This is a genomic window from Manganibacter manganicus (assembly GCF_002075885.1).
Classification (GTDB): domain Bacteria; phylum Pseudomonadota; class Alphaproteobacteria; order Rhizobiales; family Rhizobiaceae; genus Mesorhizobium; species Mesorhizobium manganicum.
The window spans coordinates 1-114680 of sequence record NZ_MDET01000009.1 but is presented as its reverse complement, the minus strand read 5'-3'; the positions used below and the strand labels follow the sequence as shown (position 1 = coordinate 114680).

103 protein-coding genes, 1 tRNA gene and 8 pseudogenes (1 of these 112 running past the window's edge) are annotated in these 114680 nt (G+C 58.7%); 49 read left to right on the top strand and 63 right to left on the bottom strand.

Features of this window, described 5'->3' with window-relative positions; genetic code table 11:
• Together BFN67_RS07715 and ftsE are read right to left on the bottom strand one after the other, a co-directional pair.
• Nucleotides 1-266, bottom strand: partial view of a cell division protein FtsX gene (locus tag BFN67_RS07715; RefSeq protein ID WP_080919048.1) — the 5' end (the start) only. The gene continues 718 nt to the left of window position 1, outside the view; 266 of the gene's 984 nt are visible here — the first part of the coding sequence; the start codon lies at nt 264-266; the stop codon falls past the left edge of the window.
• Nucleotides 259-918, bottom strand: a complete 660-nt coding sequence (gene ftsE / locus BFN67_RS07710; protein WP_080919047.1) for a cell division ATP-binding protein FtsE — start codon at nt 916-918, stop codon at nt 259-261. Before ftsE ends, BFN67_RS07715 begins: the two co-directional genes overlap by 8 nt.
• 223 nt (nt 919-1141) lie before the next feature.
• Here ftsE and BFN67_RS07705 point away from each other — a divergent pair, with 223 nt between their 5' ends.
• From BFN67_RS07705 to BFN67_RS07695, 3 genes are all read left to right on the top strand, one after another.
• Nucleotides 1142-1723 (top strand): hypothetical protein, encoded by a 582-nt coding sequence (locus BFN67_RS07705; protein WP_245295182.1) that lies wholly within the window; start codon nt 1142-1144, stop codon nt 1721-1723.
• A gap of 129 nt (nt 1724-1852) precedes the next feature.
• Nucleotides 1853-2395, top strand: a complete 543-nt coding sequence (hpt, locus tag BFN67_RS07700) for a hypoxanthine phosphoribosyltransferase (protein ID WP_080919045.1) — start codon at nt 1853-1855, stop codon at nt 2393-2395.
• 71 nt (nt 2396-2466) lie between these two features.
• Entirely contained in the window at nt 2467-2844 is a 378-nt protein-coding gene (locus tag BFN67_RS07695; RefSeq protein WP_080919066.1) for a response regulator, read from the top strand.
• Between the two features lie 27 nt (nt 2845-2871).
• On the opposite strand, the gene BFN67_RS07690 is transcribed toward BFN67_RS07695, so the two are convergent.
• The 4 genes from BFN67_RS07690 to argH form a co-directional block, all read right to left on the bottom strand.
• Complete coding sequence (locus BFN67_RS07690; RefSeq protein ID WP_080919044.1) at nt 2872-5448, bottom strand: TIGR02302 family protein; 2577 nt, start codon at nt 5446-5448, stop codon at nt 2872-2874.
• A 133-nt stretch (nt 5449-5581) separates the two neighbouring features.
• A complete protein-coding gene (gene lysA / locus BFN67_RS07685; protein WP_080919043.1) occupies nt 5582-6847 on the bottom strand; it encodes a diaminopimelate decarboxylase in 1266 nt (421 codons plus the stop codon).
• Between the two features lie 66 nt (nt 6848-6913).
• Entirely contained in the window at nt 6914-7120 is a 207-nt protein-coding gene (lptM, locus tag BFN67_RS07680; protein WP_080919042.1) for an LPS translocon maturation chaperone LptM, read from the bottom strand.
• A gap of 68 nt (nt 7121-7188) precedes the next feature.
• Nucleotides 7189-8589, bottom strand: coding sequence for an argininosuccinate lyase (argH, locus tag BFN67_RS07675; protein WP_080919041.1), 1401 nt, complete (start codon nt 8587-8589; stop codon nt 7189-7191).
• 33 nt (nt 8590-8622) lie between these two features.
• Here argH and tlpA point away from each other — a divergent pair, with 33 nt between their 5' ends.
• The 5 genes from tlpA to ugpC all read left to right on the top strand — a co-directional run bounded on the left by tlpA (nt 8623) and on the right by ugpC (nt 13684).
• The gene (gene tlpA, locus BFN67_RS07670) at nt 8623-9315 is read left to right on the top strand and encodes a thiol:disulfide interchange protein TlpA (protein WP_080919040.1); all 693 of its coding nucleotides are present in this window, start codon (nt 8623-8625) and stop codon (nt 9313-9315) included.
• Between the two features lie 185 nt (nt 9316-9500).
• A complete protein-coding gene (gene ugpB, locus BFN67_RS07665) occupies nt 9501-10808 on the top strand; it encodes a sn-glycerol-3-phosphate ABC transporter substrate-binding protein UgpB (protein ID WP_080919039.1) in 1308 nt (435 codons plus the stop codon).
• A gap of 34 nt (nt 10809-10842) precedes the next feature.
• Entirely contained in the window at nt 10843-11727 is an 885-nt protein-coding gene (ugpA, locus tag BFN67_RS07660) for a sn-glycerol-3-phosphate ABC transporter permease UgpA (protein WP_080919038.1), read from the top strand.
• Between the two features lie 33 nt (nt 11728-11760).
• Nucleotides 11761-12609: a sn-glycerol-3-phosphate ABC transporter permease UgpE gene (gene ugpE / locus BFN67_RS07655; RefSeq protein WP_080919037.1), complete on the top strand. Its 849-nt coding sequence runs from the start codon at nt 11761-11763 to the stop codon at nt 12607-12609.
• Nucleotides 12610-12616: 7 nt separating this feature from the next.
• On the top strand, nt 12617-13684 hold the full coding sequence (ugpC, locus tag BFN67_RS07650; RefSeq protein ID WP_080919036.1) for a sn-glycerol-3-phosphate ABC transporter ATP-binding protein UgpC: 1068 nt from the start codon (nt 12617-12619) through the stop codon (nt 13682-13684).
• A 2-nt stretch (nt 13685-13686) separates the two neighbouring features.
• Here ugpC and BFN67_RS07645 read toward each other — a convergent pair whose 3' ends face one another.
• From BFN67_RS07645 to BFN67_RS07635, 3 genes are all read right to left on the bottom strand, one after another.
• Nucleotides 13687-14769, bottom strand: coding sequence for an ABC transporter ATP-binding protein (locus tag BFN67_RS07645; RefSeq protein WP_080919035.1), 1083 nt, complete (start codon nt 14767-14769; stop codon nt 13687-13689).
• Nucleotides 14766-16265 (bottom strand): ABC transporter permease, encoded by a 1500-nt coding sequence (locus BFN67_RS07640; RefSeq protein WP_245295183.1) that lies wholly within the window; start codon nt 16263-16265, stop codon nt 14766-14768. Before BFN67_RS07640 ends, BFN67_RS07645 begins: the two co-directional genes overlap by 4 nt.
• Before the next feature lie 224 nt (nt 16266-16489).
• Nucleotides 16490-17494, bottom strand: a complete 1005-nt coding sequence (locus BFN67_RS07635) for an iron ABC transporter substrate-binding protein (protein WP_080919034.1) — start codon at nt 17492-17494, stop codon at nt 16490-16492.
• A gap of 223 nt (nt 17495-17717) precedes the next feature.
• Between BFN67_RS07635 and BFN67_RS07630 the strand changes: the two genes are divergently transcribed.
• The gene (locus BFN67_RS07630; RefSeq protein WP_080919033.1) at nt 17718-18500 is read left to right on the top strand and encodes a 3-hydroxybutyrate dehydrogenase; all 783 of its coding nucleotides are present in this window, start codon (nt 17718-17720) and stop codon (nt 18498-18500) included.
• A gap of 1 nt (nt 18501) precedes the next feature.
• Here BFN67_RS07630 and BFN67_RS07625 read toward each other — a convergent pair whose 3' ends face one another.
• From BFN67_RS07625 to BFN67_RS07615, 3 genes are all read right to left on the bottom strand, one after another.
• The gene (locus tag BFN67_RS07625; RefSeq protein ID WP_080919032.1) at nt 18502-19677 is read right to left on the bottom strand and encodes an MFS transporter; all 1176 of its coding nucleotides are present in this window, start codon (nt 19675-19677) and stop codon (nt 18502-18504) included.
• A gap of 91 nt (nt 19678-19768) precedes the next feature.
• Complete coding sequence (locus BFN67_RS07620; protein ID WP_080919031.1) at nt 19769-20077, bottom strand: DUF1244 domain-containing protein; 309 nt, start codon at nt 20075-20077, stop codon at nt 19769-19771.
• Nucleotides 20078-20101: 24 nt separating this feature from the next.
• Nucleotides 20102-20899, bottom strand: coding sequence for an N-formylglutamate amidohydrolase (locus BFN67_RS07615; RefSeq protein ID WP_080919030.1), 798 nt, complete (start codon nt 20897-20899; stop codon nt 20102-20104).
• Nucleotides 20900-21079: 180 nt separating this feature from the next.
• Between BFN67_RS07615 and BFN67_RS07610 the strand changes: the two genes are divergently transcribed.
• On the top strand, nt 21080-21652 hold the full coding sequence (locus BFN67_RS07610) for a DUF1036 domain-containing protein (RefSeq protein ID WP_080919029.1): 573 nt from the start codon (nt 21080-21082) through the stop codon (nt 21650-21652).
• Nucleotides 21636-23054, top strand: a pseudogene (pyk, locus tag BFN67_RS07605) (pyruvate kinase); the annotation flags it as partial. The gene BFN67_RS07610 and the pseudogene pyk, both read left to right, overlap by 17 nt.
• A gap of 32 nt (nt 23055-23086) precedes the next feature.
• Here the strand turns inward: pyk and BFN67_RS07600 are convergent.
• The 5 genes from BFN67_RS07600 to BFN67_RS07580 all read right to left on the bottom strand — a co-directional run bounded on the left by BFN67_RS07600 (nt 23087) and on the right by BFN67_RS07580 (nt 25883).
• Nucleotides 23087-23665, bottom strand: a complete 579-nt coding sequence (locus BFN67_RS07600) for a tetratricopeptide repeat protein (protein ID WP_080919027.1) — start codon at nt 23663-23665, stop codon at nt 23087-23089.
• A gap of 110 nt (nt 23666-23775) precedes the next feature.
• A complete protein-coding gene (gene ykgO, locus BFN67_RS07595; protein ID WP_080919026.1) occupies nt 23776-23901 on the bottom strand; it encodes a type B 50S ribosomal protein L36 in 126 nt (41 codons plus the stop codon).
• A gap of 104 nt (nt 23902-24005) precedes the next feature.
• Complete coding sequence (locus BFN67_RS07590) at nt 24006-25088, bottom strand: 5-(carboxyamino)imidazole ribonucleotide synthase (protein WP_080919025.1); 1083 nt, start codon at nt 25086-25088, stop codon at nt 24006-24008.
• Nucleotides 25085-25582 (bottom strand): 5-(carboxyamino)imidazole ribonucleotide mutase, encoded by a 498-nt coding sequence (gene purE, locus BFN67_RS07585; RefSeq protein WP_080919064.1) that lies wholly within the window; start codon nt 25580-25582, stop codon nt 25085-25087. The genes BFN67_RS07590 and purE overlap by 4 nt, the downstream gene beginning before the upstream one ends.
• 97 nt (nt 25583-25679) lie before the next feature.
• Nucleotides 25680-25883 (bottom strand): YdcH family protein, encoded by a 204-nt coding sequence (locus BFN67_RS07580; protein ID WP_080919063.1) that lies wholly within the window; start codon nt 25881-25883, stop codon nt 25680-25682.
• 224 nt (nt 25884-26107) lie between these two features.
• Here BFN67_RS07580 and BFN67_RS07575 point away from each other — a divergent pair, with 224 nt between their 5' ends.
• From BFN67_RS07575 to BFN67_RS07565, 3 genes are all read left to right on the top strand, one after another.
• The gene (locus BFN67_RS07575) at nt 26108-26287 is read left to right on the top strand and encodes a YdcH family protein (protein ID WP_080919024.1); all 180 of its coding nucleotides are present in this window, start codon (nt 26108-26110) and stop codon (nt 26285-26287) included.
• 374 nt (nt 26288-26661) lie between these two features.
• On the top strand, nt 26662-27915 hold the full coding sequence (gene ispG / locus BFN67_RS07570) for a flavodoxin-dependent (E)-4-hydroxy-3-methylbut-2-enyl-diphosphate synthase (protein WP_080919062.1): 1254 nt from the start codon (nt 26662-26664) through the stop codon (nt 27913-27915).
• Nucleotides 27916-28003: 88 nt separating this feature from the next.
• Nucleotides 28004-28813 (top strand): lytic transglycosylase domain-containing protein, encoded by an 810-nt coding sequence (locus BFN67_RS07565; RefSeq protein WP_139789078.1) that lies wholly within the window; start codon nt 28004-28006, stop codon nt 28811-28813.
• A 2-nt stretch (nt 28814-28815) separates the two neighbouring features.
• On the opposite strand, the gene BFN67_RS07560 is transcribed toward BFN67_RS07565, so the two are convergent.
• Together BFN67_RS07560 and BFN67_RS07555 are read right to left on the bottom strand one after the other, a co-directional pair.
• Nucleotides 28816-31143 carry a response regulator gene (locus tag BFN67_RS07560; RefSeq protein ID WP_080919022.1) on the bottom strand — a complete coding sequence of 776 codons (2328 nt, stop codon included), beginning with the start codon at nt 31141-31143 and terminating at the stop codon, nt 28816-28818.
• A 95-nt stretch (nt 31144-31238) separates the two neighbouring features.
• A complete protein-coding gene (locus tag BFN67_RS07555) occupies nt 31239-32144 on the bottom strand; it encodes a polyprenyl synthetase family protein (RefSeq protein ID WP_425349754.1) in 906 nt (301 codons plus the stop codon).
• Nucleotides 32145-32307: 163 nt separating this feature from the next.
• Here BFN67_RS07555 and BFN67_RS07550 point away from each other — a divergent pair, with 163 nt between their 5' ends.
• The gene (locus BFN67_RS07550) at nt 32308-33015 is read left to right on the top strand and encodes a biosynthetic peptidoglycan transglycosylase (RefSeq protein WP_080919061.1); all 708 of its coding nucleotides are present in this window, start codon (nt 32308-32310) and stop codon (nt 33013-33015) included.
• Nucleotides 33016-33163: 148 nt separating this feature from the next.
• Entirely contained in the window at nt 33164-33346 is a 183-nt protein-coding gene (rpmF, locus tag BFN67_RS07545; RefSeq protein WP_080919020.1) for a 50S ribosomal protein L32, read from the top strand.
• Between the two features lie 171 nt (nt 33347-33517).
• On the opposite strand, the gene BFN67_RS07540 is transcribed toward rpmF, so the two are convergent.
• From BFN67_RS07540 to BFN67_RS07530, 3 genes are all read right to left on the bottom strand, one after another.
• Nucleotides 33518-33820, bottom strand: a complete 303-nt coding sequence (locus BFN67_RS07540) for an ArsR/SmtB family transcription factor (RefSeq protein ID WP_080919019.1) — start codon at nt 33818-33820, stop codon at nt 33518-33520.
• Nucleotides 33821-33851: 31 nt separating this feature from the next.
• Nucleotides 33852-35099: an MFS transporter gene (locus tag BFN67_RS07535; RefSeq protein ID WP_080919018.1), complete on the bottom strand. Its 1248-nt coding sequence runs from the start codon at nt 35097-35099 to the stop codon at nt 33852-33854.
• Nucleotides 35100-35179: 80 nt separating this feature from the next.
• Nucleotides 35180-35374 carry a DUF1192 domain-containing protein gene (locus BFN67_RS07530; RefSeq protein WP_080919060.1) on the bottom strand — a complete coding sequence of 65 codons (195 nt, stop codon included), beginning with the start codon at nt 35372-35374 and terminating at the stop codon, nt 35180-35182.
• A gap of 170 nt (nt 35375-35544) precedes the next feature.
• Here BFN67_RS07530 and BFN67_RS07525 point away from each other — a divergent pair, with 170 nt between their 5' ends.
• The 3 genes from BFN67_RS07525 to BFN67_RS07515 all read left to right on the top strand — a co-directional run bounded on the left by BFN67_RS07525 (nt 35545) and on the right by BFN67_RS07515 (nt 37753).
• On the top strand, nt 35545-36525 hold the full coding sequence (locus BFN67_RS07525) for an NAD(P)H-quinone oxidoreductase (RefSeq protein ID WP_192856777.1): 981 nt from the start codon (nt 35545-35547) through the stop codon (nt 36523-36525).
• A 163-nt stretch (nt 36526-36688) separates the two neighbouring features.
• Complete coding sequence (locus tag BFN67_RS07520; RefSeq protein ID WP_080919059.1) at nt 36689-36832, top strand: DUF1127 domain-containing protein; 144 nt, start codon at nt 36689-36691, stop codon at nt 36830-36832.
• A 225-nt stretch (nt 36833-37057) separates the two neighbouring features.
• Nucleotides 37058-37753, top strand: a complete 696-nt coding sequence (locus BFN67_RS07515) for a DUF1013 domain-containing protein (RefSeq protein ID WP_080919016.1) — start codon at nt 37058-37060, stop codon at nt 37751-37753.
• Between the two features lie 63 nt (nt 37754-37816).
• Here BFN67_RS07515 and BFN67_RS07510 read toward each other — a convergent pair whose 3' ends face one another.
• Nucleotides 37817-38533 carry a helix-turn-helix transcriptional regulator gene (locus BFN67_RS07510; protein ID WP_080919015.1) on the bottom strand — a complete coding sequence of 239 codons (717 nt, stop codon included), beginning with the start codon at nt 38531-38533 and terminating at the stop codon, nt 37817-37819.
• A gap of 88 nt (nt 38534-38621) precedes the next feature.
• The gene (gene torT, locus BFN67_RS07505; protein WP_080919014.1) at nt 38622-39704 is read right to left on the bottom strand and encodes a TMAO reductase system periplasmic protein TorT; all 1083 of its coding nucleotides are present in this window, start codon (nt 39702-39704) and stop codon (nt 38622-38624) included.
• Nucleotides 39705-39860: 156 nt separating this feature from the next.
• On the opposite strand from torT, the gene torS reads away from it, so the two are divergent.
• Nucleotides 39861-42809 carry a TMAO reductase system sensor histidine kinase/response regulator TorS gene (gene torS / locus BFN67_RS07500; RefSeq protein ID WP_080919013.1) on the top strand — a complete coding sequence of 983 codons (2949 nt, stop codon included), beginning with the start codon at nt 39861-39863 and terminating at the stop codon, nt 42807-42809.
• Between the two features lie 67 nt (nt 42810-42876).
• Here the strand turns inward: torS and torR are convergent, their stop codons facing one another.
• Nucleotides 42877-43614, bottom strand: a complete 738-nt coding sequence (gene torR, locus BFN67_RS07495) for a two-component system response regulator TorR (RefSeq protein ID WP_080919012.1) — start codon at nt 43612-43614, stop codon at nt 42877-42879.
• Between the two features lie 178 nt (nt 43615-43792).
• On the opposite strand from torR, the gene BFN67_RS07490 reads away from it, so the two are divergent.
• From BFN67_RS07490 to BFN67_RS07480, 3 genes are all read left to right on the top strand, one after another.
• A complete protein-coding gene (locus tag BFN67_RS07490; RefSeq protein ID WP_192856776.1) occupies nt 43793-44737 on the top strand; it encodes an ABC transporter substrate-binding protein in 945 nt (314 codons plus the stop codon).
• A 192-nt stretch (nt 44738-44929) separates the two neighbouring features.
• Nucleotides 44930-45958: a quaternary amine ABC transporter ATP-binding protein gene (locus BFN67_RS07485; protein WP_080919010.1), complete on the top strand. Its 1029-nt coding sequence runs from the start codon at nt 44930-44932 to the stop codon at nt 45956-45958.
• A complete protein-coding gene (locus BFN67_RS07480) occupies nt 45955-47943 on the top strand; it encodes an ABC transporter permease (protein ID WP_080919009.1) in 1989 nt (662 codons plus the stop codon). Before BFN67_RS07485 ends, BFN67_RS07480 begins: the two co-directional genes overlap by 4 nt.
• An 81-nt stretch (nt 47944-48024) precedes the next feature.
• Here the strand turns inward: BFN67_RS07480 and BFN67_RS07475 are convergent, their stop codons facing one another.
• Complete coding sequence (locus tag BFN67_RS07475; RefSeq protein ID WP_080919008.1) at nt 48025-49932, bottom strand: propionyl-CoA synthetase; 1908 nt, start codon at nt 49930-49932, stop codon at nt 48025-48027.
• Between the two features lie 123 nt (nt 49933-50055).
• On the opposite strand from BFN67_RS07475, the gene BFN67_RS24500 reads away from it, so the two are divergent.
• Complete coding sequence (locus BFN67_RS24500) at nt 50056-50217, top strand: hypothetical protein (RefSeq protein WP_192856775.1); 162 nt, start codon at nt 50056-50058, stop codon at nt 50215-50217.
• 25 nt (nt 50218-50242) lie between these two features.
• Here BFN67_RS24500 and BFN67_RS07470 read toward each other — a convergent pair whose 3' ends face one another.
• The 5 genes from BFN67_RS07470 to tkt form a co-directional block, all read right to left on the bottom strand.
• Complete coding sequence (locus BFN67_RS07470; RefSeq protein WP_080919007.1) at nt 50243-51268, bottom strand: class I fructose-bisphosphate aldolase; 1026 nt, start codon at nt 51266-51268, stop codon at nt 50243-50245.
• 130 nt (nt 51269-51398) lie between these two features.
• A complete protein-coding gene (locus BFN67_RS07465) occupies nt 51399-52598 on the bottom strand; it encodes a phosphoglycerate kinase (RefSeq protein WP_080919006.1) in 1200 nt (399 codons plus the stop codon).
• Between the two features lie 186 nt (nt 52599-52784).
• Entirely contained in the window at nt 52785-54725 is a 1941-nt protein-coding gene (locus BFN67_RS07460; protein ID WP_080919005.1) for a potassium/proton antiporter, read from the bottom strand.
• A gap of 167 nt (nt 54726-54892) precedes the next feature.
• Complete coding sequence (gap, locus tag BFN67_RS07455; RefSeq protein ID WP_080919004.1) at nt 54893-55903, bottom strand: type I glyceraldehyde-3-phosphate dehydrogenase; 1011 nt, start codon at nt 55901-55903, stop codon at nt 54893-54895.
• Between the two features lie 103 nt (nt 55904-56006).
• Complete coding sequence (tkt, locus tag BFN67_RS07450; protein ID WP_080919003.1) at nt 56007-57995, bottom strand: transketolase; 1989 nt, start codon at nt 57993-57995, stop codon at nt 56007-56009.
• Nucleotides 57996-58242: 247 nt separating this feature from the next.
• On the opposite strand from tkt, the gene BFN67_RS07445 reads away from it, so the two are divergent.
• The 4 genes from BFN67_RS07445 to BFN67_RS07430 all read left to right on the top strand — a co-directional run bounded on the left by BFN67_RS07445 (nt 58243) and on the right by BFN67_RS07430 (nt 60797).
• Entirely contained in the window at nt 58243-58515 is a 273-nt protein-coding gene (locus tag BFN67_RS07445; protein ID WP_080919002.1) for a DUF4164 domain-containing protein, read from the top strand.
• Nucleotides 58516-58523: 8 nt separating this feature from the next.
• Nucleotides 58524-58889 carry a cell division protein ZapA gene (locus BFN67_RS07440; protein ID WP_080919001.1) on the top strand — a complete coding sequence of 122 codons (366 nt, stop codon included), beginning with the start codon at nt 58524-58526 and terminating at the stop codon, nt 58887-58889.
• Nucleotides 58890-59083: 194 nt separating this feature from the next.
• Nucleotides 59084-59743, top strand: coding sequence for a peroxiredoxin (locus BFN67_RS07435; RefSeq protein WP_080919000.1), 660 nt, complete (start codon nt 59084-59086; stop codon nt 59741-59743).
• Nucleotides 59744-59924: 181 nt separating this feature from the next.
• Nucleotides 59925-60797, top strand: a complete 873-nt coding sequence (locus BFN67_RS07430) for an MBL fold metallo-hydrolase (protein ID WP_139789077.1) — start codon at nt 59925-59927, stop codon at nt 60795-60797.
• A 63-nt stretch (nt 60798-60860) separates the two neighbouring features.
• Here the strand turns inward: BFN67_RS07430 and rpoH are convergent, their stop codons facing one another.
• Together rpoH and BFN67_RS07420 are read right to left on the bottom strand one after the other, a co-directional pair.
• The gene (rpoH, locus tag BFN67_RS07425; protein WP_080918998.1) at nt 60861-61772 is read right to left on the bottom strand and encodes an RNA polymerase sigma factor RpoH; all 912 of its coding nucleotides are present in this window, start codon (nt 61770-61772) and stop codon (nt 60861-60863) included.
• A 187-nt stretch (nt 61773-61959) separates the two neighbouring features.
• Nucleotides 61960-63033 (bottom strand): RluA family pseudouridine synthase, encoded by a 1074-nt coding sequence (locus BFN67_RS07420; RefSeq protein ID WP_080918997.1) that lies wholly within the window; start codon nt 63031-63033, stop codon nt 61960-61962.
• Between the two features lie 25 nt (nt 63034-63058).
• On the opposite strand from BFN67_RS07420, the gene BFN67_RS07415 reads away from it, so the two are divergent.
• From BFN67_RS07415 to BFN67_RS07405, 3 genes are all read left to right on the top strand, one after another.
• Nucleotides 63059-63442: a serine hydrolase family protein gene (locus BFN67_RS07415; protein ID WP_080919058.1), complete on the top strand. Its 384-nt coding sequence runs from the start codon at nt 63059-63061 to the stop codon at nt 63440-63442.
• Between the two features lie 90 nt (nt 63443-63532).
• Nucleotides 63533-63607, top strand: a tRNA-Glu gene (locus tag BFN67_RS07410).
• A 165-nt stretch (nt 63608-63772) separates the two neighbouring features.
• Nucleotides 63773-64057, top strand: a complete 285-nt coding sequence (locus BFN67_RS07405; RefSeq protein ID WP_139789076.1) for a hypothetical protein — start codon at nt 63773-63775, stop codon at nt 64055-64057.
• A gap of 69 nt (nt 64058-64126) precedes the next feature.
• On the opposite strand, the pseudogene BFN67_RS25190 reads toward BFN67_RS07405, so the two are convergent.
• The 7 genes and pseudogenes from BFN67_RS25190 to BFN67_RS07365 form a co-directional block, all read right to left on the bottom strand.
• Nucleotides 64127-65185, bottom strand: a pseudogene (locus BFN67_RS25190) (recombinase family protein); the annotation flags it as partial.
• A gap of 6 nt (nt 65186-65191) precedes the next feature.
• Nucleotides 65192-65431 carry a hypothetical protein gene (locus BFN67_RS07390; RefSeq protein WP_139789075.1) on the bottom strand — a complete coding sequence of 80 codons (240 nt, stop codon included), beginning with the start codon at nt 65429-65431 and terminating at the stop codon, nt 65192-65194.
• 297 nt (nt 65432-65728) lie between these two features.
• Nucleotides 65729-66877 (bottom strand): site-specific integrase, encoded by a 1149-nt coding sequence (locus tag BFN67_RS07385; protein WP_158083491.1) that lies wholly within the window; start codon nt 66875-66877, stop codon nt 65729-65731.
• Complete coding sequence (locus tag BFN67_RS07380) at nt 66874-68631, bottom strand: site-specific integrase (RefSeq protein WP_080918993.1); 1758 nt, start codon at nt 68629-68631, stop codon at nt 66874-66876. The genes BFN67_RS07385 and BFN67_RS07380 overlap by 4 nt, the downstream gene beginning before the upstream one ends.
• A gap of 98 nt (nt 68632-68729) precedes the next feature.
• Nucleotides 68730-68837, bottom strand: a complete 108-nt coding sequence (locus tag BFN67_RS25185; protein WP_425349756.1) for a helix-turn-helix domain-containing protein — start codon at nt 68835-68837, stop codon at nt 68730-68732.
• A gap of 225 nt (nt 68838-69062) precedes the next feature.
• Entirely contained in the window at nt 69063-69644 is a 582-nt protein-coding gene (locus tag BFN67_RS07370) for a hypothetical protein (protein WP_080918991.1), read from the bottom strand.
• Nucleotides 69645-70132: 488 nt separating this feature from the next.
• Nucleotides 70133-70645, bottom strand: coding sequence for a hypothetical protein (locus BFN67_RS07365; protein WP_080918990.1), 513 nt, complete (start codon nt 70643-70645; stop codon nt 70133-70135).
• 142 nt (nt 70646-70787) lie between these two features.
• Here BFN67_RS07365 and BFN67_RS24750 point away from each other — a divergent pair.
• Nucleotides 70788-71088: pseudogene (locus BFN67_RS24750) on the top strand (hypothetical protein); the annotation flags it as partial.
• A gap of 223 nt (nt 71089-71311) precedes the next feature.
• On the opposite strand, the gene BFN67_RS07360 reads toward BFN67_RS24750, so the two are convergent.
• The 11 genes from BFN67_RS07360 to BFN67_RS07310 form a co-directional block, all read right to left on the bottom strand.
• Entirely contained in the window at nt 71312-71878 is a 567-nt protein-coding gene (locus BFN67_RS07360; protein WP_192856774.1) for a sugar transferase, read from the bottom strand.
• Nucleotides 71879-72029: 151 nt separating this feature from the next.
• Entirely contained in the window at nt 72030-72911 is an 882-nt protein-coding gene (locus tag BFN67_RS07355; RefSeq protein WP_158083489.1) for an NAD-dependent epimerase/dehydratase family protein, read from the bottom strand.
• Nucleotides 72912-73319: 408 nt separating this feature from the next.
• A complete protein-coding gene (locus BFN67_RS07350; protein WP_158083488.1) occupies nt 73320-74768 on the bottom strand; it encodes an oligosaccharide flippase family protein in 1449 nt (482 codons plus the stop codon).
• A gap of 201 nt (nt 74769-74969) precedes the next feature.
• Nucleotides 74970-75209: a hypothetical protein gene (locus BFN67_RS24305; protein WP_080918986.1), complete on the bottom strand. Its 240-nt coding sequence runs from the start codon at nt 75207-75209 to the stop codon at nt 74970-74972.
• Between the two features lie 422 nt (nt 75210-75631).
• Complete coding sequence (locus BFN67_RS07340; RefSeq protein WP_080918985.1) at nt 75632-76744, bottom strand: DegT/DnrJ/EryC1/StrS family aminotransferase; 1113 nt, start codon at nt 76742-76744, stop codon at nt 75632-75634.
• The gene (locus BFN67_RS25045) at nt 76737-77204 is read right to left on the bottom strand and encodes an acyltransferase (protein WP_080918984.1); all 468 of its coding nucleotides are present in this window, start codon (nt 77202-77204) and stop codon (nt 76737-76739) included. The genes BFN67_RS07340 and BFN67_RS25045 overlap by 8 nt, the downstream gene beginning before the upstream one ends.
• Nucleotides 77197-77598, bottom strand: coding sequence for a sugar 3,4-ketoisomerase (locus BFN67_RS07330; protein WP_080918983.1), 402 nt, complete (start codon nt 77596-77598; stop codon nt 77197-77199). The genes BFN67_RS25045 and BFN67_RS07330 overlap by 8 nt, the downstream gene beginning before the upstream one ends.
• A gap of 3 nt (nt 77599-77601) precedes the next feature.
• Complete coding sequence (gene rfbA / locus BFN67_RS07325; protein ID WP_080918982.1) at nt 77602-78471, bottom strand: glucose-1-phosphate thymidylyltransferase RfbA; 870 nt, start codon at nt 78469-78471, stop codon at nt 77602-77604.
• Between the two features lie 9 nt (nt 78472-78480).
• Nucleotides 78481-79545 (bottom strand): dTDP-glucose 4,6-dehydratase, encoded by a 1065-nt coding sequence (gene rfbB / locus BFN67_RS07320; RefSeq protein ID WP_080918981.1) that lies wholly within the window; start codon nt 79543-79545, stop codon nt 78481-78483.
• Nucleotides 79542-80357, bottom strand: a complete 816-nt coding sequence (locus tag BFN67_RS07315; protein ID WP_080918980.1) for a glycosyltransferase family 2 protein — start codon at nt 80355-80357, stop codon at nt 79542-79544. The genes rfbB and BFN67_RS07315 overlap by 4 nt, the downstream gene beginning before the upstream one ends.
• Entirely contained in the window at nt 80358-81467 is a 1110-nt protein-coding gene (locus BFN67_RS07310) for a glycosyltransferase family 4 protein (RefSeq protein ID WP_080918979.1), read from the bottom strand.
• Between the two features lie 1967 nt (nt 81468-83434).
• On the opposite strand from BFN67_RS07310, the gene BFN67_RS23930 reads away from it, so the two are divergent.
• Entirely contained in the window at nt 83435-84280 is an 846-nt protein-coding gene (locus BFN67_RS23930) for a hypothetical protein (RefSeq protein WP_158083487.1), read from the top strand.
• Between the two features lie 107 nt (nt 84281-84387).
• On the opposite strand, the pseudogene BFN67_RS24735 reads toward BFN67_RS23930, so the two are convergent.
• Nucleotides 84388-85554: pseudogene (locus BFN67_RS24735) on the bottom strand (IS3 family transposase); the annotation flags it as partial.
• 210 nt (nt 85555-85764) lie between these two features.
• Here BFN67_RS24735 and BFN67_RS07275 point away from each other — a divergent pair.
• Nucleotides 85765-86928, top strand: coding sequence for a Wzz/FepE/Etk N-terminal domain-containing protein (locus BFN67_RS07275; RefSeq protein WP_158083485.1), 1164 nt, complete (start codon nt 85765-85767; stop codon nt 86926-86928).
• Between the two features lie 53 nt (nt 86929-86981).
• Here the strand turns inward: BFN67_RS07275 and BFN67_RS07270 are convergent, their stop codons facing one another.
• Nucleotides 86982-87470, bottom strand: a complete 489-nt coding sequence (locus BFN67_RS07270) for an acyltransferase family protein (RefSeq protein ID WP_080918971.1) — start codon at nt 87468-87470, stop codon at nt 86982-86984.
• Nucleotides 87471-87686: 216 nt separating this feature from the next.
• Nucleotides 87687-88505: a D-glucuronyl C5-epimerase family protein gene (locus BFN67_RS07265; RefSeq protein ID WP_139789072.1), complete on the bottom strand. Its 819-nt coding sequence runs from the start codon at nt 88503-88505 to the stop codon at nt 87687-87689.
• Nucleotides 88506-88569: 64 nt separating this feature from the next.
• Between BFN67_RS07265 and BFN67_RS24730 the strand changes: the two are divergent.
• Nucleotides 88570-88956, top strand: a pseudogene (locus BFN67_RS24730) (IS21 family transposase); the annotation flags it as partial.
• On the opposite strand, the pseudogene BFN67_RS07255 reads toward BFN67_RS24730, so the two are convergent.
• Together BFN67_RS07255 and istA are read right to left on the bottom strand one after the other, a co-directional pair.
• A pseudogene (locus tag BFN67_RS07255) lies at nt 88949-89476 on the bottom strand (ATP-binding protein); the annotation flags it as partial. The pseudogenes BFN67_RS24730 and BFN67_RS07255 sit on opposite strands and share 8 nt — an antisense overlap.
• Nucleotides 89409-90596 (bottom strand): annotated as a pseudogene (gene istA / locus BFN67_RS07250) (IS21 family transposase); the annotation flags it as partial. The pseudogenes istA and BFN67_RS07255, both read right to left, overlap by 68 nt.
• Between istA and BFN67_RS07245 the strand changes: the two are divergent.
• A pseudogene (locus BFN67_RS07245) lies at nt 90593-90805 on the top strand (ATP-binding protein); the annotation flags it as partial. The pseudogenes istA and BFN67_RS07245 overlap by 4 nt on opposite strands.
• 69 nt (nt 90806-90874) lie before the next feature.
• Here BFN67_RS07245 and BFN67_RS07240 read toward each other — a convergent pair.
• Nucleotides 90875-91195: a hypothetical protein gene (locus tag BFN67_RS07240; protein WP_139789071.1), complete on the bottom strand. Its 321-nt coding sequence runs from the start codon at nt 91193-91195 to the stop codon at nt 90875-90877.
• A 758-nt stretch (nt 91196-91953) separates the two neighbouring features.
• Here BFN67_RS07240 and BFN67_RS24300 point away from each other — a divergent pair.
• Nucleotides 91954-92112 carry a hypothetical protein gene (locus BFN67_RS24300; protein WP_158083484.1) on the top strand — a complete coding sequence of 53 codons (159 nt, stop codon included), beginning with the start codon at nt 91954-91956 and terminating at the stop codon, nt 92110-92112.
• Nucleotides 92113-92548: 436 nt separating this feature from the next.
• Here BFN67_RS24300 and BFN67_RS07235 read toward each other — a convergent pair whose 3' ends face one another.
• Entirely contained in the window at nt 92549-92863 is a 315-nt protein-coding gene (locus BFN67_RS07235) for a hypothetical protein (RefSeq protein WP_139789070.1), read from the bottom strand.
• On the opposite strand from BFN67_RS07235, the gene BFN67_RS24630 reads away from it, so the two are divergent.
• The 10 genes from BFN67_RS24630 to BFN67_RS07185 all read left to right on the top strand — a co-directional run bounded on the left by BFN67_RS24630 (nt 92813) and on the right by BFN67_RS07185 (nt 103091).
• Nucleotides 92813-93223, top strand: coding sequence for a hypothetical protein (locus BFN67_RS24630; RefSeq protein ID WP_139789069.1), 411 nt, complete (start codon nt 92813-92815; stop codon nt 93221-93223). The genes BFN67_RS07235 and BFN67_RS24630 overlap by 51 nt on opposite strands.
• Before the next feature lie 687 nt (nt 93224-93910).
• Nucleotides 93911-94810, top strand: a complete 900-nt coding sequence (locus BFN67_RS07225; RefSeq protein WP_080918966.1) for a LysR family transcriptional regulator — start codon at nt 93911-93913, stop codon at nt 94808-94810.
• A 148-nt stretch (nt 94811-94958) separates the two neighbouring features.
• Entirely contained in the window at nt 94959-95438 is a 480-nt protein-coding gene (locus BFN67_RS07220) for a formate dehydrogenase subunit gamma (RefSeq protein WP_080918965.1), read from the top strand.
• Nucleotides 95435-96991, top strand: coding sequence for a formate dehydrogenase beta subunit (locus BFN67_RS07215; RefSeq protein ID WP_080918964.1), 1557 nt, complete (start codon nt 95435-95437; stop codon nt 96989-96991). The genes BFN67_RS07220 and BFN67_RS07215 overlap by 4 nt, the downstream gene beginning before the upstream one ends.
• 11 nt (nt 96992-97002) lie before the next feature.
• The gene (gene fdhF, locus BFN67_RS07210) at nt 97003-99909 is read left to right on the top strand and encodes a formate dehydrogenase subunit alpha (RefSeq protein ID WP_080918963.1); all 2907 of its coding nucleotides are present in this window, start codon (nt 97003-97005) and stop codon (nt 99907-99909) included.
• 8 nt (nt 99910-99917) lie between these two features.
• On the top strand, nt 99918-100745 hold the full coding sequence (gene fdhD, locus BFN67_RS07205) for a formate dehydrogenase accessory sulfurtransferase FdhD (RefSeq protein WP_080918962.1): 828 nt from the start codon (nt 99918-99920) through the stop codon (nt 100743-100745).
• Nucleotides 100735-100971 carry a formate dehydrogenase subunit delta gene (locus tag BFN67_RS07200; RefSeq protein WP_080918961.1) on the top strand — a complete coding sequence of 79 codons (237 nt, stop codon included), beginning with the start codon at nt 100735-100737 and terminating at the stop codon, nt 100969-100971. The genes fdhD and BFN67_RS07200 overlap by 11 nt, the downstream gene beginning before the upstream one ends.
• 323 nt (nt 100972-101294) lie before the next feature.
• A complete protein-coding gene (locus BFN67_RS07195) occupies nt 101295-102080 on the top strand; it encodes a DUF899 domain-containing protein (protein ID WP_080918960.1) in 786 nt (261 codons plus the stop codon).
• Between the two features lie 174 nt (nt 102081-102254).
• Complete coding sequence (locus BFN67_RS07190) at nt 102255-102539, top strand: hypothetical protein (protein ID WP_080919057.1); 285 nt, start codon at nt 102255-102257, stop codon at nt 102537-102539.
• Between the two features lie 165 nt (nt 102540-102704).
• Nucleotides 102705-103091: a DoxX family protein gene (locus BFN67_RS07185; protein ID WP_425349755.1), complete on the top strand. Its 387-nt coding sequence runs from the start codon at nt 102705-102707 to the stop codon at nt 103089-103091.
• A gap of 35 nt (nt 103092-103126) precedes the next feature.
• On the opposite strand, the gene BFN67_RS07180 is transcribed toward BFN67_RS07185, so the two are convergent.
• Together BFN67_RS07180 and BFN67_RS07175 are read right to left on the bottom strand one after the other, a co-directional pair.
• Nucleotides 103127-103366 carry a DUF6074 family protein gene (locus BFN67_RS07180; RefSeq protein WP_080918958.1) on the bottom strand — a complete coding sequence of 80 codons (240 nt, stop codon included), beginning with the start codon at nt 103364-103366 and terminating at the stop codon, nt 103127-103129.
• Nucleotides 103367-103508: 142 nt separating this feature from the next.
• Nucleotides 103509-104873: an NAD(P)-binding domain-containing protein gene (locus BFN67_RS07175; protein WP_080918957.1), complete on the bottom strand. Its 1365-nt coding sequence runs from the start codon at nt 104871-104873 to the stop codon at nt 103509-103511.
• A 153-nt stretch (nt 104874-105026) separates the two neighbouring features.
• Between BFN67_RS07175 and BFN67_RS07170 the strand changes: the two genes are divergently transcribed.
• A complete protein-coding gene (locus BFN67_RS07170) occupies nt 105027-106340 on the top strand; it encodes an ABC transporter substrate-binding protein (protein WP_080919056.1) in 1314 nt (437 codons plus the stop codon).
• Here the strand turns inward: BFN67_RS07170 and BFN67_RS07165 are convergent.
• Nucleotides 106323-107048, bottom strand: coding sequence for a FadR/GntR family transcriptional regulator (locus BFN67_RS07165; protein ID WP_080918956.1), 726 nt, complete (start codon nt 107046-107048; stop codon nt 106323-106325). The genes BFN67_RS07170 and BFN67_RS07165 overlap by 18 nt on opposite strands.
• Before the next feature lie 295 nt (nt 107049-107343).
• Here BFN67_RS07165 and BFN67_RS07160 point away from each other — a divergent pair, with 295 nt between their 5' ends.
• Nucleotides 107344-109710 carry a trimethylamine N-oxide demethylase gene (locus BFN67_RS07160; RefSeq protein WP_080918955.1) on the top strand — a complete coding sequence of 789 codons (2367 nt, stop codon included), beginning with the start codon at nt 107344-107346 and terminating at the stop codon, nt 109708-109710.
• A 152-nt stretch (nt 109711-109862) separates the two neighbouring features.
• Here BFN67_RS07160 and glyA read toward each other — a convergent pair whose 3' ends face one another.
• A complete protein-coding gene (gene glyA, locus BFN67_RS07155) occupies nt 109863-111167 on the bottom strand; it encodes a serine hydroxymethyltransferase (protein ID WP_080918954.1) in 1305 nt (434 codons plus the stop codon).
• A gap of 30 nt (nt 111168-111197) precedes the next feature.
• Nucleotides 111198-113891, bottom strand: coding sequence for a phosphoenolpyruvate carboxylase (locus tag BFN67_RS07150; RefSeq protein WP_080919055.1), 2694 nt, complete (start codon nt 113889-113891; stop codon nt 111198-111200).
• Nucleotides 113892-114680 lie beyond the last annotated feature (789 nt).

Here is a 114680-nt window from a genome sequence, read left to right as displayed (position 1 = left end):
TCCATATCCAGCCCGTCGAGCGGTTTGATCTGGATCGTCGCCTCGCGCGAAATCTGGTTTTCCCAGACCGAGGCGGTGTCGCGCACCAGCGTCACCGCGCCGAAAGTCAGGCAGGACAGGAAGGTCATGATCGCAACCACCGACACCAGCGCGCGCCCGGCGATGTTCTGTGCCGGCACGATCGGCGCCATCTTGCGGATCGCACGCGTCGCCTGGTCCTGGCTGTCATGCGTCGCTTCGGCGTAGGTTTGGGAAAACTCAGTCATAGATATCGAGCCTTCCGCCGGAGAGGATCAGCCGCCGTGCATCGACCTGTTCCATGAGCCCGATGTCATGGGTGGCGATCACCACCGCCGTACCAAGCCGGTTGAGTTCGATGAACAGGCGCAGCAGGCGGCGTGCGAGTTGTGGATCGACATTGCCGGTCGGTTCATCAGCCAGCAGCATTTCCGGCTGTTCGATCAGGGCACGAGCAATCGCGGTACGCTGCTTTTCACCGCCTGAAAGCACAGGCGGCAGCACATGCATGCGTTCGCCGAGCCCAACCCATTTCAGCAGTTCCGTCACGTCGGTGCGATAACTCGATTCCTCGCGCCCACGCACCCTGAGCGGCAGCGCAACATTCTCATAGGTGGTCATATGGTCGAGCAGGCGGAAATCCTGGAACACCACGCCGATGCGGCGGCGCAGCAGCGGCAGTTCTGTGCGCGAGATATGCGAGCGGTCCTTTCCGAACACGGTGATCAGCCCGCGTGTCGGCTTCAGCGACAGAAAGAGCAGGCGCAGCAGCGTCGTCTTGCCGGCGCCCGAGGGACCGCTCAGGAACTGGAACGAGCGCTCGGGAACCTGCAGCGAGATATCGCGCAGGACTTCCGGCCCCATGCCGTAGCGCAGACCGACATTTTCGAAACGGATCACGGTTGGCGACCTGGATTTTGTGTGGACGGCGCACCGCCTTTGATCTCTGGACGACCATCGGTCCGCATGGTTAACGGGTGGTTAATTTCAGTGATTTTCAGGTGCGGCAAGTCGGCTCCGATGGCTAAACATTAACCATTTCCGTTTACGTCGCACAAACGGACAGTGAACAAGGGCCATGATGGCTAAAGAGTGCACGCCACGCCCCGTTTTCGGCGAAATAATGGCCGGGCCGACGTCGTCCACCGGCGCAGGCCGTTTCAGGCCGATAGATGCGCTCGATGCCGATTTTGAAAGCGTGCCAAAGCCGCGCCCGGACATACAGCCGCCCCGACTGCCGAGCGCGCCTGCGTTATCCGGCATGGACATGCTATGCCAGGAAAAAGCCGTTTCCCCGTCATGGCAAGCGCGGCGCGGTGCGCCGATATTCTGGAGCGCAGGTCTCGGCGTCATTCTCGTCGCCTTCTGGGTTGCCGGCGGTCACGCGTTCATACGCTCGCTTTTTCCTGTCGCAGACGCACGGGCGGCAAATGCACTGAACCTGTCTGTCGTGACATCCCGTGTCGATGTGTCGGGCGAGAAGCCGATGCTGCTCATCGACGGCGAAGCCGGCAACAATGGAAACCGGGCCGCACCGCTGCCGCCGATCGACATAAGCGTCAAGGACAATGTCGGCGCCACGATTCGTTACAAGTTGGGGACAGCGGGCCGCACATTGAAGCCTGGTGAGAGTTTCGCCTTTTCCAGCCGGCTTGAGGCTCCTAGAAACGGAGTAGAATCCGTTTCCGTTACCTTTGCGGAATAGATTCTGATGTAGAGCGGTTCGGGTCTTTACTGAATCGGTGGAAGCGCTCTATCCACTTGTTTCAGCCGCATTTCCAGACGCAAAACCGCTACACACTTTTGCTGGAAATGCCTTAGGAAAGGCAGCCTTATGCCCATAGTCCGCGGCAAGTCGATCGAAGTGCTTTTTTCGGCCTCCACCATTGCACGACGCAATCTGGAACTGGCCAAGGAAATCGCCGGCCGGGATTTTCACGATCTTCTGGTCGTCTCTATCCTCAAAGGCTCTTTCGTTTTCGCTGCCGATCTCATCCGCGCCATGCACGACGTCGGCCTGTCGCCGGAAGTCGAATTCATCTTCATTTCAAGTTATGGAGCGGGCACGGAGAGCGGCGCGGTGCGCGTGCTGCGCGACATCGACAATGAGGTCGCCGGCCGTGATGTGCTTTTGATCGACGACATCCTGGAATCTGGCAAGACGTTGCAGTTCACACGCGAACTGATGCTGTCGCGCGGAGCCAAAAGCTGTTCGGTCGCGGTACTGCTCGACAAACACATGCGCCGCCAGACTGCGCTCGATGCTGATTATGTCGGCTTCGACTGCCCCGATTATTTCGTCGTCGGGTACGGCATGGATGTTGGCCACGCCTTTCGCGAATTGCCGTTCGTCGGTGTCGTCAAAGGCGATGCCTGAGCCCGCCAAAAAAACACAACGGCCACATTGGCTTCAGAGAAAGTCAACTTTTGGCCGCCAAGTATCACGGCATGGCAAAGCTTCTGATCGTTGAGGACGATGAATCCGTCCGCACCCTCGCAGCCCGCGCTCTGGAGCGCATGGGCCATGTTGTCGATGTCGCGGCGGACGGCGCGCAAGGCCTTACGGCTATCCGCGAGGCGCGCGGAGAGTATGATCTCGTCGTGTCGGATATCCGCATGCCGGAAATGGACGGAATTGCAATGGCGATTGCCGCGGCTGCGCTGTTTCCCGGCTTGAGGATCATGCTAATGACCGGCTATGCCGAGCAGCGCGAGCGTGCCGAGGAATTGCACGGCATCGTTATCGACGTGATGCAGAAGCCGTTTACGCTGGCCGAAATCCGCGACCGTGTCGGCCGTGCGCTCGCCGGGGTCGTTGCCGCCTGATTCGCAAAGACGCCGACCGGTCGGCTGCTATTTGAGATCCAGCAACCGTTCGAGGTAGCTGCGCTCGATGTCGGGCGACAGGGCGTCGCCGAGGCGCTTGCGGATGGCGTCGAGAATGCGCCGGGCGCGCTGCACGTCGATTTCATCAGGCACCTTTACCGAATCGCCGAAGTCCGGCCCGTTCGTGGCGCGCGGGCGGCCGAGCGGGTCGCGGTCGGCATTCTGACGCCCACCCGGCTTGGCGCCGCCCTGGTCGCGCTGCATGGCCTGTAATTGCTGCATCATGTCCCGTGCGCCCTTGCGCAGAGCCTCCAGCGCCCGACCCTGATTGGCCACCGCGCTTTCGCCTTCGCCTTCGCCCAGCGATTTGCCGGCATCGCCCATGGCTTCTCCGGCCTCGCCGAGCCCCTTGTTGGGCTTCATGCCCAAACCTTCCAGCCCCTTGCCGAGTTGCCCCAACTCGCCGCGCAACTTGCCCTGCTCCTGCTGCAACTGCTTCATGGCGTCGCTGAATTCCTGCGGTGACATCTGCCCGCCGCCCGGCTTGCCGTTTTGGCCTTGCTGTTGGCCGAACGGCTCCTCCTGGCCGGGATCGTCGCTTTCGCCCATCTGCTGATCGCGGTTCTGGCCGCGTTGCGCCTGGTCCATGCGGAAGGTCTCGTTCATCATTTCCTGCTGGCGACGCATGATTTCGCCGAGCTTGTCCATCTGCTGGCGCATTTCATTGTTCTGCTCGCCCGGCTGACCCGGTTGGCCGGCCTGCAGATTGTTCATCATGTTCTCCAGTTGCGACAGCAATTCCTGTGCCTTGTCGCGATTGCCGGAACGCGCCAGATTCTCGATCTGATCCATCATGCGGTTGAGATCGCTCGGGCGGAGTTCCTGGGCATTACCGGGAATCCGAGCCGATTTCTGATCCTTTTGGCGCTGGGCGAATTCGCGGAGATAATCATTCATGGCCTGACGCAATTCCTGCATCGCCTTGGCGATCTCCTCGTCGCTGCCGCCGTTCTTGAGCAGGTTCTGCAGGTCCTGCTGCGCTTGCCGCAGCCGCTTTTCGGCATCCGAAAGGTCGCCTTCCTCGATGCCGAGTGCAATGTCCCACAAATAGGAAACGACATCACGCAACTGATCGTCGGTCGAGGCGAGCTTGAGACGACTGCGCGCACTCATGATCGCAAGATAATGCCCCATATTGTCAAATGTATCTTCGGGACGAAGTGTGATCGCATCCATCAGTTGGAGCACGCGCGGCTTGGCCAAAGCGTCGAGTCCCAAAAGCCGCCGCTGTTCGATGATGGAGCGCGCGAGTGGATTGGCGAACGGGCGCTCCGGCATCACGAAGGTCCGGGTTTCGCTGCGTGCTGTTTGTCCGGCATCGTCCGTAGCCACAAGGATCAATCGGATCATGCTGCCCGCCCAGACATGCTGTGTCAGATCCTTTGTGGTCTTGGCGGCAGCCGCCTTGTCGCCGCGGCGCGGCAGGGCAAGCGGCATATCTGGTGCGGCGTAAAGTGGGTGTGCCTTCGGCTTCTGCGCATCGGCAAGGCTGAATTCGGCACTCGCTTTGGCGGCACCATAGTCGTCCGCGATGCGGTAATTCAATTCCAGGGTGCCATTGGCCGCCTGCGTCGGTTCGCCGACGAACTGAATTTGCGGCGGCTTGTCAGGCGTGATGGCGAAAACCCAGCGGCCGATCTCATTCGGCCCGGAAGCCAGCACAAGCGCACCGTCGGCATTGATCTTGCCAGTGAACTTGCGCACGGCGGCCGCCGCTTGCGGATCGGATTGCACCTTAGGTGCATCGCCGGCCGGATCGAACAGATGGGCCGGGCCATTCTTGCCAGTATAGCTGAGAGCCTCCTTGCCGGAGCCACCGGTGACGCGAACCGTGAACTGGCTTCCCGCCGGAATGGTAAAGCTGCCGTCGGGCACGTTTGCACTCAGGAAGACGGGAGGCTTGCGTGTGTAGGGAGGAGGTGTGACCCAGGCATCGATGCGCGGCGGAACGGCCTCGGCCGCCGGTTGGACGCGGAAAGCATCGCTGACGCTGCCGCCGCCCGATCCAAGCGAAAATGCAAAACCCACCACAAGCAGCAATACAGGCAGGGCGCGCAGACCCCAGCGGTCATACTCCGGAACACGAGTGCGCGGCAGGTCGGCACGCAGCGTGTCGAGTTGCTCCGCCATGCGCCGCTGATGCTCACGCCAAAGTGCCTGCGAGAAGCCGTTTTCATGGCCGCTCGGCTGGTCGCTCTGTACCAGGATGGGGTTATGCAGCAGCGCGTTGGCGGTTTCCAGACGCCGATCGATGTCGTTTGCCGTGGGCGCGCGAAAGAAGCGCATCGGATAAAGCGCGGCGAACGCCGCCAGCCCGATGATAACAGTGAGCCCGAGGCGCAGCATTTGCGGCAAGGCGGCGAAGACGCCGAGCCAGGCCAGACCGAGAAAAAGGCAGACAACCAGCACGAGCGGCAGAACAAGCGGCCAACCGCGCTCGACCAGCATGATCGTGCGCGTCGCTGTTCGACCGAGCGCCAACCTAGCCTTGAAGCGGTTGGCCGCATCGATCGCAGGTCGCTCATTTGCGGGTCGCTCGATCATCGGCCCTCTGTCACCCGCGCCCCATGCCCGGAGTTTCAGGCGCGCCTTCCAGCAGCACCTTGACCCTTAGCATAGCAATAAACACGGCAAAGGCGAGGCAGGTTCCCGCTTCATGTAAGCATGCCGACCCTGCTCAGAGCCACTCCGGCACAATGTCGAGACCGATCAGGTCGTCATAGCTGCGGCGAGGCCGGATAACCGCAAAACGGTCGGATTCGACCAGCACCTCAGGCACCAACAGCCGGGTGTTGTAGGTGCCGGCCTGCACCGCACCATAGGCGCCTGCCGTGCCTATGGCGATCAGATCGCCCGCGTTCAATTTCGGCAGGTCGCGGTCCAGCCCGAGATAATCGCCGGTCTCGCAGACGGGGCCGACAACATCCACCTTCATCCGGACGGCATCGGCCGGCGACTGCACCACCGGGCGGATATCATGGTAGGCTTCGTAAAGGGTAGGGCGGATCAGGTCGTTCATGGCGGCATCGACGATGAGGAAGTTTCTGGCGTCGCCTTCCTTCACATAGATCACCTCGGAGACAAGGATGCCGGCATTGCCGACAATCATCCGGCCGGGTTCGAACATCACCTTGAGATCGAGCTTGCCGACATGCTTCTTGACGATCTCGGCATAGGCGTCAGGCAGCGGCGGTGGCGCGTTGTCAGCGCGGTAGGGGATGCCCAGCCCGCCGCCGAGGTCAATATGCTCGATGGCGTGGCCGTCGCCGCGCAGCACATCGACGAGATCGACCAGCAGCGCAAAAGCATCGTCGAAAGGTTGCAATTCGGTGATCTGGCTGCCGATATGGGTGTCGATTCCGGTGACGCGAATGCCCGGCAAACTGGCGGCGCGGGCATAGACCTCACGCGCCCGCTTCCATGCAATGCCGAACTTGTTCTCGGCCTTGCCTGTAGAAATCTTCTTGTGTGTCTTGGCATCTACATCGGGGTTAATACGCAGGGAAACCGGCGCGACTTTGCCAAGCGCCGTGGCGCGTGCCGACAACCGTTCCAGTTCCGGCTCGGATTCGACGTTGAAGCACAGGATTCCGGCGTTCAGCGCGAAATCCATTTCGCGCGCGGTCTTGCCGACGCCCGAAAACAAGATCCTGTCGGCCGGGATGCCGGCGGCAAGGGCGCGGCGCAACTCGCCCTCCGAAACCACGTCGGCGCCGGCGCCTTCCTTTGCAAGCGTCCTGAGTACCGCCTGGTTCGAATTCGCCTTCATCGCATAGCAGACGAGCGCGTCTAGGCTGCTGAATGCATCGCGAAAAACCCGGTAGTGGCGGGTCAGGGTCGCCGTTGAATAGCAATAGAACGGCGTGCCGACGGCCTCCGCGATATCGGGCACCGCCACACCTTCGGCATGAAGCACGCCGTTACGATAATCGAAATGGTTCATTGAATATCAAGCTCGGATGTGGAGGCAATGCAGGAGTGGCGGTATAAAAATCCTTTATGAGCCGCCTCAGATCAGCGGATCGAGAATGAACGGCTTGTTCGTCTCGGGTTTCTGCGGCTCCGGCGGCAGCGGCTCCTTGGCTTTCTGCGCATCCTTGCGGGCCTGTACGGCGGCATCGTAAGGCGTGTCGAGATCGCCCTTGCGGCCGCAGGCCGTTACCGCGGCCATGGCTGCGAGCAGCGTCAATGTCATCAAAATCCGGCTTGCCGTCATGGAAACATCCGTGAGTATGATTTGTGCCCGCTGCTTTTAGCCGAGTTTTGCTGCCATTGCACCCGCCATCATGCCTTGGCGAGACGCTTCTTCCATGCGCGCACCTGCTTCCTGACCTCGGACGGCGCGGTGCCGCCGAAGCTGGTGCGGCTTTTCACCGAGTTCTGCACCGAGAGTACCGAAAAGATGTTGTCGGTGATGCCCGGATGGATCGACTGCAACTCTTCAAGCGCCAGCTTTTCCAACCCGACCTTTCTTGATTCGGCCAGCGCCACGGCGCGGCCGGTCACATGATGCGCCTCGCGGAAAGGAAGGCCGAGCGTGCGCACCAGCCAGTCGGCCAGATCGGTCGCCGTCGAATAGCCGGCACCGGCGGCCTTTTTCATGGCGGCTTCATTCACGGTCAGGTCGCGCACCATGCCGGTCATGGCCGCCAGCATCAGGTCGAGCGTCTCGGCGGTGTCGAACACCGCTTCCTTGTCTTCCTGCATATCTTTCGAATAGGTCAGCGGCAGGCCTTTCATCAGCGTCAGCAGCCCAACCAGATGGCCATTGACGCGCCCGGTCTTGCCGCGCACCAGTTCGGCCGCATCGGGGTTCTTCTTTTGCGGCATGATCGAAGAGCCGGTGGAGAAGGAATCGGAAAGCCGCACGAAGCCGAATTGCGGCGTGGACCAGATCACGATCTCTTCTGCCAGACGTGAAAGATGCGTGGCCGAGATTGCCGAGATCGACAGGAATTCCAGCGCGAAATCGCGGTCCGAAACGCTATCCAGAGAATTACGGGTCGGTTCGCGGAACCCCAGCGCTCTCGCCGTCATATGCCGGTCGATGGGGAAGCTGGTGCCGGCAAGGGCTGCGGCGCCAAGCGGGCTTTCATCCATGCGCGCCATCGCATCCCGGACACGCGACAGGTCGCGCGCAAACATCTCGACATATGCCATGCAGTGATGGCCGAAGGTGACGGGCTGCGCCGCCTGCATGTGGGTGAAGCCGGGCATGACGGTTGCGGCGTGCTCTTCAGCTCTTTCAAGAAAGGCGGCGATCAGCCCTTTCAACGCTTCCGCGACACGGGCAAGCTCATCCTTGACCCACAGACGCAGATCCACGGCCACCTGGTCGTTGCGCGAGCGCGCGGTGTGCAGCCGCCCGGCGGCCGGGCCGATCAGTTCGGCAAGCCGAGCCTCGATGTTCATGTGGATGTCTTCGAGTTGCGTCGAGAAGCTGAACTTGCCACCTTCGATCTCTTTCAGAATCGTGTTCAGTCCGTGAGCGATTTTTGCTTGATCGTCCGCCGAAATGATGCCCGTTTCGGCCAGCATCTCGCTATGGGCAAGCGAGCCGCTTATGTCCTGTGCGTAGAGTTTCTTGTCGAAGCCGATGGACGCGTTGATCGCTTCCATGATCGCGGCCGGGCCCGAGGCAAATCGTCCTCCCCACATCTGGTTGCTGGTCTTGTCCTTGCTCATCGCTATAACCCGTGTCGCGGAGATTTTTTGAAAATGGCAGACGAAAAAAAGCTCTTTCCGGCCCCGCGCCTTATCCTTGCCGCCTTGGTGGCAGGCGTTTTAGCGGGTGCGGTTGCGGTATATGTCAGCGAGAGCCGTCTTGGCAACGCGACGCCGCCGCAAACAGTGGCCCTGGATCAAACCAGGGATAATGCCTTGTGCGCCGCCAAGGCCGGCGAGGCCAAGACGGTGGCCGCCGCCGCTACCGGCCAGGTGGCGGCACTCTTGCCTGCCGATCCGCCGCAATCGCTGAACAGCCTTTCCTTCGATGGGCCGAACGGCAAGCCGATGAGCCTTGCCGATCTGTCCGGCAAGACGGTGTTGCTCAATCTGTGGGCGACATGGTGCGCGCCCTGCCGTGCAGAGATGCCGGCACTGGATACGCTTCAAAAGGAAATGGGCGGGAAGACCTTCGAGGTCGTTGCCATCAATGTCGATACCGGCGACGCTGACAAGCCGGAGAAGTTTCTCAAGGAGATCGGGGTGGAGAATCTTGCCCATTATCGCGATGCGACAATGGGTGTGTTCAACGAGGCCAAGACGCGCGGACTGGCACTTGGCCTGCCGGTGACAATGCTGGTCGATGGCGAGGGGTGCCTGCTTGCCCACATGAACGGGCCGGCGGAATGGTCCAGCCCTGACGGGAAGCGGCTGATCGAGGCGGCACTGAAGAACCACAGCCTCTGAACCTGAGCGGCAGCGCCATTTTTACCAGAAACGAACTTCATACGAAAATAGTGTGAAAATCCACGAACGGCCAACAAAAGCGTTGTCCGTTTGTCATATTCCATCAATACTCCCGTTGCCGGGCGAACTGGCCGGTGAAAGCCGGCTGAATTTGCAGCCCAGCCAATGACAGTCGGGAGAAAAGCATGACGTTTCGCGGCATTGCGGCCGGTGTGGCTGCCACCTTCACCTTGTTTTCCACGACATCGGCTTTCGCCGTCACACAGATAAGCTGGTGGCACGCGATGACCGGTGCCAATGCTGAAGTCGTTGCCAAGATCACGAAGGATTTCAACGCCAGTCAGAAGGACTATGAGGTCGTTCCGTCCTTCAAGGGAACATATCCGGAAGCGCTCAACGCTGGCATCGCAGCTTTCCGTGCCGGCCAGGCGCCGGACATCATACAGGTTTTCGACGTCGGTACCGGTGTGATGATGGCTGCGGAAGGCGCGGTCAAGCCGGTGGCGGAGGTTCTGGAGGAAGGCGGCCAGAAATTCGACAAGAGCCAGTATCTGCCTGGGATCGTCGCCTATTATTCGAAGCCGGACGGCACCATGCTGTCCTTCCCTTACAATTCCTCGTCGCCGATCCTCTATTATAACAAGGATATCTTCAAGAAGGCCGGGCTTGACGAGAACACGCCGCCCAAGACATGGGACGAAGTCTGGGAAATGGCCAAGAAGATCAAGTCGAGCGGGGCTGCGTCCTGCGGCTACACCTCGACATGGCTCACCTGGATCCATCTGGAAAATTTTGCCGCGTGGAACAATGTGCCTTACGGCACCAATGAGAACGGGCTTGCCGGAACCGATGTCAAGCTTGAGATCAACGCGCCGATCTATGTCAATCATTTCCAGGCGATTGCCGATCTCGCCAAGGACGGGACCTTCAAATATGGCGGCCGCACCTCCGAGGCCAAGCAACTGTTCCTGGCCGGCACATGCGGCATCCTGACCGAATCGTCGGGCGGACTCGGCGACATCGTCAAATCCGGCATGAATTACGGCATCGGCGAACTGCCTTATGACAAGGACGGCAAGGGGCCGCAGAACACCATTCCGGGCGGCGCGAGCCTGTGGGTGTTCGGAGGCAAGTCCGACGCTGAATACAAGGGGATTGCCGCCTTCTTCCAATATCTGTCGAAAACCGAGGTGCAGCAGTATCTGCATGAGACCTCAGGCTATCTGCCGGTGACCATGGCAGCTTACGAGGCAACCAAGAAATCGGGTTTTTATGAGAAGAACCCCGGCCGTGAGACGCCGATCCTGCAGATGATGGGCAAGGCGCCGACCGAGAATTCCAAGGGCGTCCGCCTCGTCAATCTGCCGCAGGTGCGCGACATCCAGAACGAGGAATTCGAGAAGATGCTCGCCGGACAGGAGACGGCTCAACAGGCGCTCGACAACGCTGTGGAACGGGGCAACAAGGCGATCCAGGAAGCGATCGGCAATTGAGTCCTGTTACCGGACCAAAGGGGGGTACAGTCAAATGACCCCCCGTGTCGTCTTTCCCAACAAGATCCTGCCCTATCTGCTGGTGGCGCCGCAACTCGCCATCACACTGGTCTTCTTCTATTGGCCAGCAGGGCAGGCACTCTATCAGTCCATGCTGCGCGAGGACCCGTTCGGGTTGAAATCGCGCTTCATCTGGTTCGACAATTTCCGCCGGGTGCTGGCAGACCCGGCTTATCTCAATTCCATCAAGGTGACGGTGATCTTCTCCATTGCCACCGCCGTCGTGGCCATGGGTGTCGCGCTGCTGCTGGCGGTGATGGCGGAAAAGGTTATCCGCGGCAAGGGCTTCTATCGCACGCTGATGATCTGGCCCTATGCGGTGGCGCCGGCGATTGCCGGTATGCTGTTTTTGTTCATGTTCAACCCTTCGATCGGCACCCTGGCCGTGCTTCTGCGCAAGGCGGGCGTTCACTGGGATCCTCTGCTCAACGGCACGCATGCGATGATCCTGCTCGTTATTGCCGCCGCCTGGAAACAGATCAGCTACAACTTCCTGTTTTTTGTTGCTGGCCTGCAAGCGATTCCGAAGACGCTGATCGAGGCGGCAGCGATAGATGGAGCCGGCGAAACCAAGCGGTTCTGGACCATCGTCTTTCCGCTGCTTGCACCGACCACTTTCTTCCTGCTCGTCATCAACACCGTCTATGCCCTGTTCGATACCTTCGGCATCGTCCACGCCGTCACGGGCGGTGGCCCCGGCAAGGCGACGGAAACGCTGGTGTACAAGGTTTACAATGACGGTTTCGTCAATCTGATGCTCGGAGTCTCGGCAGCCGAATCGGTAATCCTGATGGCTATCGTCATCGCGCTCACCGCCGTCCAGTTCCGCTATATCGAACGGAAGGTGCATTATGGGTGAGCGGTACGCCCTGCCGCGGAACCGGAGGCGGTCATGATCGGCACTTCACCTGCCCGCACCTTCATTGCCCACGCCGTATTGGTGCTTGGCATCGTGATTGTGGCTTTCCCGATCTACTACACCTTCGTGGCGTCCACCCATACGCTCCAAACGATTCTGCGGCCGCCGCTGCCGCTGTGGCCGGGTGGCGAGTTCTGGACGAATTATTCCGAAGCATTGAGCGGCGGGGTTCGGCGTATCGGTGGTGTCGGTGTCGGCACGCTTCTGTTCAACACTACAGTGATGGCTTTGGGGATAGCCATTGGCAAGATCATCATTTCGATCCTGTCGGCCTACGCCATTGTCTTCTTCCGCTTCCCGCTTCGAATGACATTCTTCTGGCTGATCTTCATCACGCTGATGCTGCCGGTGGAAGTGCGCATCCTGCCGACCTACAAGGTGATGGTGCAGTTCGGTCTGATCGACACCTATGCCGGGCTGATCCTGCCTCTGATCGCCTCGGCGACGGCGACGCTGCTGTTCCGGCAATTCTTCATGACCATTCCGGGTGAACTGGTCGAGGCCGCGCGCGTCGACGGCGCCGGACCTTGGCGTTTCTTCTTCGATATCCTGCTGCCCCTGTCACGCACCAATATCGCGGCGCTGTTCGTCATCCTCTTCATCTATGGCTGGACACAGTATTTGTGGCCGCTGCTGATTACCAACAGCAACGACATGAACACGATCGTCATTGCGCTGCGCAAGATGATCTCGTTCGCCGATGCCGACACGCAATGGCAACTGGTGATGGTGACTGCGATGTTGGCCATCGTGCCACCGATCCTGGTTGTTGTGCTGATGCAGCGCTGGTTTGTGCGCGGGCTGGTCGATTCCGAAAAGTGAGTAACCGATGGCGACAGTCGATCTGAAAGATGTGCGCAAGGTTTATAGCGGTGGCGTGGAAGCGGTAAAAGGGGTTTCCATCGCCATTCCCGACAAGGCGCTATGTGTCCTGGTCGGCCCGTCGGGTTGCGGCAAATCCACGCTGCTGCGCATGATTGCCGGCTTGGAAACAATCACGTCAGGCACCTGCGCCATCGACGGCAATGTGGTCAATGAGGTTGGTCCGACCGAGCGCGATATTGCGATGGTGTTCCAGAACTATGCACTCTATCCGCATATGAAAGTCTACGACAACATGGCCTATGGCTTGCGCAATCGGGGCACACCGAAAGCCGAGATCGAACGCCGCGTGCGTGAGGTGGCCGAGACGCTGGAGCTTGCACATCTGCTAGACCGGCGCCCACGCCAGTTGTCTGGTGGACAGCGCCAGCGCGTGGCGATGGGGCGGGCTATCGTGCGCAAACCCAAGGTATTTCTGTTCGACGAGCCGCTTTCCAATCTTGACGCCAAACTGCGCGGTCAGATGCGCGTCGAGATCAGGAATCTACAGAGCAAGCTTGGCGTGACATCGGTCTACGTTACTCATGATCAGCTTGAGGCGATGACGCTGGCCGACATGCTGGTGGTGATGAATGCCGGCATGGTCGAGCAGATCGGCCAACCACTCGATGTTTATGAAAGGCCTGCCTCGATCTTCGTCGCATCCTTCATCGGTGCGCCGCCGATGAATCTCCTGCCGCTGAGCGAAACCGGCTCCGGTCTGGCGCTTGCCGACGGCTCCGCCATTGCCGGTTCGCTGCCGGCATCCAAGGCGGTCACACTGGGTTTCCGGCCGGAAGACGTCAATGTGAATTATGACGGCAGGGCATTACCGGGCGCTTTGACACTGCCGGTGACGGTCGATGCTGTCGAGCCGGTCGGCGCCGAAAGCTTTCTGCATTGCGCGTCCGGAGGCGGCCGTGTTGTCGCGCGGGTTGCAGGTCGTGCGGCCGCGAAGCCCGGCGACAAGATCGATCTTGTTGCCCAGGCTGGCAAACTGCACTGGTTCGACGGTGCCGGAAGACGATTGGAATAGCGTCAGGCGAGCAGATGCGCTTTGCCGACGACGGAAATGCGGACCACCTCGCCCGTCGTCGGCGCGTCCATGCCCGGCTTTTTCAGGATCAGCGGCGTGTTCCCGATCGCGGCGGCATCGGGGGGGTCGGCGTTGTTCAGCAGCCGAACCGCGACGGTGCAGAGCGATCCGGCAAACTCGGTTTCCACCACTTCGCCGAAAAGCATGTCGGGTGTGCCTGACATGCCCTCGCGCGAGGTGCATTTTAGAGTCAGTTGTTCCGGCCGCAGCATGATGCGGGCCGTATCGCGCCGCTCGGTGGAATCCACGGCGATGCGCCCGAGCGGACATTGCGCAAAGCCGCTGTCGACACGTGCCGGCAGCACGACTGCATCGCCGAGAAATTCGGCAATCATGCGGTCCCTCGGCCTGAGATAAAGCTCGCGCGGCGCGCCGACCTGCGAGAATTTGCCATCGCGCATCACCGCCACCTGGTCGGCGAAGGAGAGCGCTTCGGACTGGTCATGGGTGACGAGGATTGTGGCGACGCCTGCGGATTCCAGAAGCTCTGCCACAGCCTTGCGCATGGAGGCGCGCAGGCCGGTGTCGAGCGCCGAAAACGGCTCGTCGAGCAGCATCAGGCGCGGTTTGCGGGCCATGGCGCGCGCAATTGCCACGCGTTGCTGCTGGCCGCCGGAGAGTTCATGTGGATGGCGCTTGAGGATGGCCTTGTCGAGACCGACGATATAGGCAAGTTCGGCAATGCGCTCGGTGCGGTCCGCTTCGCCGCGATCCATGCCGAAGCCGATATTGGCGGCGACAGTAAGATGCGGAAACAGGGCGCCGTCCTGTGCCACGAGACCGATGCCGCGCTTATGTGCGGGCACAGAGCTGCCGCCATTGGCGAGAACCGTTCCATCAAGCGTAATGCTGCCTTCGTCCGGTGCCTCGAAGCCGGCGATCAGCCGCAACAGCGTGGTCTTGCCACAGCCTGAAGGCCCGACAATTGCTGTGCGGCTTCCCGCGACGACGTTCAGATCGATGCCATCGAGGGCCTTGACCGAGCCATAATGCTTGTTGAGCGCGCGCAGTTGCAAGAAACTCATCGGCCGGCCATCCGTTTCGATTGCACATATAGCAGCCATGTCAGCGGCAGCGATGCGCCCACCATGATCAAGGCATAGGGAGCGGCCGCTGCATAATCGATTTCGCCGCTATAGGCCCAGAAGGCGAGCGCCAGCGTGCGTGTTCCATTGGGCGCAAGCATCTGGGTCGCCGTCAGTTCGTTCATGATGCCCAGCCCGACCAGTGCGATGCCGGCGGCGGCACCCGGTGCGGAAAGGCGGATTGTGGTTGCCCACAGCGCATTCAGTGGCGAGCGGCCGAGATTAGCGGCGGCCCGCTCCAGTTCGACAGGGGCCTGAGCAATGGAGGCACGCAGGCTGATGATGGCTCTCGGCAGGAACATCAATGCATAGGCGAAAAGGATGGTAGCAAGCGTCTGGTAAAGCGGCAGAAGCACGCGCACGGTTATCGTGACCAGCGCCAGCGCGACGACCACACCGGGCAGCGAGCCGACCATATAGTTGAAACCTTCCAGCAGCCTTTGCGCCGGGCCGGGCGCGCGGATCGACAGCCAGGCCATGGGAATGGCGGCCAGCGTGGCCAAGACAGCGCCGGCAACCGCGAGGAACAGCGTTTGCTCCAGAGCGAGGCCTATTTCGTCTAGCCGCCACACGCTTGCACCGCCGGCCACCAGCCATCGGCCGATGGTGAGAGCCGGCACGCCCAGCGACAGAAGCGCGGTAAAGGCAGGCACGAGCAGGCAGGGCAGGGTGGTACGACCGAGGCGAACGGGCGGTGATTGGCGGGCAGCGCCCGAGCCGACACGCGCGTAACGCTCCTCGCCGCGTACCAGAACCTCGATGCCCAGGAGCACGAAACAACACAGGATCAATACGCCGGCCAGCATATTGGCGGCAGGTCCGTTGAAGGTGGACTGGAACTGATCGACGATGGCGGTGGTGAATGTGTCGAAGCGAATGAAGACGTATAGCCCGTATTCGGCCAGCAGATGCAGGCCGACCAGCAGCGAACCGCCGCAGATGGCGAGCCGCAATTGCGGCAATACGACACGGAAGAAAATGCGCCATGGGCCAAGGCCGAGCGAGGCGGCGGCGTCTTCCAAGGCCGGATCGAGCCGCCGCAGCGCCGCTGCAATCGGCAGGTAGAGAAACGGGAAATAGGCGATGACCGAAATCAGCACGCCGGCTTTGAGGCCATGCAGGCCGGGGATCAGCGTAATCCATGAATAGCTGTGAACGAAGGCCGGAACTGCAAGCGGGGCCACCGATAGCCATGCCCATAGCCGTGCGCCAGGCAGGTCGCTGCGCTCGGTGAGCCAGGCCAGCGCCACGGACAGGACGATACCGAGCGGCACGGTGCAAAGCACCAGCAGCACGGTGTTGGCGAGGAGTTCGCCGACACGCGGCCGGAATACAAGCCTGTAGACCGTATCCCAGCCCGTCTGGAAGGCGACCCAGATGATGAAGGCCATCGGCAGCATGGCCAGCAGCGAAACGGCGACAGCCGCGATTGCCATCCATGGCAGTTGGCGGCTGCGCTTCAATGCGCCGTATGAGGGCGCAACGACAGCCGGCGCCGGACGCACGGACTCGACCGACAACGGCATCAGGCGCCGCGCCGTATTATCGGGCGGGTCAGTGGGCCGTATATGATCATCGGCAACTGCCATCTCAAAATACGATGCTCCCGCAGGCTATTCCGCGGGAGCCTGATCGCCTGCCCTTTTAGGACGAGCGTCGGCTAAAGCAAGCCGGCTGCCGTCATCATGTCGGTGACTTTTTTCGAGTTGAGATCGTCCGGCTCGATCTTCGGTGGCAGCAAATCGGACAGAGGCACCAGCTTGGGGTTCGACTGTGCGTCCTTGCCAACGGCATATTCATAGGATGTACCGTCCTTCAGGATGGTCTGGCCTCCTGGGCCGGCGATCCATTTCAGGAAAGCCTGTGCTTCCTTGGGATGCTTGCTGGAAGCCAGCACGCCGCCACCGGAAATGGAGACGAAGGCGCCGGGATCCTCGTTCTTGAAGTAATGAAGTGCCGTATTTTTGCTGTTTTCTCCGGTCTTGGCCTGATCGCCGAACCAGTAATAATGATAGATAACGCCGCCATCGATCTCACCGGCATTGACCGCCTTCATCACCGTGCCGTTACCCTTGTAAGCAGTGAAGTTTTCCTTCATGCCCTTGAGCCATTTGGCGGTTTCTTCCTCACCCTTGAGCTGCAGAAGCGCACTGACTATGGCCTGGAAATCCGCGCCCGAAGGTGAAGCGGCCCAGCGCCCCTTCCAACTCGGATCGGCGAGATCGAGCAGCGATTTTGGCAATTGATCGGGCGTCAGCTTGTCCTTGTTGTAGGCAAAGACGGTGCTGCGGGCGGCGATGCCGACCCATTTGCCGCTCGACGGCTTGAACCCGTCCCGGACTTCGGCCAGCGTTTCAGGATCGACAGGCGCGAACAGGCCAGCCTGCTCGACCAGCGCCATGGCCGGTGAGTTCTCGGTCAGGAATACGTCGGCAGGCGAAGCCTTGCCTTCGGCCACGATCTGGTTGGAAAAATCACTGTCGCCGCCATTGCGCAATGTGACCTTGATACCGGTTTCCTTGGTGAAGCCTTCAGCCCATTCCTTGGCAAGGCTCTCATGCTGGGCATTATAGACGACAATGCCATCCTCATCGGCCATGGCCGGCGGCGCCAGGGCAATCGCTATTCCCACTGCGCCGGCAAGGGTTGAGAGAAAGGACTTCATGCTGATCTCCTCAGTCTGTCCGGTTTCGTCGCTGCTGGCTCTAGCAATACATGATCTTGCCAGTCAACATTAATGAGTCACCGGCAGGTCGCTTTGGCATGCTCATGAAACAATTCCGCGTGAGCGGGGATGAGCGCAGTCATATGCTTTGCTGACCGGGCTTGGCAGGTCGGGCGCTTTATGTTGCAATGCAATATCGACATAGAGCTTCAGAGAAGCCGCCATGACCGCAGCAAGAATTGCCATTGTTACCGGTTCGACCTCGGGCATAGGCTTGGCGATCGTCCGGGCGCTTGCGGCTCAGAATTGTCATGTCGTCGTCAATTCGTTCACCGATACGACTGAAGATCGTGCAATAGCGGATGCGATTAACAAGGAGTTCGGGGTCAAAGCGGTTTATATGCAGGCCGATATGTCCGATCCCGCTGCCTGCCGTGCGCTGGTGGACAAAACAGGCGATGAATTCGGCTCGATCGATATTTTGGTCAACAATGCCGGCATTCAATATGTCGCCCCTGTCGAGGAGTTTCCCATCGACAAGTGGAACGCCATTCTTGCCATCAATCTTTCGTCGGCCTTTCACACCATTGCTGCCGCCCTGCCTTTGATGAAGACGGCCGGGCAGGGGCGGATTGTCAATATCGCTTCGGCGCACGGCTTGATCGCCTCACCATTCAAGTCGGCCTATGTCGCGGCCAAGCACGGCATTATGGGGTTGACCAAGACAGTCGCGCTGGAAGTGGCTGAGAATGGCGTCACCTGTAACGCGATCTGCCCTGGCTACGTGCTGACGCCCTTGGTCGAGGCGCAGATCCCCGACCAGATGAAAGCGCATCATATGGATCGGCATACTGTCGTGCGTGAGGTGATGCTGGCCAGGCAACCCACGAAGAAATTCGTCACGGTCGAGCAAGTGGCTGCCGCTGTCGTTTACCTGTGTTCCGATGCTGCTGCGTCGGTCAACGGCACTCATATATCGGTCGATGGCGGCTGGAGCGCCGCGTGATCTATTCCGCCGGTTGTGGGACGAAGTCGGCTGCGTGCGCCAGATTTGCCAGCATCCCGACGATAAGAAGGAAGCCGGACAAGGCGGCGAACACGATTGAGAAGCCCACATGTTCGGCGGCAAAGCCGATGGCCGAAGGTGCAACGAGTATGCCGCAATAGCCCATCGTCGTGACCACGCTCATGCCGGTGCCTGCGGCCATGCCGGGCTGGTTGCCGCCGGCGGAAAAGGCAATTGGCACCATGTTGGCAATGCCGAGGCCGGCGAAAGCGAAGGCGGCGATGGCAACCCAAGGCTCTGATGCCAGGGCGGCTACCAGCATGCCCGCTGCCGCGATCAGACTGCATATTCGCAGGGTTTTCACGGCGCCGAAGCGGTTGCGCACACCGTCGCCGGCGAAGCGCATGAAAGCCATGGCGCCGGAAAACAACGCGAAGGCGAAGCCGGCCGTTGCAAGATCGGCGCCCCGCTCCTGCTTGAGATAAAGCGCTGCCCAGTCCAGTACGGCGCCTTCGGGGATCATGCAAAACAGGGCGAGCAGGCCGATCAGATAGATGGAGCCATTACGCGGCAGTGCGAATTTCCGGTGTTCCTGGACAACCGGGCGTGGATCGGTAACCAGATGACGGGCGCCAAGCGCGAACAGCGAAACCGCGATGGCGGTCACAAGTCCGGCATGAGCAACATGGCCGAAATTCTGGATGATGATGCCGCCCATGGCGCCACCGGCAAAGCCGCCCAGACTCCAAAACCCATGCGACGATGACATAACCGCTTTGGACAAGCGTCGCTCCACCGCCACCGCATTGGCGTTCATGGCGACGTCCATACCGCCTACAAGGCCACCAAACAGGAACAACGCCGTCGCGGCGAGCGGCGTCGAGGGCGCCAGAGCCACCGGCAGAAGCGCGAGAACGGCAAAGCAACCAAAGCCGCGTACAATTCTGCGGGAACCGTGCCGTGACATCAGATAACCAGAGATAGGCATGCATATGAGCGCACCAAGGCCAAAGATCAGAATGAGCATGCCAAGCGTCAGTTCGCTGATTTCCAGCCGGGTCAGGAAGACTGGTATCTGCGGTGCCCAACTTCCAGTCAGGAAGCCGTTGACGAAGAACATCGTCGCCACCGCCCAGCGCCCACGCCTTGCTATCGAGATCGCATTGGAAACGTCCATCGGCCACAGGTCCGGTGCGGAAATTGCGAGAAAAGCAATATTTGAAAGGCGCGTTAGGGGGTAATGGCGGCTATATCAGAACCTTTATGCCTCAATTCTCGCGCGGCCGATTGGCTTCAAAGGACGCCTTGGCTTCAGGCGAAGCATCTTTTTGATGGCGCGCCTGCCACTCGCTATAGGGCATGCCATAGACGATTTCGCGTGACTCTTCCTTGGTGAGAACGATGCCTTCGGCGTCAGCGGCATCACGATACCAGTTCGACAGGCAGTTACGGCAAAATCCCGCGAGGTTCATCAAGTCGATGTTCTGTACATCCGTGCGATTGCGCAAATGCTCGACAAGCCGGCGAAAGGCCGCGGCTTCGAAATCGCGTTTCTGATCGCTTGAAAGCGTGTTCATTCCAGCCTCCTTCGCAAGGCCTGCTTAAAGAGCCCCAGTACGGGAGCCGAATTGTCTGCCTTCATGTATATCGGTGCGGCGGTTGATTACGTCAACAAGCGGTGCCAACCGCTTCGCCCAGCCCAGCGCGTTTTCATGATCCGCTATCAGATCCTGCCGGATCTCGATCAGGGCATGGGCGAAGCCGTTGACGATCGCATGGCGGAACATCGTATCGCCGCGCAGCGCGCCATCGTAAGGCTCATTATCGCCAATCGTCAGCGTCGGATCGGCGGCGAGGGCCTCCATCAGAAGGCTCGGCGCACGATCATCGCGATCCCATAATATGCCGACATGCCATGGCCGTTTGCGGCCCTGCATGACGGGGGTGAAAGAGTGGATGGACAGGATGAAGGGTGCTTTGCCACTGGTTTCTCCGACCGAGGCTATCAGAGTTGCTACAGCATCATGGTAAGGCCGATAGAAGCCGGTAAGCCGCCTCTCTCGCTCCTCGGCGCTCATCGGATAGTTTCCCGGCACCACAGTGCCATCATAAAGCTGGCGGATCAGTGTCGGATCGTCTTCTCCGCGGTTTGGATCGATCAGGAGTCGCGAAAAATTGGCTAGAACGGCGGGTGCGTCGAGCAATGAGGCGAGTGTGCGAGTTACCGTTTCGACGCCGATATCATAGGCGATGTGGCGCTCGAATTCGGTATCGGGCAGGCCGAGTGTGCCATATTCGTCCGGCAAAGCGCGTCCGGCATGGTCGGCTATCAGCACGAGACCCTGCTTGCGGTCACCCGCGATTGTCTCGAACGGCGCGAAAACTGTGGATCGGGTCATGGTTCGGGAAGATGGTCCGTCTTTCGCACGAAACGCGATGATAGCCTCATTCCACGAACGGGACTGTCACGCAATGCCGTTGTTTGGCCAAGGTTTTACGAAGATTCTGCCCTCAAGCGGTGAAATGACACGTCGTCGGGTATCTAAATCGATTGGATTTGAGATCGGCGGCGCGTTGACATGCGTTCGCACTTCTCCGAAAAGGGGCTCCGAAACATGCTGGCGATCATAACGAGAGGATTTGGAATGGCATCGGCTGTGAGGCAGTGCGCACGCAAGGCCAGGGCCGTGCCGTTGCTTGCTGTTGCCGCTGCACTCATTCTGCCCTTGATCGCGGCCTCGCCGGCGTGGGCGGACTTTCGCGTCTGCAATGCGACGCAGAACCTTGTCGGCGTCGGCATTGGCTATCGCGCCAAAGCCGGCTGGATCACCGAGGGTTGGTGGCACATCGAAGCTTCAAGCTGCAAGACGCTGATCGAGGGGCCGCTCTCGTCGCGCTTCTATTATCTCTATGCGGAAGATGCCGAGCGCGGCGGCCGTTGGGAGGGGCCGATCTCGATGTGCGTGGCAGAAAAGGAATTCAAGATCGCCGGCGTCAACGATTGCGTTGCGCGTGGATTTCAGCGCGCCGGATTTCAGGAATACGACACGGGTGAGCAATCGAGCTGGATGGTCCAGTTAACCGACAAGCCCGCAACAGGCGACGACGACAAGACCGCCGCAGGAAAAACAGTCAATGAGACGAAGCCGTAAGGTCAAAATCCTCGCCACCATCGGTCCTGCGTCTTCCGAAGAGGTTGTGCTGAAGCAGTTCTTCGAGGCGGGCGCAGACGTTTTTCGCATCAATATGAGTCATACCGATCATGCGCTGATGCGCACGCTGGTGGGCCGCATCCGGGCCGTCGAAAAGGACGTTGGCCGCCCGATCGGCATATTGGCCGATCTCCAGGGGCCGAAACTGCGCGTCGGCAAATTCACGCGCGGCCGCGAGACATTGAAGCCAGGCCAGACATTCACGCTGGACGACAATCCTGAACCGGGTGACGGCACGCGTGTTTATCTGCCGCATCCCGAAATCCTGAACTCGGTCGAAACCGGCCATCGCTTGTTGATTGACGATGGCAGGCTGGAACTCAAGGCAGTCAAATGCGACGGCAAGTCGATCGGCTGCACGGTAATTGCCGGCACCAGCATTTCCGACCGCAAGGGCGTTTCGTTGCCCGATACCGACTTGCCGGTCGGGGCGCTGACCGAAAAAGATCGCAAGGATCTAGACGCTGTGCTTGAGACCGGCGTGGACTGGATCGCGCTGTCTTTCATCCAGCGGCCGGAAGACCTCGCCGAAGCGCGCAAGATCGCGCGTGGCCGGGCTCTGTTGATGTCGAAGATCGAAAAGCCGCAGGCCGTGGCGCGCTTGTCCGAGATCATCGAATTGTCCGATGCATTAATGGTTGCGCGCGGCGATCTCGGCGTCGAGATGCCGCTGGAAGCGGTGCCCGGCATCCAGAAGCAGATCACGCGTGCTGCCCGGCGCGCCGGCAAGCCCGTCGTCATCGCCACGCAGATGCTGGAATCGATGATTTCTGCACCGGTTCCCACCCGCGCTGAAGTGTCCGACGTTTCAATCGCCGTTTTTGAGGGCGCCGACGCAATCATGCTGTCGGCCGAATCGGCAGCCGGCTCCTATCCGGTCGAGGCGGTAGCGACGATGAATCGCATCGCCGAGAAGGTCGAACGCGATCCGCTTTACGCCGGTATCATCAATGCCCAGCGCACGCAGCCCGAGCCGACAGGCGCCGACACCATCTCGCTCGCGGCCCGTGAGATTGCCGAGACACTGAAGCTGTCGGCCATCGTCTCCTACACCGCTTCCGGCACGACCGGCCTTCGCGCCGCGCGCGAGCGGCCGCAGGTGCCGATCATCGCCTTGTCGCCTATCCTCAATACGGCGAGGCGGCTGTCGCTGGTCTGGGGCACGCATTGTGTGGTGTCGCCCGATGCCACCGATCTGGACGACATGGTCAACCGGGCGTGCCGGATCGCGTTGGAGGAAAATTTTAGCAAGACCGGCGACCGAGTCATCATTACCGCCGGAGTGCCGCTGGGCACGTCAGGCTCGACCAATATGCTGCGCATTGCCTATGTCGGCGCGGAAGAGCACCAGTTTCCGAACTCAGGCAGAGACGGTCAGATCGCCTCGCCAGCCAGTTCGTCCGACAGGGTTGCCACCTGATCCTGGGCGCTGCGCAACATGGGATAGATATCCAGAACGCGCTCCCATGCGGCGAGCGCATCCTTCTTGTGATCGGTCTCGGTCATGATCTGCGCCAGGCCGGATAATGCTCCGAAATGGCGCGGCTCCAGTTTGAGCACCTCGTCAATGTCAGCGAGCGACTTGGCGTAGTCCTTCATCAGGAAATGAACGGTGGCGCGCCGGTTCCAGCCTTCCGCAAAGGAAGGTTGGAGGGTTACGATCTCATCAAGGAAATCAAGTGCGACGTCGAATTTCCGCTCGTCGATGGCCTTTTGAGACCATTGCATCAGGAGGTCGGTGGTGGCGCTGCCGGATTGCTGAAAGGTTTGCCCAATTTGGGCGGCGATCCTCTCCGCGGCCCTTTCATTGCGCTCGCGCTTGAGTGCGACGAAGAGGGCATCAAGCCGGGCGGTCTTTGCCTGTGTTGTCTGAACGGGCGCTGCCGCCAACACCGGCACGGGAATGGCGCCAGAAAGGAAAAGGGCAGCACAAAGAGAGAGTGTGATCCGCATGGACGGAATCTAGTCCCGTCCGCACCGACGTCAAACTGAAATTTCAGCGAAGCAAGAAGCTTGGACGAATATCAGCGTGTGTCGCGTGATCAGAACCCGTGCGTCTGAACTCAGCCCTGGCGTGCCTTGAAGCGGGGGGCGGTCTTGTTGATGATGTAAACGCGGCCTTTGCGGCGAACCAGTTGGTTGTCGCGGTGACGTGCCCGGAGCGCCTTGAGCGAATTCTTGATCTTCATCGGTCTGCCTGTCGGTCTGTGTCCGGCGTCGCCGAACTAAAAGGCGCGCTCAAGAAAGCGCGCCCAAATTTATGTGCGGCTCATAGCGGGCGGGCCGCTGGCTGTCAACCTTGGCGGCGCGCGCTTATCCGCGTAAAATGCCCCATCTTGCGACCCGGCCGTGTTTCGACCTTGCCATAGAGGTGGAGCATGAGATCGGGCTCGGCCAGAAGCGCGCCGGTGCGGGCGATATCGTCGCCGATGAGGTTTTCCATCACGCAATTTGAATGCCGATCCGGTTGTCCGAGCGGCAGGCCAGCGACGGCGCGGATATGCTGCTCGAATTGCGAGACAGTGCAGGCGGCCTCCGTCCAATGGCCGGAATTATGGACGCGTGGCGCAATCTCATTGGCCAGCAGGCTGCCATCGGCAAGGACGAAGAACTCTACGCCAATGACGCCGACATAATCGAGCGCGGCAAGAATCTTTGCGGCCGCCGCCTGCGCGGCAGCAGCCGTTTCGGGGGTGATGGTGGCCGGCACGCTCGAGCTATGCAGGATACCATTGCGGTGGACATTCTCGGCCGGATCGAAGGTAGCGACCGTGCCGTTGGCACTACGCGCGGCGATGATCGAGATTTCCTTCTTGAAAGGCACAAGCGCTTCCAGGATCAGTGGCACGCCGCCCATCGCTTCATAGACGCCGACAATGTCGCTGCGAATCGGATTGCGAAAGACACGCTGTCCCTTGCCGTCATAGCCCATGCGACGTGTCTTTAAGACGCCGCTACCTGAAAAGGATGCCAAGGCTTTGGCAAGGCCCACTTCGTCGTCAACCGGATGAAATTGGGCCGTGGCAATGCCGATCCCGTTCAGGAAGGTCTTTTCCGTCAGCCGATCCTGGGCGACTTCGAGGGCGCGGGGCGGCGGCAAAACCGGAACGCTTTTGGCAAGCGCCTTGGCTGCGCCGACGGGAACGTTTTCGAATTCATAGGTGACGACGGCTACCTGCTTTGCCAACTCGGCAAGCGCTGCGGCGTCATCATAGGCAGCGACGATCTGACGATTGGCGACCTGGGCGGCAGGGCAATCGGCCTGGGGCTCCAGAATCACCGTGCAATAGCCGAGACGGGCGGCAGCCATGGCCAGCATGCGGCCGAGTTGGCCGCCGCCGATGATGCCGATGGTTGAACCGGGGATGAGCATCAAGGCGTCTCCGTCGGCTCTGACGCGACCTTGGCGGTCTGCGCGGCGCGCCAGTCTTCCAGTCGAGTGGACAGGGCCGCGTCCGATAGAGCCAGGACGGCGGCGGCCAGCAGGGCGGCATTGGCCGCACCGGCTTTGCCGATGGCAAGTGTGCCGACCGGAATGCCGGCGGGCATCTGTACGATCGAAAGCAGCGAATCCCGCCCCGAAAGCGCTTTTGATTCCACCGGTACGCCGAACACCGGCAGCGGTGTCATCGCCGCCGTCATGCCCGGCAGGTGGGCGGCACCGCCGGCACCTGCGATGATGACCTTGTAGCCGGTCGCCTTGGCGCTTTTGGCGAAATCGTAAAGCCTGTCAGGCGTCCGGTGCGCGGAGACAATCAGGCATTTATAACTGATCTCAAGCGCTTCCAGCATTTCGGCTGTATGGCGCATTGTCGTCCAGTCGGACTGGCTTCCCATGATAACGGCAACGTCGGCGCGTTGATTGACCAATTGCGCGGTTCCCAATGGAGAAAGTCCGCGCCTTACCGGAATTCAGCCGCTGTCGCAACAAGCCGGTTTTGGATGGGCGCGCGCTGAATGTTCTGCGTCAGGCTATGATATCGGGAATAATACGATCTTCCAGCGCCACCAGCCGGTCCTTTATAAAGAGTTTTTTCTTTTTCATGCGCTGGATCTGTAGCGGATCGCAGCCGGTGGCGATCATCGCGTTGATAGCCGCATCGAAATCGGCATGTTCCTGCCTCAGTCGCGAAAATTCGAGACGTATTTCGGCCTGTTCTTGTTCGGACATTTTTTCCGTCTGCGTGTGTTTCCGCCAGTCTATCCGGAGGAGGTTTCCGGCTGTGCCAGTCGCGAAGCCCATATCACATTTCACATTATCGGGAAATGCATCCACTGCGCATTCGACATCGCATTCTGTTGGTGGCAGACTGTCATATGATCGTCATGGAAGCGGGCCGGCGGCGGCGCACCGGACGGTCATAATCGAGGAAACCATGAAAGGGAGCACCAATCATGTCTCTTGAATCCCATCTTGACGAGTTGCGGAGGAAGCACGGCGATATCGAGCGCGAGATCGTCAGTGCGATGAATCATCCTTCGGTCGACGATCTGGAGATCGTAGACCTCAAGCGGCGCAAGCTGGCCCTCAAGGACGAGATTGAAAAATTGCAGGTGGCCGACACGACCCACTGATCGAACAGTTCATAATTCCCGTCCCCGAGTGATCACTCCGGCGGTAATGAAGGCGATCCTCCATCGCCTCCGCCGGAGATGACGTTCGATCGGGGAGATATTCTTGGTGTAGCGGGCCGTGTCTCCCGCTGACAGGGCGTGATTTTAGTTTTGTTGCGCTGGATTTGCTGGCATCGCCGGCGGCGGCATTGACAAGTCGGGCACTCTCCTGCACCTCATGGCCGACTTTGCGTCTAGTCCTGAAAGCGCCTTTATTAGTTGAGATGTGGCTTGATCTCGGTAAAGGATCGCGCAACGTGAAAAGCAATGAAGTTTCCAGTGTGCCTACGGACGGATGCACGGTGCTTCGGCTGGAACAGAGGCGGCCGGCGGCCATGACCGGATATTTTTCTTCTCCCTTCGCTCGGCGCAAATCGGTCGGCGTCGATGTTGGTGGGGTTATGGTCGGCGGGACAGCACCGGTGGTCATCCAGTCGATGACCAATACCGATACGGCCGACGTAGATGCCACAGTTGCCCAAGTAGCGGCGTTGGCACGTTCCGGTTCAGAGATCGTGCGCATCACGGTCGACCGAGATGAAAGCGCCGCAGCCGTCCCACGCATCCATGAACGCCTGTCACGGCTTGGCGTCCATGTGCCGCTGGTTGGTGATTTCCACTATATCGGCCACAAGCTGCTCGCCGAGCATCCGGCCTGCGCCGAAGCTTTGGCGAAATACCGTATTAATCCCGGCAATGTCGGTTTCAAGGACAAGAAGGACAAGCAATTCGCGGCCATTGTCGAGACAGCGATCCGTTACGGCAAGCCGGTGCGTATCGGTGTCAATTGGGGATCCCTCGACCAGGAACTTCTGACCATGCTGATGGATGAGAATCAGGCACGCGGCTTCCCAATGACGGCCCAGGAAGTCACGCGCGAGGCGATCGTGCAGTCGGCGCTGCTTTCGGCGGATGCGGCGGAGGAGATCGGGCTCGAGCGTGACAGGATCATTCTGTCGGCCAAGGTCAGCGGTGTTCAGGACCTGATTGCAGTCTATACCGCACTTGCCGCGCGCTCGGACCATGCGCTGCATCTCGGTCTTACCGAGGCGGGCATGGGTTCGAAAGGCATTGTGGCCTCCTCGGCGGCTATGGGCATTCTGTTGCAGCAAGGCATCGGCGATACGATCCGCGTCTCGTTGACGCCGGAACCGGGCGGCGATCGTACGCGCGAAGTTCAGGTGGCGCAGGAATTGCTGCAGACGATGGGTTTTCGTCAATTCGTGCCGATTGTAGCAGCCTGTCCCGGTTGTGGGCGCACGACCTCCACCGTCTTCCAGGAACTCGCCCAGTCAATCCAGGAGGATATCCGTAAGAATATGCCGGTGTGGCGCGAGAAATATCCTAGCGTGGAAGTGCTCAAGGTTGCCGTGATGGGCTGCATCGTCAATGGGCCGGGCGAATCCAAGCACGCCGATATCGGCATTTCGTTGCCAGGAACCGGCGAGATGCCAACGGCGCCGGTGTTCATCGACGGGCGCAAGGCGGCGACGCTGCGCGGGCCGACGATTGCCGCCGATTTCGAGAAGATGGTGGCCGACTATATCGAGCGGCGCTTCGGTCAAGGCCAAGCCAAGGCCGCCGAATGAGCCGATGCGAGGCGGCGGCCTGATCCGGCGTCTGGCGAATTGGCATGCGCATACCGCATTCGTTGCCCTTTCCGTGGGCGTTCTTTCGATGACGAGCGGAACGGCCTATGCCGAGCCACCACATCCACCGCCACCCAACCCAATCAATCGCATCTGCGAGTTGATTGGGACCCACGCCGAGCGCAATGGTCTGCCCAAGGCGTTCCTTGCGCGGCTGATCTGGAAGGAAAGCCGATTCGATGCCAATGCCGAAAGCCCTGCGGGAGCACAGGGCATTGCCCAGTTCATGCCTGGAACCGCCAAGCTGCGCGATCTCACCGATCCTTTCGATGTCGAACAAGCTATCCCGGCCTCCGCCGCCTATCTTGGTGCGCTTAAAGCCGAGTACGGCAATCTCGGCCTTGCGGCTGCAGCATATAATGCTGGTGAAAGCCGCGTGTCGCGCTGGCTCTCGTCTGGTGGTTTCCTGCCGCTCGAAACGGAAGAGTACGTGCTCGACATCCTCGGCGAACCAGTCGATGCGTTCGCTGTTCGGGCGCATGTTGTTGCGATCCGGCCGCTGGATTCTAAACTTGGCTTCGAGGCCGCATGTCGCGACTTGCCGGCAATTATGTCCACCACCATCGCCATGGCCACCATTGCGGTGAAACCTTGGGGCGTGCAGGTGGCGGGAAATTTCCGCCGCACGGCCGCGATCCGACAATGGCAGCGCGTGAAGTCGCGCTTCCCAGTGCTGCTCAGCGCGCATGATCCAGTGGTGAGTCGCGTTCGTACGCCAATGGGACGGCGCGGTATTTATGCGGTCCGTATCGGTGTCGACAATCATGCCGGCGCCGAAAAGATATGCGACAAGTTGCGTCGCGTTGGCGGCGCCTGTGTTGTAGTGCGCAACCGGTAGGATCAGGCAGATTTGGCCTTTGCCGCCTCGCCCAGCCAATTGCCGATCTTGGCGCCGAGCCGGTCGGGCGAGATCGGCTTGGGCAGATAGTCGTCCATCCCGGCTTCGAGGCATTTCTCGCGGTCGCTTTTCAGCGCATGCGCCGTGACGCCGATAATCGGAATATGATTGCCTCTTTGTGCTTCTTCGGCCCGGATAGCGCGCGTCGCCTCGTAACCGTTGAGTTCGGGCATCGAAATGTCCATCAGGATCAGCTTCGGGTCCAGACTGCGATACATTTCCAACGCTGTGCGGCCGTTGCCGGCGATGCGATAGCTGAGGGCAAGACCATTGAGGATTTGGGCGAAGACAAGCTGATTGACCTCATTGTCCTCGGCAACCAGTATGTCGATAGGCGTGCCTGCATGGTTGAGAGGTTCGCCATGAGCCGGGGAGGGCGCTTGGCCGCGCCGCGCCGTGAGTTCCGATATCTGAACAGCAGGTGCCGGCTCTCGCACCAGATGCGTGACGCAGCCTTGGCTGCGTGCCTTCTGGATAGCGGAAATAATGGTGCCAAGCAGGATCGATGATCGGGCAGGCTTGGTCAGATGCGCGGCAATGCCGAAATCGAGCATCAGCTTGTTGAAGTCGACCTGATCGACCGAAGTCAGCAGAACCACCGGGATACCGACCAAGCGCCTGTCTGCGGCGATGACTTTGGCGACATCTGCGCCGTTCATGCCCGGCATCTGATAGTCGAGGATGATGCAGTCGACCGAGGCGCCGAGTTGCATCGCGCGATCGAGGAAAGCGAGCCCTACAGTTCCGCTTTCGGCAGCAGCGCAATCGAAACTCCAACTGCGCAATTGTTCGAGCAGAATGTCGCGATTGACTGAATTGTCATCGATGACGAGCACCCGTGCTCCAGTCACATCGCTTGGAACGGCCGTGTTGCCTGACTGTACCTTCTGCACTGGCAGAGGCGCGGTAAACCAGAAGACCGAGCCACGGCCGACTTCGCTTTCGACACCAATCCGGCCGCCCATCAGATCAACGAGGCGGGCAGCGATGGCAAGGCCGAGGCCTGTGCCTTCATGACGGCGGGTGGAAGAGGAATCGACCTGCGCAAATTTTTCGAATACATTTTGCAGCTTGTCGACGGGAATGCCGATGCCGGTATCCTCCACGCTCACCCTGAGATGGGCGACGCCGTCCACGGTCTCGCCGGTGACGTCAATCAGGACATGACCTTTTTCAGTGAATTTGACGGCATTGCCGAGCAGATTGGTGATGATCTGGCGGAAGCGTCCGGCGTCACCGATGACAAAGGCCGGCAAATGCGGATCGACGCGCACGACCAATTCCAGGTTCTTTTCTGCCACGCGCGCCGAAATCAGCGTCGCGACATCCTCGACGGCTTCGGCAAGGCCGAAGGGTGCCGGGTCCAATTTGAGCTGGCCCGCATTGATCTTGGAGAAGTCGAGAATGTCGTTGATTATGGTGAGCAGCGCGTTGCCGGATTTGACGATCACGTCGGTGAAGGTCTTTTGGCGCGGCGTCAACTCGGTTCGGTCCAACAGCTCTGCCATGCCGAGAACGCCGTTCATCGGCGTGCGGATTTCATGGCTCATATTGGCGAGAAATTCGGATTTGGCGCGGTCGGCGGCTTCGGCTCTGGAGAGCGCCTCCGCGACCTCCTCGAAAGCTCGCCGAATCATCCTTTCCATCGGACGGAAAATCCAGATGGCAACTGCGACGAGCACCAGGAAGATCAGCAGGCTCGACCATTTCAGTACGCGATCGCTGGCGGCATCGGCCAGATGGCGCTCGTCGTTCAATGCGGTGCGCGCGCGTGCCAGAAGGGGTTGGGCGAAAAGATCGTTCTGATTGGCGATTTCGCGCCCGCTCCACTCGTCCACCTTGTAGGCAACGGCCATACGTTCGAGATTGCGCACCATATCACGCGCCGACCAGAACAGGTCGCCGCTGATCGAAGCCGAATTCAGTTCGTCGCGTGCACGCTTCGAGAGACGCGGTGCGACGGAAGCGATCAGGCGAGAGAGTTTGCCGATCTTCCTGGTCAGTTTCTGAGCATGTTTACCAGCCGCCGCGGCCAGTTCGTCATGCGTTTCGGGCCGCCATGCCTTTTGGGCCGTTTCCGTGAAATTTGCGGCATTCTGCAAATCATGGGTCAGTTCGACCAAGCCGGCGCCGAGGCCATCGACGTCATGGCGCAAGGTATTGTAGTGGTTGAGCGCAAGCATCGCGATGCCGGATGCCAGCGCGAAGACAAGCAGGCCCGACAGATAGCGGGTCCGGATCGACCGGACAAAAGCGGGATATCCCGGCATGCGCGCCCCCAAACACACGCGTGGTTCGACGGCCGCGATTACGCTTGATGACGATTAAGATTTGGTTCCGGCGCACAATATCGAAGCGGGCGGGTTCAATTCTGCCGAACTGCGACGAAGCTGGCGGCAGCCTTCAACAATGCGGCGCGTGCGCCATAAGGTTCGAGCAGGCTATGTGCCTGGTTGACCAGCCCATGAAGCTGGCTTCTGGCCCAATCCGCGCCGTGCAAGGCCACCAGCGTCGCCTTGCCAGCGGCGGCATCCTTGCCGGTTGCCTTACCCATACGCTCAGGCGATGCCGTCACATCAAGAAGATCGTCGGCGAGTTGGAACGCAAGCCCGATGGCCGAACCGAATTCGGCCAGCCGCTCGCGGTCTGCGGGCGGCGCGGCAGCTAGAATGGCTCCCGCTTCACAGGCAAAGCGGATCAGCGCGCCTGTCTTCATTGCCTGGAGCCGGATGATGCCGGCCTCTTCGGGGCGCCTTTCTTCGGCCTGGATATCGAGCATCTGGCCGCCGACCATGCCGCCGAGCCCGGCAGCGCGGGCAAGGCCTGCAACCAAATCAAGCCGGTTTTGCGGCATGAGGGTGTCTGTCGATCTTCCGGCCAAGAGGTCGAAGGCCAGTGTCAACAGCGCATCGCCGGCGAGAATTGCCGTCGCCTCGTCGAAGGCTCGGTGCACGGTCGGCTGGCCGCGACGGAGATCATCGTCGTCCATCGGCGGCAGATCGTCATGGATCAGCGAGTAGCAGTGGACGCATTCGAGCGCCGCGGCGACGCAGAGAACGATTTGGCGGTCGAGGTTGGGCGCCAGCAGCGCCGCAGCTTCGATGGCGAGAAAGGGACGCAAGCGCTTGCCGCCGTTCAAGGCGCCGTGCCGCATGGCGGCCATGAGGCGTTCAGGCCGGGCGATCTCGCCCGAGCGTGTACGGTCGTCGAGGATGCGCCGAAGCGCGGCCTCCACCTCGGCAGCTCTTGCGGCGAGCACTGCCTCAAACATTATCTGAACATTGTTGGCCATGATGGCGAGCGGTAGCCGACACTCAAACATTGCGCAAGACGCCAAGCCTCTTTATGCCTGGGCCGGGCAGAAGCGCTATTTGAGGCAGGGGTGTGGCCGGGTGGTGGAGCCGACCGTCGAGCACGATACTGAAGGACGGGACATGGCGAGACCGAAACGCCGGGCACGTAGCGGTCCCAGACGCTGGCTTCGCCGCAGCGTGAAGGTGCTTGTCGCACTTGCGCTTATCCCGATCGTGTTGACGTTTCTCTATATTCCATCCTTCGTGCATCCAGTCTCGACTCTGATGTTGAAAGACCTCGCCACGTTCACGTCCTATAAGCGGCAGTGGGTTCCAATTGGAGATGTGGCGCCGGCACTCGTTCATGCAGTGGTCATGTCCGAAGATGGCCAGTTCTGCTTTCATCATGGCGTCGATCTTGGAGAATTGCGTGGCGTTATCGATGACGCGCTGGCCGGTGAGGCGACACGCGGCGCTTCGACAATCACCATGCAGACGACGCGTAATCTATTTCTTTGGCAAAGGCCGTTCGCGGGTCTGCGCAAGCTGATCGAATTACCGCTCTCCGTCTACATCGACGCAGTTATGCCGAAGCGCCGTATCATGGAGATCTACCTCAACATCGCTGAGTGGGGGCCGGGCATCTATGGCATCGAAGCAGCGGCCGAATATCATTTCGGCGTCTCGGCCAAGAACCTGACGCGCCGCCAAGCCACCCTTTTGGCCGTTACGCTGCCTAACCCGTATGAGCGCAACCCGGCGAAACCGGGACGGGGCTTGAAGCGGTTGGCTGCCTTGATCGACCGGCGGGTGTCGCGTTCGGCCGCTTATGTCGGTTGCCTTGATTGAAAAGGGCCTCTGTGGCAAAAAAATTTGCGTCGTGACTGGCCAAACCGGCTCGGGCCGTGTATAGGCACGCCACTTTCTTCTAGAATTAGGCCTTGAAGCGGCCCTTTCACGGGGCGCTGTGGCTTTGATCGACTGAGTGGAGCAGATTATGGCTGTACCGAAACGAAAAACCTCTCCCTCGAAGCGCGGTATGCGCCGCTCTGCTGATGCCATCAAGGCTCCGGCCTATGTCGAGGACAAGAATTCCGGCGAAATGCGCCGTCCGCATCATATCGACTTGAAGACCGGCATGTACCGCGGCCGTCAGGTTCTGGAGCCGAAGGAAGCCTGATAGGCTTTCTTCGCATGCAGTTTTCGTGAAAGGTCGGCCTCGTGCCGGCCTTTTTCGCGTTTCGGGTCAGTTGTTTTGCTTGCGGTAAGTAATCTCAAATGTGACCGGCGGCACGCTCGGGTAGGCGCGGCCTGTTTCGAGATATTTTCCTATAATCATCAATGAATGTTTTTACGGACTGCCTTGCACCTGGTCGCGTTCTTCGGTGGAATCCATCTGCCAGAATTGATCCAGCCAGATATTCAGCTTGAAAAAACCATTGCCGGTGATGGCATAGACGCGGCGGGTGCCGTCGGCCCGTGCTCTCACTAGTCCGGCGTCGAGCAAGACCTTGAGGTGCTGGGAAACGGCGGGACGTGATATTGGAAGACCGGCGGCGAGATCGTTCACCGTTCTGGGGCCACGCCGCAATTCCTCAAGAAGATAGCGTCGGTTCGGGTCGGCGATCGCCATGAACGCATCGTAAAGCACCATGCCTCAGTTGTGCGGCAAAGGCGCGTAAAGCTCAATCCTCGGTTTCGTCTTTTTGCCGTGGGTCGAGTGTCAGCGACTGTGGCGTGATCGAGCGTTCGGCCGGTAGCGTCTTGAACGCATCGCGATCCTCGATCGGCACTGGTGCACGTTGGCGTATGCGAAGCAGCGTATAGCCAGCGAGTGCGAGATGCGCGATGGCAGTGGCTAGAAACAGGCTTTCCGGACGTAACCAACCCATCAAGGCGGCGGCCAACATTGGCCCGATCATGGTGCCGAATCCATAGAGCAACAGCAAGCCGCCCGAGACCTTGACAAATTCCTCGGCGGGGGCGTGGTCATTGGCATGGGCAACGGCGATCGAATAGAGCGTGTAGGCAAAAGCGCCGTAAGCTGCCGTGAGCACCAGAACCGGAGCACCGGAATGCGGCTTGAACAGAAAGATGGCGAGCCCGAACAAGGCGGCGCCGATACCTGCGGCGGCCAGCACATAGCGGCGGTCGGTGCGGTCGGAAATGCGACCTGCGGGCATTTGCATAGCGGCACCAGCGATAACGACAAGGCTCATCATCAGTGCAATCTGGGCCGTTGAAATGCCGATGCGAGCGCCGTAAACGGCTCCCAGCGTGCCCCACGCGCCGTTGGCAATGCCGATGAGCACGCAGCCGACAGCCGAGACCGGGGAATTGGAATAGAGCCCTTTGAGGTCTAACTCGACGTTTTGCAGTGGCTGGGGCGTGGATTGTGTCGATACGGCGGTTGGGATCAGTGATAGGCAGAAAAAAATACCGGTGATCATGAATAGTGAGGCGGAGCCTACGTCGCCCCCCGCCACGATCATCTGGCCGCCCATGATCGAGGCGTAGGTTACCATCATATAGAGGCCGAATACCGTGCCTCGGTTTTCGTTAGTGGCTTTTTCGTTCAACCAGCTTTCTATGATCATGAAAGCGCCGGCCATGACAAAGCCAGTGCAGGCACGCAATACAATCCAGGCATACTCATCGATGATGAGACCGGTGAGCAGGGCGATGATGGCGCCGGCGGACGCGAATGTGCCGAAGGCGCGGACATGGCCAGCGCGGCGCACGATCCTCGGCGCCAGTAGGCACCCGGCGACAAAACCCATAGCCCAGGCCGTGCCCATGAGGCCGAGCGCCGTGGTGGAAAAACCTTCGAACTGACCGCGCAATGGCAGCAACAGCCCATGCAAACCAGATGCCGCAAGCAAGAACGCCGTGCCGCGCAAGAGGGAGAGGATCGGTCTGTAGGTGGCAAACATTCAGGTCGGTCCAGCTGCGAATCAATGGCACCTGACAAAAGCAGGTTTAGGACTTTTCGGCGGCGCTGATCGCGACAAAATCATAGGCTGCGAAATAAGGCTTCGGCAGCGGATCGGGTCGAGCCTTTGGCCTCCAGTTCGGTTTCCAAGCGGACGATTTCGGCGCGTAACAATTCGATGCGTGTCGAAAGCTCTCCAATGGAAAGAAGCGATAAATCCTGTCCGATTTCATGTGGCTGGGGTTTCTTTTTCGGTTCGTCGTCGAAGAGCGCCATCTGTTCTCCTCCGGCAGGCTTCGTTACCGCCATCTATGCGGTTTGCCTGAACGGGCAATGAGCATAGAAAGGAGAGAATACATCGGCCATAGGCTGGAGCAAGCCAAGGTGAACGGCAATCTAAGCGAGATGGGCGGATTATGGTAAGACAGAATTCGATACCGGAGAAGATGACGGCGGTAGCCATTTCGATGCCGGGAGGCCCGATGGTGCTGAAGCCAGAAAAGCGCGACGTGCCGCAGCCGGGTTCGGGCGAAATTCTCGTCAGGGTGCATGCCGCGGGAGTCAACCGGCCGGACGTGATGCAGCGCAAAGGTATCTACCCGCCGCCGCCGGGCGCGTCGGACCTGCCCGGCCTCGAAGTTGCAGGTGAGGTTGCCGCCCTCGGCGAAGGTGCGGCGCGTTGGGGTATCGGCGACCGGGTTTGCGCGCTGACGGCGGGCGGCGGCTATGCTGAATATGTCACCGTGCATGCCAGCAATGCTCTGCCGTTGCCTGCCGGTTTTACCGATACGGAGGCAGCAGCGCTGCCGGAAACCTATTTCACCGTCTGGCACAATGTTTTCGAGCGCGGCGCGCTCAAGCCGGGCGAGACGCTTCTGGTCCATGGCGGCTCGTCGGGTATCGGCACGACAGCGATCCAGCTTGCTGTGGCCTTCGGGGCGACGGCGATTGCTACGGCCGGCTCCAGCGAGAAATGCCAGTTGTGTGTGAAACTTGGCGCCAGTCGCGCCATAAACTACCGCGAAGAGGATTTCGTCGCGGTGGTGAAGGAGGCGACAGGCGGCAAGGGCGCCAATGTCATCCTTGATATGGTGGGAGGTGATTATGTTTCGCGCAATTACAACGCGGCAGCGGTGGACGGCCGCATCGTGCAGATCGCCACGCAGGGTGGGGCCATCGCGAGCGCCGATCTCGTCAAACTGATGACCAAGCGGCTGGTTCATACCGGTTCGACGCTGAGGCCGCGCTCGATCGAATTCAAGGGCGCCCTTGCCATAGCCCTGGAGGCCCAGGTGTGGCCCCTGTTGGCAACACGCAAGGTCGCTCCGGTGATGGATATGATCTTTCCGCTCAATGATGCCTGGCGGGCGCATGAACGCATGGAGGAAGGCGACCATACAGGCAAGATCGTCCTCGATGTCAGCTAGCGACGCTACTGCGGGAAGTTCCTGAAAACATTTATTTTCTCTTCATGGTGCGATGCAGCAAATGCAATACGGGTATGCAAAAGCGTCTGTTCTAGATTGGAGCGGGAATGCCTATTTGAGGGGCATCGAATTCAACGCAAGATCGCACCGAATGGAGAGCAAGATGAATCTGATCCGCAGCTATAGGAATTGGCGCCGTTACACCGAGACCGTTCGCGAACTGAACCGTCTCAATGCCCGCGAACTCGACGATCTCGGCATCAATCGCACCGACATCGCCAGGGTTGCCCGCGCCGCTTCGTACTAAGCGGCTCTACATTCAAGTAGAGCCGATGCCTGGCGCGTTGCGAAGTGCGCCGCCGGCTCCGAACCCCGCTGAACCTTGTTCGGCGGGGTTTGTTTTTGTCCGCGCTGTTTTCTTCCCGGTTGCGATCATGTCGCGGAACCGTTATATACCGCCTCGATTTCCCTTATTTGGTGGCTCTGAACCACCGCCCGCGCGGGAACGCGGGCGAACGAGAAGGATTTATCGATGGCCAATACGCTCCTGATGCCCAAGGCGACCGCTGTTTGGCTGGTTGACAATACGGCCTTGTCCTTCGAACAGATCGCGCACTTTTGTTCGCTGCATCCGCTCGAAGTGAAGGCCATCGCCGATGGGGAGTCCGCACAAGGCATCAAGGGTCTCGATCCGGTCATCACTGGTCAACTCAGCCGCGACGAGATCGCCAAAGGCGAGACGGATGGCAATTACCGCCTGAAGCTTTCCGAGCCAAAGGTGCGGGTGCCGGAATCCAAGCGCAAGGGGCCACGCTACACGCCGCTTTCAAAGCGGCAAGATCGGCCAAATGCCATCTTGTGGCTGGTGCGTAACCACGCAGAGCTCAAGGATGCGCAGATTTCGCGCCTCGTCGGCACGACCAAATCGACAATCGAGCAGATTCGCGAACGCACCCATTGGAATTCAGCCAATCTGGTGCCAATGGATCCGGTAACGCTCGGCCTGTGCTCGCAGATCGACCTCGATCTCGAAGTGCAGCGTGCTTCGCGCGGCCGCGATCAGGCACAGCCGACGGGCGATACGCTTCTGCCCGCTTCGCTGACGGAACGGCTGGAGCCGCAAAATGGAAAACCTGCCAAGGAGGACAGCGACGAACTCGACGCGGCCGCCGTCTTTGCCAAGCTTTCTGCGCTGAAGTCGAAGGATGGTGACGATAACGAAGAATAGCAGCCGCTTTCCTTAGAGATTCGTCCTGGTCAAGGAATCCATGACGCCTTAGCCAGCGGTCGGTCAGGCACCTCTTGCTGTCGGTCCCATCTCATAGGATTCACTTCGCTCTACCACCCGGTAGAAATCGGCAAGTTGTTTGCCGCGCTCCGGCTTGAATACGCGGCCGGCGGTCGCCACCGAATTGATGCGGTCGATGCGGAAGGCGCGAAAATCGTCCCGCATCTCGCACCAGGCAACCAGCGTCCATACCTTACCCCAGAACCACAGGCCGAGTGGCCGTATGTCGCGCCCGGTCTCCCGGCCGTTCTCGTCGCTGTAGCCAATGGTCAGAACCTGCCGCTTTTCGGTGGCACGCTCGATCACATCGATTGTCCCTCGGTCCGTATCGCTGACCACCCACATCGGAGCATGGATTTCAGTGCGTGCGATTCGCGCCTTTTCGGGTTCAGGGAGGACGGCGCCTATCTTGACCAGTGCCTCGTCGGCGGCCCGTGCCATGGTGGCGCCGCCAAATGCGCGCACCATACGCGCTCCGGCAACGAGTGCAACGATTTCGTCTCGTGTAAACATCAGAGGCGGAAGGTCAAACCCCTCTCTCATCATGTAACCCACGCCAGCCTCGCCATCGATGGGGACCCCTGTCGATTGCAGGTCGGCAATATCGCGATAGATCGTGCGCTCAGAGACCTCGAGCCAGGTGCCGAGTTTCTGAGCCGTAACCAGCCGGCCACCACGCAAATGCTGCACGATCTGAAAAAGCCTGTCGGCACGTCTCATATCTGGTCCTTTCGCCCCCGCTAAGGAACCTCTGCTATCCTATGACATGATCCTCCTGACACCATAATGTCAGGAGGATGTGGAGTATCTATTTCACCTCGAATGTTGGCTTGAACCAGGCGGGGGCCAGCGTGTTGTCGAGGTCGAGCGACAAGACGTTGGTTTTGTTGACAACCTTGATCTGAGGTCCGATATGCCTGTACCGCAATGTGCCTTCTATGGCCCGGATGGCCTGGTCTATGGCTATACGCCCTTGCAGTGGCGGTGAATCTGTCGGGGCGGCAAGCACCTTGTCTCGAAATATCTCGCGGAACGTGCCGTGGGTAAAATAATCGGCAAGGATTTTTATTCTTTGCTCTTTGCCTTGGGCACGAAGAAGGCTGACTGCGGCGTCGGCCGTTGGCGCGCTGCCAACGATGTAATCGATGTCCGGTTGTGTCGCGAGCACGTCCTCGACGAGCAGAAGCTGAATTTCCATTCCCGTGTCGCCCCACTTGACGGCGGCAATTTTTGCCGAGCTGTTCTTGAGGCCTTGCTGGAAGCCCGCTTCGATAAACGGAACCCACCCGGCACCTTTCGGGCCGGGAAACCATGCAATCTTGACGGGTTTCGAGCCGGGTGGATGAAGATTTGCAAGATAACTGCCGATGGACCGGCCCATCTCCTCCCATGAGACGGCGGCTTTTGCGGTTATACCGGTGCTGTCGATGTCGTTGACCGCAGCAATCACCGGGATGCGCCGTGCTATCTCCTGGATTGTCGGCGTCAGCCCGTTGTAAGAAACCGTTCCGACGATCAGTGCGTCGGCGTTCGTGCTACAGGCCTTTATCTGCTCGATCTGTTTGTCGAGATTGGGATAGCCGCCGGCCTCGACGACGGTCAGGCCGACGCCCGCGGCCTTCGCCTGCTCCACCATGCCGTAATTGACACTCACCCAATAGGAGTCCTTCAGATGTGGGTAGGACGCACAAATCTTCCAATGGTGGGCGGCATTGGCCACCGGTTGATAGTCGATTGCCGTGGACGGATGCGAATAGTCGAATGGCGGCTGCCAGGCCTCGAGCCGCCATGTGCCGGGCCTGTCCTCGGCGTGACCGGCCGAAATCGCCATGGCAAGGCCCGCCGCGGCAGCCGCGCTCCTGCAAATATGGCGGACTGTTGCGGTTCCCATGCGCCGGAGACTAGAGCATCGGACCGAAAAGTGGAATCCGGTTTTCGGATCATTCCGATGTGCCATCATGGAATAAGAGGGCCCTTATGCGCGCAATTGAATGCACGACGCTCTGGATGGCTTACCTCGATCCTGCAAACCATGGTTATATGAGCGATGTTTCGTAGGCTCGGCATTGGCGGAAGGCTGTTTCTCGCTTTCCTTTGCATAACTGGCTTGTCGCTGTCGTCCGGCGTTGCAAGCTGGTTGATCCTGCGCCATATCGCGGCGGCCCAAGCTGTGGTTAACACCAAGGCGCTGCCGGCCATTGCGGAAACCCAACATATTGCCGAGCTTAGTGCCAGACTGGTTGCAGCGGCTCCGGCTCTCGCCGCCGTGCGCTCGCCTGCCGAATTGTCGGCGGAGCAGGCCGAGTTGTCTCGCCTGTCTCGGGAGATGGTTGAGTCTCTCGATCATCTGAAAAAATTCGACACCGACAAGCAGCTTGTCGAGGCGTTTGCCAGCTCGGTCGAGAAAATGCTGGCCAATCTGAAGAACAACTATGGCCTCGTGCGCCGGCGGCTGGAGCAGGAGGCCGCCTATCGCCGCAGCGCAGAAAAAGCGACCGATGCTGCACAGTCGATATTGCTGCTGTCGGAAACGCTGATCTCGAATGCATCGGCGGGTGCATCGGCGGTCACTGCGAGCCTTTATGGGTTGATCACCGATCCCGCCCGGCGGGAAGATGCTTACAGCGCGATCGACCGGCTGATCGAACATGACATTTTCCTGATGGAGCGGATGTACGAGTTGCGCCACCGCAGTGCCCAGATCAGCCTGCTGGTCAACCGTCTGGACCGCGCCCAGTCGTTGAAGGAAGTCAGCGAGATCAGCGCCATTTTCCAGGATCACATGACGGTCATAAGGCGGCGTATCCTGGGCATCGACGATCCGGTGCGGCGTAAGCAGGCGCTTGCGTTCTTCAACACGATGGAAACAGCGGTTGGCGACACGCCCGTCGCCGGTTCGCTGTTTGGACGCCGGCAGCACGTCATCGATCTCATCGATCGGCTGGACAAGATGACCGAAGCCAACCGGGAGCTTTCGGCAAAACAGAATAAAATTGCCGGGAATATCCTCGACCGCTCCGGGACCTTCGCGCGAACGACAGCCAAGCGCGCCGACAATGCCGTCCGGATCGGCATTGTCGTACTGATCCTGACGCTTGTTTGCGCTCTTCTGGTGTCGGGTACCATCGTCTGGCTCTATGTCGAGAGGAACCTCGTTCGCCGTCTCGGCACCATGGCGCGTGCCGTACAGCGGCTGACAGCCGGCGATCTCCGTGTCGAAGTCTCCGAAGATGGCGACGATGAGTTGCGCACCATGGCGGTTGCGGTGAACCGGTTTCGGGATGAATCGCGACGGCGGCTCGATCTGGAGCAGGAGCGCGAACGCATGATGGTCGAACTCGGGCGGCATCGCGAAGAGTTGCAGCAACTGGTCGAAGAACAGACGGAGGAAATCAGGCACGTCAATACGCGCCTTAGGCAGGAGGCACAGGATCATGCGCAGGCGCGTGAGGAGGCCGAACAGGCAAGCCGGGCAAAATCCGCCTTCCTGGCGACGATGAGCCACGAAATCCGCACGCCCATGACCGGGATGCTTGGCATGATACGCCTTTTGGGCGAAACGAGGCTCAACGCCGGGCAGCGCAAGCATCTTTCTGTGGCCACCAGCTCGGGCGAGGTGCTTTTGAGCATCCTCAATTCGATCCTCGACTATTCCAGGATCGAGTCTGGCAAGGTGGTCCTGGATCAGGAGGAGGTCGATGTGCGGGCGCTGGTCGAAGGTGTCGTTGCCTTCATGCAGCCGGCCGCCGTCGAGAAGGGACTCGATATCATTCTCGATATCGATCCGAAACTGGCGCCATGGTTCTGCGTCGACGCGACCAAGCTTCGGCAGATATTGTTCAACCTGATCGGCAACGCGATCAAATTCACCGAACGTGGCGAAGTGCGTGTCGAGGTTACGGCTCACCGGGTCGCCAAAGGGTCGCAGCATGTCCGCTTCAGCGTTTGCGACAGTGGCATCGGCGTGTTGCCGGAACATCAGCAACATATCTTCCAGCCATTCACGCAAACAGATGCTTCGATCACTCGACGTTTTGGCGGCACCGGGCTGGGCCTTGCCATCAGCAGCGAACTTGCGCGACTGATGGACGCCGAAATAAAAGTCTCGTCCACTCCCGGCGTGGGCAGCACCTTTACCTTCACTCTGAAGTTGAAAACGGCCGACCGGCCGCTGCGGACGCAAAAGCAGAAGGCACGCCTTGCCCAATCCGACCGCCGCCTCGATATTCTCATGGTTGAAGACGACGACACCACGCGGCTGGTGGCTGAAACCCTGCTGTCGAAAGCCGGGCATCGGGTGCGGGCGGTCAGCGATGGCTATGAGGCGGTGGAGGCGGTTGCCGACTTCAAGCCCGATGTTCTCGTCATGGATATCAGCCTCCCCGGCATTGACGGGCTGGAAACCATGCGCCGCGTGAGAACGGCTCTGGCGCGGCCGGACCTGCCGGTTGTCGCAATGTCGGCCCATGTTTTCAGCACCGAGATAGAGCGTTATCTCGGCTCGGGCATGGATGTCTTCGTTGCCAAGCCTCTTATCGGCGAGCAATTGCTCGATGCGCTCGATTCCCTCTCGTTACCGCATGCCGCCCGCTCGGCTATCCAACCGGCCGCCCACTCCGACACCTTGATGCCATTCGACGAAACCGCTGGCAGGGCCGACATGCAAACGCTTGGCATAGCGGGACTGGAACGCCTTGCGGCGATCGCGCGGACCAGTCTGCCGGAGCGTTTTCAATCGATGCACGTCGCACTTCTGGCGGAAGACAGGCAGACACTTCGCGACCTGGCGCACGCGACGAAAAGTTCAGCAGGCTCGCTTGGGTTCCCGCGCTTGCTCGCGGCCGCTACGGCACTGGAAGCCAAAGCCGACGTCAATCCCGTCGAGCATTTGTACACCGGCATTGCCGAGTGCAAAGCGGCATTCGAAGCCGGCCTTTTGCGCCTGGACGCTCTGCTCGCGCGCGAACGGAGCGCCAAACCCGCCGCAGCGGAATAGCATCGGACCGAAAAGCGGCATCCGATTTTCGGGCTATTCCGATCCTCCATCAAAATGCCGGCGGGGCTTAGCTTGATTTCGGGGCGGCGTCGCCTGCAGCTTCGCTCCGGGGAACGAAGAAATAGCCTTCGCCATGTGCCGTCAGGATGATGCGGGGCGCGCGTGGGTTGTCTTTGAGTTTCTGCCTCAGCCGTCTCACCAGCACATCGACGGTGCGATCGTGCGTGTCCCATTCCCGTCGCGAAATTTCGTGCAGCAGGCGCTCGCGCGTCAGGACCCGGCCCGGATTGGCGGTAAACGCGGCCAGCATCTTCAACTCCGCGCCGGTCAATTCGACGAATGTCCCGTCGGCGTCCTGCAGCGTGCGCCCAAGCACATCCAGCGTCCAGCCATGGAAATGGCGCACCGAGACGTTGCCGGTGTACTGGCGGCCCCGTCCGACGCGGCGCAAAAGTCCCTTGACGCGGGCGAGCAATTCCCGTTGCTCGAAGGGCTTGGTGACATAATCGTCGGCGCCGATTTCCAGCCCGACGATGCGATCGACGGCGTCCGAGCGCCCGGTGACCAGTATGATGCCGGCGTCCGAGCGTTCCCGCTGTTCGCGGGTGAGCCTCAGTCCGTCTTCGCCGGGCAGGTTGATGTCGATCATGAACAGGTCGGCGGGTTGGCGCGCGACAATGCTGCGCATTTCTTCGCCATCGCCGGCTTCGCTGACCTTGTAGCCCTCGGCAAGAAAATAGCCGGCCAGCTTTGCCCGCGTGACCGGATCGTCCTCCACGATCACGATGTGATGCTGGAGCCTCATGGTATTTTCCTCCCGAGACTGCGTTAACATATTTTCACATTTCTGACCATGACTTTTACATATCGACCGACACCCGTTTACGTCTCGCCGCTATCCTCACAGGACTGAGCAGAAATCCAAAATGCCGATAGAAGCATCTTTCCGCTCTCAGGGAACCATAAGGTCAAGAGGAGAAGACATGCGCAATCTAACCAAAACCGTTAGCGTGGCCGCCATCCTGGCATTCGCGGCAAGCACGGCCTTTGCTGAAGATTCCACCGATACCATCAAGATCCCGATCCACAACTGGTCCAGTCAGATCGTCGGCGCACATATCGTAGGCAAACTCCTCGAAAAGACGGGCGCGACGGTCGAATACGTCTCTTCCGACAGCCAGGTCGTTTACACGGCCATGTGCGAAGGCGACATCCATCTCGAAAACGAGGTCTGGGAGGGTGCTTTCGGCGTTGCTTTCGAAAAGGTGGTGAAAGAGGGCTGCGTGCTCGATGCCGGCACCCACGATGCCAAGACCCGCGAAGAGTGGTGGTATCCGAAATATGTCGAGGAGATCTGCCCCGGCCTGCCGTCATGGGAAGCGTTGAACGCATGCGCGGATAAATTCGCTGTTGCCGAGACCGCGCCGAAGGGCCGTTTCCTTGGCGGGCCGGTGGACTGGCTCAAGCACGATGCGGAGCGTGTTAAGGCATTTAATTTGAACTTCGACGTGGTGAACGCCGGTTCGGCTGCGGCACTGTGGGCGGAGCTGGCCTCGGCTGAAAAGCGCAAGGAGCCTATCGTCCTGTTCAACTGGACGCCGAATTTCATCGAGGCCCTTTATGAAGGCAGCTTCGTCGAGTTCCCGGACTACGATCCGAAGTGCAAGGACGATCCATCATGGGGAACGAACAAGGACCTCCCCTATGATTGCGGCAACCCCAAGGGCGGCTATCTGAAAATAGGCGTCTGGAAGGAATTTCCGAACAAGTGGCCGAAGGCTTATGCGGTGCTGCAGAAGGTCAACTTTACCAACATGGACGTCGCCGTCCAGGCCAAGCTGACCGATATCGACGGTATGGAGCCGGAACAGGCTGCCGACAAATGGCTGGCCGATAACGAGTCGAAATGGAAGGCGTGGATGGAATAGGGCGCCTGTCGCCCCTTCTTTTCAGGACACGATGTTTCCGGAAAGCGTCAGGCTTTCCGGAAACAGGTTCCACGAAGCTCCAGGCCTGGGCCTGAGACGCCACGCATCGTTTGCGTGCTCCATCCTGGCCCGTTTCGATACCGCCCGCCATTCTTGATGCCGGTCCATTTCGGAACGGCAAAGGGGAGATCCATGAACGAACCCAAGATCGCATGCCGGAATCTCTGGAAGCTCTATGGCGCAGACCCGTCCGGCTTCCTGACGCAACATGACGGCCGCCCCTCGATCGAAGCCATTCGCAAAGACGGCTACATTCCCGCCGTGCGCGACGTTTCCTTCGACGTGATGCCCGGCGAAATCCTGGTGGTCATGGGGCTTTCGGGTTCGGGAAAATCGACCCTGTTACGCTGCCTTGCCCGGCTGATCGAGCCCACCGCTGGGAAAGTGATGTTCGAGACCCACGATATGCTGGCGGCGTCCGAGCGCGAACTGATCGAATTGCGCCGGCACAAAATGGGCATGGTGTTTCAGAATTTTGCGCTGCTGCCGCATCGTACCGTCCTCGACAACGTTGCCTTTCCGCTTCAGGTCCAGGGCGTCGGCCGACGCGAACGCGAGGGGCGGGCTCGCGAGGTCATCGAACTGGTCGGCTTGAAGGGCCGCGAGGACTATTATCCGCGCGAGCTTTCGGGCGGCCAGCAGCAGCGCGTCGGCATTGCCCGTTCGCTGGCCGTTGGCCCCGATTTGTGGTTTCTGGACGAGCCATTCTCGGCGCTCGATCCGCTGATCCGCAGGGAAATGCAGGACGAATTCCTGCGCCTGCAAAAGATGCTCAACAAGACGATCGTCTTCATCACGCACGACTTCGATGAAGCCATTCGCGTTGCCGACCGCATCGCCATCATGAAAGACGGGGCAATCGAGCAACTCGGCACGGCGGAAGAACTGGTGACGCGACCGGCGACGCCTTACGTCGCCAAATTTACCGAGAACATCCCGCGGGATCGGCTCCTGTCGGTAAAGAGCGTGCTGACGCCGGCGGGTTCGCGCAAGCCGGCAGCGAATTCGATCCATGTCGATACCATGCTGACGGCTGTGGCGCGCCGCATCATGACGGACGACGCGTCCATAGATGTCGTCGATAGTGCGGGCGTACTGGTGGGGACGCTGGATCGAGCGACCTATATCGATGTCCTGTACGGGCAGGAGCCGTTGCAGTGAGCGCGGTGGCGCTGGAGAAGTCGGCGAGCGCCGACAAGGCGACATGGCTCGGTAGCACGACCGTGCCGATGCTGATTGTCCTCACGTTTCTGATCCTGTTCTTTTCCGCGCCGCTTCTGCCCGCCTGGATGATCCAGGTGCCCCAGCAATGGGCCGTCCCGTTCATCGACTGGACAAATGCGCTGATCGATCATTTGCGCAACGACATGATGTTCGGGCTTTTCACGTTCCGCGACATGACGCGGTCAGTGGCCGAACTCATCACCTGGCCCCTGGCGCTCGTCGAGGGTCTTCTTGTTGCCGGCTTCCCCGATATCAACCTGCCGGCCATGCCGTGGCTGATGACTGTCGGCCTCGCCGGCATTCTGGGCTGGTCCCTGCGCGATTGGAAACTGGGTGCGCTCGCGGCCGGTGGCGTCGCCTATATGGCGATCTTCGGCAAGTGGGAATTGTCGATGGTGACGCTGGCGGCGGTTTTGGTTGCCGCGCCGGTGGCCAGCGCCATCGGCTTCTTCACCGGCGTGCTCGCCGTCAAGAAGCCATGGTTCGAAGCTGCCATCGTACCGCTTCTCAACGTGCTGCAATCCCTGCCGCATTTTTCCTACCTCATTCCGATCGCGGTTTTTATCGGCGTCGGCCACAAGGCTGGTGTCATTGCCACGATCATCTTTGCCATTCCGCCCATGGCGCGGTTGACCATACTGGGCTTGAAGAGCGTTCCCGACGAAATCCGCGAGGCTGGCAGCATGGCCGGTTGCACCCGGCTTCAGATGTTCTGGATGGTTGATGTGCCAGCCGCGCGCCAACCACTGCTGGTGGGCGTCAACCAGGTCATCATGCAGTGCCTGGCCATGGTCGTCATTGCCGCGTTCGTCGGCGCGCGCGGGCTTGGGCACGACCTGCTGTTCAGGCTGCAGTCGCTCAAGATCGGCGAGGCGCTGGAGAGCGGCGTCGCGATCGTCATGATGGCGATCGTGCTCGACCAATTGAGCCGGGCAGCAACGGAAAAGCAACCCAGCCACGTCGAGGTGACCGACTCCTGGTTGAAGCGGTTTCCGTTCCTCTCCGCGTCGATCGCCGTTGTCGTGGGCTCCATTGTCCTTTCGACGATCACCTCATACGCCAGCGTGTGGCCTAAGGAACTCACCTTGAGCACCGCGCCGTTCTGGGACGGGCTGGTCGACTGGATTACGTTCTACTTCTATGATCCGCTGCAATATTTCCGCGACGCCATGCTGCTCTATGTGCTGATCCCCGTGCGCGACGTGTTCCAGATGGTGCCATGGACGGCATTGCTGACGCTTGTCGCCATGACGGGCTGGGTGCTTGGCGGCCTGCGTCTGGCGGCCATCGTCTCCGGCTTTGTACTGTTCATCGCGTTCGCCGGTTTCTGGGAACGGTCGCTGATCACTGCCTATATGGTTGCGGTTTCGGTCACTGCCTGCGTATTGATCGGCCTGCCGGTCGGCGTATGGGCGTCCAAGACGGAGCGTCGGGCGGCGATGGCCAAGCTGTGGTGTGATACGTTCCAGACCTTCCCATCGTTCATTTACCTGATCCCGGTGATCATGCTGTTCAAGGTGGGGGATGTGGCCGCCATTTCCGCCATCATCATCTACGCGATGATCCCGATTGTGCGTTATACCGTTTTCGGCCTTCGCAACGTGCCCAAGCACATTGTGGAAGCCGGGGTGATGTCGGGTTGCACGCGGCGGCAATTGCTGTGGAATATCCGCATGCCGCTGGCGTTCCCGGAAATCATGCTCGGCATCAACCAGACCATCATGTTCGCATTGTTCATGGTCATCATCGCAGCCTTCATCGGCACAAAGGACCTCGGCCAGGAGATCTTCCGGGCACTGACCTTCAACGATGCGGGCAAGGGCCTCGTTCTCGGCCTGTGCGTAGCCTTCATGGGTTTGACGGCCGACAAACTGATAACCGCCTGGTCGACGGCGCAGAAAAAGAAGCTGGGCCTGGTGTAAGGCAGGCTTAGCCGAGATGTCGCGGTACGTCTGGAATGCGAGGCACGCTCCTGGCCGTTGAAGCTCGGCCTTTCGGACCCTTTAGCCGGCGAGGCCGCGTACTTTCAATGCGGTGGTTATTTCATCCAGTATGGCCGGATCGTCGATGGTGGCAGGCATCGTCCAGTCTTCCAAGTCGGCAATTTTCTGGATGGTGCCGCGCAGGATCTTGCCGGAGCGCGTTTTGGGCAGTCGCTTAATGATGATCACCGATTTGAAGGCGGCGACCGGGCCTATACGTTCGCGTACGAGGCCGATCGCCTCACGTTCGATGTCCGCCGCTTCGCGCGATGCGCCGGCGTTGAGTACGACGAGGCCGAGCGGAATCTGGCCTTTCAACTGATCGGCGATACCGATGACGGCGCATTCGGCGACGTCCGGGTGCTCGGCCAGCACCTCTTCCATGGCGCCCGTCGAAAGCCGGTGGCCGGCGACATTGATGATATCGTCGGTACGCGCCATGACGAACAGATAGCCGTCATCATCTAACAGGCCGGCGTCTGCCGTCTTGTAGAAGCCGGGGAACTCATCGAGATAGGCTTGGTGGAACCTTTTATCGGCATTCCAAAGTGTCGGCAGGCAGCCGGGTGGAAGCGGCAGCTTCAGCACCACATTGCCAAGCGTACCGTTCGGCACTTCGTGGCCGGCGTCGTTCAGGATACGAATGTCATAGCCCGGCATCGGTATGCCGGGTGACCCGTACTTGACTGGCAGCATACCGAGACCGACCGGATTCTGGGTGATTGGTGCGCCGGTCTCCGTCTGCCACCAATGGTCGATCACTGGCACGGATAGCATGCGCTCAGCCCATTTGATGGTTTCGGGATCAGCGCGTTCGCCGGCAAGGAACAGGGTACGGAACTTCGATAGATCATATTTAGGAATGAATGTCCCTTGCGGATCCTGGCCCTTGATGGCGCGGAAAGCAGTCGGTGCGGTGAACAGGGCGGCGACGCCATGGTCGGCGATGACGCGCCAGAATGTGCCGGCATCCGGCGTGCCGACAGGCTTGCCTTCGAACATTACCGTTGTGCAACCATGCAACAGCGGTGCATAGACGATATAGGAATGTCCGACGACCCAGCCGACGTCGGAAGCCGCCCAGAACACTTCGCCCGGTTCGATGCCGAATTCGTGGTCCATCGACCATTTCAGCATGACCATATGGCCACCATGGTCGCGCACCACGCCTTTGGGCTGGCCGGTGGTCCCGGAAGTATAGAGCACGTAGAGCGGGTCGGTGGCGGCGACCGGCACACAATCGACATTGGCGCCGGCGGCAGTCTCGCGGGCGACCGCATCGGCATAGTCTATATCGCGTCCTGCGACCAGTTCACAGCGAAGCTCGTCGCGCTGGGCGATGATGCAGTGGTCAGGCTCATGGCGGGCAAGTTGAATGGCTTCATCGAGCAACGGCTTGTAGGCGATGATGCGTCCGGGCTCCAGGCCGCAAGAGGCTGTAATGATCAGTTTCGGCCGGGCGTCATCGATACGGGTGGCCAATTCACGGGCGGCGAACCCCCCGAACACAACCGAATGGATTGCGCCGAGCCGTGCACAGGCCAGCATGGCGAAAGTGGCTTCTGCGATCATCGGCATGTAGATGATGACGCGATCGCCCTTGGCGATGCCGTGGTTCCTGAGTACGGAAGCGAGCGCGACCACTTCCCGCTTCAACTCGGCATAGGTGAATTTGCGTACCGTGCCGGCAATCGCGCTGTCATGTATCAGCGCAAGCTGATTGCCATGCCCATTTTGAACATGGCGATCGACGGCATTGTAGCAGGTATTGCAGAGCGCACCGGGAAACCAGCGGCCATAGACGCCGGCGTCTGGATCGAACACCCGGTCGAAGGGGCGATCCCAGTCGATGGCCTTTGCCGCTTCGGCCCAGAAGGCTTCCGGATCGTGCTTCCAGGCTGCGTAAACCTCCTGATACCGCGAAGCCATCGTCTGATCCTCTCATGCTATTCCAAGTTAGCGTCGTTTTAACGGCGTGGAAGGCCATCCGTCTATCTAACTAAGGGTGGAGGCGACTTTGACACCGCCTCGTGATGCTGCTCAAAGGCGGGCATGACCAAGCTTTTCGCTCTGCTCATCGTAGCCATGATGGTGATCCAGTTGATCAAACCGCTGGGCCTGCCCGGCTTGCGTCAAAGACGCGACTTCTGGAAACTGGCCGTGGCGGCACTGGCCGCCATCTCGGTGACGGCCGTGCTGGGACACTGGAGTTAAGCACACCGCGCTCCAGCATACGTCTTCAGGCTGCTTTTTCCAGGTTCGGCTGCCATTGGCCGAGCGCCGCCAGATGGTTCATATGGGCGCGATGTGCGAAGGCAGCCTGTGCGGCAGGGACATTTTCGGATTTGCCCGCCCAGGCCAGTTGCGGCGCGTGCTGCAACGCCCGGCCATAGGAGAAGGTCAGCTTCCAGGGATGCGGGCCGATGGCGTTGATGGCATTGAGATTGGCCGTCGCTTCCTCGTCGCTTTGACCGCCGGACAGAAAGGCAATGCCGGGTACTGCGGCCGGAACAGACTCGCGAAACAGTTTGATGGTTTTTTCCGCGATTTCTTCTGGGCTGCTGTGCTTGCCTGCTTTCTTGCCAGCGATAACCATGTTGGGCTTGAGAATCGTGCCTTCCAGCCTCACCTTCATGGCGTAGAGTTCGAGATAAAGCTTGGTCAGTGCTGCTTTTGAGATCTCGTAACAGGTATCGATGTCATGCGCTCCGTCCATCAAGACTTCCGGCTCTACGATCGGCACGATGCCCGCCTCCTGGCACAGTGCCGCATAGCGGGCGAGCGCATGGGCGTTTGAGCCAATGGTGACTGCCGACGGCACGCTTTTTGCGACATCGATGGCAATCACCGCTCGCCATTTGGCGAAACGGGCACCCATTTCGTAATACTCGGTCAGGCGTTCGCGCAAGCCATCCAGCCCCTCGGTCACCGTATCGCCGGGAAAGCCCGCCAGCGGCTTGGCGCCCTTGTCCACCTTGATGCCGGGGATGGCACCATTGGCCTTGATGATATCGATCAACGGTGTCCCATCTGCAGCCTTCTGCCGGATCGTTTCGTCGTAAAGGATGACGCTGGAAATGTATTTTCTCATCGCGTCGGCCGAGCGGAACAGCATCTCGCGATAGTCGCGACGGCTGTCCGCCGTCGATCCCACACCAATGGCGTCAAAGCGCTTCTTGATCGTGCCGGTACTCTCGTCGGCTGCCAGAAACCCTTTGCCGCCAGCTACCATAGCTGCGGCTATATCCTCGAGGCGTTCGCTCATATCGTGATGCTCCCTGCTTAATCGACGGATGATAAGGACACTATCGCCAAAAGAGAGACAGTCGAATCTCAAATCGATTGAAACAGGAAGGTTCCGAATCGGGGCTTACATGGGACCGGCAGATGCCGTTTCAGCCCTTGCGCAGCACGTCCACTCCGGGCAACGGCTTACCTTCCATCCATTCGAGGAAGGCACCGCCGGCAGTCGAGATATAAGTGAAATCGTCGGCAACGCCGGCATGATGGAGGGCGGAGACCGTGTCGCCACCGCCGGCCAACGACACCAGCTTGCCTTCCCTGGTGCGGGCGGCGGCGTGTTTGGCCGCTGCTACGGTCGCCCGGTCGAAAGGGGCGATCTCGAAGGCGCCAAGGGGCCCGTTCCAGACCAGTGTCGCGGCGCGGTCGATCCATTCGTTGATCTTGTCGACGGTCTTCTCACCAGCGTCGAGGATCATACTGTCTGCCGGCACATGATCGATAGCGACTGTTTCGCTAGCTGCGCCGGCCTTGAATTCCTTGGCGACAACGGCATCGACCGGCAGGATGATGGCGCAGCCGGCTTCCGCTGCCTCGATCATGATCTGCTTGGCGGTGGAGGCGAGATCATGCTCGCACAGCGACTTGCCGACTTCCGTGCCGCGTGCGGCGAGGAAGGTATTGGCCATGCCGCCGCCAATCGCCAACGCATCGACCTTCCTGACGAGATTCATCAATAGATCGATCTTGGTCGAAACCTTGGCACCGCCAACGATTGCGATGACGGGTTTCGCGGGATTGCCCAGTCCCTTTTCCATGGCTTCCAATTCGGCTTGCATGGCGCGGCCGGCATAGGCCGGTAGCAAATGAGCCAGCCCTTCTGTGGAAGCATGCGCACGATGGGCCGCCGAGAACGCATCGTTGACGTAAATATCGCCGTTGGCGGCCAACGCTTCGGCGAATTCCGGCTCATTCTTTTCTTCGCCCTTGTGAAAACGCGTGTTTTCCAAAAGGAGAATATCCCCGCCTTTAATGGCCTCCACTGCGCCGTCAGCCTCCTTGCCGATACAATCGGCGGCAAAGGTGACCGGCTTGCCGATCATTGCTGAGACGGAGTGGGCGATCGGGTCGAGCGAGAATTCCGCCATGGGTGTGCCCTTTGGCCGTCCAAAATGGGCTAGCAAAATGACCTTGGCACCTTTCTTTGCGAGCTCGTCGATTGTGGGGATGACACGCGCGATGCGGGTGGTGTCGCTAACTTTGCCGTTGACCACCGGCACGTTAAGATCGACACGCAGCAGAACGCGCTTATCTTTGATGTCGCCGATATCGTCGAGCGTCTTGAAGCCAGCCATCAATGTCCCTTTCATGGAAATTCGCCGGACCTTACCCACCGCGCCCTGCGATGCAAGATCGGGCCGCGGCGCTTTGGCGAAAAGCTGCTTAGAGTCTGATGCAATTGATCTGAATTGCAATCATGCTCTTATTCCTTGTTTGAGCATGAATTTCTCGGAAGACCGATACTCATTTTCGGATCATGCTCAGGCGGCTGTTCCGAGCGGCGTATCGGAAGGGTCTTTCGGCGCCTCTTCCGTCGGATCGTTTCTGGCGATGTTCTCGTCGAGGTCTTCGGTCGTGGCGGATTCCTGCCTTGATGTTGCGCCGGGCTTTGTCTTTCTGGCTTTCCGTTCGGCATAAAAGGCTTTCAGACGGTCGAATATTTCGCCGGCGCTGAGGAAAACGGGGACCTGCGCCGCCGAGGCGGTCGGCTCGAAGGAAAGGCCGAGGCCAGTAATGCGGCCCTTGTCGTCAACGTCGCGCACGATTAATTCGATCGGGCCGAGAAGAACACGGTCAGCATATTCGGCGTGGCCGCCAAGCCTTGCAATGACAAGGTCACTGACATTCATTTTGCGTTCTTCCTCTGTAAGGCCTGGCCCATAGGCCGATTCCAGTTCGTTGGCCGGTCGTGCCGGATCCAGCGCGAAGGCGCCGAAGAAATCGGCATCCTCGGGATCGACCGCCGCGCGACTGGCGAACAGCTTGTCGAGGAGTTGCGGGTAGCGGTCCGATACGAAAATGTACACATTGTCCCCGGCAGCGAGCCGACCCATGTCCTGAAAGCGCATCGAGCGTCCTTCTCGCACTACAAGCGATGGGCGTGCCCAGCGCGGAATACGCTGGCCACGAGCCACCGGACTGCCGGGCGCGACCTTGTAGGCGAGAAGTTCATGCCGAGCCGAACCGGGCAATTCCAGTTCGACCTTGTCGAGCGGCCCGAGCCGTGCCGGAACGATCAGCGCGAGACGGCGGGCGAGCGGTCCGACCGTCCAACCCTGTACGACCAGCGATACCAGAACGATGATGAAGGCGACATTGAAGATCAGTCGGCCATGTTCCAGCCCGCTAAGCAACGGCGTGATGGCAAGCAGAATCGAAACCGCGCCGCGCAGCCCGACCCACGAGATGAAAGCAACTTCCGGCCGGGGCAGGCGGAAGGGGGTAAGGCAGAACCACACGGCGATGGGGCGCGCAACAAAGATCAGAAACAGGCCGAGCAGGACGGCGGGGATCAGGATTTCGGGGAACTGTGATGGGGTTGCGAACAGGCCGAGGACCAGGAACATGATGATCTGTGCCAGCCATGACATACCACTCTGAAAACGCTTGAGCGTGGCGACTGCACGGATATCCGAATTCCCGGCGACGAGCCCTGCCAGATAAGCGGCAAGGAAACCGGAGCCGCCGATAGCGCCGGCAGCAGCGAAGACCATCAAAGACAGGGTGATGACGAAGATCGGCAATAAGCCGGCGTCGAGATTGAGACGATCCACGAGCCGCACAATTGCCATGCCGCCGAGAATGCCAATCACGGCGCCAATAGCCATATTGGACAGAAAACCGATGGCAAGGTCGGTGAGAAGAACTCTGGTTTCGGGATGTCCGTGGACGGCAATAATCTCGACCAGAGTGATGGTTAGGAAAATGGCAATGGGATCATTGGAGCCCGATTCGACTTCCAACGTCGAGCGCACCCGCTCGCGCAGATTGATGTCGCCAGCACGCAGCAGGAAGAACACCGCCGCTGCATCCGTCGAAGCGACAGACGCCCCGAGCAGGAAGGATTCCAGCCAACTAAGATTGAGCAGGTAAAAGGCGGCAGCGCCGAAAATGCCGGTGGTCAGCAGCACGCCGAGGGTTGCTAGCGAGAGGGCCGGCGCGGCTGCCTGCCGCAGCATCTTCAGCGGGGTGCGAAAGCCGGAATCGAACAGGATCACTGCCAGTGCCAGTGAGCCGACGAAATAGGCGACCTGCGGATTGTTAAACTGGATGCCGAGCCCGTCGCCGCCGCTGGCAAGGCCGATACAAAGAAACAGGAGCAGCAAGGGCGCACCAAAGCGGAAGGCGACCAGGCTTGAGAACGCAGCAGCGATCACAAGCCCGGCGCCGATCAGCGTCACCAGATAGATCGCATGCTCCATATGTGAGTTATCCCCTCAACTGCCGATTTTCGCTTTAGCCGAGAGTGGGGCGAAGGCATGGCCGGTGCAAGGCGCAGCCGTGTTTTTTTGGCTTTGCTGTCGATTTTATCGCTATAAACGAAAACGCCCGGCGAGGCCGGGCGTTCGAAGCTTATTGCGACGGAAGATTAGGCGATTGTCTTGCCGAAGGCGACCGCCGTATCCGACATGCGGTTCGAAAAGCCCCATTCATTGTCGTACCATGACATGACGCGAACCAGATTGCCCTCGATGACCTTGGTCTGGTCGAGCGCGAAGGTCGAGGAGGCCGGGTTGTGATTGAGGTCGATGGAGACCAACGGCTCCTTGGTATAGGCGAGGATGCCCTTGAGCGGACCATCGGCAGCGGCCACCAGTGCGGCGTTGACCTCGTCGACCGTGACATTGCGCTTCGGCACGAACTTGAAATCGATCACCGAGACATTGGGCGTCGGGACGCGGATCGAAACGCCGTCGAGCTTGCCCTTGAGTTCAGGCAGCACCAGGCCGACCGCCTTGGCCGCACCGGTTGAGGTCGGGATCATCGACACCGCTGCGGCGCGGGCGCGGTAGAGGTCCTTGTGCATCGTATCGAGCGTCGGCTGGTCGCCGGTGTAGGCGTGGACCGTCGTCATGAAGCCCTTTTCAATGCCGAACGCGTTGTTCAGCACCATCGCCACCGGCGCCAGGCAGTTGGTGGTGCACGACGCGTTGGAGACGACGATGTGATCCTTCGAGATCTTGTCGTGATTGACGCCATAGACCACCGTAAGGTCGGCGCCATCGGCGGGCGCCGACACCAGAACGCGCTTGGCACCGGCCGTCAGATGCGCCGAAGCCTTCTCCTTGGAGGCGAAGATGCCGGTGCATTCGAGCGCGATGTCGACGCCGAGCTCCTTCCACGGAAGCTGGGACGGGTCGCGAATGGCGCAGACCTTGAACTTTTCGGCTCCGACGGAGATCATGTCGCCATCGACCTTCACCTCGTGGGGGAAGCGGCCATGCACGCTGTCATAGCGCAGAAGATGTGCGTTGGTCTCGACCGGGCCGAGATCGTTGACCGCGACGACCTGAATGTCCTTGCGGCCAGACTCATGAATGGCACGAAGGATGTTGCGGCCGATGCGGCCGAAACCATTAATGGCAACTCTGACAGTCATTTGTTTCTCCTAGGGCGGAAGACGTCCGTCGTTCGCTGCGGTGGACGCCAGATGTCTATCGGGCCGCCCGCCGCTGGTTTGTGAGATCGCGCGGCCGAAACCGCTATTTTTTATGCAGCCGGCCCTCGACAGCCTTGGCCGCGGCCTCGGCGGTGATACCGAAATGCGGGTAAAGCGCTTCAATGGGGCCGGACGCACCGAATCCCGTCATACCGATGAAAATGCCGTCGGAGCCGATGAACTGGTCCCAGCCTTGGCGGATTCCAGCCTCGATGGCGATCTTGACGCCGGCTTTGCCGATGGTCTTTTCGCGATATGCGTCGCTCTGTTCATCGAACAGTTCGAAGCTGGGCACCGAGACCACGCGGGTCGGGTGGCCGTGGCCTTGAAGCAAGGCGCGCGCGCCAAGTGCGATCTCGACCTCGGAACCGGAGGCGAAGATGCTGACGACGGCTTCGCCGCCTTCGGCCGCGGCCAGTTCATAGGCGCCTTTGCTGCAAAGGTTTTCCGCGACGTATTCAGTGCGTAGCGCCGGCAGGTTCTGGCGGGTGAGCGCCAGCGTCGATGGCGTCCCGGTTGATTTCAGCGCCAGTTGCCAGCATTCGGCCGTCTCCATGGCGTCGGCCGGCCGGAAGAAATTGTGGTTGGGGATCGCTCGCAACGCCGCCATATGCTCGACCGGCTGATGGGTCGGGCCGTCTTCGCCGAGGCCTATGGAATCGTGTGTCATGACGAAGATTGAGCGGATGCCCATTAGCGAGGCAAGCCGCATCGCCGGCCGCGCATAGTCGGAGAAACACAGGAACGTGCCGCCATAGGCGATGACGCCGCCATGCAGCGTCAGGCCGTTGATCGCAGCGGCCATGCCATGTTCACGAATGCCGTAATGGACGTAGCGCTGGCCGTAATCGTCCGGCGTGATGTTCTTGGTCTGGCTGGTCTTGGTGTTGTTGGAGCCTGTCAGGTCGGCCGAGCCGCCGATGGTTTCGGGCACCGCACCGTTGATGACTTCCAGCGCCATTTCCGATGATTTGCGGGTGGCGACCTTCGGTTTGTCGGCAGCCAGCTTCTTCTTGTAGTCGGCGATTACGGTATCGAAATTGCCTGGCAGATCGCCCTTCACGCGGCGCTCGAATTCGGTCTTCTTATCCGACTTGGCAAGGCGCCCTTCCCAAGCTGCGCGCGGCTGTGCGCCGCGGCGGCCAGCTTCGCGCCAGGCGTCCAGAATGTCGGCCGGAATTTCAAAGGGGGGCGAATCCCAGCCGAAGAACTTGCGCGCGCCGGCGATTTCTTCCGCGCCCAACGGCGAGCCATGCGCCTTGTTTGTGCCGGCTTTGGTCGGTGCGCCGAAGCCGATGGTCGTCTTGCACGCGATCATGGTCGGCTTTTGCGAATGGTGGGCAGCCTCGATCGCATAGGCGATGGCCTCCGGATCCATGCCATCGACATGGCTGGCGTTCCAGCCGGACGCCTGGAAACGCGCGACCTGATCGGTGTTGTCGGCCAGGGTGACGGGGCCGTCGATGGAAATGTTGTTGTTGTCCCAGAAAAGGATCAGCTTGTTCAGCTTGAGATGGCCGGCCAATGAGATCGCTTCTTGAGAAATGCCTTCCATCAGGCAGCCGTCGCCGCACAGCACATAGGTGAAATGGTCGACGAGATCATCGCCGAAGGCGGCATTCATGATGCGCTCGCCGAGCGCGAAGCCGACTGAATTCGCAACGCCCTGGCCAAGCGGGCCGGTCGTCGTCTCGATGCCGGTGGCATGGCCATATTCGGGATGGCCGGCGGTCTTCGATCCGAGCTGGCGAAAATTCCTGATCTGGTCAATCGTCATGTCCTCGTAGCCCGTCAGGTAGAGCAGCGAGTAGAGCAGCATCGAACCGTGGCCGGCTGACAGGATGAAACGGTCGCGGTCGGCCCAATGGGGGTTCTTCGGGTCGAATTTCAGGAAACGCGTGAACAGGACGGTGGCAATGTCCGCGCAGCCCATGGGCAAGCCGGGATGGCCGGAATTGGCCTTCTCGACAGCGTCCATGGATAGAAAACGGATCGCATTCGCCATCCGGTCATGTTGTTCTCGCGAGGTCATGGTTCCTCCAGGCGGGTTCACGGCTTGGGAAAGATGCCGGGACACATAGCAGGCAGGTAATCGGAGTCAATAAAATCGCGGTGTTTTGGACGCCTGCCAGCGGGTAACGATGCGTACAACTTTAGCCTTAACAGGGGACAGCGCGAGAGCTTTATTGACGCATGCTTCACCCGACCCCTAATGTTTCGGGAATAACGCGTTCTGAACGCCGAATGATTCGGCGGTGGGCAGGGCACGGGAAAATGTCATGACAGGGGAAACCACACTCAAAGAAGTCATTGCCCGGCTGGGCAAAGCCATGGAGGTGCTGGAAAGTGCCGTCGGGGCTCGGCTGGAGCACGAGAGTGACTATTCGGAGGCTGAAGCCGAGGTGCAGCGCATGAATGCGGACCGCTCCCGACTGGCGCAGGAACTCGACAATTCCGAGGCGCGCGCCGAACGCCTTGAAGATGCCAACAAGGAAGTATCGCGCAGACTGGTTTCCGCGATGGAGACTATTCGCGCGGTGCTTGATCGGTAGGGGTCGCCATGGCGCAGGTTACGGTTTCCATCGACGGCAAACAGTATCGGATGGCCTGCGATGAGGGCCAGGAAGAGCATCTTGTCGATCTGGCCACGCGCTTCGATCGTTATGTCATGCATTTGAAGGATTCTTTTGGCGAGATCGGTGATCAACGCCTCACCGTCATGGCCGGCATCATGGTCATGGACGAGTTGACCGAGTTGCAGAAGCGCATAAAGGGCATGGAGAGCGAAGTGCTTTCGCTGCGTAAGACACGCGACGAGGCGCTGACCAAGGCCGACAAGAACGATTCCGCGCTCACCGGCGCGCTCGGTGCGTTGGCGCAGCGCATGGAAGATCTGGCAATATCGCTAACGGCCAAGAAAGCCTGACCGTCCGGGTTCTGATAAGGCGGATGCGAAAATCCCTTCCGATTTTCTGCTGGATTTGAGCATTGTTTTGCGTAACCTTGCCAAGGCTGGTTGCCGCTGCTTTCCCAAGACGGCCCCGGAAGTGGTAGAAAGGCTTCAGCCACGCCGCTTGGCGCGCGCCGTCTCACAACAGATTTTTCAAAGGTAGGTACGCCATGACCCTTCGTATCAACGACACGGCCCCGGATTTCACGGCCGACACAACGGAAGGACCAATTCATTTCCATGAGTGGATCGGTGACGGCTGGGCAGTGCTGTTTTCGCACCCCAAGGACTTTACTCCGATCTGCACGACCGAACTCGGCGCCATGGCCGGGTTGAAAGGCGAGTTCGACAAGCGCAATGCCAAGATCATAGGCATTTCGGTTGATCCGGTGGAAAGCCATAACAAGTGGAAAGGCGATATCCAGAAGGCTACCGGCCATGCGGTCAACTACCCAATGATTGGAGATCGTGAACTCAAGGTCGCCAAGCTCTATGACATGCTGCCGGCCTCCGCCGGCGACACTTCGGAGGGCCGCACCCCGGCTGACAACCAGACGGTACGCTCGGTCTTCGTCATCGGGCCGGACAAGAAGGTGAAGTTGATCCTGACCTATCCCATGTCCACGGGGCGCAATTTCCAGGAAATCCTGCGCGCCATCGATTCCATTCAGCTTACGGCGAAGTTCCCCGTCTCGACGCCGGCCGACTGGAAGCCGGGCGAAGATATCGTCATTGCCGGTTCTGTCTCGGACGAAGATGCGGTCAAGCGCTTTGGCGCTTTCGAGACCATCCTGCCCTATATTCGCAAGGCCAAGCAGCCTTCGGCCTGACGCCATGTCTGAGGCAGGGGCGGGGAGCGGGTTCCGCCGTCCATGCTGTCAAATTGATAGTCTGGCCTTAATTTTTTGATGCAGACCGGCGCTTGACGGCGCCGGTCTGCTAGATGAATCATGCCTCCGGTCAGGTTGTCGCAGAAAATTTTTTCTGGCGGCAAAACAAAAGGGGCAGGGCTTGGGTACTTCATCGTTGAAGCCGCAGGTCAACGGTTTCTACGACCGGCCAAGCGGTTCAATCCAGTATGTCGTTGCGGATCCGGCAAGCCGGCAATGCGCAATCATCGACCCGGTTCTCGATTTCGACGGGAAGTCCGGCGCCACCGGAACCGCCAATGCGGATGCGCTGCTCAATCTTTTGCATGTGCAAGGTCTCAGCTTGCAATGGATTCTCGATACCCATCCCCATGCCGATCATTTAACGGCCGCGCACTACCTGAAACAGAAGACCGGCGCGCCAACCGCGATTGGCGAGAAGGTTATTGAGATCCAGAAACTGTGGAAGGCGATCTACAACTGGCCGAATTTTGCCGCTGACGGCTCGCAATGGGATCGTTTGTTCGCGGATGGCGAGGAATTCGTGATCGGGTCGATACCGGCCCGCGTTCTGTTTTCGCCCGGACACACGCTCGCCTCCATCACCTATGTCATCGGCGACGCCGCCTTCACGCACGATACGATCTTCATGCCCGACAGCGGCACCGCGCGCTCGGATTTTCCTGGCGGCAGCGCCACGCAGCTATGGCAGTCCATCCAGGCCATCTTGGCCCTGCCAGATGAAACCCGCCTGTTTACCGGCCACGATTACATGCCAGATGGCCGGGCGCCGTTATGGGAAAGCACAGTCCGCGAACAGAAGGCGACCAACAGCCACATCTCCAAGTGCCGCACCGAGGCAGAATTTGTGGCGTTGCGCGAAGCGCGCGACCGAACGCTGCCCATGCCGCGACTGATTCTGCATGCATTGCAGGTCAACATCAATGGAGGTCGTCTGCCGGAACCGGAAGCAAATGGCCGCCGCTATCTGAAATTCCCCTTGGATGCGCTATAGGATAGAGGGCAAAAAAGCGGCGTCAGGAGCCGACGCCGCTTTTGTTTTTCATTTTCCCGAAGCTTACGCTGCAGGCTGCGCGTCTATGGTGCGTAGCGCCTGAGCTTGACGCTTGGCTGCGGCTTTCACCGCATCCTGCACCTTTTCGAAGGCGCGAACCTCAATCTGGCGGACGCGTTCTCTGCTGATGTCGAATTCGCCCGAAAGTTCTTCCAGGGTCAATGGATCTTCCGAAAGGCGGCGCGCTTCGAAGATGCGCCGCTCACGTTCGTTCAGCACGGAGAGTGCGCCTGAAAGCATGGAACGCCGGTTTTCCAGTTCGTCCTGCTCAATGAGCATTTGCTCCTGGCTGTCACTGTCATCGACCAGCCAGTCCTGCCATTCGCCGCCTTCGCCCTCGCTTGCCCGGATCGGCGCATTGAGTGAAGCGTCGCCGGAAAGGCGGCGGTTCATCGATATCACTTCTGCTTCCGAGACATTCAGCCGGGTGGCGATTTCGGCGATCTGGTCAGGCTTCAAGTCACCATCGTCCAGTGCCTGAATCTTGCCCTTCACCTTTCTCAGGTTGAAGAACAGTCGTTTCTGGTTGGCTGTGGTGCCCATCTTGACTAGGCTCCATGAGCGCAAGATGTACTCCTGGATCGAAGCCTTGATCCACCACATGGCATATGTGGCCAGCCGGAAGCCGCGCTCCGGCTCGAACTTCTTGACGGCCTGCATGAGGCCGACATTGCCTTCCGAAATCACCTCTCCAATCGGCAGGCCGTAGCCGCGATAGCCCATAGCGATCTTGGCGACGAGCCGCAGGTGGCTGGTGACGAGCTTGTGCGCGGCCGACGTGTCGTCATGCTCGGCATAGCGTTTGGCGAGCATGTATTCTTCCTGTGGCTGCAGCATGGGGAAGCGGCGAATTTCTTCCAGATAGCGGGACAGTCCGCCTTCGCCGGAAACTATACTGGGTAGTGACTGGGCCATGATCAGCGCCCCCTCTCGTTGGAGTGATGCCCCCGAAGCGTGGCGGGCATATGACGCGGACGCCGTAAAGCGCATCCGCATGCTTGATTTATACAGGAACAAAACCAGAAAAGACAGACATTGTTCGTGGTGAAACAGAGTGTCACGCCAAAGTGAACAATTCCAGTCAGGTTTATTGCGGGTAGATTCAGATTCGTTGATGCTGGTCAAATTTTCGAAAAGCGTCGACGAGAGCCTCCATCTCACCAGGCATCGGCGCTTCGAACCTCATCGCCATATGGGTGGCCGGATGGCTGAATTCAAGGAGGTTAGCATGCAAGGCCTGTCGCGAGAATTCGCGAACCTTGGTGCTGAGTGGTTCCGGCAGCCGGTTGGCCTTGGTGCGGAAGACCTGTCCGTAATCCTGATCGCCGATGAGTGGATGGCCGATATGGGCCATATGAACGCGGATCTGGTGGGTGCGACCGGTTTCCAGTCGGCATTCCACGAGACTGGCAGTCGCGAAATCCTTCTGGTTCTCGCCAAAGCGCTCCTGGACTGTGAAATGGGTGAGGGCATGGCGCGCGTCGTCGCGCCCGGCAGGCACGACGGCGCGGCGCACGCGGTCGGCGGCACGGCCGAGTGGCGCGTCGATGGTGCCTGTCGGGCGTGACGGGATGCCCCAGACAAGCGCCACATACGCACGCCTCAAATCGCCTGTACGGCCGTGGTCGGCAAAAGCCTCGGAAAGAAAACGGTGCGCGTGGTCGGTTTTGGCGACGACCATGACACCGCTGGTCATCTTGTCCAGCCGATGCACGATGCCGGGGCGCCGGACGCCGCCAATGCCGGAAAGGCTCGCTCCGCAGTGGTGGATGAGAGCATTGACCAGCGTACCGGTCCAGTTGCCGGCGCCGGGATGTACCACCAGCCCCGCCGGTTTATTAATGACGATCAATTCGTCGTCTTCATGGAGAATATCGAGTGCGATGGCTTCGCCCTGCGGCTCGGCTGGCTCAGGCTTCGGCAACTCGACGGAGATGAGTTCGCCGCTGCCGAGTTTGCGTTTGGCCTCAATTACGATTCTATCGCCGATACGCACCGCGCCTTGTTTGATCAGGGCCTGAACGCGGTTGCGTGAAAGCTCGGGACCAAGCCGGCCGGCCAGCCACTGGTCGAGCCTTTGGCCTGCGGCAGTTGTATCGGCTTCGACCCGGATGGTACTGCCTTCCGGCATGGCCGCCCCTATCAATCCGCTGCTGTCTTCGCTATGAGCGCTCATCTTTTGACCAATGCTGGAATACGCCATGCCACGGCCTTATGCCGACGAAGAGGAAGAGAAGCCGCTCGACCCGCATCTTGAAAATGTGCGCAGGAAGATGATCCGCTTCATGGGCATCAATCTCGGCATCCTGTTTCTTGCCCTTATGGTGGTGATCGCGGCGCTTGTCTATAAATCGCGCAGCAACAAGACGCCCGACCTGTCGGCGGCGAGCGAGATTCCGGTTGCGCCTGGTGAGCCGCTTTCGGGCGACATCGTCTTGCCGGTGGGTGCGAAAATTACCTCGCAATCATTGTCGGGCAACCGCATTTCCATCATGGCTGAACTGGCCGATGGCAGTTATGCCGTCTTTGTTTATGATATGCCCCAGCGCCGCATTGTCGGACGCTTCGCCATCCGCAACAAGTGACGAGTCGCACGAGGGATCGCCTTCTTCAACAAAGCCATGGCTGGCTGGTTGCTTTTTATGAAACCTCAGCCTATATGGCGCTCCTTGGCTGCGCCCATCGTCTAGCGGTTAGGACGGCGCCCTCTCACGGCGCAAACAGGGGTTCGATTCCCCTTGGGCGTACCATCCCCGAACAAAAGAGAGAACTGCCGGCGGATTATTGCCGAGGTCGTTGGATGCGGCCCGAGCCAGAACCGCTTTCGAACCCTTGATGCGGATTTCCCTGCCTTTGACCGTCACCTGCTGAACGACGAGACGAGCATAGGCCTGCTTCAGTTCAGGTGAACCGTTGTGCAGCTTGTCGTGCAGCAAGCCCGAAAGCCTTTTGATTTTTTCTGGTGTTATCGAGGATTGGTCATTGCTGGCGCGTTTGCTCAAGTCGACTACCTTAGCCGCCAGTTCGTCGCGGCGAAGTTTCAGGCCAACCAGACGCTCACGCAGGCTCGGGTCATCCGGGTCCATCAGACCTTTTTCCACGAGAGTGAGCAGACGGGTAATCGCGGCTTCCGCTTCCTTGTGAGACAGACGCAGCCGCGCCAGTCGATCTTTGGTCTGGTCGGAACGCTCGGCAGTTGATTTCACGTAGGTATCGAGGAGAGTGTTCATTCGGCCGGGAGCCAGAACACGCGTTGCGATTTCATCGACCACGATTTCGTCAAGCCGATCCATGCGGATACGCATGCCCTGGCAGGCCATCGCACCTTCGCGCATTTTGCGTGAGCAGCAATAATATCGATAGGCTCCACCCTTGCCTGTATTGAGGACAAGGCCGGCACCGCAGTAGCCGCAGCGGGCAACGCCGGCAAGCAGAGTTGGGCCGTTGACGATCCTGGGAGCCACGCGCTTTGGACTGCGGCTTTGAAGCAATGCCTGCACTGTGTTGAAGGTCTGCTCATCGATAATCGCGGGCACCGCGAACGCGATCCATTGGGAGGCCGGACGCGGCCGGCCGTTTCGGGTGTCGGTACGATTGAAGTGATGCTTGCCGTGGTAGGTTGTCGATGTCAGCAGATCGTAGACACTGCCCGTTGAGAAGCGATGTCCACGCCGGGTAATACCGCGCTCATTGAGGTAAGTGGCAATGGCCTTGACGCCCATGGGACGGCTATCCGCACCGATGGCGAGCCCGAAGATGACCCTGATTATGCCGGCCTCCTCGTCGTTGATGACGAGAACTTTCTTCTCACGCGTTCCACGCCGCTCCTTGACTTCGGTGCCATAGCCAAAAGGGGGCCGCGACCCGTTCCAGAAACCTTGTCGAGCGTTCTCCAGCATGGCGCGATGGACGTGTTTCGCCGTTTCGCGGGATTGATGCTCATCGAAGACATTGAGCACCTTGCGGATAAACTCGCCGCTGGCGTCCTGTCCGATGTCCTGGGTGATGGAAATGAGTTCGACGCCGACCTTGCGCAACTGACGGACATAGAATTCCGAATGAAGTGCGTCACGGCTGAAGCGGGAGAGCGAATGCACCACCAGATAGTCGAAGGGATGGTCCGGCTGTTTGGCTTTGTCGATCATCTCCTGGAAAACGGGGCGATCCTCGTCCAAAGCTGAAGCGCCCGCTTCGGTGAACACCTCGATCACGGTCCAGCCGTGCTGCTCACAGTAGCGGCGGCATTGGGCGACTTGGTCGGGCAACGACAAATCGGCATCAGCCTGCCGGGTCGTGCTGACACGCACATAGATGGCAGCGGTGGTCATCCGGTTTTACCCGTCATGAGTTTCACTGGAGAGAATGGCGTTGATTTCGGATGAAAGGAAGGCCCGAAGCAAGGCGATCTCTTCGCCGGTGACGGGGATTTCGGATAGATCAGCGTGAACATCGTAGCCATCTGCCGTGCGGCGGCTGCGATCCGGCGCGGCATGGGTGCGTGGTTCGGCGCGGGATATTTCCTCCTGCGCTTGCTGCCGTCCGAGGTCGTGTCCAAAACCATGCTCCATCTCCAATTGTCTACGGCCTGAGGAGCCGCGCAACCAGATGAGCAGGAGGCTGGTGGTCCATGTAGTGAGCCACCACCAGGCTGGACTATCGTGCCTAACGGGATGCCTGGATAAGGATATCTACGCAGCATCAAGGGGTTAACGTCAGCGCGGAACTGCACAGACTGGCGCCGGCCGTGCTCGTTGCAGCGGAAGGATATCTCCAGTGCAGTCAGCCTAGTCATCCCCGATTGACCAAGGGGCAGAGGCGATAGCCAATATCTGGATTGTGCAATTGATTGCACAAACGATTTCCCTCCACTGTCAGCCATGACCACCCTTGCGCAGGATCTTGATGGACGGCTGAACGTCTCTGCTTTCGATGTTTCCGGGCTCGTCCTGGCCGACATGCTTCTGCTCGCGAAGTCTCCTGACAGCCTGCGCGCGTTCTTCGAGAAACGAGGTCTGCACACGCTGATGCGCTCTGGTGGCGCTGGCAAGGATGTAGTGCTTTTCGGTCGTGTTTACGCTGGTATGGCCGAGCAGGTCCGGCGTGATGCCGATCGCTTCCGGGGCTTCGTCGACCACACCGGTCGCCGCTATCGCCCTGAACAGGTGCGGCCAAATATGGCGACCGAAGGCATTACGGGTGTTAAACTCGATCTGCGTGCGGATCGAAGCCTCGGCCATCGGCTTGCCCCAACGATCGATCCAGAGCCGGTCGGTTCGTCGCCCGTCACCGCGCGCCAACAGCGCCGGACGGTGTATCCGCAGATAGTGATCGACATAGGATGTGAGAGTTACCGGCAGCTCGGTGTCATATTCCCTACCTGTCTTCGTCTCGTCGGTATCGAAGTGGAGGCGATATCGATCGTCGGCTGGCAGGAGATGGGCTCCGATTTCGATTTGGGCCAGGTTTGCGATCCTGATCGGGCAACTGATCAACATGGCGATAAGCAATCCGTCGCGCATCCTGACAGCGATCCGCTTAGGATGGCCATCAACTTGTTCTGCTTCATTCATCATGGACAGGCCGAGATCGAAGAGTTGCGCTGGCGTCACCATATGGGCGAAACGGTTGCGGCTCGGACGGGCGATCAGCTTGAGGTCGGCGCAGATCGAACGAAGCCATGTCCAGTCTGCTTCGGCTGTGATCATATCGAGAATGCGTTTTAGTGCACCGATCATCATCGCCACGCTCCACGGTGCGACACGATTCTGGAGTTCCGTGATGAATGCATCCATGCGCTCTGGAGTTACCCGGTCCTGTGGAGCCTCGGCCGGATCAAGCAAGTCTTCACGGCCAAGCCACGCCAACCACTGGCCGTAGGCCTGCTCAACAATGCGACGGCGTGGCTTGCTCCAGATGCTGGCGGGGCGGGTGCGCTCGAGGAAGCGAGCTGGCTCGCAGGCGGCAATCCAGAGTTCGCGATCGATGCGGGGCCAATCCGCAGCCTTCATACACTTGCTCACAGTATGTCCTCCGCGTCGAAACCAGTGTTGGGGCCAGGCTTGCGCCGAAGGCGGGACCTCGCCCGGTCTGCCGCGTGCGAACGATCGAGGCCAAGGCGCTCCTGGTACAGGCGGCTGGCTTCGCGCTGCTTCGAGCGGGCGTAATACATGCGCGTTGTGTTGGTATCGCGATGCCCCAAATGACTGCTGGCAATGCTCAGCTTGTCCGGGTTGTTGCGCAGGTAGAGTTCGACGCTGACGTGGCGAAACTGGTGCGGCGTGACCGGAACGCCGAGTTCCTGCTCGGCCTTACGCTTGACGTCTTCGGCTAGGTGGCGCGCATCCATGCAATTGCCATCAGGGGCTGGGAACAGCCAGGACGACGCCACATCGCACAAGGCCGACCGCCAGTGCCGCAGATAGTCCGCGAGCAGTTCAGCGCTTTCGGCGGGCAGTTGGTAGCGCAACCGTTCCCCGTTCTTCACGTCCTGTTCCTCGAACTCAATAATCCAGTGGGCATCCTTGCCGTTGCCGATCTTGCGGATGTTCCGTTCGAGTTCGAGGCTGATAAGGTTCGCACGCCGCATGCTGCAGGTTAGCAGCAGTTCGATGGCGACGGCAGCGCGGGCCAAGCTTGCAGCCCAGACAGGGTTGGCCTGCTGGCGTGCTTTCTTCATCAAGATCAGCGGTAGAGTATAAACCAGATCGCGAAACCGCGCATCGTCAAGACGGTCGAGCAGCGCCTTGTTCTTTGCCGTCAGCCCCCTCTTGCGCGGCGCCGCCGCGTCGAGACGCCGGATCAGTTCGTCGATTTCCCTGATCGATTGTTCCGGCAGTTCTGCCCAGATCGCGATCTTGCGCATCCGCGCCGCGGTTATCACCATCCCGCTGGTGACCCGCTGGTTGAAACGCTCATACAGGAAGATCAACGCCGTTTCCAACTTCCGGGCGGTCACGACACTGGCAAGTGTCGTTATTGACGCTACGTCCTCGCCCGCTCCCGCGAGTGCGGAAAGCAAGGTGACAATGGCATTGCGATATTGATTGACGGTGGTGGGCTTGAGAAGCTGACGGGACTGACCGGCAAAGACGGTCGGCTTTTTCAGATGCGCAAGGAAAGCATCAATGTCCTTCTGCAGGCTCTCCGGCAGACTTGAGACATCCAGCCAATACGATTTTCGCTTCGGTGCGGGCGGGGTCAGGTTCTGCAAAGCGAGCTGTTCGCGTTGTGCTGCGGCCCGGTTCCAGGCACGGATCGTATCCCGGACGGTATTCTTCCAGTAAGCGACCATCGCTTCCTCACGAAGATGGGCAGCGAAGCGCTCCATATGGGCATCGCTGATCTCGTCAGGTTCCCAGCCCGCCGCGTAGCAGAAGCGCAGGAAGCGCGAGAGCTGACGCTGCTCCCTCATCGGCAACTGTTTATGCAGGCTCAGCCATTCGCCATCCAGGCGAATGCTCCGTGTCGATTTGAGATGCGGGCTGGCGAGCTTAAAGGCCGCGCGCAGGCGGGATTTGAGATTGGCAAAGCTACCAGCCGATATCCCGGCCATTGCGGGCGAAAACTTTTCGAGCGCTGCGAATATCTTTACCGGATCGGCGGCCAGATCGAGGCCGCCATGGCCGACCAGCTCGTCCATGCGCTTGATGGCCGATCTGATCTCTGCCTTGCGTCCAACGGTCAGATCGCATCTGTCGATGAAGCGATGAAGGTCGCCGAGCGTTGCGATGGGAATGGGCCGCGCGAGCTTCTTGTTACGAACAATCTTGATCATTGTTATTCATCCGTGCTCATACGTTATTTTTTGTTAATACCCACGTCAATATTACCTTGTGTGAAATAATAATGAGTATTAACTATGATTACATTTGATCAATATTGTCGCATGAACTTGATCAGATCGGCCTTGTCGATCCTGATCTGACCGCCCATACGATAGGCCGGCAGGATCCGTTGCCTTATCCAACGGCGAACCGTCACCGGGGCGACACCGGCAAAGCCGGCAGCCTGCGTGATAGAGAGAAGCTCGATGGACTTGGGAGCGCTCGACGACGCCTCATTGACATCAACATCGAGCGGCTTCTTCTGTTTGGATATGGGATTGCCTATCCTCTCATAGAGGATCTGTGATCGCCGAACTTCTCGTAAGGTTCTGCGATCCAATATTCTTTTAGCGCGCGTAGAGAGGTTACGGGATACCCGATCTTAATCATCACCGAAAACATCATCCCATAACCTTTTGAACAGGTAGGGAAGCGCTTTCCTGTCGATCTCTTTCACCGGCACTTTAAAGCCCCCGATCAATTCGGTGACCCCTATCGTGACCTGCAATTCATACTCGACCTGGTCCCAGAAGCACTTGGCGTCGAAATGCATCTGGTATCTGTTCGGGGCGTTAGGCGCGATCCTGCCCGTTTTGACGATGAAGAACGGGCTTGCCTTCAAAATCTTCACGGCCTTATCGATCTGCCATTTCGTTAACCCGGTCAGCTTCCTGAGATCGTCGGAGGACAGAAACAGGAACTCCTTCTGCTCCCCCTCGTGAACGCGGATGATTTTCTTTTTCGTGTCCACCCAGAGTTCCAGGAACCCGTGAAAAAGCCGCCCGGCGGCCATATCGCTTTCCATGCAGCCTGCGCAGACAGCAGCGGTGCCTGGCCTAACCTCGAACTCCTTGACCGACTTTTTATTATTGGCGAGCTTCTTCTGCGGCTTGCCCCCCCCCGCTTTTGGCTGACCGCTGACCGTTGTCGGCTTGGCCTTCTTCTTCTTTAAAGTGATCGCCACGATGGTTACCTCACCCTATTCTTGTAGTTGCGCAACCCCAGACCAAACAACAGGCACGGGAGTACTCGTCCGCAACCGGCCTGCGGGACAGCGCATGACGCGCAAAACTGTACGACGCGACGGTGGACACTACGCCGGTCGTGATTGGTCGGGCTCGGACAGCCGCGATCTCATGGCGACCGGAGATGCGAAATTGCCCTATGCGCGGATGCCAATCAAGAATACGCCGATGAACAATATGATCGTCATCTCAAGGCTGGCTCTCGTCATCCCGAGCATGATCCGAAGATCGTCAGGATTTTGCGGAAATTCGCATCGATCGCATCGTCAGCTTGAGGCAGGTTTCGGTGTCGTGCATTGCCTTCGTGTCCTCGGCCTATCCAAGTGGCGCAAATGGTACCCACTCATGGATCGATCGCGAGCTGTTGGCACGGAAAAGAGCTTCGCGCCGACAAGCCAATTGCCCTTCCGCGAAAGATGATAGTGTGTCAGCCGGTAGCCGAAGCAAGTGCAGCCATCAGCGCCTCTTCCACTTTAATCATACCGTTTCCTGACGGTAGCGCGCCGTGGGCCACCAACTTCGTTCTCAGCACCTCGTATTGTTCCGGCGCTAGATAAAGCGTTACCAGCCTGGCATCCTCCACAGGCGCTTCACCTCGCAGCAAAGCCTCAAGGTCATGTACCGTATTCTGCTCGGCCAATTTCAGCAGTTGTTCTCCGTTCAGTTCAGTCAGGTAGCGACCAATAACCGCCAATTTGGTCCAGCCGATCGCATAGAGCCGTGCTTCTGGAATGTCGAGTTCTTCAAACTGCCTGGCAATGCGTACCAAAGCGTATGCCTTTCGGCGGCTGATACCGGCAAGCTCTACTACTTCCCAAAGGATATCGGGTTGCGTGTCTTTGAGCTCTCGTAATTCCTGAGCAAGCTTCAAGAACCTGTCTCCTATCAGATCGGCCAGAAATTCGGATTTTTCCTTGATGGGTAGCGTTTTACCTTCCACAAATTTTCTCCAATTGGATTGATGCCCAATCGATCGTGGAAAATTTCCGGATTATATCAAATATTATTTTTATACTTCACTGGTGCAGAGCCTCATACATAGGATACGGGCCTATGGTGAGTGTATCACCTACGTTGGTTGGATGTTTAAGGAACCGAATTCGGTTGCCTTCGCGGATGGAAGTAAACGCGGGGATGCGTGCGAGCACGGACAGATTTCGAACACGCCTGCGGCTTTGATGCCCCATTTGAAAAAACTGACCAGCCGGGCATAGTGCTGTGACTCTGCTATGAAACTGGCCGCGCGGCTCCGGAATCCTGCGGTAGCTGAGTGCGGCAGGGCACGATTGTGTAGTGGTCGCTCTATTGCCGATTCCATGCAAGCTGGGCGATCGAATCAAAACAACCAGTAGGGATGTGATCAACCTGGCGAGACGGCATCGGCAGATCCTGAAAGTCGAAGACGGCTACGTCGCGGGCTACGACGGCCTCGCCGACGTGGCCGAACGATTGCCGCGGTTTCTCGACAGGTCTACAATTCCAAGCGTCTACACTTGGCGCTTGGCTATTGATCACCAGAGGAATTTGAAACCCAGCGCTCCCAGCAAGCGGCTTAGTTTTGATATGCTATGTTGGTCCAGCGTCGGGGGTTCACTCCAAGGACTGGTCAAATGCTGACTCGATCTCCTTGCCCAGAACCAAAAACAGTACGGATAATTAGCGATAAATCGGTCTTCATCGACATAACCTGCAAGTATGTTGCGTCATATTTAGCTAGTAATTCTGGATCAGACATATCAATGCTGGCGACTTGCGCTATTCCAGTTATCCCCGGTCGGAGTCGAGCAAGCCCAAGGCGGTTTCTTGCTTCAGTCAATTCCTTTTGTGACGGCAGGCAAGGTCGGGGACCGACAAAACTCATATCACCCTTCAACACATTTAAGAGTTGAGGTAATTCATCCAGCTTTGTGCGGCGCAGCAGGCGCCCAACTCGTGTTACCGATGATTGACCTACTTCATGCGAAGGCCGGTCGCCCGTCTCCTGGTACATCGTCCGTAATTTGAGGCACACAAAATGTCGTCCATGCCGACCGATCCTGACTTGGCGAAAAATCGCGGGGCCATGCGAATCTAAACGAATGACAATAGCGCAGATGGCTAGGATTGGCGTGGCCGCGATCAGGCCAAAGGTGGCCGCAATAATATCGAAAAGACGTTTCACCTCAGAGTGCATGCCCACGCCCATGACCCGTGCAGTGAGGTGCGCGGGCTTGACAAGCGACCGTCACTGACCAGCAACAACTCAATACCTCTGCCAACTGCGAGATCGCATTATTATGACATGGGAAGCCGATTTTCATACATGCATCCGCGATATGCCCTGGTTATCTGTTTTTAGCTACGGCACCGCCGCATCTAGTGGCCCTATAGCCGATTTCTCTTAGCCCGTCCTCAGGAGTTTGAGGCGGATGCCACCCAGCTTCATAGAGCGCCGAGCCGTCAATTATTAGGTCGCCGAACAACTGACTGGCTTGGGTGCTCATGCCGGCAAGCCGCATCGGCACCGACATCACTGGAGGGGGGAGTGGAAGCAGTTTCGGTTTCAGACCCGCACCTTCGCGAACTTTCGAAATGATTTCGGCCAGCGATACTGCTCGCCGGTCCGTAACGTGGAATATGCGACTTCCCAAATCTTCCCGGTGAATGATATGGTCTATAGCAGAAACTAGATTAGTGACGGAAACTAGCGTCCGATGATTGTGCACCAAACGGAAGGGCAATGGTAAACTAGTAAGAGCGAGGTGAACCAGAGCTCCTATATTCCCCTTGGCTCCTGGGCCATACACAAGTGGGGGGCGGAGAATAACTGAGGAGATATCTGACAGGCTCAGAAGGAAAGCCTCGGCTTTTGCTTTGGATTTGCCATATGCATTGGTTGGGCGTGGTTGCATGGCTGGCGAAAGCACCCCGTCGTTTCCGGCAACGACAGCGATTGTGGAAACGAAAATAAAGCGCTTCACACCAGCTGCTTTTGCTGCTTCGACAACGCGCTTGGTGGTCAGATAATTCCCTTCATCAAAAGCTGCATCTGATGGTCGCTGCTTGCCGATTCTATGCGCTAATCCCGCGAGGTGAATCACGACATCAACTGACCCAATCTCCGGGTGCAGCCAAGACAGAGCGACTATCTCATGTCTCTTGGAGCTAAGATGCCGAACAAGTGCCGCCCCGATAAAGCCACTGGTTCCGGTAATGCCGATTCTCACTTGCCGCGCCTTATTGCTAATCAAGAATGAGGCAATTTGTGCCACCGAGGGAATCTGAAAAATTCTGAGGACATGAAAGAGCGATGTTAGCGAAGTCTCTGTCTAACATCATAACTTCCTGCCTTGCGCGCTTTGTGGCGGGAAGCGCGCAGCTGACAGGTGCGACACCTTGCCGAACTGCGGGCACGCGCCCACGATGGCGACGATGGTTTCATGGCCGCGCTCTATAGCGATCCTCTTGACCTTGCAACCTGAAACAGAAGCACGGCCCTCGACCTTGTCTATCTCTACGGCAGCACGGGGACCGTCAATGGTGGTGGATGGCCGCCGAGCCAACGGAATTCGCGACGGCGTTCTATTCTAGGCATCCTGCTGTTCTTAGGCAGCCCGCAAGCGCGCAGAACTGATTTAAGTAGTCTGCGCATCCATTTTCAAACGAACGCTGTTTAAACGCAGAATCCATACTCCTCCCAGAATAACCAATGCCGCGCTTGTGGCCAGAAAGGACGGAACCACAACATAAAGAGCCGCCGCACCGAAGGCAGATAATAGAACTGGGTCAATAAGAGCTTGTAGGAATTGTTGTGCCCGTACACCAGACACAAAACCTATTGCCAACAAATATATAGTATAGCCAAGGATACTCGCTATCGTAAACCCCACGACGGCGAGTCCCGGTGATGCCATGGCGGCGCCCAGCAAGATGCCGCAGATACGCAGCACGAAGAGTGCAACTTGCACGCCGATGTGAAGCCTCTGTGCCTCTAAGGTTGTAATAACGACAGAAAGAGGAGAGGTGACAAACTGGCAGGCTACCCAGAGTGCAGTCCATGCAACGATTGACCCGGCTGGGGCCCATTGCGGTCCAAAAGCGAAAGGCACGAGTTGGTCCGCCAACATTGCTGCTATCGTGAATGGGAAAAAGCTTAGATTTACAAGAATCCTGAATAGTTTCAGGACGAGTTCTCCTGCCTCCCCACGGCGGTTCGCTTCTATGATCCGTGGCATCAACACTTGTGAGATCGCCTGTCCTATCAGGCCTAACGGAGCAGACAAGACACGAAGCGCAAGTGCATAGTAGCCGGCGAGAATGGGGGAAAACAATGCCGCGAACAGGAGCACTGGCGCCTGCGCGCCGGCGATGTTGAGTAGGCCCGCCCAACTGTCATAGAGCGGAAAACGGCGATAGCGCCTGGCGGCCCATGCCAGACCTCGTGCATGGACGGTGCGCGCCGGCTTGCGGTTATCGGCGATCATTCCCAGCGCCAGGCGGGTCAGGCCTGCGCATTGGCCGACGATCTGGCCGACGATCAACCCGATTGCGCCGAAGCCCGCAAAGCCCAGGGCGAGCTGGCTCGCCGGCCCGGCCAAGCCCTGCTGGATGCGCGTGCGGGCGATTGCCCCGAATTTGGATTTGCGCACTGCCCAATAATTGGTGACCTGATAGGCGCCGGCCGTCAGCACACCAACCACGACGAGCAGGGCAAAGGCCCATTTGGACAGTCCGATTTCCTTTTCCCACCACAGTGCAAGCAATGGCGAGACGAGTCCTGTCGCGACCGCGATGAAGACCAGTATGGCGAGCGCCAGCAGTGCAACGTGCAAGGCGCCCCCGTCTGTGCGCGGGAGCGGGATGGCAAATTCATAGCGCAGTGAACCGACCACGACGATGAGCCCGACAATGCTGCCATAGATGGCCGCCGTCCCATATTCGCCGGGCGGATAGAGACGGGCCAGCACCGGAAGCGCCGCGAGGCTGATAGCCTGGGAAAAAGCTGTCGCCCCAGCTATCGTCATCACATGGCGCGCGAAGCTCTTCGCGGGCAGGAATCGACGGATGATATCTGTGACTGCCATTGCAGCCTTAAACATTCGTGAGTCGCGCAGCTTTCAGTACCGCCAAAATTGTATCTGCAGCTTCCTGCATTTCCGCGGGACTTAGTGTCGGGTGAATAAGGAACGCAGTTCGTGTGAAAATGGAGTCGATGGAAATGCTCTATCTGTTTATTGTAACGCATTTCCGAACGCAAAATCGCTACGCACTTTTATTGGAATGCGCTAGAGGGATGCCTCCTGAAGCAGATCAAAGTGTTCTGGTTCGATTACATTGCCATCCACCTTGATAGCGACGACGTCGTCTCCATTTTCTTTGAACCTGCTAATCTCGTGCCAGACCTCGGCAAGAGTTGCGCACTTATGCTCAATGAGCGTCTGCCCATTATCGAACCAGCGCATTGTCAAAACGGATGCTGGTGCATCGCGGTCAATCGAATAAAAATCTTTTGGCTCCATCGTCATCTTCACTGTCGTTGATTTACGTTAGACGGATTGTACATGGTTCTAAAGGCGGGTTAACATTTCTTCTGCGGACAAAGGTTCATCGATGGCTGCAAGCCAAATTGGCACGCCACTACCCAGTTCGCAAGTCGCTGGCCCTCTTCGTCGGCGCGTAGCCGTCATTATCGATAATGACGGCGTTATCGACTTAACATAGCACATCGGCTCGAATTTTAGGCCACAGCTGACTATGGTTAAGTAGGCATCCCGGTCACGATCTTTCATTCCGCTATCGCTTTGAGCCCATGAAAATGAGTTTGTACCACGGAACGTTTTGAAGATAGAGGACCGAACAAATTATGAATGGCGGAGATGAAGTGCAACAATGATCAATCCGCACAGCGGCTCTTCCCGTTAGATTCCTTACCCCAGTAAACCGTCTATCACGCGTTAACGGCGGAGAAAGAATTCATTGCATCGATAACTCGCCGTATATCATCGAACGACATATGGGGACCGATCGGCAGGCTGAGAACCTCATCATGAATCGCCTCGGTTACCGGTAGGCTAATATGGGCAAGATTGGGATAGGCGCCCTGTCGATGTGGCGGGATTGGATAATGAATAAGCGTCTGTACACCCTGCCCTGCAAGATGCTCCATCAACGCCTTCCGATGACGGCACCTTACGACAAACAGATGCCACACGTGCTGCTCTTCTACCTCCCAGATCGGAAGGCGGACATCGGGGTTAATGATACCGTCAAGATAGGCACGGGCGATCTTCCGTCGCAAGGCAGTGTGCGTATCAAAATGGCGTAATTTGACGGTGAGAACAGCCGCCTGAACCTCATCCAGGCGGCTGTTCACGCCTTGCATCAGATTGCGGTATTTTTCGTGAGAGCCGTAGTTGCGTAATGCCCGCAATGTTGATGCAAGCTCTTCGTCGTTGGTGGTGATCGCACCCGCATCACCCAAGGCGCCGAGATTCTTACCGGGATAGAAGCTGAAACCGGAGGCATCGCCCCAATTTCCGGCCCGACGCCCGCCGAGACTGGCACCATGTGCCTGCGCCGCATCCTCAAGCACCAGTAGACCGTTTTCGCGCGCAACCTGGATAAGATCCGGCATGTCAGCGAGGCGACCATACAGATGAACGGGAAGGATAGCGCGAGTGCGTCCAGTGATTGCCGACAGCGCATTTGCCGCACCTATATTGAAGCTGTGCTCGTCTGGTTCAACGAGCACGGGAACCAGATCATTCTCGGTCACCGCCAGCACGCTAGCGATATAGGTGTTGGCCGGGATCAGCACCTCGTCCCCTGCCTTCAGGCGACCCATTTCCTTCCATGCCCGCAACGTAAGAACGAGAGCGTCCAAGCCATTGGCCACCCCGATACAGTGTTTCGCGCCACAAAATTCAGCAAAGGCGCCCTCGAACGCCGCCAGTCGTTCTCCGCCGATATACCAGCCGGAATCGATAACCTGGATGACGGCTTCGACAATTTCATCGCGCATCGAGCCGTTGATACGTTTCAAATCGAGAAAACTAGTCATGGTCGAGGGATCTCAGAACGCGCGCCGGATTACCCGCGACCACCGTGTAAGGCTCGATATCCTTGGTGACAACCGCGCCGGCGCCTACCATGGCGTGTTCTCCTATAGTGATGCCCGGAAGGACCGTGACGTTGGCTCCAATGCTGGCACCTTGTCTCAATGTGATACTGCGGAACCGGTCTGGATATACTTTGGAACGTGGCATCGGATCGTTGGTGAATGTGGCGTTGGGGCCGATAAAAACATTATCCTCGACCCGCATGCCGTCCCACAGGAAAACGCCAGATTTCACCGTCACGTTGTCGCCAATGACGACGTCGCCTTCAATCATCGTGTGGGCGCAGATGTTGCAATTGCGGCCGATTCGCGCCCCGCGGAGTATGACCACATATTGCCAAACACGCGTGTCCTCGCCGATTTCGGCTTCTGCGACATCCGCAAGCGGATGGATACTAGGCATCGCAAAGCCCCCGAAACGCATCATAGTCACGGATGTAATCACCTTCGTCGTAATACTCGCTGGCCAAGATCATAAGCACGCAGCCGTCGCTGAAATCATGCATCTCGCGCCAAACCATGTCACCGACGACAAGACCTCGGTCAGGAGAGTCCAGCCACGCATCAACGCGCTCGCGACCATCGTCGAGCAGGATACGGCATCTGCCTGAAACCGCGACGACGACCTGTTTTAGTCGGCGATGAGCGTGGAAACCTCGTGAAATTCCCGAACTGACACCGAATATGTAGTAGACTCGTTTTATCACGAATGGAATATTATGCATTCCCTCTAGGGCAACGAGTTGCCCGCGTTCGTCGCCTTGAACGATGAAATCGATGAAGCGAAGGAGTTGCATATCTCACCCTTCCTCCACGAGCGAGAGCAGGTATGTACCGTAGCTGTTCTTGCTAAGCATCTCGCCTACCCGGAAAACCTCTTCTCGGTCCAGCCATTTATTTTGCAGCGCAATTTCCTCCAGGCAGGCGATCTTGAAGCCCTGTCGATGTTCGATCGTCTGCACGAACAGGCTAGCCTCGAGTAGGCTTTCGTGGGTTCCTGTGTCGAGCCATGCAAAGCCCCGCCCCAATATCTCAACATGCAAATCGCCTCTTTCGAGGTAGGCCTGATTGATGGCGGTGATCTCCATCTCGCCACGTGCAGATGGCTTTACTTGTTTGGCCATGTCGACCACGTCTCGATCGTAGAAATAGAGCCCAGTCACGGCAAGCTGAGACTTCGGGTGTGTTGGCTTTTCCTCGATCGAGATTGCACGGCGCTCAGCGTCGATCTCCACGATACCAAACCGCTCCGGATCCTTGACGCGATAGCCGAATACGGTGGCGCCGTGATCTCGCATGGTAGCCGCCCGTAGCATCGGCGTGAAACCCTGCCCATAAAATAGATTGTCCCCAAGGACCAGGCAGGCAGGCGAACCGCCGAGAAATTCTTCTCCGATGATGAAAGCCTGAGCGAGGCCTTCGGGCCTGGGTTGCTCTGCATATTCGAGATTGATGCCGAATTGCGAACCATCACCCAGCAACCGACGGAAGCCATGTTGGTCTTCGGGCGTGGTGATGATCAATATCTCGCGGATACCCGCCAGCATGAGAACGGAAAGAGGATAGAAGACCAGCGGCTTGTCGTACACCGGCAAGAGTTGCTTCGAAACACCCCTGGTGATTGGATACAGCCTTGAGCCGGAACCGCCGGCCAGTACTATCCCTTTCATTGCCTTACCTCACGTTGCAATACCGAGACGCTCGCGGCGGTAGCTACCATCTTGGACATGACTGCACCAATCACGGTTGCGAACATACCATTCGACCGTCTTGCGCAATCCGCTCTGGAACGTTTCAAGAGGTTTCCACCCGAGTTCTCGGCTGATCCTACCGGCATCGATAGCATAGCGCATGTCATGGCCGGGGCGATCGGCGACGAAGCTGATCAGATCTTCATAGCGTGCGACACCGGCTGGCTTTTGCGGGACGATCTCCTCGAGGAGATCACATATGGCCTGCACGACATCGATGTTCCTCATCTCGTTGAAGCCACCGATGTTGTACGCCGAGCCGACCTTTGCTTCATTCGCGACCTTGTACAGAGCTCGTACATGATCGTCCACGAAGAGCCAGTCGCGGATTTGCTCACCCTTTCCGTATACCGGCATAGGCTTTCCCTCCAGCGCATTCAGGATCATCAGAGGAATGAGCTTTTCAGGGAAATGATGGGGACCGTAATTATTGGAGCAGTTGGTAATTACCACCGGCAGGGAATACGTCCGCTGCCAAGCGCGTACAAGATGGTCACTGCTCGCCTTACTGGCCGAATATGGCGAACTGGGCGCGTAAGGCGTATTTTCGGTAAAGAGCGAATCGGTCCCCTCTAGATCGCCAAACACTTCGTCGGTTGAGACGTGATGAAATCGAAAGCGGCTCTGGCATTCGGAATCCATATCCTTCCAGTATTGTCTCGCGGCCTCTAGCAAAGTGTAGGTGCCGACGATATTTGTGCGGATAAATTCCGCCGGACCGTCTATAGACCGATCGACATGAGACTCCGCGGCTAGATGAAGGATAATGTTGGGTCGGTGGGCTCGCAGAATTCGCGCGATGTTCACGGCATCGCAAATGTCGATCTGTTCGAACGCGTAGCGACTGTTACCCCGGACGCTTTCAAGTGACTCTAGATTCCCAGCATAGGTCAGCTTGTCGACATTGACGACAGTGTCCTCAGTTTCGCTTATTATGTAGCGTACCAGCGCCGAGCCGATGAAGCCGGCGCCGCCCGTTACCAGAAATTTCATTTGTTTTCTGCCTTGATGCTGGCCATGAGCGGGCGCGCAAGCTTATCCAGCCCGAAATGAAGGCAGACGGACACTAGACGCAGAAGCGGATTGGTGATCGACCGGTTCTTCCGCAGTACCTTTATCTTCTCGTTGAAAAGGACTCCTCGCGCTCGCATCTTGGCGATCGAGCTCTCGCCGTGCAGCCGGTAAAGCAGCAGTGGTTCGTCAACATAGCAGAATGCCGTTTTGTCGGAAGAGCGCAGCAGGATATCCCAATCCTCCAATTTCAGACCGGTTTCATCGAAGCCGCCGACCTCATCAAAAAGCCCGCGGGTAAACATCATCGTTCCAGCCGGGATGAAGTTGAAGATCGTCAAGATGCTCTTGACGTCTCCCGCCATCATCCGTCGCGTCCAGGTCTTGCAAATCTCGCCCTCGCCGAAGGTCATGGCGTTGCTGTAGCACAGCCTACAGTCTGGATTGCCCTGCAATTGCGCGAACTGCTTGCGTAACTTGTCGGCCCGCCACATATCGTCCGAGGCGATAATGGCGAGGTATTGGCCTGTCGAATGTTCGCGAATCGCACGGTTGAGTGTACGGCACAGCCCTTCGTTGCCTTTGACCACGAGGCGAAAGTCATATTTTCTCATTTTCTGCATCTGTCGCAGCAAATCGACACTGCCATCCGTTGAGCCGTCATCTACGACGATAACCTCCAATCGGAAGCCGTCGAGCTCCTGCTTACACGCACTACGGATCGCATCTTCGACATAGGTCACGTGATTGTAGCTCGGTATGACGACACTTACGATGGGAAACTGTTCCTGCATCTAGCTATTCAGCAATTCTTGATACAGCATGATTAGCTTGGAACTTTCCCTCTCCCAACTGTAGTGTTCGAGTATTGCTTTGCGCCCACGTTGCCCCATTTTCTCTGCCTCTTGCCGTCGGTCCATGAGGCGGCCGATCGCGCTTGCAATTGCCGAAGGATTGGTTGGATCGACGCAAATACCACACTGATTACCTTCGATGATGGTACGCCAGAGTGGAAAGTTGGAACCGATAACTGGGATGCCCGCTGCCATGTACTCGAACATCTTGTTGGGCTGAGCATCAATGTGGTTTGGTGCTGGCAGAAAGGTCACCACCCCCGCCATTGATTTCTGCATTACAGTACGCACCTGCTGCGGACTGACTTGCCCATGCTCAAAGACCCGCTTCCAGCCAGCGCTCTTGCGACATAAATCGCCTGTGGCGGCTTCGGTAAAGCGGCCGGCAAGTGCGAGACGCACGTCCAAACGCGTATGGGCCATGGCGTCAACCAGTTCGGGAACGCCACGAATACTCGTCATAGCGCCAACATAGCAAACTTGGTCTAGCTTGTCATTCCAAGGGAGGAGCTCTCCGAGTTCTTCCGCTTGCGGATAGTTGTTAATTTCCAGCACTCTACAGCCTATCGCGCGGAAATGCTCTGCGATACCGGGCGTAGCTGCCACAACATGGTCGAGGCGCGTACAAATATAACGTTCCAACCCCGAGAATAGAAAAGATATTATTGGTCGCGCAGGAGTTGGAATATAATGCTTGGTACGGATGTCGGCTGGATAGTTCTCATGTGAATCAAAGATGACTTTCTTGCCGCGCTTCTTCAGCTTGAGCCCGATAGGTAGAAGTTCGGGGTCATGGAGGTGATAGAGATCCGCATCGAGTTCGAGAGCCTTCCTGTAGACGCGATTCACAACTCGGGCCATTCGCGATAACCTACCGCCCAATGGCCTGCCGACATCGATGATACGTACTCCAGCTTCGGAAGAATCTCCCTTGCCATCGGCGACGACAAGAGAAATCGGAACTCCCGCGTTTGCCAAGGTCGTACACTGCTTGCGGAAAATTCGTATGTCATCGCGAGGATGAACCGATGTGAGTTGGACGGCCCTCATGCCAGTGCCACTTTTTCTATAGGCTCCACAGTTTTGCCATCTCGACGCAGGTAGGTCTTGCTTTTGATGCCGCTTCCCAGATTCTCGGCGACGACTCGGACTCTAGCCCCGACCAGATCGACGGCGATCACATACAGCGTAAGCCCGATGTTGTGAACGGTGGCGTGAATTCCGATTACTATTAAACAACTCATGAGCAATCTTCATCTGTGGGCTTCGAAACCGTCGAAAGGGTTGGTATCAGGATATTATTGGGACCTTGTGCAAACCTGCTGCCCATAATTGCCGCGCTTACCGCATCAATTCTAGGCGATCAAGATTCGCGTTGGTCACGAAACATGTCACCCATAACAAGTTGCGGCGAGTGCACGATGCGATCGTGCATCCGACCTTTCTGGAATGGAATGCTGCGACAGCGAACCGAAGGTGCTTGATCCTAGTGTTGTTACTCGAAAAGTATGGCAAAGCGCTGTCGATTCGGCATGAACCAGCCGCTAGCCCATAAAATGTGCTAAGATCGGTACTTAGGCGCATGGTATGGTGAATTGAGAAAGCCTATTTTTGACGGAGAGACGCGTGGACGACGAACCCGCTGATATCGAGAATAATTCCGACGAGGCCATTCGATTTTGCCCCTCGATTGCAGTACTATTTGGCTCGTTATGGGTAGCCCTATTTGAAGGGCTATTCGGTCGTAGGCTAAAGAAGTAAACTCATTAGAGTCAAATTCGAAATGGATGCAGTCATATCAAGGCCTTGCGAGAGCTCTGGTGAGCGCGCGGATATTTGTGACGAAGAGCCAAGCCTCGGTGGACACGGTGGTGTGCCCGAAGTCTTTTGCCGCCCTCCAGCATCTGCCGAGCCACGCGAGGGTGGGCTTTACCGACCATCGGCGTGGCAAGCTCTCAAGGCCTTTGGTGCAGTCGGAGCTTCTGATGACCTCCAACATGAACTTTCCGATGTTCTGCAGCGTTCTCCTCAATTTTAACCTGGGTAGCTGCGGTCAGCGAAGACATGGCGCAACAGCGGTCAGCGTTTGAGGGTCGATTTAGGGACGGGGACACTGTCGCTGTCCGGATTGTCTGTGAAATGGCTAACGGCGCCACTGAAGGCAGGGCTAGTCTCACTACCTCCTTGTTCGCGCGCTGTCATGACCAGTTCATTGTCGTGTACGGAAGGCCTTTGTCACGGAGCCGATCGCGGTATTTCGTAGCTTCGAGAATGGCAGCAAGTCCCTCGACAAAAGCCACTAGGCACCGCCCAACGAGGCCATGTACAAAAGCGCGTTCACTGCTTTGCGCAGGTTTGTCCTGAGCGGACGTCTCATGGGGTTCAGCGGCGGTATCAGGAGTTTGATTAGCGCGTAAGCACGCACTCAATAGGATATGTCGCAGTTTATCTGCATCGTCTTCACATAACAACAGAGAAGCTTAATGCAAAGACAGGCGCAGATAAACAATATGGGACCAACGCATTTCAAAGCTCGCTTGTCCAGATTTATATTAACCGACAAGATTGCTATTTTTCTATTTATATATATAAACTCTTTAATATTTTTGTACTATAATATGAGACAAAACTCGACATGGCTTTATTTTGCGAGTTATATTGACTTCATTCCAAATAGATTATTGTACGTATTATTTATTGAATATCTATTGGTGTTTCCATTAATTTACTTATTTTGTCGACGGGCTGCATTGGATTTGTTCGCTTTGATTCTATTTCCGGTTGTTGTAATCGGGGGAGTATCTGGATCTATCGTACTTATATTTTCGGCAGACAATAGTAGATCACAAATATTTATAATATACTATATAATCTTGCCAACATTGTTTTCTATTATTAATTTTCCAACGTTCAAGTATCATCGAATTCGATTGGGACGACGAGGGGAAGGGATTTTCGTCATGGCTGGACTAACGTCCAGTATACTATATCTGTTTTGGATATGGAAATATCGTTCTATGATTGGATTTCCCGGCCTTTCTGAAATATATGAATACCGACATGCGCTCAGCGCAGCTGTAATGCACTGGGAGCGTTATGGTATGATTTTCTCTAAATTTGTTGGGGGATTTTCATTTGGATACTTGGCTATCTCAAGGAGATCATCGAGATATTTGATAGGATCTGCCCTTATCTTTATCAGTGACTATATGCTAAGCGGACAACGCTCATCTCTTGTATTTATCGTAATTGTTATTCTATCTTATCTATGGTTCGTGTCAATGAGACGGAGATTTAAGATCAGCGATTTATTGCTGGGACTTTCTGGGCTTACCATTTCACTTGGCCTTGCGTCATTTCTGCTCGGAAGGATTTCTCCATATGTAATTGGGATTTACGACCGAGCTTTTCATGTCAGCGTTGGACTTTTTGTCCGTTATTTAGAGCAGGTTGAAGAGGTTGGTCTCTATTGGGGTGGTGATGGCTTGCTTGGTGAGATATTTGGTGGCAATGGACAGGACTACCGGATTGTGATTGGGAGGAATTATTTTGGTCCTAATGTTTCGGCGAACGCAGATCTAGTTAGCGATGCTTATATAAATTTTGGCGTCGGTGGGCCTTTTTTCGTGTTCCTAATTTTACGTCTGCTCATATCGCGACGTGATTCCAAATTCTTTTTACACAATCGCGAAGCCGCTCTAGTTTTTATTATTCCATATATGTTTGCATTGTTTAGTATGGGATTGCAGACAGCGCTTGTGACAGGCGCGCTCGCAGTGGCGCTATTGATAATGAAAATTACAAGTATTAGGCAAGAGCACGGTATTAGTGGACATACGCCCTCTAGGCTCAAGACTTATTAAATTGCTTGCGGTGACGAGGATCGGTTGATTCAAGGGCAGCGTAAGAAGGCGTTGCCATCGCGATCTGATCTGGCTGTCGGAGGCGCAGATGCGACGGATCTCGATTGCTCTTTCATCCAGTCCGGCAACAAGGCCAGGATGGTATCGGTGTCGGGCAGGATGTGGATCGAGGCGTAATCGCGTTTGAGGGTTTTGACGAAGGACCCGGACATGCCGTTGCTCTGAGAACTGCGGACGGGGGTGAAGAGCAGCGTCAGTCCTAGGGCGGCAGCGGTTTGGGCAGTCTGGCGGGCGATGTAGGCACTACCATTGTCGGACAGCCATTCCACCCGGTGGCTGGTTCTGGTGCTCCCGACGCGCCGCTCGACCGATGTGATCATGAGGTAGTAAACCATCTCGGACGAGATGCCGGCATTTGCCACGGCGAGCCAGCCAATGATTTCTCGGTTACAAGCATCGATGACAAAGATAACCGGACTACCTGACTATCGCGGGCATGGATCTCCAGATGATCTGAGCACCAGCGCACATTAGAGCGCAAGGCCACGACGACACCGTCAAGGCTCGGCCAGGACGAAGCGCCGTGTGGCGCCGCAGCGTCAGGTGATACTGGCGCATGACCCGCAACACCCGCCTAATGTTGACGACTAGCTGACCTTCGAGCCGGCGATTCCGGTTGATCAGTGCAGCGACGCGGCGGTATCCATAGGTTGGACGCTTGTCGATTATCGGTCTGATCTCTGCTAGCAGTGCGGCATCGTCTGGCTTGCGATACGGGCCACGCGGAACAACGGGCGTGGCAGCACGCTCGATGAGGTTGGACCGGGAGATGCCGAGGGTTCTGGCAGTGGCGCTCAGCGGGAACCGTCCTCGGGATTGTTCCAGAACACCAAGGGTAAGCTGTGTCTTTTTGGGCGAGCGACCCCGATGGCTTCCTTGAGAATCTCATTCTCCCTCGTCTTGCGGCCCAGCATCCGCTCCAGATCGCGCAAGCGCTTCTCCAACTCGCGGACCCTAGAGGCGGCGACGGCATCTTCGTCAGCTTCGACAGCGGCGTGAGCGCCTTCGAGCATGCGGCCTTTCCAGGCAAAGAGCTGGGAGGGAGAAATGCCCGCGCACCGGGCAACGTAGGAAACACTCATGTTTGGCTGCATGGCTTCTTCCACTACGCTGACCTTCTCGGCCACCGACCAGCGGCGGCGGCGCTGCACGGAGGTAATGACTTTTACCCGGCTGAACGGGACGTCAGAGGCTTTGGACATAGTCGTACTCATAGGCGCATGCCTATGCCTTATCGGCTAGGCCGACTGTCCGGTCAAAACAGGGTGCGCTCCACTAGGCAGGCATCCTCGACGACAAGTCATGGTGTTGCCCCCAGGCAGCATACACGATAAATATCGCCAAACGGGTGAGTGCGTCCTCCATACGTGATCAGGCGTAATTTTAATGTCTCTTTTCGGGCGGGGGTCCAGGAGAGCATAGGTTTGGAGACTGAACGGGATTCCGAAATCGATCTTTGGTTGCTGGCGCATCGTCTATTGCGGGGATGGCGCATCATCACTCTGTCGGTCGTACTGGCTTTCATCATCGGAGTGGCACTCTTCTTCACCGTGCCGCGTTCTTATCAGTCGGTAGCCACGATTTTACCGATTACCCAATCTGCCTATGCTAGCTACGCAGATTTGATTGCCAAATCGGCCATACCGGAAAGCCAGCAAAAGGAAGACGCTCAACTGCAAATCTTTCCTTATTCGCGCGGGGATTTGCTCAACGAATTCGTCGCCTACCTGCAATCACCGGCGCACCTTATCCGTGCGGCGCAGGAGAGCGGGGTGTTGCGCGACAAAGATGGCAAACCGCCCACTGATGAGCAGGCTGCTTTGGCCTTCATGCGGTCGGTAACATTCTCCCCCCCAACCGATGGTAAACCGGGCTTCGATATGCGCGTCCGTTCTGGAAATGACGAAGCGCTGAACAAATTCGTCGCTTGGAGTCTCGACAACGCTCGTATTGAGGCTGCGAAACTCATTCGTGCCTCCGTCATCGACAAGATTGAAGCTGGCGAGAAGATGCGAAAAGATTCGATTGCCGCGCTCAAGGTCGATATTGCGTCGCGCCGTCTGCAGGCCGACAATATCCGCAAAGATAATATTGAGCAGCTTACCGAGCAAGCCAGAGTTGCCGCGACACTCAATATCGTCGATCCTGTTACGGTGCAGGCGCTTTCCCCGAAGCAGGAAAACACCACAGCGGCCTCAGCGCAGGTGATTGGTGGAGACCAGCCAGTTTATTTCCAGGGTAGTACGGCGCTGAAAGAACAGATCGATCTTCTCAAGAATCGCAAGAACAGTGACCCTTACACAGCTGGCCTGCGCGACCTGCAACGGCAGGTGTATGCGCTGGAAAACGATGACAGGGCGCAAACTCTAAGGGCGCTGCTGAATGAGTCGCCGCTTGGTAAACCCGCATCGGCCCCTCTTGCCGGCTACAGTCTGGTTGCCGCAACCGCGCAGCGAACTTTCCCTCGTTTATCGATTTTCGGCATTGGCTCGCTGCTGATAGGACTTATCATCGGATCCGGCATTGTGCTCCTGCGGAGAGAACGAGACGAAGTCGCCCGCGCAAAAGCGCCGGCAGCGGGGGCGTGACGGTTGGCCGCTGGCAATACCCACCGTCATCTGCGGACCTCCGATCACTTGCATCACGCCGAGGCAGCATCAGCCCGCCCCACATTATTCTTCAGGCGATAATATGTGTTTGTCGTGTAGCCTGTGGGGTCGGTCCCGTCAGCGGCATCATTGTCCTTGTACCAGAACGCCGCATTGGTCGGCGCATCGTCGGAAGTGCTGAGCGTATTGTTCTTGACCCGAACATTTTTGGCGCCACGGATTGTGTAGGTAGACGAAAGCACATACGGTGGCCACAGACGGAAGAAGCGCTTCAGGAGAAACGAGCCGGCCCTGAAACTCGGGCGGCTGACGACTTCGAAGATAATGAAACTAGAAATTCCAAAGAAGAACTGCACGCCATAGAAGCCATAAGCTCCGATGAATGGTGGTTTCCAGACGGCGCTTGCTGGAAAATGCAGCAGCATTAATTGAGAATGGAAGACAACAACCATCAGGGCGGCCAAGCCGCGTCCCACTTGCAATCCCTTGTAGCGCATCAGCCCGCCCAGTGTGCCGCCCAAGTGGCTATACTTTCATACCCCCTTGCTGACAACCCACCGGTTCGGAGCATCGAAGACATCAGGCAGATGAGCGCTCCGGCCATTTTTGATCTGTCCCGCTTAACCGCCAGCACGATCCCAGACCATAAGACCACGGTCGCCATAGCGACTGGACAGACGGAAAGTGCGATGAGCCTTGGGTATGGCTTTGCGCGTCGCAAATTAGCGCTGAATTGCTCAATTCGCCGATATTTCGTTCCAGAATTGATTAGTAAATCGTTTCGAGTATTCGTCGAAAATCGGGTTACCGGTGATATCGAACATCACCGCCAGTAATTCGGCGTGGAAGCCTTGATATCCCGCGTTGATATACGGAGGAGATGGCTCTAAATACGGCTGTGAAATCGCCTGGGTGATGTAGCCGATGTCATAGGTCGAGGCGGTTCCAATATCGTAATAGGAGACGAGTTTTATCAGCGTTCTGACAGCATCATCAAACAGGCGATGCGCGTCTTCGCTCCCGGTGATCTTCCACCAGTCATAGAGCCCAATCACAGCGAACAGATAGCCATTCAAGGTGTAGGCGTGCGGCTTCACTGGATATTCCAGAATAAATGAATATCCGGAAAGAGATGGATCGAGGTCCGACAGATCGGCCATCGGGCCTTTCGGGAACGGCATTTGCAGGAATGCCAGAGCCTTGTTCCCTGCATCGAGAAACCGCTTGTCGTGGGAAATCGTATAGGCACGACCCAGCGCGCTCAGTGATTGGCCCTGTGCCATTCCCGATATCCAGCCCGGTTTATAGGGGCGCAGGTTAAGCATGTGCTTATATGAGAATTCGTAGGGAAACGCGCCGTCCTTGCGCTGCATGGAAAGGAGCTTGTTTGCTGCGATCAAAACCGCGTCGTTCTGGCCCTGCGAGAACCGCGTGAGTGCGAATTGAGAGATGGTGACGGGGTTGTAGGCGAACGTCTCGCCGTATTTGACCAAGGGCAATCCGTCTGTGATTTTTCGTGGAATGAGGACCCTGTTTAAGGGGTGATTTTCGTCCAAGCGGGACCCCTTAACGATGGGGTCATCAAGATGCTTCCGGTTTCATCGGAGGCATTTGTTTTGGATGTTGATTGTGGAGACGATTGCGAAGATACGCCGGCTGTCGCTGGTGCAGGGAAAGTCGATCAAGGCGATCTGCCGGGAGCTGAAGATCTCCCGGAAGGTGGTGCGCAAGGTGCTGCGGTCGGACGAGACGGAGTTTCGTTACGAGCGCAAGCATCAGCCCTATCCGCGGATGGGCGCCTGGCGAGAGAAGCTGGACGGGCTACTGTCGGCGAATGCGGCAAAGTCTCAGCGGGAGCGGCTGACACTGATCCGGATATACGAGGAGCTTCGCGGCCTCGGCTATGACGGCAGCTACAGTTCGGTATGGCGGCATGCGCAGGACTGGGATGAGCAACGCGGTAGCGCTGCCGCTGAGGCCTATATCCCTTTGAGCTTCGCGCCTGGGCGAAGGGCAGATAGCCGAGTTCGTCGAGCACGACAAAGTCGAGCCGGGTCAAGTGATCGGCAATGCGACCTTGCCGACCGGCACGGGTCTCTGTCTCGAGTCTGTTGACCAGATCGACGACGTTGAAGAAGCGTCCGCGCGCGCCGTTGCGGATCAGCGCCCGGGCGATGGCGATTGCCAGATGGGACTTGCCCGTGCCGGTGCCGCCGACCAGGACGACATTGCGCTGATCGGCAACGAAGGCTCCGCCGGCGAGATCGCGGATCAGGCTCTCGTTGACCGGCGTGCCGGTGAAGTCGAAGTCGTCGATATCCTTGGCCAGCGGCAGCTTGGCGACGGTGAGCTGGTATTTGATGGAGCGGGCCTGTTTCTCCGATATCTCGGCCTGCAGCAGATCGCCGACGATCTTCGGCGGCTCGTGCTGCCGCTTGATGGCGACGCCCATGATCTCGTCATAGGCCGCCCGCATCCCGTAGAGCTTCAATTCTCCCATCAGTTCCAACACTTCGGTGCGTTCCATGGCTGCTTGTCCTCCTGAGGCTGTCATAGCGGGCGCAGTCGGCAATCGGCTCGTGAGCCAGCTTCAGCGCCTGGGGAATGGAAAGGATCGTGCCCGGCACCGGATCGCGGCTGCGAGCCAGGATGTTGAGGATCACCGCCGCCGATGAGACGCTATGCTCGAGCGCTTCCTGACAGGCCGCCTCGACCGCGTTCAATCCGTCGCTCAGCACGCAGGTGAGGATCGACACCATCTGCCGGTCGCCGTCATCGGCGGCCTTGAGCTTGCGGCGCACCTTCTCCATGGCCGACGGCAGAACCCAGCCCCGGAATGGCGCACCATTGCGCAGTCCGCCGGGCTTGCGGGCCAATACCGGGACGTAATGCCAGGGGTCGTAGATCACCTCGTTGCGGCCGAAGCAGCGGGCATGTTCGCCCACGACCGCGCCGTCCTGGCGGATGACGATCCGATCGGCATAGGCATGGATCTCGACCGGCCGGCCGACGGCGCTCGACAGCACTGAGTATTTGTTGTTGTCGAAGCGCACCGTGCAGGTCTTCGACACAGAAGCCGGAATGCAGTGGAAGCCATCGAAGCGCCCAGCATAGGGAATAAAGCTGGCCTGCTCCTCCTCGAACACTTCCCAGACCGTGCGGCCGCCCTGTTCAGGATGCGGGTGTGCCTTGGCGTAGGCGACGCATTTGTCGGCCAGCCAGCCGTTCAGATCCTCCAGCGTCTTGAAGCGCAACCTCGGTGTGAAGAAGCGTTCACGCACCAGCCCGACCTGGTTCTCGACCTGGCCCTTCTCCCAACCCGACGCTGGTGTGCAGGCCTCAGGCTCGACCAGGTAATGCCCGCACATCTGCGCGAAGCGGCGGTTGTAGCGGCGATCCCTGCCGATGAAGATCGCATCCACTGCCGTCTTCATGTTGTCGTAGATGCCGCGCGTGCAGGCCCCGCGGAAGAAAGCGAACGCCCGGTCATGGGCGTCGAACACCATCTCCTGCGTCTCGCGAGGATAGGCCCGAACGTAGAACATGCGGCTGTGGCAAAGCCGCATGTGCGCCACCTTCACGGTGACCGTCACACCGTCCAGCAGGACGACCTCGTGGCTCCAGTCGAACTGGTAGGCTTCGCCAGGCGGGCGGACAACTGCTCTTCCATCTCGTATCGAAGCTCTACGAGCGCACCAGCGTCATCATCACCACCAACCTGGCATTCGGCGAATGGCCCACCGTCTTCGGCGATGCCAAGATGACAACCGCGCTACTCGATCGGCTCACCCATCATTGCGAGATCGTCGAGACCGGAAACGAATCCTGGCGCTTCAAAAGCCGCTCTCAAAGCTAAAGCCGAAAGGCCAATCAGCCGCGCCCGATCAGGCTGTGCAACCCCGACCAGCTCCGCCTGATCGGGCGCTCACCGTCGTGCCCCAAACAGGGGTCCCTTTTGCGCGAAAATATGGGGTCCCGGTTCCACGGTCATTGACAATCCGTCATGGTCGATCTTCATTTTTTCGGTATTGCGATACTCGCCGCCCTTGAGTTTCGCCCAGTTGAGATAAGAGCCATCAGGCTTATATGGAATCACGGAAGGGTCGGGCTGCCTCACCGGCGGCTTCTTTAGCGCCTCTGAGCCAAGAGCGCGCCATTCGGCTGTGATCTCATGTGTCGGCCAGTGTTCAACCCGGCGCTCATCCACCTTTGAGAGCGGAACTGCCGCCGAGATCGCAAACAGCAACGCAATTCCGGCAGCGCAAACTGCCATATGTCGTGAAATCATTCCAACCCGCCCAAAGTCCAAGTGGCGGCAACCTATCGCCGATCACGCATCATGACAATTTGAAATATTGATGACGCAGCATAACTGCCGGCTTAACCCCAAACCATCCATGCGACGACAAGGACCGCCACGGTTCCAACGACATCAATCAGCATGCCGCGCTTACCCGGTCCCCAAGGGTCAAATTGATCGGTCATTGAACCATCCAATGAAGTAGCCCGACCGCAAGATCGGAGGCCGAGCGGTCGGGCTTCGGGTGCCCGGAAGGTGCTTGGGGCCTATGCCGGGCGGGCCGAGCATAGCCAAGCCGGCTGAATAGGCAACAGTATCACGGCTGTATCGGAATGCTGGTCATTTATGACCAGCAAGCTCTTTTGGGCTCGGGCAACGCAAAGCCATCCAGGCGATTACCAGACATAATACGATGCCAGGCCCCAAGGCAACAAGGCCCATAAAGAGAAGTTCTCCCGACGCGATCATTATGCCCGCTCCCGTTATTGCTGATGCCATTACACCGGAAGGATAGCAATCTCGGTACATGCGGCGATTGATCGGCTACCGCAGCATCGGCGCGAAATGTGCAACCAGCACAATCATGACTGAGCATGCAACAATAAGTGCCGAACCGAACGCGTAGACGTTAGTGTCCTTCAAAACCGCCTTCCCATAGGCTCGCCAATATAAAAACGCCGCTGACGGTGGTTGTCGAATCTCCCTTGAAAGGAAATCACACGACGAATGCACCTTCGGGCGCGGCGATCTCGCTTGCGCTGATCCAGAAGATCGTCGGCAAGATGATCAAGGCGCAGGGCGCGACTTTGAGCGACTGCGCCAAGATGGAACCCGAAAACCTGAGATGTCTGCAGGTCGCATAAAGCATCGGTCTATCCGAGGCTGCCAAGGCGGCTGAAGGCAGTGCAATATCTGCGCTGCGCCGAACCGGCACTGATGGGAGACTCATGTGATCGCGCATGCCGCCTCTACGCCAGCTTCCTCTTTTATATTTCCGTCTTTCCGCGAGGCGAACTAACTGGATTAGAAATTTGAAATATGGTTATATCCGCGCGCTAATCTGATGGATTAGCAAGCCCGGTCGCGTCCTGAGTGTCCAAGCTCCGCCTGTGACCGGGCTTTTCTTTATATGCAATTCTAACGCTCCCTTACCCGCGCTGTTATTTAAGGTTTTAATTATATTAGATAGAATTAATTTGAAATTTTATAAGCTTGGAGAGAATTATTCGCTTTACAGCGCGCTAGACTCTGACATGCTGTGCGATGCTAACACTCAACAAATAGGGAGCTTGGACAATGTCATTGTTCGGAAGTCTCACTGGCCTTCTTCATCTCGGCGGTAGCAATGATGATGGCGGTATTCTTGGTGGTATTCTCGGCGGAGAAGGTGGTGGAGTTGTAGGTGGCGTGCTCGGCGGTGAAGGCGGTGGTCTTCTCGGTGGCGTCCTCGGTGGAGAGGACGGCGGCGGTGTTGTTGGGGGTGTGATCGGCGGCGTCGCCGGTGGCATTCTTGGTGGCGAGGAAGGCGGCATTCTGGGCGGCGCCCTTGGAACTGTAAGCGGCGTGCTTGGTAACGTTCTCGGTGACGAAGACAACGGCCTTCTTGGCGGTCATGACGGCACTCTCATTGATACCGGTTCGATTCTTGGTGCAGCTGACGCCTCGGCCACTAACCCAATAATCGATCTCGATCTCATTTCGGAGCCACGTGCGGTTCATCAAAGTGGTTCCATTGATGTCGGCATTTTGCCTCAGATCGACGGACATAGCCTTTTGGATGCCGATCTTCTCAGCGGATCCTATGGCGCCAATAACCTACTCACTGCGGACCTTGGCCCTGACGGTTTCGGTCCGATCCTGACCGGAACAATCTTGGGCGGTGGCGACAACCCGCTCGATTTGCAGCTTCTCGGAACGCCAATCTCCGATCTGCTCGGGGGTGATGGCGGTCTACTTGGTGGACTGCACCTCTAACAAACTTTACGAATCGAACAGTCCCGCCGCTCAAAAGTGGTGGGACTGTTTCGTTGCGACACATGAGGCCAGTCTCATAATGTTGCTGTGGCGGTCGGCATGTCATTGAATGCCGGTTAGCATCACCCCTAGCCGCGATCAATTTGTGATCCGCATCAGGACTGACGAAATCGTTATTGCGGACGCGCTTTTCGTAATCGTCGCCTTATGTGCAACCCTAGGCAATCGGGCGTGACGCGGAACTCGCAAAGCTGAAGTTTCAACAGTCACCTGGAGCACCGCTCCATACGGGGAAAACCTCAACAGTTAAGTTTCCGGACGGTTAGAAGAGCAAGCCTGCGAAAGTGAAAAGTTGGCTTGCTCATGCTCATAACGCCATCTTCAGTTCAAAGTTCTCATCTTCACCATCTTGGGCGTACCAATCTCATTTAACTCATCTTCTCAATATCTTGTGGCGGTGTCCAACCTTTCGACGCGGTTGGACGATTTCTGTTTCATTTTGTAAATTTCTCCATACCAGTATCGGAAGATACCTGCGATTTTCTGCCTTGGCGCAGGCGCACGTTTTCACCGTCTCGCGGTACTGGTGCTCATCAAGGGCATTAAGCTCCTCGCGGATGAACTCGCAACTCGAGATGGCGACCGCTCGCGCCTAGCTCTACATTTCAGTATGCGATAAGCAGCGGCATGATCGACAAGCTGGAATTCTTCATTGCCCTGGCCAGGGAAGAGCATTTCGGCCATGCCGCAGAAACCTGCGGCGTGACGCAGCCGACGCTTTCGGCCGCCATCAAGCAGCTTGAGGATCAGCTCGGCGTCATGCTGGTCAAGCGCGGCTCGCGCTTCCAGGGACTGACGCCGGAGGGCAATCAGGTGCTGGCCTGGGCACGCCGCATCGTTGGCGATACGCACGCCATGCACGATGAAATGCGCGCCGCGCGTCATGGCCTGTCGGGGCGTATCCGCATCGCCACCATCCCCACGGCGCTGGCGATGATGCCGCGGCTGACCACTCCTTTTCGAGAAAAGCATCCCGGCGTGACCTTTTCGATCCTGTCGCGGACATCCATCGAGATCCTGTCGTTGCTCGGCAATTTCGAGATCGATGCAGGAATCACCTATCTCGACAACGAGCCGCTGGGCCGGGTGACGAGCGTGCCGCTCTACAGCGAACGCTATCAATTGATAACGGCGGTCGGAAATCCGTATTCGGGCCGCGAAACCGTAAGCTGGGCCGAGGTCAGCCGTATGCCGCTGTGCCTGCTGACGCCCGACATGCAGAACCGCCGCATCATCGACCAGCACCTGTCCGACTCTGGTGAACAGGTTCGCCCGACACTCGAATCCAATTCGATGATCTTGCTGTTCTCGCATATTCGGACCGGTAAATGGTCGTCCATCATGCCGCTTAACGTCGCGGAGACGCTGGGTTTCGCCGAGCCTATCCGCGCCATACCGATCGTCGAGCCAGATGCCAGCCACAGTGTCGGACTGGTCACCACCCCACGCGAGCCGAACACCCCGCTGGTGGCCGCTTTGGTCGATGAAGCGTTGTCTCTCTCCCGTACCCTGCGGGCCGAAAACTAGTTCCAAAAATTTCCTCGCATTCACTTTGTTTCACTGACAGTCGATAGAAATCTCCTATCGATTGACGAAACACTCATATTGATTCATGCAATTTTCTCTGTTTTTCGTGATCTTTAGCTACTGATGCTACGGTTATGGGAGGGAATGCATGAAAATGCAGCCATCAGGTATCGACATCGCAGCCCGAGCGGCATCGATCGTCAATGAGATGCGCGGAATGGAGGGGCCGTTACTGCCCATCCTGCATTCGATCCAGGAAGAATTCGGCCATGTGCCGCAGGAGGTGCTGCCGGTGATCGCCACCGGTCTAAACCTGTCGCGGGCCGATGTGCATGGCGTGGTCTCGTTTTATCACGACTTCCGCAAAGTGCCGGCCGGCCGGCATGTGCTGAAGCTCTGCCAGGCCGAATCATGCCAGGCCATGGGCTCTGATGCAGTTGCCGCTGCGCTCAAGCAGAAGCTGGGTATCGGTTTCCACGGAACCACGAAGGACGGGGCGGTTACCCTTGAGCCGGTCTATTGTCTTGGCCTGTGCGCCTGTTCGCCAGCCGCCATGCTGGATGGCGAGGTGATCGGTCGGCTCGATGAGGACAGCATCGAGGAGATCGTCCAGGAGGTGCGCATATGACCCCCCATATCTACATTCCCGGCGATTCCGGCGCGCTGGCGCTGGGTGCCGGGAAGGTCGCCAAGGCGATAGAGAAAGAACTCGCCGAGCGTGGTATTGAAGCCAAGATCGTGCGCAACGGCTCGCGCGGCGCCTATTTCCTTGAACCGATGGTGGAGGTCGCCTGCGATACGGGCCGCATCGCATATGGTCCGGTCAAGCCTTCCGACGTCAAGAGCCTGTTCGACAGTGGCTTCCTTTCCGGCGGCCACCACAAGTGCTGGCTGGGCAATCCGGACGAGATTCCGTTCCTGGCCAAGCAGACCCGGCTGACCTTCGCACGCTGCGGTATCACCGACCCGCTATCGCTCGATTCATACAAAAAGCATGGCGGCTTGCGCGGCCTCGAAAAGGCAGTGGCGGTGACGCCCGCTGAAATCGTGACGCAAGTGACCGAATCCGGCTTGCGCGGGCGTGGCGGCGCAGGCTTTCCCACCGGCATCAAATGGAAGACAGTGCTCGATACGGCGGCCGACCAGAAATACATCGTCTGCAATGCCGACGAGGGCGATTCCGGCACATTCGCCGACCGCATGATCATGGAAGGCGACCCCTTCGTACTGATCGAGGGCATGGCGATTGCCGGCATCGCGGTCGGGGCGACCAAGGGCTACATCTATATCCGCTCGGAATACCCGCATGCGGTCGCCGCCATGAGCAAGGCGATCGGCATCGCCCGCAAGAGAGGTGTGCTGGGCGCCACGGTTCTCGGTTCACCAAATGCCTTCGACATGGAAGTGCGCGTGGGCGCCGGCGCCTATGTCTGCGGCGAGGAAACCTCCTTGCTGGATTCGCTGGAAGGCAAGCGCGGTCAGGTGCGCGCCAAGCCGCCGCTGCCGGCGCACAAGGGGCTGTTCGGCAAGCCCACCGTCATCAACAATGTGATCTCGCTGGCCTCCGTTCCCATCGTCATGGACAAGGGCGCGGCCTACTACAAGAATTTCGGCATGGGCCGCTCGCGCGGCACGATCCCGATACAGATCGCCGGCAACGTCAAATATGGCGGCCTGTTCGAAACCGCCTTCGGCCTGACCTTGGGCGAGATCGTCGATGAGATCGGCGGCGGCACCGCCAACGGCCGGCCGGTCAAGGCGGTGCAGGTGGGCGGCCCGCTCGGCGCCTATTTCCCGCGCACTTTGTTCGACACGCCCTTCGACTACGAAGCCTTCGCCGCCAAGGACGGGTTGATCGGCCATGCCGGTCTGGTCGTTTTCGACGACAGTGCGGACATGCTGAAGCAGGCACGTTTCGCCATGGAGTTCTGCGGCATCGAAAGCTGCGGCAAGTGCACGCCATGCCGGGTCGGGGCCGTGCGCGGCGTCGAGACACTGGATCGGCTGGCGCTGAATATCGAGCCGGAAAAGCAGATCGCACTGGTCACCGACCTTTGCAACACGATGAAGTTCGGCTCGCTGTGCGCTCTGGGTGGATTCACGCCCTATCCGGTGATGAGCGCGCTCACCCACTTCCCCGAGGATTTCAAGCCGGCGCCCGTCGCCGAAGCTGCAGAATAGGGAGCACCATCATGGGTCTCATTACCGAAATCGATTATGGAACGCCTGAATCCAAAACCGGGAAGCAGGTCACGCTGACGGTGGACGGCAAGACCGTGACCGTGCCGGAGGGCACCTCGATCATGCGTGCTGCGATGGAAGGCGGCGTCGAGATTCCGAAACTCTGCGCCACCGACATGCTGGACTCCTTTGGCTCTTGCCGCGTCTGCCTGGTCGAGATCGAGGGCCGCAACGGCACGCCCGCTTCCTGCACGACGCAGGTCGGCGAAGGCATGGTGGTGCATACTGTCAGCGAACGGCTCGACACCATCCGCCGCGGCGTCATGGAACTCTACGTCTCCGATCATCCGACGGGCTGGGGTGAAAATGCCGGCACCGGCGCCAGCGAGTTCGACCGAATGGCCGAAAAGATCGGACTAAGCGAAAACCGCTTTGGCGTCGAAGGCCGCAACCACGTTGTCGCCGAGGATGCGGCAGCGGGTGGAGGCGTTGCGCCTGGCGAAGGTGCCCTCACCATCGACTACATGGTGAAGGACGAAAGCAACCCCTATTTCACCTACGACCCATCGCAGTGCATCGTGTGCTCGCGCTGCGTGCGCGCCTGCGCCGATGTGCAGGGTACCTTCGCGCTCACCATTGAGGGCCGTGGCTTCGAAAGCCGCATGGTTGCCTCGATGAACGAGGATTTCGTCGATTCCGAATGCGTGTCCTGCGGCGCCTGCGTGCAGGCCTGCCCGACCGACGCCCTGCGCGAAAAAGCCGTGCTGGAAAAGGGCATGCCCGAACGCTCGGTTGTCACAACCTGTGCCTATTGCGGTGTCGGTTGCAACTTCAAGGCCGAGGTGAAGGGCGATGAAGTCATCCGCATGATGCCCTACAAGGACGGCAAGTCGAACCACGGCCATTCCTGTGTGAAGGGCCGCTTCGCCTACGGCTACGCCACCCATAGCGACCGCATTCTTTCGCCCATGCTGCGCGAGAAGATCACCGATCCGTGGCGCGAAGTCACATGGGAAGAGGCGCTCGCCCATACCGCCAAGGAATTCCGCCGCATCCAGCATCAATATGGGCGCGGCTCGATCGGCGGCATTACATCCTCGCGCTGCACCGATGAGGAAACCTATCTGGTGCAGAAGCTGGTACGCCAGGGTTTCGGCAACAACAATGTCGATACCTGCGCGCGCGTCTGCCATTCGCCGACCGGCTATGGCCTCAACACCACGCTGGGCACCTCTGCCGGCACGCAGGATTTCGACTCGGTTGAAGAGACGGACGTGATGCTGCTGATCGGCGCCAACCCGACCGACGCGCATCCGGTGTTTGCCTCGCGCATGAAGAAGCGGCTGCGCGAAGGCGCCAGGATCATCGTCATCGATCCGCGCCGCACCGATCTTGTCAGGAGTCCGCATATCGAGGCGGCCTATCACCTGCCGATCAAGCCGGGCACCAATGTCGCCATCCTGACCGGTCTCGCGCATGTCATCGTCACCGAAAAGCTCTATGACGAAGCCTATATCCGCAGCTACTGCGAGTGGGACGCATTCGAGGACTGGGCGGAATTCGTTTCCGACCCGCGCTACAGCCCCGAGGAAACTGCAAAAGTCTGCGGCGTGGATGCCGAAACGATCCGGCAGGCGGCGCGCCTCTATGCCGCCGGCGGCAACGGCGCGATCTTTTACGGCCTCGGCGTCACCGAACACAGCCAGGGCTCGACCGCCGTCATGGGTCTTGCCAATCTCGCCATGGCGACCGGCAATATTGGCCGCAATGGCGTCGGCGTGAATCCGCTGCGTGGGCAGAACAATGTGCAGGGTTCCTGCGACATGGGTTCCTTCCCGCACGAATTCCCCGGCTATCGCCATGTCGCCACGGATTCGGTGCGCAAGATCTATGAAGACCTGTGGGGGGTGGCTCTCGACAAGGAGCCGGGTCTGCGCATTCCCAACATGCTCGACGCGGCCGTGGACGGTACGTTCAGGGGCATCTACATCCAGGGCGAGGATATTCTGCAATCCGACCCGGACACCACCCATGTCGCGGCCGGGCTCGCGGCGATGGAATGCGTGGTCGTGCACGACCTTTTCCTCAACGAGACGGCGCGCTACGCGCATGTTTTTCTGCCAGGCTCGACCTTCCTGGAAAAGGACGGCACCTTCATCAATGCCGAGCGACGCATCAATCTCGTGCACAAGGTGATCGAGCCGAAGGCGCGCTATGCCGATTGGGAGGCGACGCAGGAACTTGCCCGGGCGCTCGGGCTGGACTGGAACTACACGCATCCGTCCGAGATCATGGACGAGATCGCGGCGACGACCCCGACCTTCTCCGGCGTGACTTTCGATCTCCTCGAGCGCGAAGGTTCGGTGCAATGGCCCTGCAACGAAAAGGCGCCGCTCGGCACGCCGGTGATGCATATCAACGGCATTGTGCGCGGCAAGGGCAATTTCGTACGCACCGAATATGTCGCGACCGACGAGAAGGTTGGGCCACGCTTCCCGCTGCTTTTGACGACCGGCCGCATTCTCAGCCAATATAATGTCGGCGCCCAGACGCGGCGCACCGGCAATGTCGCCTGGCATGCGGAGGATATGCTGGAGATCCATCCGCACGATGCGGAGGATCGCGGCATCCGCAACGGCGATTGGGTGCGGTTGTCGAGCCGATCCAACGAAACCACGCTGCGGGCGCTGGTTACCGATCGCGTTGCGCCGGGTGTCGTCTATACGACCTTCCACCATCCCGAGACACAGGCCAACGTCGTTACCACCGACTACACAGACTGGGCGACCTCGTGCCCCGAATTCAAGGTTACGGCCGTGCAGATTGCGCCGTCCAACGGGCCAAGCGAATGGCAGCGCGAATATGATGAACTGACCGCCATGAGCCGGCGTATCGCACGGGTTGAGGCGGCAGAGTAGGCCGCTTCATGAATACCCGTCCGGCTACGGTTTCCACTCCCCGGCTTGCGCACCGCATCCAAGGCGTCACGATCGCCGATCGGATGGTGCCGGAAGAAATTCCGGTCGCCTTCAGCTTCGCCGGCGCCACGCATGCGGTGATGATGGCTTCGCCCGCCGATTTGGAGGATTTCGCGCTTGGCTTCTGCCTGACCGAAGGCATCGTGTCGTCGGCGCAGGAGATCGAGCGCGTCGATGTGGAGCCGCTCGACCCTGGCGTGGATGTGCGGGTCCACCTCAGAGATGCCGCCAACAGGCGCTTTACGGCGCGACGGCGCCGATTGGCCGGGCCTGTAGGCTGCGGCTTGTGCGGCATTGAATCCATTGAGGAAGCGATGCGGGCCGTTACTCCTGTCGGTCCTTCGCCGCTGACGCTCGACGCCAGCGATATTGTGCGCTCGGTCAGGCTGCTTTCCAAAGTGCAGCCCTTGCATGCCGAGACCGGCGCCGTGCACGCGGCGGGCTTTTACATTCCCGGCAAGGGTATCGTTGCGGTGCGCGAGGATGTCGGGCGCCACAATGCGCTGGACAAGCTGGCGGGTGCACTGGCCAGGGCCGGCATTGACGGAACCTCGGGGGCGGTGGTCATCACCTCGAGGGTCTCGGTCGAAATGGTGCAAAAGGCCGCCGCAATCGGCGCCCCCTTCCTCATCGCCCTATCGGCGCCGACCGCACTTGCCATCCGCACGGCACAAGCAGCGGGCATGACGCTGGCGGCGCTGGTGCGCGGCGAGGAATTCGACATTTTCACCCATCCCGACCGTTTGAAAGTTGGAGGAGCAAAACATGTCGCCTGACAAACTTATCTACCAGGCCAACCAGATCGCCACCTTCTTCAAGTCAAAGCCGCACGCCGAAGGCGTGACCGGCGTTGCCGACCACATCAACAAGTTCTGGGAGCCTCGCATTCGCCGGCAGTTTTTCGCGATGATCGAAGGCGGTAACGAGGGCTTCGACCCACTGGTGGTGGAAGCTGCGGCAAATGTCAGGCGCCCGTCTCCGGAAGAAAAGCCGGCTGCCTAGAGATTGATGGGAAGCAATCCGAGAGAATCGTTCTCCTTCTTCGCCCTGGCATCCTGTGTTGCCAACGGCCTGTTGCTGCTGAATTTACAAGCCCCGGCTAGTTAATGAGTTTCGGCTGATGCTTAGAGCGCGAACCCGGATGAGCGAACTTATGCCAAGGTCCGGTGCGCTCCGGCTTTTTTGCTGAACCGAAACCCGTCACAATTGTAACTCTCCCCGTTCCGACATCAGCGCTAAGTTTCTTTCGCGACCAATTACGATGGCAAACGTGAATGATCGTTTGCCGCCAGGCGCGGCAATTCGTGCGAATGAGGAGGTAAGCCATGACACGACCAGCCGATACCGGAGCGAAAGAAGAGCTGCACGCAATGAACACGCCGCCAATCGTTTCGCCACAAGAATGGGACGCCGCGCGCGAGCGGCTTCTCGTCAAGGAGAAGGCTCAGATGCGCGCTCACGACGCGCTGGCCGCCGAGCGGCGACGGATGCCATGGATGGCGGTGAGGAAGGACTATACGTTTGAGGGACCGCAAGGCCGGGTGAGTTTGCTCGACCTGTTCGAGGGCCGCCGGCAACTGATCATCTATCGTGCATTTTTTGAGCCTGGCGTGCATGGCTGGCCGGAACATGCCTGCATCGGCTGTTCGCTGGGAGCCGACCAGGTTTCCAATCTTGTGCATCTGAATGCCCGTGACACCACGCTGGCCTACGCGTCACGCGCACCGCAGGCGGACATCCGACGTCTGCAGGAAAGGATGGGGTGGGACAATATTCCCTGGTACACCATCACTGATAGTTTCGATGCGGATTTCGGGGTGGATGAATGGCATGGCCACAATGCGTTCATTCGCGACGGCGAACGCATATACCGCACTTATTTCATCAATTGGCGTGGCGACGAGGCGATGGGCACTGTCTGGAGCTACCTCGATATGACAGCGCTCGGGCGTCAAGAGGTGTGGGAGGACTCACCCGAAGGTTATCCTCAAAGCCGCCCATACAAATGGTGGAACTGGAACGAAAGTTATGTCCCCAACGCGGCGCCGGACCCGAAGTGGGTCGAGGTATCGGATGCTGGAGAGGCTGCTTTTCGGAAAGGCGAAGATTAGTCAAGCAAGTTGCGAGATTGCTTTAAAGATGGCCGCGACAACCTGCGTAATTCGGTACGAGGGTTGACCACTGACGGAGGCTCAGACACTCTGACGGCGACGGGAAGGGGCATCATTAGAAGATTGGCGGCGCGGCTGATCGTGTGGGCCGCCTCGCAAAAAAGGACCTCTCAAGTGTCCAAGAATCTGAAAACGACAATCGTCGGGGTCATCATTGCGGTGGTCGTCGGCCTGGCCGTGAATTATGGTCTTATCAGCCGGCAGACGGGCGACGAGATTAAAGCCAGAACTGATGAGGTCTTGACCAACGAAGCAGCGCAACCTGCCCCAGACGAGCCTCTTCCCCAGGAATCTCCGGAAGAAACCAGGCAAGCGCCCGGACAAGACGCCGAACCGGCACCTGAACAACCTGTTCCTGACACCAGTCAGAATCCAGCCGAGACACTGCCGGCAAACTAGACATGCGCGCCTCTGCCGATGACATGATGCGCGGATCGAGCCGGCGGCGGCATGGCGGACACGCTGATGATAGCGAAAGTCGAGGCAGAGCACCACGGTGCCGTATCTGAGTTGCCAAGAATGCACAGGTCAATAGATTGTCAGGGTAGACATTAGAGATTGGAGATCACGTTGTTGGACGAACACAGACCCAAAGCACTTTCGGTACTGCGTATTGTAGCGGCGCTTCTCTTTCTGGAGCATGGTACGCAAAAGCTGCTGGGTTTTCCGGACGGGGGCGGGGATATTGTGAGTCTGGCTTCGCTCAGCGGCGTAGCAGGGCTTCTAGAACTGGTCGGCGGCGTTTTGCTGGTTCTCGGCTTCAAAACCCGCATCGTGGCCTTCATCTTGTCTGGTGAAATGGCGTTTGCTTATTGGATGGCACATGCGCCGCGCAGCTTTTTCCCGGTCCTGAACGGCGGGGATGCTGCAATTCTGTTCTGCTTTGTGTTTCTCTATCTCGTTTTTTCTGGGCCCGGTCCCTGGAGTCTGGACCGGCTAAGGGAGAAATGATGGAACCGAGCGGGGCGGAAATTGGCCCGCGAATTCTATGCTTGGCGTCTGGCCCTCTCCCACATTTCTGTCTGGATCGCGTTCTGAAGGTCGAGAATCTCGGATCGGATCGCGATATCCGCCAATCCGGACGCGCGCATTTCCGCGACGATGCCCGCAATGCGCTTGCGCCAGAAGACGTTGGCCGCAGCCCCATGAATGATTTCCAGATCGTCCGCGATGGAGCGAATAAGCGCGGTACGGCAATGCAGCGGGAAGGGAATCAGATCGGCCATGCCGAGAGAATTTGATGACCGTGGTTTATAATTGGTAAAGACAACACCGCCGGTCTGGAATGCATGCAAACCCCGTCTTGCGACGGGGGTTTGCACAGACCCATGAGGGGCAACAGCGTTTTTCCTGATCCGGGTTGCCAGCCTACTCAGCGGCCGCGACTGTAACGCGCAGGTAAGATTCCATCGAATCGTCGAGAGCGTCCTTCCATGGGGTATGATGCAGTGGCGCCATCGTCCCGGTGATGACCGACTTGTAGGCGTGGTTGCGGAACTCCATGATGCCCTGCTTCTTGTGCTTCTTCCATTCGAAGAAAGCCTCATTGGCGCCGTCTACGTCGAAGCTCGGATAGTCCGTTTCAGCAATCAGTTCCTTGACGTAGCTGCCCTGGTACTCGATCGCGTCGTGATCGTCTTCTCCCGCATCCTCGCGCGCAACGCGATCCTCGACGTCAGCCAGCAGAACCTTTTTGTCTTCGGGGACTTGAATTCGGCCGAGAATCACGTCGCGCGCCCACCAGGCCTGAGCGTCGAACATGTTGAAGGTGAACCACTGGTCCTGCATCCCGATGTAGAACAGGGCCGGATTGTGGACATAGGCCACGCCCTTGTAGAGATCGGCGGTCGCCAGCCGGTTGGCCGTTTTTAGACGCAAATCATCCGGCAGGAAGGGGAAGTGGTGCTTGTAGCCGGTGCACAGGATAATGGCGTCGATCTTCTTGGTCGAGCCGTCCTTGAAGGTGGCGGTGTTGCCATCTACCTTTTGCAGCAACGGTTTTTCTTCCCAATTGTCCGGCCATTTGAAGCCCATGGGCGCCGTACGATAAGAGTTGGTGATGGACTTGGCGCCGTATTTCCAGCACTGCGAACCGATGTCCTCGGCGGAATAGCTGGTGCCGATCAGCAAAACGTCCTTGCCGACGAATTCGCGGGCGTCGCGGAAGTCATGGGCATGCAGGATGCGGCCATTGAAGCCCGAAAAGCCGGGGAATTCGGGAACGTTCGGCGTGGAGAAGTGGCCCGAGGCGACGATCACATGGTCGAATTCCTCGGAATAGCAGTGATCTTTCGGTAAATCCTGCACAGTAACTGTGAATTTCCTGCGCTCCGCATCCCATGTAACGAGGCGCACAGCGGTTTCGAAGCGAATCCATTTGCGCACGCCGGCCTTGTTGACGCGGCCTTCGATATAATCGAATAGCACTGCGCGCGGCGGATAAGAGGCGATCTGTCGGCCGAAATGTTCCTCAAAGGAATAATCGGCGAATTCCAGACCTTCCTTCGGGCCGTTGGACCACAGGTAGCGATACATCGAACCGTGAACCGGTTCGCCGTACTGGTCGAGGCCCGTGCGCCAGGTGTAGTTCCAAAGACCGCCCCAATTGGCCTGCTTTTCGAAGCAGACGATTTCGGGGATTTCGGCGCCTTTGGCGGCAGCCGATTGAAATGCCCTGAGTTGTGCAAGGCCAGAAGGCCCGGCGCCGATGACGGCCACTCGCTTAGCTGACATAGTCTCCTCCTGGTGGTATAGACCAAAATTGATTGATTGGTACCTCTGGTCCAGAGTACGGTGCCTTTTATTATACCAATCTGTCAACAATTTTCCTGTAGGGAAGGGAAATTTCATACTGAAGTGGGGGATTTTCGGGTATTGGTGATCCGCATGCAGAACTCCAGCTTTGCCCATCAACTCGCAATTTCCAGTGTGCTGCCCCGGTTGTCCGTCGGCATGCCAAACGCGGTGAATATCGGATTTTTGGCTCCGCTCAGCGGTCAGGCGGAGTCATGGGGGCTGCCCGGATTGCATGGCTGCCGGATATGGGAAGACTGGCTGAACAAGACCGGAGGGCTGTTGATCAACGGACGGCGCTATCCGATCAAGATTGTGGAGTATGATTGCGACTACGATGCCGGGCGGGCTGCGAAGGGTGCACGTCATCTGGTGGAACAGCATGACGTCAAGTTGCTGATGATGCTGGGCGGAGATACGGTTACGCAATTGCGGGACTATCTGACCGATCGCAAAGTCCTGACCTCTACCCTGCTGCCCAGCGACTTGTCGCCGGACACGCCCTACCTGATTGCCCCAAGTGAACTGCACCCGATCTACAACGTGACAGGGGTGGACTGGCTCGCGCAAGCCAGCCCGGAACTTAAGACCGTCGCGATCTGCAGCCAGTCCGACGCGCTTGGTCTTCCCTCGCTTGCGACGTATCGCGCAGCCTTCAAAGCCGCCGAGATCGAGATAGCCAAGGAAATCCGGTATGATCCCGGCACCACCGATGCCGCTGCAATCGTCCAGCCCATGCTGGATTCGAACGCTGACATTTTATGCTGGTGCACCAGCTATACGCCAATGGTGCATGCCTTGACCGAATATGCTCACGCACGGGGCTTCAAGGGGCAGATCGTGTCCTGCACGCTGGACTATTACGACCGGCTCGTCGCCCGTACATCGATCGAATTCATGGAGGGATTTCTCTTTCAGTTTCCGGATTTCGATGATGAAAAGCTGACGGGCAAGACGTTTTTCTTCAACCGGCCAAAAGGCTTCTTTGACGAGTATAACCGCCGTTTTCCCGGCACCTGGACGGCGGTAAGCTGGGAATATGCGGCTATTCTGGACATCTGGCATGCAGCAGTCGAGAAGTCCAACAGCGTGAATCCTCTATCTGTCTTGGCGGCGATGAAGCAACTCGGGCATGTTACCCACGCCTTTGGCCCTGCGCATTGGTGGGGCGAGAGCATGTTCGGCATCGACAACGCGCTGGTCGGAGACTGGCCGGTGGTGACGCTGAAAAACGGCAAGGCGAGGATTGCGGCTTTCGGATCGATTCCCCGCTGGCTGAAACGCCATGGAGACCTGCTCAAACAGGAAATGGCGGATATGGGGCAGCTTTGGGACCAGCGGCTGCGGGCCAACGAGAACGGAACCGCCCTGCGAGCACGAACGCCGGAGTCAGTTCTGCAGGAATAGCTTCTGTTCTTCGATCAGATGCAGTTTGATGAATTCGACAGCCCGCTCCACATCGCGTGAGGCGATGGCGTTGAACAGCGCATTGTAGCGTTGCTGGTATTCAAGGATCCGCTTCGGAGAAAGGTGCCGGCGAAGCAGCGTGCTGCGAAAGCTTGCGCGGCAGGCTTCAATTGTCAGATTGTAGCAGGATGCCAGCAGCGGATTGTGCGTTCCCTCGGCGATCTTGCGATAGATTTCCTCTTCACATTTTACGAAAGCCGTGACGTCAGTATGCACGCCTTCGATCTTCGACATGAGTTGTTCCAACTCCCACACTTCGCGCGGGGTCATGTTGATGACGGCGAGGCGGATCATTTCGGGTTCGAGGATACCGCGCACGACGAGGTGGTCCAAAGGACTGGTTTCCAGGGCGACCGAACTGTCATCCCGCTCCGCTCCATCTTCGGAGCGGTATGTGACGAAACTGCCGCTGCCAGGCCGTCGCGTGATGACGTTGCGGGCTTCGAGAACATCGAGCGCTTCACGCACGGTGTTACGGGCTACTCCCATCTCCGAGGCCAAGGCCCGTTCTGACGGAAGTCGCGCGTTGATCGGATATTCCTCCGATCTGATTTTCGCGAACAAGCGGTCCAAAACCGCCTGAACCGTCGCACCCACCGAGTAGCTGGCGATGAGTTGAGATGTAAATTGGTCGCCTTCGGTTTTCATTCTACGACCTTGCGTTGCTCTTTAGCCCAATGGCTGCAAGTGAGATGAATCTTATCGCAGCATAGCCGGGATTTGAAATCTTCATCGACTCTCATCCGCTTACATGGCAGAGCCGACCGGAGCAATTGCCTGTTTTGATCAAGAGACGTGTCGAAATCCTTGAACGCCCGCTTCGAGGTGAATTGTCGCCGTTGCCACGCCGCTGCCATCAAAGGAAGTCTTGCCATGATCAACAAATTGAGTATTCTCTGAAATCAAATATTTTTACACACAGGCAAATTCAGACGAGGTGGTGATGACACTCGCAAACTACCCCGCCGTAACCTCCGGCCCGCCCAAACCCAGCCTGATCCTACAGCCGGGACTGCTTCTGCCCGGCACGGAACGCTATCACGTTCCAGGCAGTGGCGCGATGCTGATCGAGATCGAGGCCGGTGACAAGATCACCGTGCGTAATGCCGAAGGCGGCCAGCCTTGCGAATTGCTTGCCTTTGACAAGGATGGACGTTCCGATCCCGCTATCGTCGGTGCGCCTGGCAATAGCAATGCCGCAGGTTTCAAGGCGCTGTTGCTTTCTGGCGAGGAGAGCCTTGGCGGATTGCGTGCCGGCATGGAGCGCCGCAAGCTTCAACTCGGCAGTGCCCTAGCGACGCGCTTTTTCGATCACAATACCCCGGCCGGCCAGCAGGAAAGCTTCACCGCAACGCGCGACGGCGCACTTGTGGTGGCGGCGCCCGGCGGTCCGATGGCAATCGATGCGCATGACACCACGACGCCGCTGGTTGTCATGGTGCAGCGTGCCCGCATCCGGCCGCGTGGCGAAGCAGCAAAGCTGCCTGACCCGCTCGCCGACCCGGTTCTAGACCTGCGTGTCAAATCGGCGACAGCGGAAGCCTATTTCGTCAAGGCCGGAGATTATATCCAGATCATCGATGTGGATGGCCGCCAGTGCACCGACTTTCAGTGCTTTTCAGCGCGCAAGCTCGACAAGGGCAGGGATCTTGCGCTGGACGTGACGGCGACGCGGTCGGTGATGGGACATGCCTATCCGATGCCCGGCCTGCACGCAAAATATTTCGATCAGGATTTCGAACCTCTGGTCGAGGTGGTGCAGGATACCTGTGGGCGCCATGACGCATTCGCACTCGCCTGCTTTGCCAAATATTATGACGATATCGGTTATCCGGGCCATGCCAACTGCTCGACCAATTTCAACGGTGCGCTTTCCTCCTATGGCGTGACCCCTCGTGCCGGCTGGATGGCTGCGAATTTCTTCTTCAATACCGGCATCGATGCTCACGGGGTGATGTTCTCCGATGAGCCATGGTCGCGGCCGGGCGACTACGTGCTGTTGCGCGCGCTGACCGATCTGGTCTGCGTGTCCTCGGCTTGCCCGGACGACACGACGCCGGCCAATGGCTGGAATCTCACCGACATCCATGTGCGCACCTATTCCGGCCAGCACAAGTTTTCGCGAGCAATCGCCCGAAGAGTGACTCCAGATGCCGAGCCCAAGATGACCCGTGAAACCGCTTTCCATTCGAGCTTTTCCAAGCACACCCGCAACTTCGTCGAGTACAAGGGCTACTGGCTGGCCAATTGTTTTTCGAAGGAAGGGCCGATCGAGGAATATTGGGCCTGCCGCCAGAAGGCGGTGGTCATGGACCTGTCGGCGCTGCGCAAGTTCGAGGTGACCGGCCCCGACTCTGAAGCGCTGATGCAGTACACGTTGACGCGCGATGTCAAGAAGCTGGGTGTCGGCCAGGTGGTTTACACCGCGATGTGCTACGAACATGGTGGCATGATCGACGACGGAACGCTTCTGCGGCTCGGCAAGGACAATTTCCGCTGGATCTGCGGCGACGATTATTCTGGTGAGTGGCTGCGCGAGCAGGCCGACAAACTCGGCCTGAAGGTTCTGGTGCGTTCTTCTACCGACCAGATGCACAACATCGCCGTGCAGGGGCCGAACAGCCGCGATATCCTCAAGCAGGTGGTGTGGACGCCGCCGCATCAGCCCTCGCTCGAAGAACTGGAATGGTTCCGCTTCACCATCGGCCGTATTGGCGACGCACAGGGTGTGCCGATCGTGGTATCGCGCACCGGCTATACCGGCGAACTCGGCTATGAAGTTTGGTGCCATCCGCGCGACGCTGAAAAAGTGTTCGACGCGGTGTGGGAAGCCGGCCAGCCACTCGGTCTCAAACCGATGGGACTCGAGGCGCTCGATATGCTGCGTATCGAATCCGGCCTGATTTTCGCCGGCTATGATTTTTCCGACCAGACCGACCCGTTTGAGGCCGGTATCGGGTTCACCGTGCCGCTCAAGACCAAGACCGATGATTTCATCGGACGCGAGGCGCTGATCCGCCGCAAGGAGCATCCGGTGCGCAAGATGGTTGGCCTCGACATTGACGCCAATATTGCCGTCGGCCATGGCGATTGCGTGCATGTCGGGCGCGCCCAGATCGGCGAGGTCACATCGTCCATGCGCTCACCAATCCTGAAGAAAAATATCGCGCTGGCCCGTCTCGACGTTGCCCATGCCGCCGTCGGCACGGAGGTCGAGATCGGCAAGCTTGACGGCCAGCAGAAGCGCCTGCCGGCAACCGTCGTTGCCTTCGCGCATTACGATCCCAAGAAGGAGCGCCCGCGCTCGTAACCAGTACGGTAACGCGCCACTTACTTATTGCCCCGCCCTCCAAGCGCGGGGTTTTTGTTTTTGAAAGCGCAGGCACCTGGCTGGCAAAGAAGAAGGCCGCCGATCGCTCGGCGGCCTCCCTCATAATCGCGCCGGTCAGGGAGCCGGCACGATTATTCGTAGATGGGGAAACGGGCGAGGAGCGAGGCGACTTCCTCGCGCACCGCCGCCTCGACCTTGGCGTTCTTGTCTTCACCGTTGGCGGCCAGCCCGTCGATGACATGCATCGTCAGGCGGCCGACCTGGCGGAATTCCTCGGTGGAGAAGCCGCGCGTCGTGCAGGCGGGCGTGCCGAGCCGGATGCCCGAAGTGACCATCGGCCCCTGTGGGTCGAAGGGAATGCCGTTCTTGTTGCAGGTGATGTGGGCGCGGCCAAGCACCGCCTCCACCAGCTTGCCGGTCAGGCCCTTGCGGCGCAGATCGACCAGCATGACATGGGTGTCGGTGCCGCCCGAGACGATATCGACTCCGCCCTCCGCCAGAGTCTCCGCCAGTACCTTGGCATTGTCTACGACATTGCGGGCATAGACCTTGAACTCAGACGACAGCGCCTCGCCGAAGGCCACCGCCTTGGCGGCGATGACATGCATCAGCGGTCCGCCCTGCAGGCCGGGGAAGACGGCCGAATTGATCTTCTTGCCGATCTCCTCGTCATTCGACAACACCATGCCGCCGCGCGGTCCGCGCAGCGTCTTGTGCGTGGTCGTCGTGACCACATGGGCATGGTCGAGCGGGTTGGGATGCACGCCGCCGGCCACCAGCCCGGCGAAATGTGCCATATCGACGAAGAGCTTTGCGTCGACCTCGTCGGCAATGCCGCGGAACGCCTGGAAATCGATGACGCGCGGATAGGCCGAGCCGCCGGCGAGGATCACCTTCGGCCGATGCTTCCTTGCCAGGTCGCGCACCTCGTCGAGATCGATGCGGTGGCTCTCGGGGTTGACGCCATAGGAGACCACATTGAACCATTTGCCGGACTGGTTGACCGGTGCGCCGTGGGTCAGGTGCCCGCCAGCGGCAAGGTTCAGCCCAAGGAAGGTGTCGCCCGGCTGCATCAGCGCCATGAACACCGCCTGATTGGCCTGGCTGCCGGAATTGGGCTGCACATTGGCGTAGGTGCAGTTGAACAGCGATTTCGCGCGGTCGCGGGCCAGATCCTCGACCTCGTCCACATATTGGCAGCCGCCATAATAGCGGCGGCCGGGATAGCCTTCGGCATATTTGTTGGTCAGCACCGAGCCCTGCGCTTCCAGCACCGCCTTGGAGACGATGTTTTCGGAGGCGATCAGTTCGATCTCGTCGCGCTGGCGGCCGAGTTCACGGCCGATTGCGGCGCTGATCGCCGGATCGACCTCAGCCAGAGCGGACCGGAAGAATGGCCTTGTGCCGCTGATGTTCGGGTTTGCGGGTATGTTCATGCTCGTTCTCCCTTTTTGCGCAGCGCGCCCTTATCCAGTCCAACCCAGACCGGCCGAAATGCAGTTGATGGAAAGCAGAAGCGCGTTGACCGCCCGCTTCGGCTTCTCGGTCGTTTCATCCTGCGCGCGCACCTCCTGCAGCAGCCGCACCTGCAGGCGATGGATGGAATCCATTTGCGGCCGCATGCGGTCGAACTGACGCTTGAAGGTCGGGAAGCGCTCTGAGATCTTCAGCCCGCCATTGACCTCGGAAATCATGCGGCGTGTCAGCGCGTATTCGTTGGCGATCTTGGTGAAGATGCGCTCGCTGGTTTCCTTGTCGTTCACCAGACCGGCATAGAGGCGGGCAATGTCCATGTCCGACTGGTAGAGGCCCTTGTCCACCTCATCGACGACGAGCCGGAAGAAGCGCGACCGCTCGAACATGTTGCGTAAAAGCTCCAGCCCGGCCTCGCCGCGCACGTTGACGAAGGCGTTGAGGGCGCTGCCGATGCCGTACCAGTTGGTCATCAGGTGTCGGTTCTGTGTCCATGCGAAGACCCACGGAATGGCGCGCAGATCGTGAATATCGCGGGCGGCGCCGAAGCGGCGCGCCGGGCGCGAGCCGATCTTGAGCAGCGACAGTTCCTCGACCGGGCTCGCCTGATGGAAATAGTCGATGAAGCCGCGTTCGTTGATGAGGCTCGAATAGGCCGCCTGCGACATGCCGGTCAGCGCCTCGAGTGCTTCGCTGAACTCCGGATTGTCCTTCAGTTCCGCCTCGTCGGGTGACTTGACGCTGTGTGCGAGCACGGCGGCGGCGAGAATTTCAAGCTGATAGAGACCGGTGCCGCGATTGGCGAATTTGGACGACACGACCTCGCCCTGCTCGGTCACGCGCATCACGCCGCCAATGGTGCCGGCGGGCTGGGCGGCGATGGCGCGCCCGGTCGGCGCGCCGCCGCGGCTTACCGAGCCGCCACGGCCATGGAAGAAGCTGATATGGACATGGCGCTTCTCGCCGAGCGCGGTGATCTTGCGCTGCGCCTTGTTCAGTTCCCAGTTCGAGGCGAGGAAGCCGCCGTCCTTGTTGGAATCGGAATAGCCGAGCATGACTTCCTGCCGGCTGCCGAAATCGCGCACCGAACGGCGCACGATGGAAACGGAGAACAGCCGGTCGAGAATGGCGGGCGCGGCCCGCAGATCGGCGATCGTCTCGAACAGTGGCACGACGCGAAGCCGGATCGAGCCGCTGCCGTCGAGCGCGGTGGCAAGGCCGCAATATTGCGCCAGCAGATAGACGGCCAGCAGATCATCGACGGAGCGTGTCATGGACAGGATGCAGGCCGCGATGGCTTCCGAGCCGGGCTCGCGCGTGGCGTCGCGCACCACGTCGAGGAGGGAAAGCAGTTCTCGGGCTTCGTCGGACAGGTCCTCGCGGCCAAATTCGATCTGTTCGCCGCTGTCGAGGCCCTTGCGGATACGCTCGCCCCACTGCTTTGTGTCGGGCTCGGTGCCGGCGCCGTCGATACGGGCAAACAGTTCCGCCAATACCCGGTTGACGACCGTTGAATTCTGGCGGATGTCGAGCGCGACGGTGCGGAAGCCGAAGGTCTCGACCTGCTGGCGCAACGGCCGCACGAAGCGCCCGGCCACCGTTTCGCCGCCAATGATGCCAAGCACGCTTTCCAGTTCGCGCAGATCGGCGCAGAAGGCGTCGGCGCGCGTATAGGGACGCGCCTTGCCCTGGCCGTTCATGGCTTCCAGGCGTTCCAGCATGACCGCCGCGAACTGGCGCAGCGGCTCGTCGGGATTGCGTGTCACCACCTGGGTGGCAATGCCGGTGCGGTGCAGCGCCCGCGTCAATGCCCGCATGAAGGTTTCGGGAATATCGACGACATTGGCGCTGATGCTCAGCACGGTGATCATCCGCCGGAGCTGGCCGATATACCAGTCGATGGCGGTCTGGCGGCACTGCGCCAGCGCGTAGTCGGTGGTGTCGGAGGTGACGTTCGGGTTGCCGTCGCGGTCGCCGCCGATCCAGGACGCGTAACGCATGAAGGAGGGCACGACGATCTTGTCGTTGGGATAGTGATGGGTGAGCGCGTCCTGCAGGGTTTCATAGAGCTTGGGCGTCGCATCGAAGATGACTTCGCGGAAGAAATGCAGGCCCCAGGCGATCTCGCGCTCGACGGAAGGCCGCTCCAGCCGCAATTCGCCGGTCATCCACAAAAGCTCGATCTCGGTCCTCAGATCCTCGATCAGATGCTCGCGCTCGCGCGGCGCCCAGCGCACCTGCTCCAGTTCCGTCAGCTTGCGATAGATGCGGCGGTGGTTTTCCAGCACGGTGACGCGCTTGGCCTCGGTGGGGTGGGCGGTCATGGTCGGCCCGACGCTCAATCCCGCCAGAGTGGCGCGCAGGCGCTCGGCCGGGTAGCCGGCGGCAGCGATCTCATGCACGACATTGGCAAAGGAGCCGACCACCTCCTCGGCGCCGCTTGCCTGTTCCAGTTCGCGCCGCGAGCGCATCGCCCCCAGTTCGTTGGCGATGGCAACGAGCTGGAACCAGATGCCGGTGGCCTGCAAGGCGGGAATGCGTTGCTCGGCATCCAGCGAATCGAGGCTGGTCTTGCCGTTCAGCACGTCGGCGACATGCGGCTCGCGACTGCTGACCACCGAAACCAGCAATCGGTGCAGGAGAATGCGAACGTCCTCGCGAAAGCGCAGTGGCTTGCTCTGTTCCATGGCTGTTCCTCCGATTCCGGTGCCGCCTGACGGGTGACGTCCATTGATGGTGTCGCCCTCGGTGGTGCCCATCGAACATCACACCGCTTTTTGCGACGCAGCGAAACGCCCTTACGGGTAAGAATCCCGTTCGAACGGGTGGGATGGCGGAGGGGCGGACGGGTGGTCAAAAGGACAATCGCGCGCCACCCATCCGGGCGAGAGGGCTGCGATCTTTCCACCAAACGCCTTCGTTGCCACGCTGCCTTTCGGCCCTGTTTGTCTTTTGCCCCGCCCTTAAGCTCGCTCGCTGTCGCTCGTCGCTGGCGGGGTCCCCGTATGGCCAGAGACCTGGTTGATGCCGCACTTCACCGTTGCCACGCCCGGCAAATGCCGTCTGGCTCTTTCAAAGAACGGACCTTTCGGGTCTGAAAGGTCGGGAAGCGGGCGCGGGGCCGTACCTCCTAAGTTCAATTATATGGCACGGTTGTCCGCGCCCGCCGGCGTTTCTACCCTTGCCTTTCCCGGCCCATCGCCCATTTGCGGGCGCGAGCAACGNCAGGTCCGGTTCGGGCCGGGCGGTTCCGTTCACTGTTACGGATAACACACCCGGCGCCACACTTGCCTGGATGCTCGAGTGTGCACACCCGTTCCCGCTGGCAAGCTGCTGAGGGGATTATGCGGGAAGGATGGCGGGTGTGGATAAACAGGTGAGAAAGAAACCGCCATTAATCGGACAAGCATCTGTCCGGTAACGGGTTTATTTTCATCGGCTACGGCAGGCGATAAATTTCCATCCACGCGAACTGG

What these genes read in the sequence shown, in the direction of transcription:
- BFN67_RS07705 (WP_245295182.1), top strand. Translation starts at nt 1,142, where the DNA reads ATGGCCGGGCCGACGTCGTCCACCGGCGCAGGCCGTTTCAGGCCGATA.
- hpt (WP_080919045.1), top strand. Translation starts at nt 1,853, where the DNA reads ATGCCCATAGTCCGCGGCAAGTCGATCGAAGTGCTTTTTTCGGCCTCC.
- BFN67_RS07695 (WP_080919066.1), top strand. Translation starts at nt 2,467, where the DNA reads ATGGCAAAGCTTCTGATCGTTGAGGACGATGAATCCGTCCGCACCCTC.
- BFN67_RS07690 (WP_080919044.1), bottom strand. Translation starts at nt 5,448, where the DNA reads ATGATCGAGCGACCCGCAAATGAGCGACCTGCGATCGATGCGGCCAAC.
- lysA (WP_080919043.1), bottom strand. Translation starts at nt 6,847, where the DNA reads ATGAACCATTTCGATTATCGTAACGGCGTGCTTCATGCCGAAGGTGTG.
- lptM (WP_080919042.1), bottom strand. Translation starts at nt 7,120, where the DNA reads ATGACGGCAAGCCGGATTTTGATGACATTGACGCTGCTCGCAGCCATG.
- argH (WP_080919041.1), bottom strand. Translation starts at nt 8,589, where the DNA reads ATGAGCAAGGACAAGACCAGCAACCAGATGTGGGGAGGACGATTTGCC.
- tlpA (WP_080919040.1), top strand. Translation starts at nt 8,623, where the DNA reads ATGGCAGACGAAAAAAAGCTCTTTCCGGCCCCGCGCCTTATCCTTGCC.
- ugpB (WP_080919039.1), top strand. Translation starts at nt 9,501, where the DNA reads ATGACGTTTCGCGGCATTGCGGCCGGTGTGGCTGCCACCTTCACCTTG.
- ugpA (WP_080919038.1), top strand. Translation starts at nt 10,843, where the DNA reads ATGACCCCCCGTGTCGTCTTTCCCAACAAGATCCTGCCCTATCTGCTG.
- ugpE (WP_080919037.1), top strand. Translation starts at nt 11,761, where the DNA reads ATGATCGGCACTTCACCTGCCCGCACCTTCATTGCCCACGCCGTATTG.
- ugpC (WP_080919036.1), top strand. Translation starts at nt 12,617, where the DNA reads ATGGCGACAGTCGATCTGAAAGATGTGCGCAAGGTTTATAGCGGTGGC.
- BFN67_RS07645 (WP_080919035.1), bottom strand. Translation starts at nt 14,769, where the DNA reads ATGAGTTTCTTGCAACTGCGCGCGCTCAACAAGCATTATGGCTCGGTC.
- BFN67_RS07640 (WP_245295183.1), bottom strand. Translation starts at nt 16,265, where the DNA reads ATGGCAATCGCGGCTGTCGCCGTTTCGCTGCTGGCCATGCTGCCGATG.
- BFN67_RS07635 (WP_080919034.1), bottom strand. Translation starts at nt 17,494, where the DNA reads ATGAAGTCCTTTCTCTCAACCCTTGCCGGCGCAGTGGGAATAGCGATT.
- BFN67_RS07630 (WP_080919033.1), top strand. Translation starts at nt 17,718, where the DNA reads ATGACCGCAGCAAGAATTGCCATTGTTACCGGTTCGACCTCGGGCATA.
- BFN67_RS07625 (WP_080919032.1), bottom strand. Translation starts at nt 19,677, where the DNA reads ATGGACGTTTCCAATGCGATCTCGATAGCAAGGCGTGGGCGCTGGGCG.
- BFN67_RS07620 (WP_080919031.1), bottom strand. Translation starts at nt 20,077, where the DNA reads ATGAACACGCTTTCAAGCGATCAGAAACGCGATTTCGAAGCCGCGGCC.
- BFN67_RS07615 (WP_080919030.1), bottom strand. Translation starts at nt 20,899, where the DNA reads ATGACCCGATCCACAGTTTTCGCGCCGTTCGAGACAATCGCGGGTGAC.
- BFN67_RS07610 (WP_080919029.1), top strand. Translation starts at nt 21,080, where the DNA reads ATGCGTTCGCACTTCTCCGAAAAGGGGCTCCGAAACATGCTGGCGATC.
- BFN67_RS07600 (WP_080919027.1), bottom strand. Translation starts at nt 23,665, where the DNA reads ATGCGGATCACACTCTCTCTTTGTGCTGCCCTTTTCCTTTCTGGCGCC.
- ykgO (WP_080919026.1), bottom strand. Translation starts at nt 23,901, where the DNA reads ATGAAGATCAAGAATTCGCTCAAGGCGCTCCGGGCACGTCACCGCGAC.
- BFN67_RS07580 (WP_080919063.1), bottom strand. Translation starts at nt 25,883, where the DNA reads ATGTCCGAACAAGAACAGGCCGAAATACGTCTCGAATTTTCGCGACTG.
- BFN67_RS07575 (WP_080919024.1), top strand. Translation starts at nt 26,108, where the DNA reads ATGTCTCTTGAATCCCATCTTGACGAGTTGCGGAGGAAGCACGGCGAT.
- ispG (WP_080919062.1), top strand. Translation starts at nt 26,662, where the DNA reads ATGACCGGATATTTTTCTTCTCCCTTCGCTCGGCGCAAATCGGTCGGC.
- BFN67_RS07565 (WP_139789078.1), top strand. Translation starts at nt 28,004, where the DNA reads ATGACGAGCGGAACGGCCTATGCCGAGCCACCACATCCACCGCCACCC.
- BFN67_RS07560 (WP_080919022.1), bottom strand. Translation starts at nt 31,143, where the DNA reads ATGCCGGGATATCCCGCTTTTGTCCGGTCGATCCGGACCCGCTATCTG.
- BFN67_RS07555 (WP_425349754.1), bottom strand. Translation starts at nt 32,144, where the DNA reads ATGTTTGAGGCAGTGCTCGCCGCAAGAGCTGCCGAGGTGGAGGCCGCG.
- BFN67_RS07550 (WP_080919061.1), top strand. Translation starts at nt 32,308, where the DNA reads ATGGCGAGACCGAAACGCCGGGCACGTAGCGGTCCCAGACGCTGGCTT.
- rpmF (WP_080919020.1), top strand. Translation starts at nt 33,164, where the DNA reads ATGGCTGTACCGAAACGAAAAACCTCTCCCTCGAAGCGCGGTATGCGC.
- BFN67_RS07540 (WP_080919019.1), bottom strand. Translation starts at nt 33,820, where the DNA reads ATGGTGCTTTACGATGCGTTCATGGCGATCGCCGACCCGAACCGACGC.
- BFN67_RS07535 (WP_080919018.1), bottom strand. Translation starts at nt 35,099, where the DNA reads ATGTTTGCCACCTACAGACCGATCCTCTCCCTCTTGCGCGGCACGGCG.
- BFN67_RS07530 (WP_080919060.1), bottom strand. Translation starts at nt 35,374, where the DNA reads ATGGCGCTCTTCGACGACGAACCGAAAAAGAAACCCCAGCCACATGAA.
- BFN67_RS07525 (WP_192856777.1), top strand. Translation starts at nt 35,545, where the DNA reads ATGACGGCGGTAGCCATTTCGATGCCGGGAGGCCCGATGGTGCTGAAG.
- BFN67_RS07520 (WP_080919059.1), top strand. Translation starts at nt 36,689, where the DNA reads ATGAATCTGATCCGCAGCTATAGGAATTGGCGCCGTTACACCGAGACC.
- BFN67_RS07515 (WP_080919016.1), top strand. Translation starts at nt 37,058, where the DNA reads ATGGCCAATACGCTCCTGATGCCCAAGGCGACCGCTGTTTGGCTGGTT.
- BFN67_RS07510 (WP_080919015.1), bottom strand. Translation starts at nt 38,533, where the DNA reads ATGAGACGTGCCGACAGGCTTTTTCAGATCGTGCAGCATTTGCGTGGT.
- torT (WP_080919014.1), bottom strand. Translation starts at nt 39,704, where the DNA reads ATGGGAACCGCAACAGTCCGCCATATTTGCAGGAGCGCGGCTGCCGCG.
- torS (WP_080919013.1), top strand. Translation starts at nt 39,861, where the DNA reads ATGTTTCGTAGGCTCGGCATTGGCGGAAGGCTGTTTCTCGCTTTCCTT.
- torR (WP_080919012.1), bottom strand. Translation starts at nt 43,614, where the DNA reads ATGAGGCTCCAGCATCACATCGTGATCGTGGAGGACGATCCGGTCACG.
- BFN67_RS07490 (WP_192856776.1), top strand. Translation starts at nt 43,793, where the DNA reads ATGCGCAATCTAACCAAAACCGTTAGCGTGGCCGCCATCCTGGCATTC.
- BFN67_RS07485 (WP_080919010.1), top strand. Translation starts at nt 44,930, where the DNA reads ATGAACGAACCCAAGATCGCATGCCGGAATCTCTGGAAGCTCTATGGC.
- BFN67_RS07475 (WP_080919008.1), bottom strand. Translation starts at nt 49,932, where the DNA reads ATGGCTTCGCGGTATCAGGAGGTTTACGCAGCCTGGAAGCACGATCCG.
- BFN67_RS24500 (WP_192856775.1), top strand. Translation starts at nt 50,056, where the DNA reads ATGACCAAGCTTTTCGCTCTGCTCATCGTAGCCATGATGGTGATCCAG.
- BFN67_RS07470 (WP_080919007.1), bottom strand. Translation starts at nt 51,268, where the DNA reads ATGAGCGAACGCCTCGAGGATATAGCCGCAGCTATGGTAGCTGGCGGC.
- BFN67_RS07465 (WP_080919006.1), bottom strand. Translation starts at nt 52,598, where the DNA reads ATGGCTGGCTTCAAGACGCTCGACGATATCGGCGACATCAAAGATAAG.
- BFN67_RS07460 (WP_080919005.1), bottom strand. Translation starts at nt 54,725, where the DNA reads ATGGAGCATGCGATCTATCTGGTGACGCTGATCGGCGCCGGGCTTGTG.
- gap (WP_080919004.1), bottom strand. Translation starts at nt 55,903, where the DNA reads ATGACTGTCAGAGTTGCCATTAATGGTTTCGGCCGCATCGGCCGCAAC.
- tkt (WP_080919003.1), bottom strand. Translation starts at nt 57,995, where the DNA reads ATGACCTCGCGAGAACAACATGACCGGATGGCGAATGCGATCCGTTTT.
- BFN67_RS07445 (WP_080919002.1), top strand. Translation starts at nt 58,243, where the DNA reads ATGACAGGGGAAACCACACTCAAAGAAGTCATTGCCCGGCTGGGCAAA.
- BFN67_RS07440 (WP_080919001.1), top strand. Translation starts at nt 58,524, where the DNA reads ATGGCGCAGGTTACGGTTTCCATCGACGGCAAACAGTATCGGATGGCC.
- BFN67_RS07435 (WP_080919000.1), top strand. Translation starts at nt 59,084, where the DNA reads ATGACCCTTCGTATCAACGACACGGCCCCGGATTTCACGGCCGACACA.
- rpoH (WP_080918998.1), bottom strand. Translation starts at nt 61,772, where the DNA reads ATGGCCCAGTCACTACCCAGTATAGTTTCCGGCGAAGGCGGACTGTCC.
- BFN67_RS07420 (WP_080918997.1), bottom strand. Translation starts at nt 63,033, where the DNA reads ATGAGCGCTCATAGCGAAGACAGCAGCGGATTGATAGGGGCGGCCATG.
- BFN67_RS07415 (WP_080919058.1), top strand. Translation starts at nt 63,059, where the DNA reads ATGCCACGGCCTTATGCCGACGAAGAGGAAGAGAAGCCGCTCGACCCG.
- BFN67_RS07380 (WP_080918993.1), bottom strand. Translation starts at nt 68,631, where the DNA reads ATGATCAAGATTGTTCGTAACAAGAAGCTCGCGCGGCCCATTCCCATC.
- BFN67_RS07360 (WP_192856774.1), bottom strand. Translation starts at nt 71,878, where the DNA reads ATGCACTCTGAGGTGAAACGTCTTTTCGATATTATTGCGGCCACCTTT.
- BFN67_RS07350 (WP_158083488.1), bottom strand. Translation starts at nt 74,768, where the DNA reads ATGGCAGTCACAGATATCATCCGTCGATTCCTGCCCGCGAAGAGCTTC.
- BFN67_RS24305 (WP_080918986.1), bottom strand. Translation starts at nt 75,209, where the DNA reads ATGACGATGGAGCCAAAAGATTTTTATTCGATTGACCGCGATGCACCA.
- BFN67_RS07340 (WP_080918985.1), bottom strand. Translation starts at nt 76,744, where the DNA reads ATGACTAGTTTTCTCGATTTGAAACGTATCAACGGCTCGATGCGCGAT.
- BFN67_RS25045 (WP_080918984.1), bottom strand. Translation starts at nt 77,204, where the DNA reads ATGCCTAGTATCCATCCGCTTGCGGATGTCGCAGAAGCCGAAATCGGC.
- BFN67_RS07330 (WP_080918983.1), bottom strand. Translation starts at nt 77,598, where the DNA reads ATGCAACTCCTTCGCTTCATCGATTTCATCGTTCAAGGCGACGAACGC.
- rfbA (WP_080918982.1), bottom strand. Translation starts at nt 78,471, where the DNA reads ATGAAAGGGATAGTACTGGCCGGCGGTTCCGGCTCAAGGCTGTATCCA.
- rfbB (WP_080918981.1), bottom strand. Translation starts at nt 79,545, where the DNA reads ATGAAATTTCTGGTAACGGGCGGCGCCGGCTTCATCGGCTCGGCGCTG.
- BFN67_RS07315 (WP_080918980.1), bottom strand. Translation starts at nt 80,357, where the DNA reads ATGCAGGAACAGTTTCCCATCGTAAGTGTCGTCATACCGAGCTACAAT.
- BFN67_RS07310 (WP_080918979.1), bottom strand. Translation starts at nt 81,467, where the DNA reads ATGAGGGCCGTCCAACTCACATCGGTTCATCCTCGCGATGACATACGA.
- BFN67_RS23930 (WP_158083487.1), top strand. Translation starts at nt 83,435, where the DNA reads ATGATTGGATTTCCCGGCCTTTCTGAAATATATGAATACCGACATGCG.
- BFN67_RS07235 (WP_139789070.1), bottom strand. Translation starts at nt 92,863, where the DNA reads ATGACCGCCAAGAAGGCCGTTGTCTTCGTCACCGAGAACGTTACCAAG.
- BFN67_RS07225 (WP_080918966.1), top strand. Translation starts at nt 93,911, where the DNA reads ATGATCGACAAGCTGGAATTCTTCATTGCCCTGGCCAGGGAAGAGCAT.
- BFN67_RS07220 (WP_080918965.1), top strand. Translation starts at nt 94,959, where the DNA reads ATGAAAATGCAGCCATCAGGTATCGACATCGCAGCCCGAGCGGCATCG.
- BFN67_RS07215 (WP_080918964.1), top strand. Translation starts at nt 95,435, where the DNA reads ATGACCCCCCATATCTACATTCCCGGCGATTCCGGCGCGCTGGCGCTG.
- fdhF (WP_080918963.1), top strand. Translation starts at nt 97,003, where the DNA reads ATGGGTCTCATTACCGAAATCGATTATGGAACGCCTGAATCCAAAACC.
- fdhD (WP_080918962.1), top strand. Translation starts at nt 99,918, where the DNA reads ATGAATACCCGTCCGGCTACGGTTTCCACTCCCCGGCTTGCGCACCGC.
- BFN67_RS07200 (WP_080918961.1), top strand. Translation starts at nt 100,735, where the DNA reads ATGTCGCCTGACAAACTTATCTACCAGGCCAACCAGATCGCCACCTTC.
- BFN67_RS07195 (WP_080918960.1), top strand. Translation starts at nt 101,295, where the DNA reads ATGACACGACCAGCCGATACCGGAGCGAAAGAAGAGCTGCACGCAATG.
- BFN67_RS07180 (WP_080918958.1), bottom strand. Translation starts at nt 103,366, where the DNA reads ATGGCCGATCTGATTCCCTTCCCGCTGCATTGCCGTACCGCGCTTATT.
- BFN67_RS07175 (WP_080918957.1), bottom strand. Translation starts at nt 104,873, where the DNA reads ATGTCAGCTAAGCGAGTGGCCGTCATCGGCGCCGGGCCTTCTGGCCTT.
- BFN67_RS07170 (WP_080919056.1), top strand. Translation starts at nt 105,027, where the DNA reads ATGCAGAACTCCAGCTTTGCCCATCAACTCGCAATTTCCAGTGTGCTG.
- BFN67_RS07165 (WP_080918956.1), bottom strand. Translation starts at nt 107,048, where the DNA reads ATGAAAACCGAAGGCGACCAATTTACATCTCAACTCATCGCCAGCTAC.
- BFN67_RS07160 (WP_080918955.1), top strand. Translation starts at nt 107,344, where the DNA reads ATGACACTCGCAAACTACCCCGCCGTAACCTCCGGCCCGCCCAAACCC.
- glyA (WP_080918954.1), bottom strand. Translation starts at nt 111,167, where the DNA reads ATGAACATACCCGCAAACCCGAACATCAGCGGCACAAGGCCATTCTTC.
- BFN67_RS07150 (WP_080919055.1), bottom strand. Translation starts at nt 113,891, where the DNA reads ATGGAACAGAGCAAGCCACTGCGCTTTCGCGAGGACGTTCGCATTCTC.